The organism is Gillisia mitskevichiae (assembly GCF_003634585.1).
In the GTDB taxonomy this organism is placed as follows: Bacteria; Bacteroidota; Bacteroidia; order Flavobacteriales; family Flavobacteriaceae; genus Gillisia; species Gillisia mitskevichiae.
This window is the reverse complement of sequence record NZ_RBLG01000002.1, coordinates 691,809-807,151: the sequence shown is the minus strand read 5'-3', so window position 1 is coordinate 807,151 and position 115,343 is coordinate 691,809. Positions and strand designations below refer to the sequence as shown.

Below are 115,343 nucleotides of genomic sequence, written 5' to 3'. Positions count from 1 at the left end.
ATTCAATGATTTTAACAATTTTATCTGGGGAATTTTGATTGATATAATCAAAAAGGAAATTATCAAATAGTTCTGTTCGATTCTCCTTAATGTTATGAATAGATAATTCATACTCTAGTGTTTTAAAGGAATGTGATATTTTTATGTTATCAGCATTATTAGCAACAGAATTTAGATTTGCGATTCTAGTTACTTGAGTGCCATTTTGTATTTTATCATCTAATTCTGTAAGTACAGAATAATTTGTTTCTAATAATTTATTAAAACTATACTTTGAATTTTTAGAAGATGTATAACGGTCATCATCCGTAATTACTGTAATCGGTTTGTTTATCCTTTTATTTTCATCCCTATTGTTGAATAGATATAGGAAAGGATAAAAGGATGTTCCTCTAACGTTTACTATTTCCACTCTATAATCTTCGAGTTGATAATCATCTAATCTTGTAAATGAAGAAAGAAGGAGTTCTTCGGAGATTCCTTCCACGAACAAAACCGATTTGGCATAAAAAAGTTGAGATTTTGTTACATCAATATATCGCTCAAGTTTTTTTTGACTTAATTGAAAATCGATTTCTTTTAAAGTAGCGTTCTTAGTAGTATCTTGAATTATATTTTCAGGCATTCTATTTTGAAATTGATGTTCAAGTTTGTGAGCTTTTTTATTATCTAATAGGATTAGATTTTTCAAAGGCACTTTAGATGTTAGAGTAGGAGAGTGAGTAGTTATGAATAATTGACTATTATCTGAGGCATTAGCACTAGTCAGAAAGTTGTATAAACTTAATTGGAGCTGTGGATGTAAATGAGCTTCTGGTTCTTCAATTAGAAGTGCATAATGTGGAATTTCGTTATCTTCAATTTGTTGTTTCACGTCTCCCAATACAATTGCTATGTAAATGAGATTATTTAAACCTAAGCTATTTTGCCACAAATGAAATCCTTCCTCATTTAAACTTTCTCTGTTATGAGGTAAAAATGGTTTAATTGCGTTGACAATATATTCTGTTCTTGAATCTTCTATTCTAAGACCAATTTTATTATCCAGAAATTTTTTAAAAATACCCTCTAAATTTTGATTTACTCCATCCCTAGTGTTAAGGACTTCTTCTCTGCCAAGTAACTGAGAATTTGCGTCTTTCATTATCTGTTCAATTTCAGATTCTGTTTCATTTCTATTTACAAATCTTTTAATCACCCTTCCTAACACATTACTGCGAGTACTCAATAAATTACGAGTACTATCTCTTAATGCTCCTAGATAATAATGTTGAAATAACTCAAACGTTTTGTAGTCAGCTTTTTGACCGTCAATATCCCCTGTATTATATGAGAATTGAGGATATTTTCCATCTTTTTCTTCATAACTGATTGTTATTTTAGCATAATCTTCCTCCTTATCTATTGGGTTAATTACCATATATTCATAAAAAGCACCTTTTTGAGCTGTAGTAAGGCCTTTAAAAATATATGTAATTGTGATAAGTGTAGCTTTTTCGATATTAATTTTATCGGCAATTTCTACTCTTTTTTGGTGAAAATCATCGGATGAAACCGAAATTTCTCTTATTGGTTCGCCAACGTTATAAAGTAACCTAATAGCATCAATTATGGCAGATTTACAACTTCCATTTTCTCCAATGATTATATTGATATTAGAGTCAAATTCAGTTTCTATAGTTTCAATTCCTTTGTAATTTTCTACTTTAATATATGACAGGTACATTCTTTAGATTTTGGATTTGGTTTGGTATTACAGCTAACTAGTTATATCATCGCTTTAAAATGGGTTAACCCCAAATTAGGTCAGGATAAAAAATATTAATTACGTAAGTATTGAGTTGAATTCAAAAGGGTAGGGTGCCAAGAATTTTCTATCTCAAACTTAGCTTATTTCTTTAAAGAAATTGTGATATTTATTGTTATTATGTGGATAATTATCAACAATTGTCAATAAACAACTGATTTTAGTAAATAAGTATCAGAATCCAGTATATTTTTTTTGTTAAAAACTATAAACAAAGAAACCCACCATTTTGGTGGGTTTCAAGCTTCATATGATTCTTACATTAATCTTTAACTTCTTCAGTTTCTAAATTAATAGGAAGTGTTACTTCATTTCCTTGCTTATCCAACACTTTAACTTCATCAAATCCCATATCTCTAAACTGGTCCAACTGCGTTGCAGCATCACCTACAACCAGATATGCCATTTTAGACTCATCCAAATATTTTTGGGCTAGCTTCTTGTGTTGTTCAAGAGTCATGGCACCAATGATCTTCTCTTCTTTCTCGATATATTTAGGATCAAGATCGTAAGCACTCATTTCCTGAAGCATTCCAAGTAATGAGCCTTGAGTTTCAAAACGAAGCGCATTAGATTTAATTAATGCATTCTTTGTAAATTCCAGATCTTCAGGAGAAATTCCCTCTTTATATTTAGCTATTTCGTCCTTGAAAATTCCAACAGATTCTCCTGTGGTATTTGTACGAACACTAGAAGATGCTGTAAAGGTTCCTGGAATTTTAGATCCGCTAAAACCTGAACGTGCTCCATAAGTATATCCTTTTTCCTCTCGTAATATAAGATTCACATTTCCGGAGAAAGATCCTCCAAGTTTGTAATTCATTACATCAACAGGGAAAAAATCTTCACTGGTTCTTGGTAAAGCGATATATCCAATGTTAATCACAGATTGCTTGGCATTAGGCACATCTACAAAATATAAAGATGCCTTGTCGCGATTGTTACTCACACTAAATTCGGGAATTGTCACTTCTTTTGCCTCCCATTTTTCTGCTAAACCATTTGCAGCTTTTAATGCCTCTGCTTTAGAAACATCACCAACAATGTGCATACGGCTTACCGAAGGTGAAAAATAGTTGTTATAATAATCTTTTAGATCTTGGATTTTTATAGACTCTACAGATTCTACTGTTCCTGATGTTGGATATGCAAAAGGATGATCTTCACCATACAATACTTTGTTATAAACTTGATTTGCTATTACATTAGGATTCGCTTCATTTCTTTTAATTCCATTAATAGTACTTGTTTTTATGCGAGCAAATTCCTTTTCATCCCATCTTGGCTGAAGTAAAATTTCTTCCACTAAGGCCATAGTTTTATCGAAGTTACGTTTTAAGGTATTCCCACGAAGTACGATAGATTCGTTCCCGGTATACATATATATGTTAGCACCAAGCATGTCTATTTCTTCTTCCAGTTCTGCAGGAGTCTTATTGGCAGTACCTTCCATCAAGATATCTGACATTAAATTTGCAACTCCATTCTTACTTAGATCGTCTAATAAATGTCCTCCTTCTATTACAATACTGAAATTCACCAAAGGCAATTCTTTTTGTTCCAATCCGTAAACCTCTAGTTGGTTACCAAGTTTCTCTTTCCAAGAAGTAGGAATATTTAATTTAGGAGTATCACCCATTTTTGGCTGAACGGAACGATCGAATTTTGAAGCTGTTTTTTGTATTTCCTGAGTCGCTTCAGCAACTTCTGTTTTCACATTCTCTGTAATTTCCTCTTCTACCACTTCGGCTTTTTCAGAATTTTCAGCAATAAGATCTAGTTGTCCTTTAGGAACAAAACTTGTAAGAATGAATGGTTTATTCTTGATATAAGTATTGTAAACACGCATTACATCTTCTTTGGTCACTGCACGAATGTTTTGAATGTCCTTTTCTATATAACCAGGATTTCCAGTAAAAACATCGTATTGTGCTAATTGAAAAGATTTACCAAGAACACTGCTTATTCCATTATAGAAGTCGGTTTCTTGGCCTGCTTTAATTCTCTCAATATCTCTATCTGTTACGCCTTCTTTTTCGAATAAAGCGAAAGCTTCTTTTATTCCTGCTTCTACATTATCTAGATCTACATCTGCATTTGCGGTCACCGAGATCTGGAATTTTCCTGCAATTTGACTAGGATTGTTATAAGCTCTTGGTTGAGAGGCAAGCTCTTTTTGTTCAACTAGAACCTTATATAAAGGCGCTTTTTTTCCGTCGGATAATATTTCTCCAAGGAAATCCAGTGCATAGGCATCTTTGCTGTATTGCTCTGCTACCGGCCAAACCATGTTCAATTGTGGCGCTTTAGCAAAATTATCTTCATGGTAAAGTCGCTTGGTTTTAGAAAGGCTAACCGTTTGAATTTCTAAAGGCGCTACTTCTTGCCTTTTATTGATCTCTCCGAAATATTTTTCTACTAGTTTTTTAGCTTCCGATTTTTCAAAATCTCCAGCAATAACTAAAGTCGCATTATTAGGTCCGTAAAATTTATCGTAAAATTCTTTTACATCAGCAACCGTAGCATTCTGAAGATCTTCAAGTTCCCCAATTACTTGCCAGCTATAAGGATGCCCATCTGGATATAAATTTTTATCGATCACCCATCCAGTGTGTCCGTAAGGATTATTGTCTACCCGTTGGCGTTTTTCATTTTGCACAACTTCCTGTTGGTTTGCAAAAGCAGCTTCAGTAACTGTATTAATGAGGTAACCCATTCTATCGGATTCCAGCCACATTACCATTTCTAGTGCATTCTTTGGTACTACTTCATAATAAACAGTTCCGTCTTGCCAGGTTCCACCATTTAAAGTACCACCGGCATCCTGTATCTTTTTGAAAAATTGATCCTGCGCAACATTTTCAGATTCTTGGAAAAGCATATGCTCAAAAAGGTGTGCGAAACCCGTGCGTCCCTTCTTCTCACGGTTAGACCCAACACCATATTGTATAGCTACAGAAACGATGGGATCTGATTTGTCCTGATGCAGTACAATATTAAGACCATTATCTAGCTCATACTTCTCGTATTCTATAGATAGATCGGCACCTGAGTTGGCTTTCTGTTGTCCGAAAGCCTGGTCGCTGGAAACAAATGTAGCGACGCTAAAAGAAAGCATAAAAGCCATTAGCTTTAACTTTGAATTTGTCATATTGATATTTTTTTTGAATTTACGTAGCTAAATATAAAGAATTGATTTTTAGAAAATTGCATATAATCATCAGAAGATGAAAGGAAATTGATTTTATTACATTCCTATTCTTAGGAATATGCAATTTTACAAGTGTCTTTTTAAAGATAAGCTAGCGGCTTGGTCTGCCAAAAAAATATTTTTTTCAACCACTCTGAAGTTTAAACTTTTAATAAAATCAACGAAAAAAAGATTGTGAATATCTATTACTAAGATTATCGTCTAAGCTTATTTTAAAATTTATATTTGGCATCCAAAAAATAAAGATATGAGCGCAACTTGGTATGAGTGTAAAGTAAAATACAGAAAAACACATGATAGTGGAGAACAAAAATTAACTACAGAAACGTATTTATTAGATGCAATTTCGTTTACAGAAGCAGAAGCTAGAATAAACGAAGAGATGACTGCTTATACTAGTGAAGAGTTTCTAATTACAAACATCAAAGTAGCTAATTTATCTGAGGTTCATCCTTTTGAAAACTCCGATAGATGGTTTAAATCTAAAGTTTCTTTAATAGCCTTAGATGAAAATAGTGGGAAAGAGAAAAAAACCAATGTGTATATGTTGGTACAGGCGAACGATGTAAAAGAAGCTTTCGAGAATACTACTCAGGCTATGGATAATACCATGGGAGAATATTCTATTCCCGCAATTACAGAATCTCCAATTTTAGATGTTTTTCCATACTTCTCTGGAGAAGAAGAAAAGTTGGAAGAATTCAATAAAATAGCAACTTCTGAAAGTACTCAGGAAGAAGAAATAAAAGAAGAAACAGAGCTTGTGTAATCTTCTAAGATTTTAAAGCAAGTATGTTTTTTAATACCGCAAACCACTTAATAGTATGTGGTTTGCGGTATTTTTAATTTTTACCTATTCATAGAACTTCAAAAAAATAGTTCTAGGTATCTTTACCTGAATTTCGGCTGGATAGTTCGGGAAATAAAATTCTCTTGAATCAATTTTAATGAGCAAAGATCTATTTAGTAAAATCATTCTATTCTTCCCGAAATTATTTGATCTTTTGTAATGAAAGTTACCTAGTGCCTAAATTCCATAAACTATCTTTGTTATCTATTTTAAAACCCAAATTATGGATAATCTAGATGCAGCAAGATTACAAATGGCATTTACGCTCATTTTTCATATTGTTTTTGCATGTATTGGGATGGTAATGCCATTTTTTATGGTCGTAGCTCACAAAAAGTGGCTGAATACTAGAAATCCAATTTATTTAAAACTGACCAAATCCTGGCAAAAAGGCGTTGCTATTTTCTTTGTAACTGGCGCGGTTTCTGGAACTGCTTTATCCTTTGAATTGGGATTGTTATGGCCAGAATTCATGAAACATGCCGGCCCCATTATAGGAATGCCATTCTCACTGGAAGGTGTTGCTTTTTTTGTAGAAGCCATCGCCTTAGGTTTTTATCTATATGGTTGGGATAAGATCCCTGAAAAGTTTCATTGGATCACAGGGATAATTGTTGGAGTATCCGGAGTTGCCTCGGGTATTCTTGTAGTTTCAGCAAACGCATGGATGAATGCTCCTTCTGGGTTTGATTACATAAATGGTGAATTTTTAAATATAGATCCGGTTCAAGCTTTATTTAATCCTGCATGGTTCACTCAGGCCTTGCACATGACCTTAGCGGCTTTTACTGCCACAGGTTTTGCTGTAGCTGGAATTCATGCTTATCAAGTATATAAGAATAGACAAGTAGAGCTGCATAAAAAAGCATTTAAAATAGCCATAACTTTTGGTGCAATTGCTGCCATTTTACAGCCATTTAGTGGTGATCTTTCTGCTAAGGACATTGCACAAAGACAGCCAGCCAAACTAGCCGCAATGGAAGCTCATTACGAAACTCAAAAAGGTGCCCCTTTATATATTGGCGGAATTGTAGATGCCGAGAAAAAGGAAGTATCTTATAAGTTAGAGATCCCTAAAGCTTTATCTTTTTTGGCTTTTGGAGATTTTAATGCTGAAGTGAAAGGACTAAATGATTTTCCCCAAGATGAAATTCCGAAAGTGCCAATAGTGCATTATGCATTTCAAACGATGGTTGGAATTGGGACATTGCTTTTACTATGTGGAATACTCTTCTTTGTTAGTCTGAAAAAGAAAAAATGGTGGAATAATAAAAAGTATTGGCTTCTATTTACTGTACTTGCTCCACTAGGCTTTATCGCTCTTGAAGCTGGTTGGATAGTTACAGAAACGGGTAGACAACCATGGATTATCCATAACATTATGAAAACAGAGGATGCTGTTACGCCAATGCCTGGAATGATCTATAGTTTTTATATGTACATGGCTGTATATGCGCTGTTAACAATTGCAGTAACTTGGTTGATGTCTAGACAAATAAAGTCTTTAAATAACTCTAAATAAGTATAGGATGTTATATGTAGTTTTGTTTTTTCTGATGTTCTCTCTTCTGTTATATGTTATTTTAGCGGGAGCCGATTTTGGTGCAGGAATAGTAGAACTTTTTTCATCCCAAAAAAATAGGCATTTAACTAAAAAAACGGTCTACCGTGTAATGGGACCTGTTTGGGAAGCAAACCATATTTGGATCATTCTCATGATCGTAATTCTTTGGGTTGGTTTTCCTAACTTCTATAATGTACTGGTTGTTTACCTACATATTCCTCTCACCTTAATACTTTTGGGCATCACTCTAAGAGGCGTGGCATTTGTTTTTAGGCATTATGATGCCTACCAAGATCAATCTCAAATTTTATATGATTGGATGTTTAGAATTTCTAGTTTAATTACCCCAATATTTCTGGGAATGACATTCGGCGCAATGGTTTCTGGTCAAATTGTGATAACCGAAGATTATACAAATTTCACATTCTACAGTCTATTTATTCAACCCTGGTTAAATGGTTTTTCTGTTTTGGTGGGATTGTTTTTTGCTGCACTTTGTGCATTTCTAGCTACCATTTTATTAATAGGAGAAGTAGATGAGAATACTCCCAATATTTACCTTAAAAAGGCTAAAATAGCTACGCTGGTAGTTGTTATATCGGGCTTTTTAGTACTTAGTTTTGGATTTGTACAGGAGGTGTATTTTATTACTAATTTCATGCAAAATTCTTATTCACTGGGATTAGTAGCTCTCTCTGCGGTGCTAATATTTCCACTGTTGTATAGCATCAAAAAAGAATTTCAAATTGCTAGTAGAACCTTTGCGGGAATACAAGTCGTTTTGGTTCTTATTGCTGCAATAATTGCTCATTTTCCTAACTTAATAATCACGACAACTTCAGAAATAAGTCTTTTAGAAACTACAGCTACAGATGAGGTGATCTCTGTTTTAGGTATTTCTCTAATAATTGGTGGAGCTATTATTCTGCCAGGCCTTTTTCACCTTTTTAAATCCTTTAATATGATCAAGATCTTAGAGTAAGAGCTTTTCATTTTATTCTTGTTGCAATTTTTAGAATTTTCATTCCAATAGCTTTCCAAATTTAAGTCTTTCTAAAAAATTACTATTTCCTAGTTTATATAATTGCAAAACTGTCAATGTTTTAACGCAATGTGTTATTAAGCAATAAACTGTGGAATATGTTTTGCATTATTTACAACCTAATCATTTAACAAAGGAGGTATGTATGAATGTAGTAAGGTGATTGAAGTAAAAAATAATCTTATTAACTTTTAATCATTGAATTAGCCCAAAAAGCTGAATCCTAAAAGAGCTTTTATATTTGGATTAAATCCTATATTTAGGAAAAATTCCTATATGTTAGAAATTATGCTTACTTTTATAGCTTCAGAAGTCATGAAATGAAAGATAGATTATTTGCAGTTATAGATGTGGAAACCACTGGTGGTGGGATAAAAGGAAATAGGCTTACCGAAGTTTGCATTGTGCTACTTAAAAACGGAGAAATTCTAGATAAATATACTACACTTATTAATCCTGAAAAGTACATTCCGGCACAGATAACTGCACTTACGGGAATCGATAATGATATGGTGGAGAATGCTCCGAAGTTTCATGAAGTAGCTAAAGAGATCGACGATTTTATGCGTGATGCTATTTTTGTAGCTCATAATGTAAATTTCGATTATAATCTAGTCCGCAATGAATTCAAGGAACTTGGTTTCGAGTTTAACAGGAAGAAGTTGTGTACTGTGCGCCTCTCCAGAAAACTGATTCCGGGATTATTATCTTATAGCTTAGGAAGATTGTGCGATTCTATAAATATTCCACTAACAAATAGGCATAGGGCAGAAGGAGATACAGATGCTACGGTGATCTTATTTCAACGGCTATTAACTTTAGATCCTGAGGGACTGATTTTTAATTCTTTTTTACATGCACATTCTAAACAAGCCACCTTGCCACCGCATCTTTCTGCCGAAGAGATTCATGAGTTACCAGAGGAACCTGGCATCTATTTATTTAAGGATAAACAGCATAAGGTGATTTATGCCGGCAAAGCTATAAACATCAAGAAACGTGTGATATCTCATTTTTACGATAAGATGTCTAAAGAATATCAATTAGGGCAAGAAACTTATCATGTTACTCATGAGGCTACAGGGAATGAATTAATGGCTTTGCTGCTGGAAGCGGAGTATATTAGAAAACATTATCCAAAATTTAATAGTGCGCAGAAGCGACCGGGAATCACCTATCAAATTATTAGTTATATAAATCAACGAGGAATAATTCAACTTGGAATTGGCAAGACAAAAAGAATTCAGGATTCTGTTGGTACTTTTTATAATCGGGCTTTAGCTACAGAGAAGTTGGAGTTATTATGTGAAACTTTTAAGTTGTGCCCAAGATATTGCACCTTACAAAGTAGTACAGAAAAATGCTCACATTATAAGCTGAAGAACTGTGAAGGTGTGTGCGATGGCACTGAATTGGTTTCAGACTATAATTTAAAAGTGACAGAGGCTATTAACAGTTTAGGCGAAGAGAAGCCATCGTTTGTGATCAAGGAAAAAGGAAGGCATTTTGAAGAAGAGGCTTTTATTCTGATTAAAGAAGGGAGATATCAAGGCTATGGGTATTTAAATTCTGAAGATCAAATAACTTCAATCGAAGATTACGAACCTTTTCTAAAACTTCAGGAATCCACTTTTCATACCCATAAAATATTGAATAGCTATTTGCGGAAGCATGGAGAAAAGAATGTTATTTATTTTGAAAATGAAGTGTTTGCTTAGAAATCAGAATGATTTTCAATTCTAAAATTCTAAATAAGGCAATGGTTTGTTTATTTTATTTGTAATTCTTAAAATAAAACAACATAAAACTTATGAGTTTTGTCGTGCAGCAAAAATTTTAAGATGTAGGTGTGTGGCCATTTTTCGGGCATTGTGTTTTGCTCTTTCTGCTATTTCTCCTTCAAAATTTTCATTGATGGTTTGAAACCAAAGATTCAGCCAAACCCCGAAACTCTTCTCATCTATCTCATTATTATTTTCCTCATCCACTTTAATATGCGCTTTAGGAGGGTTGCCAGAATAGGTAGAAACAAAGAACAATCCACTTTCCCAGAAATTGGTGATCTTCTCTATATGAGAATCCCAGTCTTTAATGCTGTTATGAAAAAAGTGACCAATTTCTTTATCCTTTTTAACCTTCTCGTAAAAGAGAGATACCAATACAAAAACGTCGTCTTTATTTGTGATGTCTTTCTTCATTTATAGAATATTGATATGCATAAAAATAAGGCCATTAAAATAAACCTTAGCTTTCCTTAACTAGTTGTTAGACTTCCACCATTTGGAAGTTGGAATTGGTTTCCCAACAGTAACCGCCTCTCCAATTATTGGGGTAGCGATATTTACATTTTTCGAGGATGCTTCTGCAGTGATTCTCTCTATTGGATCTGTCCAACTATGCAAACCCAATTTAAAAGCACCCCAATGTATAGGCAATAGTATCTCAGCTTTTACATCTAGAGTAGCTTGTACAGTTTCCTCAGGCATCATATGGATTAGCGGCCATTGCGCATCGTATTGCCCACATTCCATGATCGCAAGATCAAAAGGGCCAAATTTATCTCCTATTTCCTTGAAATGAGATTCATAACCGGAATCTCCACTGAAATAGATATTATCTTTTTGTCCTTTAATCACCCAAGAACTCCATTGTGTGCTAAATCTATCGGTAATTCCACGCCCGGAAAAATGTCTCGAAGGGGTAGCGGTTAGTTGGATTCCGCTAAAGGAAATACTTTCCCACCAATCCATTTCAGTGATCTTATTTTCTTGAACTCCCCAGGAAATTAAGTGAGCGCCAACACCTAAAGGGACGTAGAAATGTGCAACCCGATCTTTCAATTTTTTAATAGACCCATAATCCAGATGGTCATAATGATCATGTGAAATAATTACAGCATCCAGATCCGGGATATTTTCTATGGCTAAAGGAAGCGTATCATTAAAACGTTTACTTCCTAATAGGGGATGAGGTGCAGGGACATTGCCAAGCATAGGGTCCAGAAAGATCTTCTTGCCATCCATTTCTAAAAGCAAAGCAGAATGTCCAAACCAAGTGATCTTTGTTGTAGAATCTGCAGTGTTTGCGATTGTTTCTGAAGAAATTTTATTTATCGGAATAGACCAGTCTGGTACTTTATCGCCTTTTGTGAAAAATTCGCTTAAGGTTTTAGTATAGTTTATATCTCCGGAAACATCGGTTGCAGTTAAATTCTGAAATTTGCCATCTCTGTAGTTCTCTGAAGCCTGAATTTTAGTCAATCTCTCACCATTACTTTTTGAACCAAATTCTGGAGAGGTTTTTATAAAAATGATCGCAATTAAAACGATCATCCCAATTATAGATACCAGGATGCCTATTATCATGTATATTAATTTAAAAAGTTTATTAATCATTTGTTATAATGCTACTGATAACTTTAGAATTGGTTGTTGTACTGATTTTTAAAATAAAAGCTAAAATCCCTGAAGCTATACAAACAAAGCTTAGATCTTGATCTCAAAGAAATCCGGTGGACTGGATTTTAAATTAAAGCCAGGTAACTTTCTCTTGAAGATCTCCAGGGATTCTTTCTGGTGATGGGAGATCATAATATCCTAGATAAAAGAATCCCAAGCATTTTTCGTCACTGTTTAATTCAAGAAATTCATGCATATGGCTAATTAAAGCAGGAGAACTCCAGTAGCCTCCAAGTCCTAAATTAGTTGCAGTGAGCCACATATTTTGAACTGCCATAGCTACGGCTGCGATCTCTTCCCATTCTGGAATTCGTTCCTTCGGGTCACGTTGCATGCAAATTGCAATAATAGCTCCTGCTTTCTTAGGGTTTTCCTGAAGTTTATTATACTTGAACTCAGAAAAGACCGTTGCGGTCTGCTTAAATTTTTCAGCTAAAAACATACCTAGATCTGCCTGAGATTGACCTTGTAGAACTTTAAATCTCCATGGCTCAGTTTTTTTATGAGTGGGAGCAAAGTTTGCCGCTTCTAAGAGCTGCATGATTGTTTCTTTTGAAACAGGATTCTGATTATATTGTACGGGCATTACAGAACGCCGGGAACTTATGATGTCCTTTAATTGCATAGGGTGTTTATTTAATTTGAAATTATTGCAAAATTAGAGTAAAAATTAGTGGAACTACTCTTAGTTGATATGGAATATGAATTTCTTGATGGTATTCTATTATCTTCAGCAAAAAAATAACAAATGAGAATTCTCGGAATTTTAATATGTCTTTTTATAACTTCTTGTGGGGTTAGAAAGACAGCAGATATCAATTACCTACCAAAAGATCTTATAAAATTAGAGAGCCAACCCAGCTTAAATGTCTTTAGTCCGAAGAAAGCTAAGTATCAAAACACGCCAGTTTTGCTATTCGTACATGGGGGAAATTGGAATAGTGGTAAAAAAGAATTATATAATTTTTATGGAAATAATTTCGCTAAAAAGGGCATAACTACTGTAGTGGTAGGATACACTTTAAGTCCTGCAGCCGATTATAAAATGATGACCACCGAAATTGCAGAAGCAATAAAATGGACCCAACAAAACATTTCAAAATACAAGGGAGATCCAAAACGATTATTTTTAACAGGGCATTCTGCCGGTGGACATCTTGTAGCTTTAGCAACTATGGATTCTCAATTTGGTATAGATCCGGATTCCATTTCAGGAATTATTTTAAATGATGCTGCCGGACTAGATATGCATCATTACTTACAGCAATATCCACCCACTAAAACAGATAACTATAATACTACTTGGACCAATGACGAGGAAACTTGGAAAATTGCTTCTCCTATTTTTTATGTTTCAGAATCTACTCCAAAGATTATGATGTATGTTGGAGAGAAAACCTATCCCTCGATTAGCATTGCAAATAAACGATTCTTGAAAGCTCTAAAACCATTTCAGCCAAATCTAGCTCCCATTTTTTTAAATAAGAAACATATTCCTATGATGACTCAGTTTATCTGGCCTTGGAACAATAGATATGATGAAATTATAGATTTCATAGAAAGCCAGTAAACAGTTAACAATGATCAATTACCAATAATTATTGATTTTGCTGCTCCTTTGCTTTATTCACGATAGCTTTTAAACGTTCTTTATGCGCCACTTTTTCTTTGCGAAGTTTGTTTTTCTTCCTATTTAAAAGCTTAGTGTGTTTTGCTTTATTTTGAGTATTCTTCTGAGCTCCTTTTTTGGCCATTTGAAATATAAATTGAAAAGGATAAAGATACCTATAACTTTTTTTGTTTTCTAAACCTGAAACCTGAAACCCGAAACCCGAAACCTGAAAATTTATCCAACAACTTCCAAACTACTATATCCTTGTCCGTTTCTGGTGAGTTTTATCTGAGTTCCTATTCGCTCTTTTAAAGAATCTACATGGCTTATTATACCTATGGTTTTAGAAGATTCTGCCTGTAATCTTTCCAAAGTATCTAAAGTCTGATCCAAAGTTTCCGGATCCAATGTTCCAAAACCTTCATCTATAAAAAGGCTGTTTATCTCCACATTTTTTGAAGCCAAATCACTCAGTGCTAATGCCAGAGATAGGCTTAAAATAAAAGTTTCCCCTCCAGACAGGGTTTTTACAGAGCGACGTTGCCCACCCATATGTTTATCTATAGCCACCAAACCATCATCCTCATCTGCGGCAGGCTTGTCTATAAGATATCTATCACTAAGATCTTTCAATCTAATGTTTGCTAAATGTAGCAACTGAGATAAAGTAAGGTCTTGGGCGAAATCATTGAACTTCTTACCGGTAGCATCACCTATTAATTCATTTAGCAAGGTCCATCGCTTGGTCTGTTTCTCTTTTTCGGCTATTTCAAGCTGAATAGCTTTCATTTTTGAAAGTGAATCTTCATGATTTTTTAAAATACGCTCCAATTCCTTACACTCATCTTGTAGTGTTTTAAGATGCTGCTGCTTGGCGCTAAGCTTTTCTTCCAGTTGTTCAGAATTCTCTTCTACGTCTTTAGATCGCAATATTTCTAATTGAGCAGCGATCACTTTTAAGGTGGTAGTCGCCGATGCTATTTCTGTGCGCAAAGAATCCCTTTCTAACCTTAGTTCGTTAAATAGGCTATCACTTAATAAAGCTGAAATTGCTTCAGGAATAGTAGTAAAACCTTTCCCTCTTAACTCCTTTAAAAGTCCAGGTTCTAAAGCTAAAACCTTATTTCTGAACTCATTTATTTTAGTTTCAGTTAGCTTGTAACTCTCATTTAGATGTTCCTTTTGTTGGTTTAGTAAGTTCCATTTATTCTCTAAATCTCTACAATCTGTATGAATATTTGTACCGGAATAAAGTTTACTTAACTCCTGTTTTAATTTACTGCCATCCTTCAAGATCTGTTGCATTTCCTTAAGGATTGGAATACCTCTCTCGATCGCTTGAAAATATAAGACTTGTTTTTCATAGGCTTCCAAATTGTTAAGTTGATCTTCCAAATTAAAGATCTTCTTATCCCAATCTACTTTCTCCTCAATCTCATAGTTTTCAAAAGTGGTGTTGAAAATCGATTTTTTCGACTTTATATTTTCTTCCAAGCCTTTAATTTCAACGTCTAAGTTGGTTAATCTAGTTGAAGAAAGCTTTAACTCGGAATTTAAAGAAGCTATCTCCTTTGTTAAAGCTGTTAAACTGATTTTCGTAGAATCAATTTGTTGCTGAAGTTGATCATCCTTCTTTGGTAGATGCTCTGCGTACGGATGATGTAATGATCCGCAAAGTGGACAAGGTTCCTGGTCAATCAGTTTATTCCTGAAATCTTCAAGTTTAGCGCGCATCAACAAATTCTCTTTTTGTAATTCTAAAATTTGAAGATTTTTAGACTCATCCAGAGATCGAGTATTTAAAATGGCAATTTTATTAGGTAATTCCTTTGTGACAGGAAGTAGTAGTGCCTTTTCTTTTAATTTTTCAGCATGAGAATTAAGGATTTGCTGTAGCTCTAGTTTGAAATTTTTAGCCTCACGGGTTTTTTCCAGATCCTTTCTAAGCAGATTTCTTTCCTTTGTTAGATCCAAAAGTTGAAAATCTTTCAGTTTAAATTTAAGATCGTCAATGTGCTGTGTAGAAATTTGTTTTAATCTCTCAAGTATTTCAAGATCATCATCAGGAGAATCGGTAATATTTAAATCCACATCTTTTAACTCAACGCGAAGAAGTTGTTGCAAATTTTTCCAAGCCACCCCTTTGTTATTCTTTTCCTCAAGGAGCGCACTTACTTGATTACTAAATTGTTCTAAACCCGTTGCAACTTCAATAGTTGTAAGTGGTTTTTTAGTGAATTTCTGTATGTTGCTTAGCTGAATTGAAAGATCCTCTGTGTTCTTTGTTTTCTTTTGCTGAAGCGATTTCCGTTCTTTATCTAAAGAAGTGATTTCAGTAGACCATGTTTTCCAATTTCTTAGCTCTTCTGAAACAGAAATTAGTTTTTCATGCTGAGATAGTTGGAGACCTTTACTAGTATCGAAAGATTTTAATTTTCCTGAAGCTTGATCTAGCTTAAGTTTGGTTTTCTCTACTTCTGAAACTTGTAAAAGAACCTCTTTTTTAAGTTTTAGTTGTTCTTCTTTAAGTTTAACTTCCTTGATCAAAGGTTCACAAGAACTGGTTTTCTCCTGAAATTTGTTTTTATAAGAAGCTTGAACTTCTGGACTTAATAATTCCTCTTCAATTCTTTTAATGTTGAAAAGATGTTCTTTTATGTCCGAATTACTGGCTTTAAATTTTTCGAAAGCTTTTACTCCTAGTTTTCTGTAGATCCCGGTTCCAGTTATTTTTTCTAATAATTCCCCGCGTTCATCTTTTTTGGCTCTAAGAAATTGTGCGAAATCTCCCTGAGCCAAAACTACAGATTTTATAAACTGATTGTAATTAAGCCCAATAAGTTCTTCATTTCTACCCGGAACATCAGATTTTTTAAGATCTAAAATAGCCCCATCTTCCACAGAAGAAATTTGCATTTCATATTCCCGTAATTTTTCATTTCTATTGGTAGAAATACTCCATTGAGAGCTGAAAATTCCATATTTACATTGATAGGTAACTCGCGCATATGCTTCTTTCTGATTACGAGTAAGAATTGCCCCTTTATTCAAGATCTCAGATCTTGAGATCTTTCCTAATCTTGGAACCTGATTGAAAAGCGCCAAAGAAATGACATCTAATAAAGTAGATTTCCCACTACCGGTAGGTCCTGTAATTGCAAAAAGCGAACTTTCTGTAAAAGGAGAATTGGTAAAATCTATTTGATGTTCCCCACGAAGTGAATTTATATTCTGAAATTCTATTTTTAAGATCTTCATGGCTTAGAGTTCGTTTGGAATTTCTTGTTGCTGTAATTCTTCCAACAATTCATCGAAAGCGCCTAAAATCTCTTGGCTTATATCTTTTTCATATTCATGATTCCCTAATAATTCTAAAAACACTTCTCTGGGTTTTAAGTCTTCTAATTGAGGTGCACCTGCATATAGTTCGCTGGCACCAGATAATTTGTTTTTAAAATTCACCCTGCTTTTTACAATTTCAAATCCGGGAGAATTAAAATTTTGGATCATTTTATCCAGCTCATATAATTTTGTTGCATCGTATTGCTCTTCTACCATTTCTAATTCTATCAAATTATTCAGGATAGAATTATTAATTAAATTAGAGAGTTTAGTTTGAAGTTCAGTGAGGTTTCCAGTTAACTTCAATAGTTTTCTAAAAATAGGAATGGGAAGACTTTCCGGGAGATAAGATTTTTCTGTATCTAAAATTAATACTCTTTTTTCATCTTTCCGTTCACTAAAAGAAAGTGGAATAGGGGAGCCGCTATAATAAGTTGGAACCAGTCCGTTAACTTTTTGAGGTTTATGAATATGCCCTAAGGCGATATAGTTAAAAAAATCTCCAAATTGGGAGGCTTGAAAAGCAGCTTGATTGCCTATCTGTATATCGCGCTCACTATCTGAGGTTTCTACTCCTGCTGCATATAAATGTCCCATGGCCAAAGCAGGAATGTTTGGAAATTGTGTTTTACAAACTTCTGCAGCGCTTAAAAATGTGTTTTGTATTCCCATTCTAATCGCTTCCAATCTGTCTTCATATGTATTGCCATCGGCAGCAGAGCGCAGGTCTGCATCCCGAAGATAGGGGAGTGCTGCAACTACGATCTCTATTTCTCCCGATTTTCCTTTAACCGGAATGATGCATTCTTCAATATTCTCCCTTAAACTACCAACTACATGCATTTCTAATTCCCTAAGAATCTCTCCCGGAGCATCTAGCATAGCAGGAGAGTCATGGTTTCCACCGGTTAAAATGATCTTACAATCTAGATTCCGCAGTTTTAATAAGGCTTTATAATATTGCTTTCTGGCTTCAGAAGAGGGATTGGCAAGATCAAAAACATCTCCCGATATCAGCAGTAATTCTATTCCATTTTCTTGAATGCAGGCACACAACCAATTTATAAATAGATCGAAGTCTGGGTATAGATCATGTTTATGCAGTTTTTTACCAATATGCCAGTCGGCAGTATGAAGTATTTTCATTCAGAAATATGTTTTATAATGCAGAATGTGCATCATTTTCGAATTTTGAAAATACAATATCTGCTAGAGTGGTACAACTCTAGATAAGAAACTTTTTTAAAAGAATTGAATCTTGATTTACTTTGGTTTTCATCGGATTACAATTCCCGATGTTTAATATGACGATTTTTAAGTATCCGCGATCTTGTAGAATAAACGTCCTGACTTTCAAACTTTAAATTTACTACCCGTTCCATAGATAACCTTGCCATAAGAAAACATATTGTAGATTCTGCACCCTGATTTAAATTCACATTTGTTTTTTCCAAACCATCATGACAACCTCCTGTTAATGGATTGTAAATTAATTGTTTTAAATGGTTGTTTCCCAAGAACCAACTAAAGGTTTGGTGCATTAATTTAAGATAACGAGGAGATCTAAAAGTGTAATAAAAATTTTCTAATGCTTCAATGGTGTAACCTACATCTATAGGCTGTTCTCCAAATATTTTGGTCGCTTCATTTTTATGGTACCATCCATTATTAGAAATTGGCCTAAATTGATTATTAATAAATAACTTGTTCAATAGAAAATTAAAAGAATCCAGAGCTATATTTTTGTAGATACTGTCTTCGGTCACTAAATAGGCATATAGCATGGCTTCTGGTAACACACTATTCGCGTAAGTCAAGTATTCCTCGAACCACTCCCAATCTTTTTCCTTATTAAGGTCGTATCTAGACACTAATTTCTTTGATAAATTGGTAATCAATGCTCTTCGAGTATAATCTGGAATAGGTCCTTTACACAGATACAGTCCTTTTATAATAAAGGCAATACTTCTAGGAGACAGGATGCCTGGAATCCAATGCATAGATTTTTCAAGAATTATACTGGCAGTTAAAAAGTTGTCTTCTGGTAGTATCTCCTTAAGTGATATCACAGTACCTAATGCCCAAACAGCTCTCGAATTGGAATCTTCCAGATTTACATAATCATTCTTAATATGAACGTTTTGGTTATGGTCTAAATAATTTATAAAAGTGCCATCATTAGTCTGACATTTTTCTATAAAATTTAAATAGCGATCTATGTATTTCAGATCTTCTTTGTAACCATATAATTGATAATGTTTACACATTACAATTAAAGCTCGTGCGTTATCATCTAATGTATAACCGGAATTAATATCTGGTTGGCTAATTTTTGAAAACTGTATAATTCCTGTTTCAGTAGTCATTCGCTTTAAATGGTCAAGATTTAACTTGGGCATATTATAGCTAAGGTTCTTTGCAGGCTGTATAAGTTCCCTATAAACTTCGGCTTGAGATATTGCAATATTCTCCCAATTGCTGGCACGGCTGGCTTTATAAGCATTAAGACTCATATTGAATTTCATCTGTGGATCGCCTAAGATTTCTAAAACAGCTTCTGATAACTTCGAAGAATTACCTATTTCTATAATTTTGCCAATATCGGATGTTAATACTTCTCTGGTATGAGGTATAGAAGTACCAATTATTGGGCAACCACAACCCATTGCATAAGAAAAGGTCCCACTTACTGCCTGATTAGGATCTTTAGACGTAAATAAATAAATATCTGTGCCTTGAAGTATTTCTAATAATTCTGGAAGTTCTATAAAGTGATCGAGGAAAAGTACATGGTCATTTATATTCAACTCATTTGTTAAGTCTTGTAGCAGAATCCTGTACTCATCTATTTCATTAATAATATTGTTTGGATGTGTTTTTCCAATAATTAGATACAAAGTATTTGGGTATGCTTCGATGACTTTTGGCAAAGCTTTTAGTGCAGTTTCTATATTTTTACCGGGTCCTAATAGACCAAATGTTGAAAGAATATTTCGATTTTCAAGGCCATACTTTTTCTTGATCTCTAAGTTTTCTATCCAATTAATAGAATGGGTTCCATGAGGAATAATTTGAATTTTTTTAGCGTCGATCTTGTAATCTTCAATTAAAATATTAGCAGATTTGTTTGTCATAACAGTTATGTATCTACATTTCGAAGCAAGTTTTAGAACTATGGTTTTTAGTTCTGGATTTGGATCTGGAAGTACGGTATGAAATGTAATTAATACAGGAGCTTTTATCTCTTCTAAAAAATAAATTAAATAGTTTCCATAGGTACCTCCAAAGAGTCCAAATTCATGTTGGATATGAATGAGTTGAATGTTTTTGTTTTCATTTATTAGGGATGCAGTAGCACTATAATTTTCTTTAATTTTGGGGTTTAAGCAATATTCTGTGAGATTTAATTTATCACATTGATTGGATAAATCACACTTTATAAAATTGAAAGTATTACTAAATTGGCAAGACGTGTAATATAAAAGGTCTGTTGAGAAAGTAGCGATACCGCATTCTGTAGGAGGAAAACTGGACATTAATAGAATTGCAGGCTTTTTTTTGAATCTTTTCATAATCCTGATAATTTTAATTCGGTTAAAAGGGTATTTATATTCATAGACGCAACCGCAATTCTAGAATCGGCAGCGCCATAATAAATGTATAATTCATCATCAAAAAGGGCTGATCCTGTTGGGAAAACAACATTATTTACCACGCCTTTCTTTTCCCATTCCTCAGTAGGGCATATAAGTGGTTTTTTTAGTTGCGCAATTACTTTTCTTGGGTCTTCTAGATCTAAAAGTGCTGCTGCTGCATTATAAATTCTTCCATTTGCAGTAATTTCCGCTGCATGATAAATCAATAACCATCCATCCTTAGTTTCTATTGGAGGGCAGCCAGCTCCTATATGGCTTCTTTCATGCTGGTAAGAAGCTCTTAATACAATATGATCGGAAAGATGAGTGATGTAATCTATCCAAAAATCCCGATTTAGATCTTGCTGTTTTTTAAAGAAAACGATTTGTATTGTTGGAAAAAGTCGATGTAAAAAAGCATATTTTCCGTTTATTTTTCTTGGAAAGAAAACAATATTCTTGTCCCATACAAAAACATCAGCTTTCATTACATTAGACAAATGATGACTTTCAAATAACTCATAGAACAATAAGTGTTTATCGGAGATCTTATTGATATTTTGCCGAATTAGTTTGGCATATTCGTCAAAATTGAATTTTGGGGTGATAATACCTTTGCGTTCAAATGTTATAAGGTCTTTTGAAATTGCATACGCTCCAAATACATTTATACCGTCATATATAGCATATGTTAAATAATAAGTATCATCGATTTTTGTGATTCTTGGATCTTCTAAACCTTGAAATTCCTGACTATTTTCTGGGGATAATATTGGTATGTCACTCCTTTCTACAACTTTTAAAGGGCCATCTAGTTTACAGTAGCCTATTGTGGAAAAATTCCCTGTGCGCACTGCCCGATAAAACAAATGAACATTATTTCCTTCCCTTATTGCTGCAGGGTTAAATACACCTTCGTTTTCAAAGCTATTATCTGTTTTTTCAAGGATAACACCATGTTTCTTTACAAAATCGTACATAGGAGTCTTATATAAATCAATATTCTATCGACAAATTAAGTAGTCAAAAAAAAATTAAAAATTCATATAGGGTGTATTGTACTATTATCCTGTTTTTGTAAGAAAAAATTTCTGTTATTAATGCTAATAACAAGTAGCAACAAAATAATCGGCAATAATAAAAATATCTTTCTAAGGTCTGTATTCCAATGATATATGTCAGTTTTTAAAAATTTTCGAATTGTTCTGATGTGGATATATCCAAATATGAAGTAGGATATTTAATAGGAGGGTTAACGGCAAATAAAGATCTTGTAAAATGCTATTAACCAGCTTATTGCAAATAAAGTGAGTTTGATTACTATAAGTGAGTGAATTGCATCATTTTATATAATTGAGGGGATTTAGGTAGTAATTTCAGGTATGTAAAATTTTATAAATCTATTTATTACAGGATTCGCGAACTGTATTAGAATTGAATAATGAGAAACATATTAATCCTTTAAATATTTATCACATGAAAACTCTAATCGTATTATTATTACTAGTTGGCTGGATAAGCACAAGCCAAGCTCAACAGATCACAGAACTTGAGGAAGCAAAAGTGAATTTTGCCCCTACAGCAGTTAAAATTTCATCTAATCTAGATAATTATACCTTCGTGGTAAAAGAAGATTTCGCTGGAGAATTCGTCAAAAATCCTATAGGGTTCATGAAAGAAAATTTTGATATCAACTCTTTTATTACTTCCATAGATAACGATAAATATGATGAATTTTTAGTAACTTTTAAAAGCAGTAAAGGTGTTCTAGAAGCAAGCTACGACAATGAAGGAAATATCCTAAAAACAAATCAACGTTTTAAAGATATTGTACTACCTCTTAAAGTAAGAAGAGCACTATATACTAGTCATACTGGATGGACGATGGTACAAAATAAATATATGGCTAGTGGAAATGGGGAAAGAATAGATAGAGAAGTTTATAAAATTAAGATTGCAAATGGAAACAAAAAACAGAATATAAAAATTGACCCTAGAACTATTGGAGCTTCTAAAGTTGCAAGCAATTAAGTTCATAAAAAAAAAAGAATGCCCTACTATTAGCCAGAAAACCGAGAAACAGCATCTTGCACGTTTTTCGGTTTTTTTATTGCCTTAATTATAATTAATATCAAATTCCATTTGTTTTCACCATCATCATCATCATCATCTTCATAATCATCTTCATCTTCTTCATCTTCTTCTTCTTCTTCTTCTTCTTCTTCTTCTTCTTCAAGGTGTTATTAGATATAGTTATACACTTTAATTATGATTAAGTTTCATAAATTATGCTTTAAACTTTTGTATTATTAAGTCCTAGATATAAGAATCGATAATTTTAAAATTTTATTAGTTGTAATATAAAATTCAGAAATATTTTAGGGCTATATCTTGGAAGGATATATTAATTACAGGTTTTAAGATTAAATGAAGAAGCCTATTTGTAAAGTAATAAAATCTAATTAGGAATAAAATGCAGAAGATAGAATCTGTATAAGAATTTATATACTATAAAAGATGCCTTTAAACTTTAATGGGTAATTCTATAAGAGTCTCTACACCTGAGCCATCTATTTTATTTCGCATAATAAAACTATGAGAATCTCCATATAAATTATAAAGTCGTTCTTTAAGATTAGATAAGCCAACCCCGCTATCTATCAATACGGTAGTATCTTGGGTAATAAGTTTCCCATTGTTTTCTACTTTCAGTAAAACATGTCCATTTTTCTTAACTATAGAGATCTTTATAGCAAGGTCTGTATGATCGTAAGAATAGCCATGTTTTATAGAATTTTCCACAATTGGTTGAATGATCATGGCGGGAATATTAATATTTAGCAAGTCTGGATCTATATCCTTCTCTATTGTTAAATGATCTGAAAACCGAACATTCACTATGTTTAAAAAATACTCGAGTACGGTAAGTTCTTTATATAACGGGATAAACTTTGCATCGCTATTATATAATATTTCTCTTAGAAAGTCACTTAAGTCTGCAATAGTGTCTTTTGCAAGTTTTGCATCTATTTCTACTAAACTGGAAATGCTATTTAAAGTATTGAAAAGGAAATGTGGCTGTAATTGTGAAGTAAGCATTTTCATTCTGGTATTTAATAATTGTGCTTCCAACAAACCTCTTTTTTCCTCTACCTCTCTAATCTGATCTATATAGTAATAAACATATATAATTAAGATCATTGCAAAATATATAAGAAAATTAAGGTCTACAACATGCATAAAACTAGTGAGATTATCTCTCCAATTTAGATCCCTTAAACGTAGTTCTCCCATTATAACACTATAAAAGATAACTACTAATCTTATTATAACGCCTATAAATATGGAAAGCAATAAATGCAGCAAAAAGATGTTTTTCCAAGGTACTTTTTTAACGATCAATCTTTTAGTGCTTATAGCAATTAAAGACATAAATGCAATTACTATTACCCAATCTACCAAGTAACCATGCACGATAATTTCCCACATACTATATTTAACCTCTTCATATACATATGCACGCATGTATAAGGTTTTGGAGATAAAAACAAGATAAAAAAGGGTGTAGAAGGCAGCTAGTAATAAAATTAATCTGCCATCTATATACTTTTTCTTAAGGTGAATTAAGTTCATGTTATATTCCTAATTGAAGTAAAAATTCCTTTTTATTAGACTTACTTACGCGTATTAATTTATTATCCTTCATTCTCACATCCATTTCAGAATAATCTGAATGAACTATTTCCTGGATATAATTGATATTTACGATAGCAGATCTATGTATTCTGAAAAATATTTTCTGATTTAGTAATTTGATCAATTTTTTTAAAGATTCTCTTAATACATATTTATTCTCTTCAGTATAGATCTCTGCATAATATCCTGAAGCACAGATGTATTTTATTTTTAAAGGATCTAATAAAATAGTGCGATGCCCTTGTTTTACAGGTAATCTGCTAGCTGCCTCTTTAGCCTCTTTTTTTTCTTCAGTCAATTTAAAAAACTCTTTCATCTTCTTTTCGAAACTGAGATCGATCTCTGGTTGAGTTAGATTAAGCAATTTATCTATAGTCTTATAAAATCGCTCATCACGATATGGTTTTAGCAGAAAATCAAAAGCTTCAAAATCGAATGCTTTTAATGCATAATGATCATATGCTGTTACGAAAACAACTATTGGTTTAGGGGTGATAGTTACCTTTTGTAAAACTTCAAAACCATTCATGTCTTTCATATTTATATCCAGAAAAACAAGATCTGGTTTAAGCTCATTGATCCTCTGTATCGCAGTTTTTCCATTAGAACACTCTTCTACAACTGTAATTTTATCTACAGTGGTAAGAAGGTTTAAAACTCGTTTTCTGGCTAATGTTTCATCATCTACTATAAGTGCTTTCATATTATTGCAGAATTAACATCCTTATGCAATTTAATCAATTATTAGATTTAATTAATAATCGCGATGTTGCTTCACATCAGCATTTAGGAGTTTCAATGCAGCAAGAAGATACTTAGAATATTTATATTGGGTGCTCACATATATTTAAGGATTGAGACTATTATACTTATTAGAAGCAACAATTCTAAAATTGATGTTTTCGAAAAAAATTTCAAAATAAATTCCCTGCATGATATTTAACGATCATGCAGGGAATTTTTGATTCAAGAATTAAAAGAGATTAATCTCTATCCCACCAAACTCCAACATTTATTGGTTTTAAAACTTTTCCAACTTCTTCTCCATTTCTGGTTTGTTCAGAAGATGGATATTGTGCTCTTCGTACCCATTCTCCATTAAGTACTTCATTATGGTTATAAGGCAACTCCAAACCAATGAAAACCTCCGGGCTAAAATCATATCTTCTTAGATCAACAAAAGATTCTGGATTAAGAAAAGTAGCAATATATTTTTCTCTCATTATTAAAGCTAGTGTAAGATTATCTGCTCCTACTGCTACAGAGGCATCTGCTAAATATGCAGCACTTTCTGTTCCTGAAACTCCAAGTTTATCCATATTAGCTTGTATTCCCTCCAAATATGCAGCGTAGGCTTCAGTAGAACTACCTACTGAAGTAGCAGTACCTCCATTTTGAAGAAATAAGGCCTCAGCTTCTATAAATTTTAATTCAGCATAGCTACCCATAATTATTGGAGCGATTTGAGAAGAATAAAAATTGTCTGCCCCAAAATCTGTAGTAGCACTAATATTATCATCCTCTTCTGTAGCTCCAAACTCATGAACACCTCCTGTGCCATTTAAAGCACCTCTATATTCAGTGTCATTCTCACCAATTGTAGTAATAATTGGCAATCTTGGGTCTCTGTCTATAGACGAGAAAGGAATGGCAGTACCGTCCATTAAACTCACCGTTTGATCTGAAAGTAGTACAGAAAAATTCCCAGTATTATTTGGTAAAACTACTCCTGCATACCAAGGGTTAAAATTCCTGGTATTATAAGTTAATTGAAAATCGTCTGCATTGCTCGTAAATGAATTTGCTGCATTAGCAAGGGCTTGACTAATTGCATTAGCTTGATCTACTTCTGTTAAGTGAATTGCATATCTGGCTTTTAAAAAATAGGCAGCCTTTTTCCATTTAGAAAGATCACCATTATAGATGAGGTCTTCTTCTCCTACAGAAGAAGCGCTTGCAGCATCAAAAATCGCGATCGATTCATCTAAAAGAGTATTTATTTGGTTGTAAACAGATTCCTGAGTATCAAAGGATGGAGTGAAATCTTCTTCGCCCATAGTTGCTTGAGATGCCGGGACATCTCCCCATTGATCTGTTGCAAGTCCAAGATTTGTAGCCTGTAAAACTTTTGCGATACCTACATAGGCACTATTAGAATCATTATTTGCCAAACTAATAATATCATTTAGGTCTGGTAAAGCTTGTAAATAAATTAAATTCCATGCCGCTGTTAACTGTGTTTCTTCTTGAGTGTCAGCACTTGGCTGAAAATAAGATGCAATTTGTTGTGAATATTGACTTATTCCTAAAGAAGTATTATAATATGCATTAGAAGTGTTTACAATAGAGGTTGCTAATAAATCTTTTGGTTCTAAATTTTCCAACAATTCTTTGTTGGGATCTAGATTATCCCCTAGATAATCGTCACAAGCATTTAAGGTGATACTAATAAATAGAAGGAATATGATATGTTTTATAGTTTTCATTTTCTAAAAATTTAAATTAATACCAAATAAATAATTGCGTGTGTTTGGAATATTTAACCCGGTGAATCCGTAGGCATTTGTGCCAGCACTAAATTGACTTCCCTCTGGATCATAGCCCCTAAATGGGGTATCTATCCATAAATTTGTTCCTGTAAAGCTAAGGGTGGCTCTGTTTATGAAACTGCGATCTAATATTTTTTTGGAGAGATCGTAAGACAAGGTCACATTTCTTAACCTCCACCAGGATGCATCCTGAACTAAAATTTCTGAAGCTCTATTGTAGATAGCAGAACTTCGGTAATAATCTTCTGTGATTACCACTGGAATATTATTTGGAGACCCATCTTCTAAAACTCCCTCTAAAATAACTTCTTGATCTCTAAATTCAGTGATCTTTAAATTTCCATTTCTTATACCATTACGTTGACCAGAATCATATAGATCTCCTCCTTCTTTTCTTTCTAATAAGAATGATAAGGCTAATCCTTTATATTTAATTGAGCTTCCAATGCTTCCAATCCAGTCTGGAAGTGCATTTCCCACTTTTACCCTATCTGAAGGACTATTAGCAAGGACGCGAGGAAAGCCATCTTCTTGAATTATCCGGTTTCCATTAGCATCTCGTTCCCATATATATCCAAAAAGGTCTCCTGGAGCGCCACCTACTTCTAGTCTAGACACTATCCCCGGAAAACCACTGTCAGCAAAAATTATTTCGTCTATACCTTCTGGTAACGAAAGAACTTCTGCATCTACTGTGGAAAAGTTCAAGGTGATGTCCCAATTAAAATTGTCTGTTTTTATAGGAACTATATTCACTAATGCTTCAAAACCCTTATTTTCTATTTCACCAGCATTTAGAACAAAGGTGTCAAATCCGGAACTCTGTGCAACCGGCACGGGTAATATTTGATCTTTACTTTTTTGAATATAGTAAGTAAGATCGAATCCTAATCTGCTTTCAAAAAACTTGAATTCAGCTCCAAACTCTAGGGCTGATGTTCTTTCGGGTTTTAATTTATTAGATGCTCCCTGACTATCTCGGGAAAATCCGTCTACGGTGCCAAATGGGAAATTAGTAGGATTATCGTAATAAATACCTACAAAAGCAGGTGCATCTTTTCCTACTTCAGCATAAGATGCTCTAAGCTTTGCATAGGTCATAAAATTTGGCAAGCTTTCCGCGTCTCTAAGAGTTTGTGATAGTACATAACTAAGATTAAATGAAGGATAGAAGAAACTTCGATTTTGCTTTGGTAGGGTAGAAGACCAATCATTTCTTCCTGTAATATTTAAATACAAGGTGTTTTTATAGTCTAATCTAAGATCTCCAAATAAACCAACTATCTTTCTTTCCGTTCCGCCTTCATCGATAAAAAAGTTTGTAGCTTGATCAAAAGAGCCTAAATTTTCTGGGCTTAAACCTTCTGCACGATTAGTAAGTCTTCGGGTTTCAATATCCGAAATTTGATTACCTACCAGTAAGCTTCCAGAAAAGTCCTCATTGAATTCATGAGAAAGCGTTACAAATAAATTGGAGGTCCATTCATTATAATTTAGGCCTTCTTTTACAATAAATCCTTGGGTTGCAGAACCCGGATCTATATCTGGCGGAACGAATCTACGTCTGCTATCATGGTAATTATCTATACCTATTTGGTACTGAACACTTGCCCAGTCTGTAAATTCATATTTAAATTGGGTATTTGCCAATATTCGGTTTACTTGGCTATCTAAATAACTTACTTCTGCAAAATATCTTGGATTATCTGCAACTCCGGCGGTGTAATTTTTTTCGTTCCCATTAGGCAGCAAATAATCATTCACATCAAAAGTAGGAGTCCAATAAGATAAGGAGCTCATAATAGATTTATCACCACCATTAGGTAATCTACCTTCAGATTTAATATAAGATATAGAAGGTTCTATCGTAAATTTATTGGTCACATTTATAGACCCTGAAAGTTTTAATGAAGTTCTATCAAAATCTGTATTAGGAACAATTCCTTTATCATCAAGTCTAGAGATAGATCCAAAATAGGTATAACTTTCGCCACCACCGCTTGCGCTAAAGGAATTATTAAAAGTAAGACCGGTTCTAAAAAAATCGCGGAAATTATCATAAATAGGTTCTCCTTCAGCATATTCAGGACCTAAAGTCCAAAATCCGAAAGTACGACCATCTTCATAATCATATCCATCTGGAGCATTGTCATTAGGTGTAGAAACGATCCCACCGCTTATTCCTTCTCTCCATTTCTTTTGTATTTCAGGAACTACACTTACTTCATTAAATCCAAGAGAAGTTTTAAAATTATATTTTGTTTCTCCACTTTTTCCTTTTTTAGTAGTTATAAGAACGACGCCATTGGCAGCTCTTAAACCATATAAAGCGGTCGCAGCAGGTCCCTTAAGAATAGAAACGCTCTCAATATCATTTGGATTTATATCTGCGCCCCTATTTGTAAAGGAAAACTGCTCTGAACTGGAAGGGGAATTGGAACCTGTGCTTGGCAAAAGACTACCCGTAGGAGCCTCATTACTAATAGGAATTCCATCTACAACAAATAGTGGCTGGTTATTGGCATTTGGATTAAGAGAGGTAATTCCTCTAATTACAATACTAGATCCCGCGCCAGCAGCACCACTACTGGCATTTATATTTACACCGGCTACTTTTCCTTGGAGTCCACCTAGAACATCTGTATTGTTATTTCTATTTAATTCTTCGTTGCCTATTTCTTGGACTGCATATCCAACAGAGCGCTTTTCTTTTTTAATACCAAATGCAGTTACCACCGCTTCATTTAATTGCTCAATATCATCTATTAATACAATATCCAAAGTGGCATCATTGGTAACGGTTACATTTTGAGTACGCATTCCAATAAACGTGAATTTTAGGGTATTACCCTCTTGTGCCGTAATAGAATACTCTCCATTAAAATTTGTAGTGGTACCCTTGTTTGTTTCAACAACTAGAATGGAAACTCCAGGAAGTAAAGTGCCATTAATATCGGTTACTTTTCCTGTTATGGTCTGACCAAACGAGAAGTAAGAACAAAATAAAATAATTAGTCTAGTAATAATCTTTCTCATAATCTGTAGATTTTTGGTTAATTATGAATAATAGGTAAAATTGAAAATGATAATATGTTTAGCTTACATAAAAGAGCTAGTCAAATTTCAATTTGATTATTTAGGGTAGTATTTTACTAAGAAAATTAGTTTACTAAAATTAAGAAGAATTTTTGACTTAAGGTTTTTGAAAGGATTCTATAATGGAAATTTAACTATCATTATTTCAAAAAAAATCTAAATCTTCGACTATAAAGACTTTTAAACTTATAAAGTGATTAGGAGTGCTGTTGCTAAAATCTAATTTTTATTCAACTTAAATATTAAATTCGGAAAGAAAATGCCCTTAATTTATTGGATTCATAAAGTCTCATCTCAAGAGATTTTTTAGGGATTTTACAACATACTTTTTATAGTTACATTCTATATTTTACCTTGAAAAACTGTAGTTTTATGCTGGCTAAAATAAATTTTAGAAATCGCGGTTTATGGAGAATAAAAGAAATTATGTAATAGATTTTGATAGTACGTTCACGCAAGTGGAGGCTTTGGATATTTTAGGGGAGATCTCTTTAAATGGAGATAAAAATAAATCAGAAAAGCTAGAAGAATTAAAATCACTTACAGATCGCGGCATGGAAGGAGGATTGTCTTTTAGAGAATCTTTGGTTCAGCGTTTAAAATTATTAAATGCTAAAAAAGAACATCTGCAGCCATTAATTGATACTTTAAAAACCAGAATTTCAACTTCTTTTGTAAGGAATGAAGCTTTTTTTATAGAAAATAAGGAAGATATTTATATTATTTCTAATGGTTTCAAAGAATTTATAATCCCCATAGTTCAGGAATTAGGGCTTAAAGCAGATCACGTTTTTGCAAACGATTTTGTTTTTGATGAAGCAGATAACATTATAAGTTTTAATAAGGATAATGTGCTTTCTTCTAATAATGGCAAGGTTGAGCAGCTAAAATCTATGGATCTTCAAGGAGATGTGTATGTAATTGGCGATGGCTATACAGATTATGAAATTAAAGCAGCAGGTCTAGCAAATAAATTCTATGCCTTTACAGAAAATGTAGAACGAGATAGCGTTTTACAAAAAGCAGATCATATTACACCTAGCTTGGATGAATTCTTATATATGCATAAAATGAATAAAGCAATTTCTTATCCGAAGAACAGAATTAAAGTGATGCTTTTAGAGAATATTCATCCAGATGCTCTCAAAATGCTAAAGAACGAAGGTTATAATGTTTCCATTTATACCGGCGCGATGGATGAAGAGGAATTATCTGAAAAGATAAAGGATGTTTCGGTTTTAGGAATTCGTTCTAAAACTCAGCTTACTAAGAAAGTGTTAGACAATGCGAATAGATTGATCGCAGTTGGAGCTTTTTGTATTGGAACCAATCAAATAGACCTTGAGGAATGTCTTAAAAAGGGCGTAGCCGTATTTAATGCACCTTATAGCAATACAAGATCTGTAGTAGAATTGGCAATAGGAGAAATTATTCTATTAATGCGAAATCTTCCAGACAAAATATCTAAAATGCATGATGGTAACTGGGATAAATCTGCAAGTAATAGTTTTGAAATTCGAGGAAAGAAACTTGGGATCGTGGGTTATGGAAATATTGGCTCTCAACTTTCTATTCTTGCTGAAGCAATTGGTTTTGATGTTTATTATTACGATCTGGTTGAAAAATTAGCTTTAGGAAATGCAACAAAATGTAATAGTTTAGAGGAATTGTTGAAGAATTCTGATATTGTAAGTCTACATGTAGATGGAAGAAAAGAGAATAAGGATCTAATTTCTGAAAAGCAATTTAAGCAGATGAAAAAGGGAGTGATCTTTCTTAATTTAAGTAGAGGTCATGTGGTAGAGATCGAAGCTCTTCAGCAAAATATAGAATCTGGAAAAGTAAGAGGTGCAGGAATAGATGTATTTCCAGAAGAGCCAAAAACTAATAATGACACTTTCCAGTCACCTTTAAGAAATTTACCGAATGTGATCTTAACTCCGCATATTGGAGGAAGTACAGAAGAAGCACAAGTGAATATCGGGAATTTCGTTCCAGGAAAAATAATAGACTATATAAATACAGGGGGAACTACAAACTCTGTAAACTTCCCAAATCTGCAATTACCTATTTTAGAGAATGCTCACAGATTAATCCATATTCATTTAAATAGACCAGGGATCATCGCCAAGATCAATAAGATACTTGCAGCTCATGATATTAATATTGTTGGACAATATCTTAAAACCAATGAGACCATTGGATATGTCATTACAGATATAGATAAGGCATATAATACCGAAGTGGTTAAAGAATTGAAGAAGATAGAACACACTATTAAATTTAGAGTGCTTTATTAATAATTCTAAAATTAATTCCAACATTTTCTGAATGAGGTTAGATAATGCTTTAAGGTTTTATAGTGAAAAATACCAGTTCCTCCATGTTCCAGGAATAGGGGATTCTGGAGAAAACCATTGGCATACTCACTGGGAAGAGCTGTTTCCTGAAATTAAAAGAGTTCTTCAGAAAGATTGGGAAGCTCCAGATAGAGATGCTTGGGTTAAAAATTTGGAATCTTATATAAAGAAATATAGCGAGAAACCTATTGTTTTAATTTCCCATAGTCTTGGTTGCGGTAGCATAATTCACGCAGATAATCTAAGTAAATTAAATGGAGTTAAAGCTGCTTTTATGGTAGCTCTTCCAGATATAGAACGTGAAGATTTCCCAAAAGAGTGTACAGGATTTGTTCCTATGCCAAAAATTAAATTATCCATTCCCGGTCTTATGGTGTCCAGTGAAAATGATGAATGGTGTGAGCTAAATGTGGCTGAAAAATGGGCAGATCAATTAGGGATTCCATTAATTAATATCGGGAAAAAGCAACATATTTGCCAAGCTGAAGAATTCGAAACATGGGAAGAAGGAAAAGAATTACTTGTGAATTTTTTAGATTCTTTAAACGATTGAATCAGTGAAAATTAATTCGATTTCATCCATATATTTTTAATTTAAAATAGCAGTTTAAAATGCTTTTTTGCTTTCTTAAACAGAAGCCTATTTTCTACCTTATTATTCAACTAAAAAGCCCTAATTTTGCAGCCTAATTAAAGATTAAAGTCGATATGGGCAATATAGTAGCCATTGTGGGAAGACCAAACGTAGGTAAATCCACTTTTTTTAACCGATTAATTCAACGCCGTGAGGCTATTGTAGATTCGGTAAGTGGGGTAACCCGAGACCGTCATTATGGAAAATCCGACTGGAATGGTCAAGTATTTTCACTTATTGATACCGGTGGATACGTTAAAGGTAGTGATGATGTTTTTGAATCTGAGATCGATAAGCAGGTAATACTTGCTATAGAAGAAGCAGATGCTATCATTTTTATGGTAGATGTAGAGTCTGGAATCACTGGGATGGATGAGGATGTTGCTAATTTGTTGAGAAGACAAGATAAGCCAGTTTTATTAGCTGTAAATAAAGTAGACAATTCTAAAAGGCTGGAAAATGCTGTTGAATTTTACAATTTAGGATTAGGAGAATTCTATCCAATAGCTAGTACAAGTGGAAGTGGTACAGGAGAATTATTAGATGCTTTAATCGAGGTATTGCCAGAAGTGGAAGCTGAGGAAGAATCTGAATTGCCACGTTTTGCTGTGGTTGGAAGACCAAATGCAGGTAAATCTTCTTTTATAAATGCATTGATCGGGGAGGAAAGATATATAGTTACAGATGTTGCTGGAACTACGAGAGATTCTATAGATACAAAATATAATAGATACGGCTTCGAATTTAATTTGGTAGATACTGCCGGAATTAGAAGAAAATCTAAAGTAAAAGAAGATCTAGAATTTTATTCTGTAATGAGATCTGTTAGAGCTATAGAGAACTGTGATGTGTGTCTTATTGTTTTAGATGCAACCAGAGGTTTTGATGGTCAAGTACAAAATATTTTTTGGCTTGCACAACGTAACAGAAAAGGGATTGTGATCTTGGTTAATAAATGGGATTTGGTTGAAGATAAAGAAACCAACACCATGAAGGATTACGAGCGCAAAATTAGAAGCGAAATGGAGCCTTTTACAGATGTGCCAATTGTTTTTATATCGGTTTTAACCAAGCAAAGGATCTTTAAAGCTATAGAAACTGCTGTTGAGGTATTTAAAAACAGAAGTAAGAAAATTAAAACTAGCGAGCTTAATGAGCGCATGTTGCCAATTATAGAAAGCTATCCTCCACCGGCATGGAAAGGAAAATATGTGAAGATCAAGTTCTGTATGCAATTACCAACTCCACAGCCTCAGTTTGCATTTTTCTGTAACCTGCCACAATATGTGAGAGAACCATACAAGCGTTATTTAGAAAATAAATTAAGAGAAGAGTACGACTTTAAAGGTGTACCAGTATCTGTATATTTTAGAAAGAAATAATTTTCTAAAACAATCATTAACAAAAAATCCCAAGAGAATTTATTCTTTTGGGATTTTTTGTATTTATAATTTTGTGATCTTTTCTTTATATTAGGATGGTTTTTATTTTTGCTAAATGCTAAATGCTAAATGCTAAATGCTAAATGCTAAATGCTAAATGCTAACTGCTAACTGCTAACTGTGATTACCAGCTTCCACCGGCACCACCACCACCAAAGCCGCCACCGCCGAAGCCTCCACCAAAGCCGCCTCCACCGCCAAAGCTTCCGCCACCAGAACTACCACCACCACCACCAAAACCACCTCTTCCAAGACTGCTTAAGATAATAGCATCTAATAAAGTGCTTCCCATTCCGCTTTTGCTTCCTGGTCCACCTTTATTATTTCTATTCTTTTTAGCTAAGGAAATAAGGAAAATAATGAAGAAGATCCCCATTATGATAAAATTGATCGGTATCCCCGTGGATTTATTAGTTCGTACTGGAGAACCTTCAAAACTACCATCTAAAACTTGAAATATAGCCGTAGTTCCTTGGTCTAATCCTCCATAAAAAGAACCATTTTTAAACTCAGGTAAAATGATATTTTCTATTATATCTTTTGTGGTGAAATCGGTTAAATATTCTTCCAAACCATAACCAGTGGTGATCCAGATTTTCCGATCTACTTTAGAGAGCAATATCAATAATCCATTATCCTCTTTTGCTTGTCCAATTCCCCATTCTTGTGCCCATTTTGGAGCATATAAGCCAATATATTCTCCATTTAAGGATTCTATAGTGGCAATAACAATTTGAGTTGAAGTGGTATCTGCATAACTAATTAGTTTCTGCTCCAACATTTGTTCTTCAGAAGGAGATAACATGTCTGCAGAGTCGTAAACACTGGTCTCTTTTTTAGGTTTTGGAGGAACATCCAATTGAGCGACAGCATCAACTGAAAATGACAGTAAAAATAAAAGAGTTATAAGAAATGAAAATTTAGAATTCAGCATTTATCCTTTAGATATTGTATTGGGAAGTTCATTAATATTATTCTCGCTCCAAGGAAAATGTGTTTGTAATTCTTTTCCGGCCTTTAAGATCCCGTCAATTAGTCCTTGTTTGAAATTACCAGATTTAAATTGAGCTACAATCGCGTCTTTAGTACTTTCCCAAAAATCTGTTGGAACAACTTTATTAATGCCGCTATCGCCATAGATCACGAAATCGCGATCTTCAACAGCTACATAAATAAGGACTCCATTCTCCTCTTTGGTATTATCCATTTTTAGAAGATGAAAAACTTCCATGGAGCGTTCAAATATATCTGCAGCTCCATGGGTTTTTTCTATATGTACACGGATCTCTCCGGAAGTAGCTTTTTCTGCCTTTCGTATCGCCTCTACAATTTCCTCTTCTTCTTGCTTGGTCAAAAATTCTTCTACTTTGCTCATCTTAAAATTCTATTTAAAGTCGAAATCTACATCTGGAGCATCTTCTGAACCTGCATCGGCTTCATATCTCACCATCTGGTCAAAACCAAACCAACCTGCAAAAACACTATTTGGGAATTGTCTAATATACTTATTGAATTCAGTAACAGAAGCGTTGTAGCGATCTCTGGCAACATTAATTCTATTCTCTGTTCCTTCCAATTGCGATTGTAACTGAAGGAAGTTCTGATTGGCTTTAAGCTCTGGGTAACGTTCTACTGTTACTAAAAGTCTTGATAAAGCTGAAGAAACTCCGCTTTGTGCTTGTTGGAATTGAGCCATTTGCTCTGGAGTGATGTTAGTTGGATCTATAGTTACTCCTGTAGCTTTGGATCTTGCCTCAATAACATCTGTAAGTGTTCCTCTTTCAAAATCTGCTGCGCCTTGTACGGTTTTAACTAAATTTCCAATAAGGTCATTTCTTCGTTGATACGAACTTTCTACATTGGACCAAGATTCTCTAGCATCTTCCTGCTTTACAATTGCTGTGTTGTTAAATCCTACAGTTGTACTGTAAATTATAATACCTAAGACAATAATTGCAATTGTCGGGATAAGCCATTTTTTCATGTTAAAGTTGGTTTTTGATTTTTGTTAATTCAGATTTTATGATCTGTAGTTTTCTTATAATTTCAAAGTTACTAAGAGTTTTCTTCTTTTCTTCCTTTAAATGGATTTTTGCTCCTTCTAATGTAAAACCACGTTCTTTTACAAGATGATAAATAAGTTCAAGATTTTTGATATCCTGCGGGGTGAATAATCTATTTCCCTTCGCATTTTTTTTTGGTTTTAGAGCATCGAACTCTTTTTCCCAAAATCTAATAAGCGAGGTATTAACTCCAAAAGCTTCAGCAACTTCGCCAATAGCATAATATCTTTTTTCCGGTAAGTCTATATGCATTAATCCAGAGATTGATTTTCTTGTTGCGCTTTAATAAGTACCTGATCGAATTCTTCAGGAGAAAGATTTCCGTAGTAAAAGTTAATAGGATTTATACGATCTTCATTCATAAAGATCTCATAGTGTAAATGTGGAGCTTCGGAACGTCCTGTGCTTCCTACAAATCCTATGACATCACCACGTTTCACCTTTTGACCCTGACGCACATTATATTTAAATAAATGTCCATAAAGACTAGTGTAGCCATATCCGTGATCTATTCTTATATGGTTTCCATAACCGGTAGATCTATTATCTGCTCGCTCTACTCGTCCATCTCCTGTTGCGTAAACAGGCGTGCCTCTTGGCGCGCTAAAGTCCATACCGTAATGAAATTTTTTCACCTTAGTAAAGGGATCACTTCTCCATCCATAACCAGAAGCAATTCGCTTTAGATTTTCATTTTTCACAGGTTGTATAGCTGGAATGGCAGCAAGTAATTTTTCTTTTTCCTCAGCAAGTACTGCAATTTCATCTAAAGATTTAGATTGTACCACAATTTGTTTGGAAAGAATATCCATTCTACGGTTGGTTTCTGTGATCAATTTAGAGTTTTCGTATCCTTCTAAATTTTTATAACGATTGATCCCTCCAAATCCAGCTTTGCGTTGTTCCTCTGGAATAGGATTAGATTCAAAATACAATCTATAAATATTATTATCCCTATCTTCAACATTGGCCAAGACATTTTCTATTTGATCCATCTTCTTGTTAACAATATTGTATTGTAATTGCATATTTTGCAACTCTCGTTTCAGAGCCATTTCCTTGGGAGTCTCAATTTGAGGAATGTTAATATAGATCACTAATAAAATAAAACCAGCAAGAAAAGCACCGGCAACGCCTATAAGGGCAATACCGAATTTCCTTCCACTTTTATGTTCTATTTTTTTATATGAAAGTGTGTCACTATCGTAATAATATTTAACCTTCGACATATATTAAAATTATGCTATTTTTGCGAATACATAATCATGCAAAAATCATGCAGTGGGTAATGAGTAACGAACAAATATAAAAATTGTTTGCTCACCCTCCAATTAATTAATTATTTGACTTTTTTCAGCATATGAAATCTCAAGAGATACGTTCTAAATACCTCGAATTTTTTCAATCTAAATCCCATGAAATTGTAGCTTCTGCTCCAATGGTCATTAAGGACGATCCAACCTTGATGTTTACCAACGCAGGAATGAACCAATTTAAGGAATATTTTCTAGGAAATACCGTGCCAAAATATAATAGAGTTACAGATACTCAAAAATGTCTTCGCGTTAGTGGGAAACATAATGATTTGGAAGAAGTTGGGATGGATACTTACCATCATACAATGTTCGAGATGTTAGGGAATTGGAGCTTTGGAGATTATTTTAAGACTGAAGCTATACATTGGGCTTGGGAGCTTTTAACAGAAGTTTTTAAAGTTAAAAAAGATCTATTGTATGTTTCGGTTTTTGAAGGATCTTCAGATAATGATAACCTGGGATTAGATCAAGAAGCTTATGATCTTTGGAAAGAGATTGTCCCTGAAGAGAGAATTATTTACGGAAATAAAAAAGATAATTTCTGGGAAATGGGAGATCAAGGCCCTTGCGGACCATGTTCTGAAATTCACGTTGATCTAAGAAGCGAAGAAGAGAAAGCAGCCGTTCCAGGAAGAGATCTTGTAAATGCAGATCACCCTCAGGTGGTGGAAATATGGAATCTTGTATTTATGGAATTTAACCGTAAAGCAGATGGATCTTTAGAGAAATTACCAGCACAACATGTAGATACAGGAATGGGTTTCGAACGTTTGTGTATGGTGCTTCAGGATAAAAAATCTAATTACGATACAGATGTTTTTACTCCTTTAATAGCAACTATAGAAAAAGTAACCGAATCTCATTATGGGAATTCAGAAAAAACTGATATTGCCATTAGAGTAATTGCAGATCATGTTCGCGCAGTTGCATTTTCTATTGCAGATGGACAATTGCCAAGTAATACCGGAGCTGGTTACGTAATAAGACGTATTTTAAGAAGAGCGATTAGATATGGATTTACTTTCTTAGATACTAAAGAGCCTTTTATCTATAAATTGGTAGCTACTTTAAGCGATCAAATGGGGGAATCATTTCCAGAGCTTAGATCTCAGAAATCTTTAATTGAAAATGTAATTAGAGAAGAGGAACAGTCTTTTTTGAGAACCTTGGACCAAGGTCTTGTTTTGCTTGAAAAGATTATCGATGAGACTGAAGGGAAAGTAGTTTCAGGAAAAAAAGCATTCGAACTTTTTGATACGTTTGGTTTTCCAATAGATCTTACTGCACTTATATTAAGAGAACGTGGATATGATCTAGATGAAAATGAATTTAATGCTGAATTAAAACAGCAAAAAGATAGATCTAGAGCTGCTTCTGTTGTTGTTGCTGGAGATTGGACAGTTCGCGGAAAGGAAGATGCTATTCCATTTGTAGGCTACGATGTGGTAGAATCATCTGTAGAGATCACTAGATTTAGAAAAGTTGATAGTAAGAAAGATGGCCAGTTATATCAAATAGTCTTAAATAAAACTCCGTTCTATCCGGAAGGAGGAGGGCAAGTAGGGGATAAAGGATTTCTTGTAAGTCAGGATAACGAACAGATCGAGGTTGTTGATACTAAAAAAGAGAATAACTTAATTATACATTTCACCAAAACCTTACCTAAAGATCTAGATGGTTCTTTAACCGCTAAGGTAGATGTTACTAAAAGAAGAAGAACTGAAGCTAATCATACTGCTACCCATTTACTTCATCAAGCTTTAAGACACGTGCTTGGTACTCATGTAGAGCAGAAAGGTTCTATGGTGAATGAGGGTCATTTAAGGTTTGATTTTTCTCATTTCAGCAAACTTTCATCAGACGAGTTAAGTAAGGTAGAGAACTTTGTGAATGCAAGAATTCATGAGCAAATTAAATTGAATGAGCAACGTGATCTAACTTATAATGAAGCTATAGATCAAGGAGCAATAGCCCTGTTTGGAGAAAAATATGGGGATTCTGTGAGAGCCATAAAATTTGGAAGTTCTATGGAACTTTGTGGTGGTACTCACGTTAATAATACTGCAGATATCTGGTATTTCAAGATCACTTCTGAAGGGGCTGTTGCAGCCGGGATTAGAAGAATTGAGGCGATTACCGGAGATGCTGTGAAATCATTTTTCGCAGAGCAAACTGCTATTTTAAATGATATAGCAGCGGAGCTTAAGAATACTAAAAATCCATTAAAAGCAATTCAGAATATTCAGGAAGAGAATGTGAATTTGAAGAAGCAATTGGATGCTTTATTAAGAGAAAAAGCAAAAGATCTTAAAGGGGAATTACAGAAAGAATTAACAGAAATAAATGGGATATCCTTTTTAGCTAAAAAAGTAGCTCTAGATGCTGGTGGAATAAAAGACCTTGCTTTCCAGCTAGGTGAAAATAATGATAACCTATTTTTATTATTGGCAGCAGAAAATGATGGTAAGGCTTTGCTGTCTTGCTATATCTCGAAGGAATTGGTAAAACAAAATGATTTAGACGCTGGAAAAGTAGTAAGAGAATTAGGGAAATATATCCAAGGTGGAGGTGGTGGCCAAGCCTTCTTTGCAACTGCAGGAGGAAAAAATCCACAAGGAATTGCTGAGGCTTTAAATAAAGCTAAGAGCTTTTTAGAATAATAAACAGCCTTTACTATATAGGAACAGAGATACAAGAAAAATGAAATTCAGGACGTCTGTACCCATAACACAACAAGAACCTAAAATAGATCATACTTCTAAGATCTTATTATTAGGTTCTTGTTTTGTAGAAAATATAGGGGAGAAGTTGGATTACTATCAATTTCAAAATCTTAGAAACCCACTTGGAATTTTTTATCACCCAGAAGCGATCGGTAATTTTATTAAAAAAGTAGCAGAGGCTTATGTTTATGAAGAAAAGGACATTTTTTTTCATAATGAGCAATGGCATTGTTTTGATGCGCATTCTTGTATGAATGCTTCAAACAAGGAGGAGTTATTATTCAACTTAAATGGAACCTTACAACATACTCGCGTATTTTTAGAAACTGCTACTCATATCGTATTTACTTTTGGAACTTCTTGGCATTATAAAGAACTAAAATCGGGTCATTCTGTAGCCAACTGTCACAAATTAAGTCAGAAAAACTTTAATAAAGAGATTCTAAATGTTAAAGAAATTAAGGATGTTATTAACAGTACTTTGCAATGTTTATTAACAATAAATCCTGACATACAAATAATCTTTACCGTCTCTCCTGTTCGACATCTTAAGGATGGATTCGTTGAGAATCAACAGAGCAAAGCTCATTTAATTACAAGTATTCATCAATTTTTAGCGGCTCAAAAACATAAGAATTCAAGTGGTTGTTTTTATTTTCCTGCATATGAAATCATGTTGGATGAATTAAGAGATTATAGATTTTATGCCGATGATATGCTACATCCTAGTTCTCTTGCTATTGACCATATATGGGCCCATTTTACTGAAGTTTGGATGGATAAAATGGCCTTGGAATTATTTAAATCTATTGAAATAATTCATAAAGGTTTGGCTCATAAAGCATTCAATAAAAATTCAGAAAAGCATCAATTATTTTTAGAAGATCTGGATAAAAAGATCCTCAGTCTTAAAAATAAAATCCCAACGTTTAGATTTTAAAATACTTCTTTATGATTTAATTCTTAGTTACTGAATTTTCGTTGGCTTATTTTTTTTTAATTCCATATCTAATTGTTAATAACTTGATGATAAGTTAAAACGTAAAACCTTGATTCATAAAATTTTAACAAGAAAATTTTATGTTAATTTATTAAAATATTAATTTTTTTGTGTACTTTTAATTAAGTTTTAAAACCAATATTAAACTTCACTTTGTGTCTTTTGATATGATTTTTAAACTAAGTTTCTAAAATTTGTTGGGGTAGATTTTAGAATTATCAGCTAATGGACGGGTGGGGCCGTCCATTAGTTTTTTTATGTCTTTTCGGCTCCTTTTATTTCAATTAGCATCTAAACATATTTGTATCTTGCGTCAAAGTTTTGGACATGAGAAAGGTTTTACTTTTAGTTGTTTTGGTTATCATTGGCTTTATTGCTTATCAATATTTCGACGATAAGCAGAAGGATAGAGACCAGCTAATTGAAAGTACAAGTTTAATTGAGAAACAGATCAAGAATGTTGGTAAATTGGTTGTTACGGAGGGGAATTTTGCTCAAGTATTTTCTTACAAAGATTCTAAAAAGTTTTATTTAGATGTTCTTTCTGCTAGAAAAAAGGCATTGATCATTGTAAATGCTGATGTGAGTGTTGCTTATGATCTAAGTAAGCTTAAAACTGAAATTGATCCTGATACCAAAACAGTGACCATCACTTTTATACCAGAGGAAGAGATCTCTATTAATCCCAATATTCAATATTACGATGTAACTCAGGATTATCTAAATCAGTTTGAAGCAGAGGATTATAACAATATTAAGAAGAGAATAGAGAAGTCTTTAAGGACGAAAATAGAAAAGTCTACTCTAAAGTCCAATGCTGAAAATAGATTGATAAGCGAGCTTCAAAAAATATATATACTTACCAATACAATGGGGTGGAAATTGGAATATAATGGAAACGAAATTGAAAGTTCCGATGCGATGGAATCTTTGAAACTATAAAAATCACTTAGAATCAATTAAAGTAGATTAAGGGATTTTTATAAGAATATTTTTAAGCTTGACCTAAGACTAAATTATTTTCGATTAAATCTAAGCCTCCATCTATTAGATGAGCCACATCTGGCCTGTCTATCTTTAAATGATCAAGATGTTTTTTGACCTCCTTAGCCAATCTCAAATCTTTATTAAATATCAATTCATAAATCTCGATTGATAGAAGCCAATCATTAGGATGGTGTTTTTGAACCAGATCAAAAGCCGCCTGAAGTGAATATTTAGTATCATTACCTTCTCTGCTATTTCTTACTGCTTCATACAGAGATTCCAGTTCTAATTTCTCTTGATTCTTTTTACTTTTAATTGTGGTGCTTGAAGGTTTGTGGGTTATTAAGTCAAAAGATAAAGGATCTGCGGGTCCTGCAAATGCCGAGATCACAGTTTTCCCTATAGCCATATCATAATGTCCCCATTCTGGCTTAAACAAGATTTCTTCAGCATGCGTCACGGTACAATCTTTAAGTCTAATAAGAATTATTTTCCCTTGTAGATTTCTGGTTCCAGTTACAATGGTTCCTCTTACATTAATATTTCCTTCAAATTCAAAAGAGATTTTCTTTTCTTCATAAATATCGTAGGCTTTCAGATCGCGAGGACTCATATCTTCTATCGCGAGATTTATTCCGGTTAGTTGCCCGATCGGGGATCCAAATCCTTCAGGATGATGAAGTACCCCGTGACCTACGAGTTCTTTCCCTCTATAAGATAATGCTGTTTTACCTGTTGTTTGAAAATATACAGGTTTATTGTCTGCTTCTATTACTTTAGTGAAATCTCCTGAAATTTGTAAACCAGTACTTAATTCTATAGTTCCTAAGATTTTAGAATTAATTAATTTGTTTATACCTTCTAAGCCTCCACGTCTTAATGCCATAGAATTTGCGAATTCTTCTAACACACTACTTAGGTGAGCAAAATCTGGTGTTACATATAATTGCGGCTGTGGTTTTGTAATATCAAACTCTTGTTTGGCAGCTTCAATAGAATATGGTTTTTTCTTAACTTTATCTGTCATGCACCAAGCGCTTTCACCTATAGAAGAGAGTAATCCTGCCCCGTAGATTTTAGGTTCCTCTACAGTACCTATAAGTCCGTATTCTACTGTCCACCAGTGAAGATTTCGAATTTGAGCCATTTCACTTGGCTCTCCCATATTATTCTGTAAATATTCTACTTTATCTTCTGCAGCTTTAATTTCATTTTCTGGAGTATCTTCCGCTTCTTTAATGATAGATAGATGTCTAATCGCTTCATACATCTCATAATCTTGGGCATTAGAGATCGCTTTACAACCTATCTCACCAAATCGGCGTAAATATTCTGCGTACTCTGGATTAGCTATAATTGGAGCGTGTCCTGCTCCTTCGTGTATAATATCTGGTGCGGGGGTATATTCTATATGATCTATTTGTCTAATATCACTAGCGATTACCAATACATTATAGGCTTGAAACTCCATAAATGCTGCTGGCGGGATAAATCCATCTACCGCAACTGCTGCCCAACCTATTTCTTGTAGAATCCTATTCATTCCGTACATGTTAGGAATATGATCTATGGAAATACCAGTTTGCTTTAAACCTTCTAAATATGATTTATGTGCTACCTTACTTAAATATTCTACATTCTTACGCATTACATATCTCCAAACCGCTTGATTTATAGCGCTATATTCGCTATAATCCTGTGGTTTAATAAATTGCTTTAGATGCGCAGGAAGCCTATCTAAAATCTCATTAGATTCAATTTTTTCTGACATAGTGGGTAACTCATTAAATGTGCTTATAAAGATACAAAATACGAAACCAAATATACAGAGTTTGCTTATTTCTCAATAATTGAAAGCAAAAAAAAGCCTCCAATTTGGAGGCTTTAGTTATTTTATTTTGTTTGACCTGGAGGATATTTTTCAAATATTTTCTCTACGATCTCACTAATACGTTCTTGTTTTTTATTTACTTCTTTAGCAAGTGCGGCGGTACCCATTCCTTGCCAAACTAATTCCTTACCATTAGAATCTATTAGATCTATATATAGTGTTCCTTCGCTGGTAGTGTTAACAGTATTTTGTCCTGCTCCCCAATACCAAGGGTTCCATCCCCAACCATAACCATATCCATATCTATTATTTTGATAGATATTGATATTCTCTTTAGTTTTAGTAAAAATACTAACCAATAGATCTGGTTCTTCAGATTTTGTAAAGCCCTTAGCTGTCATTTCTTCTTCTATTGCTCGTAAGATCCTTTTTTTATCTAAATCTGAGATATCAGCTTTGTCTATCCCGGGTTTAAAAAAAGCGAAACTTTTGTACTGGCTAAAATCTACTTTCTGATCGTAATCTGATGCTACTTTAACTGTGCTGCATGAAGTAATGCCAACAGCTAAAAATAATAGCACGGCTGTAATTTTAAATAATTTCATAAATCAAGTTTTAAATGGTTTGTGGTCTTTATTTTGAAAACAACGCGTCATCTACAAGGTTTGGGATGGTGATCTTAAGTTTAGGTTCTTGGACCATTGCACGTTTTATTGAGAAAATCGCCTCTTTATTTCGTGCCCAAGAACGTCTTGCTAACCCATTATTAACATCCCAAAAGAGCATAGATTTTAAGCGGTTTTCCGCTTTCTTAGTACCATCAAGAACCATACCGAATCCCCCATTGATAACTTCTCCCCAACCAACGCCACCACCATTATGAATACTTACCCAAGTAGCTCCTCTAAAGCTATCTCCTATTACATTTTGGATTGCCATATCTGCCGTGAATCTGGAGCCATCATAAATATTAGAGGTTTCTCTAAAAGGGGAGTCGGTTCCTGAAACATCGTGATGATCTCGTCCTAAAATTACAGTACCTATTTTATTTTCTGCAATAGCATTATTAAAGGCTTGCGCAATTTCTGTTCTTCCAATAGCATCGGCGTAAAGAATTCTGGCTTTAGAACCAACGACCAAATTATTAGATTTTGCATTCTTGATCCATTTTATATTATCAGATAATTGTGATTGGATCTCTTCTGGAGCTTCCTGTTTTAATTTTTCTAATACTCCTGTGGCAATTTCATCTGTTTTGTCTAGATCTTCCTGTAAGCCAGAGGCGCAAACCCATCTAAATGGTCCAAATCCATAATCAAAACACATTGGTCCCATAATGTCTTGCACATAAGAAGGATAGGCAAAAGCTGCACTTTCCAGATCTGAGGCTTTAAAAGCAGTAGAATCTACAAACGCTCCATCTTCATTCTTATAAATATTAGCACCTGCCCGGGATGCCTCTAATAGGAAGGCATTTCCATAATCAAAGAAATAAGTTCCTTTCTGGGTATGCTTATTTATTGCCGTGGTCTGTCGGCACAAACTTTCCTGAACTTTGATTTTAAATTTTTCAGGATCATTGGCCATCATATTATTTGATTCTTCCAGACTCATACCAACCGGATAATAACCTCCAGCCCAGGGATTATGTAATGAGGTTTGATCACTACCAAGATCTACAAACAAATTTTCTTTTTCAAAATGCTCCCACACATCTACGATGTTCCCTTGATAGGCGATGGAAACAACTTCTTTGTTTTTCTTGGCAAGACTTACTCTTTTGGTTAATTCGTTTAGGTCTGTACAAACTTCATCTACCCATCCTTGAGAATGACGAGTAGTTACCGCTTTCGGGTTTATTTCAGCACAAACAGTGATGCAGCCAGCGATATTTCCAGCTTTTGGCTGTGCGCCACTCATTCCTCCTAAGCCAGAAGTGATAAAAAGTTTACCTGCTAGATCTTCCTTGTTCTTTGCTATTTTCCTTCCTGCATTTAAAACGGTGATCGTAGTTCCATGAACAATGCCTTGAGGCCCAATATACATATAGCTTCCTGCGGTCATTTGGCCATATTGGGTTACTCCCAGTGCATTAAATTTCTCCCAGTGATCTGGTTGAGAGTAATTAGGGGTCATCATTCCATTAGTAACCACCACACGTGGAGCATTCTTGTTGGATGGGAATAGTCCCATAGGATGCCCGGAATAAATAACCAAAGTTTGATCATCCTCCATTTGCGCCAGGTATTTCATGACTAATAAATACTGCGCCCAGTTCTGGAATACGGCACCATTTCCGCCATAGGTTATCAACTCTTCAGGATGTTGAGCAACTTTTGGATCAAGATTATTTTGGATCATCAACATAATAGCTCTGGCTTGTAAACAAGGCCCTGGATATTCCTCTACCGGTCTTGCATAAATATCGTAAGTCGGTTTAAATCTATACATATAGATCCTACCGTATATTTCAAGTTCCTCTTTAAATTCTTTTATTAAGGTAGGATGATGTTTTGGTTCAAAATATCTTAAAGCATTTCTTAGCGCTAGGATTTTTTCCTCCGCATTTAAAATCTCTTTTCTTCTAGGTGCATGATTAACAGATGGATCATAATCTCTTTTAACTGGTAAATTTGAAGGGATTCCCTGAAGGATAAGATCTTTAAAATTCATGTATGCGATATTTTAGATTGATAGTTTATGATGACTTTAATTGATGAAAACACTTTGAAGTTATATAGAATTTGTCTTTTTGCTATAACCATACGGGCAATGCCTACAACCACTCTCACAGCAATATCCTCTTTTTAAATGGTATTGCTCTGTAAAACACCTGTAGCCTTCTGGTGTTATATAGAAATCACCTTCTTCTAAAGGGATCTTTTTTGAAAAATTATTCATTACACAAAAATACAAATTCTTAACTTTCGCCAATGATTGTTCTGGTAAACAAATTTCTTTTAGCTAAAGGTTTTAAAGGCATTAGCCTTTGGCCATTTGTTATTTTGAAAAATAAAAGTTTTAAAAATGATCCTGTTTTACTTAATCATGAAAAGGTCCATTTAAAACAGCAGGCAGAAATGCTTATCGTATTTTTCTATGTATGGTACATGGTAGAATTTGGCATCAGATTTTTTCAGTATAAAAATAAATTTTTAGCCTATCGAAATATATCTTTTGAAAGGGAGGCTTATACTAATGAATTCAACCTTAGTTATATAAAAGGCAGAAGTTTTTGGAGCTTCCTAAAATACTTATAGGCATTTTCAATTTTTTGTAATAATAGCTGTCTAGTCACCCCTGAATATATTTCAAGGTTTCAATCTATTGATTTGCTAGAAGTGTTATGAGATTCTGAAACAAGTTCAGAATGATCTCCTTTATCAAATAATTATACTTTAGGTACATTCAAAATATCTTTGATCTCTTCAAAAATTGAAGCTCATTTTTTATAATTTCTGAATGCATTTTTTGAATCTTTGCAATATGATGCAGGAAGCCGATTTTAATTTTACTTCTTCAACCAATCAGATGGTTGTTCATTTTAAGTCTTCCAATATTTCTTTACATATAAAAAGGGAAGATTTGATTGACCCTTTTGTCTCAGGAAATAAATTCAGAAAACTAAAATATAATATCTCTGAAGCGCTAAAAAGAAACTCAACAACACTTTTGACATTTGGCGGGGCTTACTCCAATCATATTGCTGCAACAGCCGCTGCAGGTGGGAAGTATGGTTTAAAAACTATTGGTGTTATAAGAGGCGAAGAGCTGGGGGAAGATTTAGAAAAAACTTATTCTACCAATAAAACTTTAAAATATGCAGCAGCTCATGGTATGCAGCTACATTTTATCTCCAGAGATCTTTATAAATTAAAAGAAGAGGCGGTTTTTTTAAAGAATTTGGATACTGAATTTGGAGCTTTTTATCTAATTCCTGAAGGAGGTACAAACCCATGGGCGATTAAAGGTTGTGAAGAAATTTTAAAAGAAGAGGATACCCAGTTCGATTATATCTGTTGTTCTGTTGGCACAGGTGGCACAATCTCGGGGATTATAAATGCTTCTAATGACAACCAACAAATATTAGGTTTTCCAGCACTTAAAGGAGATTGGCTCTCTTCTGAGATAAAAAAAAATACTTCTCGAAAAAATTGGAGTTTAATAACAGACTATCATTTTGGAGGTTATGCAAAAGTAAATCCTGAACTGGTTCATTTCATTAATCAGTTCAATCAAAAATACAAGATTGCACTTGATCCCGTTTATACAGGAAAGATGCTTTTTGGAATTATTGATATGATAGAAAATTCTAAATTCCCTCAAAATTCTCGTATTTTAGCCATTCATACTGGCGGTCTTCAAGGTATCGCAGGAATGAATGAATTATTGACTAAAAAAAATCTACCTCTCATAGATGTATAAAATAAAACTTCATAAACTCCTTTTAGGATTTTCTCTTTTACTTTTTTTAGCTTCTTGTGGAAGTAAGAAGAAAGTAGTATCTCAAAAAAATGAGGAGAAAAGGGAAATAACTTCAAAAAAAGTCGGTCAGAATTCTACCAGAGCAGTAAGTGCACCCAAAGGTTCTTATGCAAATGTGGTAGAAGAATATGTGGCTAATTTTCATGAAATAGCACAAGAGGAAATGAGACTTTATAAAATCCCTGCAAGTATAACGCTGGCACAAGGAATTTTAGAATCTGGAGCAGGAAGAGGAGAACTAACCAGAAAAGCTAATAACCATTTTGGTATAAAATGTCACGATTGGGAAGGGGATAAAGTGTATCATGATGACGACAGATCTCAGGAGTGTTTCAGGAAATATAACGATCCAAAATACTCATATCGGGATCATTCTTTATTTCTTAGCCAAAGAAGGCGATATGCAGATCTTTTCGATTTAGATATAGACGATTATGAATCTTGGGCAAAAGGTCTTCGGGCTGCGGGCTATGCTACAGATAGATTATACCCTAGAAAGCTTATCGATATTATAGAACGCTACGAGCTTGATAGATTCGATAGTGAAGTTTTAGGTAAAACATTTAGAAGGGAGAGAAGAGAAGTGGCAGTTAGATCTAATGGATCTAATAATTATATAGTGCAAAAAGGAGATACCTTATATTCTATTGCAAAACGAAATAATACTAGTGTAGAAACATTACAAAAGATTAATAACCTTCCTAATACAAATATTGCTATTGGGCAGGAACTTATTGTAGATTCTACAGCTAATTGATACTTAATTATGAATTATAAAAGAAGTAGTGCATTATTTGAAGCTGCACAAAAAGTAATACCTGGAGGAGTGAATTCTCCCGTAAGAGCCTTTAATGCAGTTGGAGGAACTCCTATTTTTATTGAAAAAGCAGAAGGTGCTTATTTATACGATGAAGATGGGAACAAGTATATAGATTATATTAATTCTTGGGGTCCAATGATCCTTGGACATGCTTTTAAACCTGTGGTAGATGCAGTTATTGAAAAAGCGAGAAAAGGAACATCTTTTGGAACTCCTACAGAAATTGAAACCAAGATTGCCGAATTAGCAGTAAAGATGGTTCCTAATATAGACAAGATTAGATTTGTAAATTCAGGGACTGAAGCTTGTATGAGTGCAGTGAGATTAGCCCGCGGATTTACAGGTAAGGAAAAAATAATAAAATTTGCTGGTTGTTATCATGGTCATAGCGATTCATTTTTAATTCAAGCGGGAAGTGGAGCGGTAACATTTGGCACTCCTAATAGTCCGGGAGTAACTGCTGGTACAGCAAAAGACACTTTGCTTGCAGCGTTTAATGATCTAGATGATGTTAGAAATCTTGTAGAATTGAATCCTGGTGAAATTGCTTGTATAATTTTAGAGCCTGTAGCCGGTAATATGGGTTGTATTCCTCCAAGAGATGGATTTTTAGAAGGATTACGTAGGCTGTGTGACGAGAATGATATCTTATTAGTTTTTGATGAGGTAATGACTGGGTTTAGATTGGCTCCAGGAGGAGTTCAAGAAAGACTGGATGTCCGCGCAGACATAGTGACCTTTGGTAAAGTTATTGGAGGTGGATTGCCAGTAGGAGCTTTTGCAGCTAGGGCAGAGATAATGGATCATTTAGCACCAATAGGACCGGTTTATCAAGCTGGGACATTAAGTGGGAATCCATTAGCTATGGCTGCTGGTCTAGCAATGTTGGAAGAACTTGATAGCAAGAGAGAGATCTTTAAAAGTATAGACGAGAAAACAGCTTATTTACATGAAGGGATAGATAGCGCATTAAAAGCAAACAACGTTCCTCATACAATAAATAGATTAGGATCGATGATCTCAATTCATTTTTCAGAAAATCCTGTAACAGATTTTTCCTCTGCAGCTAATGCGAACAATCATATTTTTAAAGAATTTTTCCACGGTTTGTTGGCTGAGGGGATCTATATTGCACCAAGTGCTTTTGAAACCTGGTTTATAACCGAAGCCTTGTCTTACGAAGATTTAGATAAAACTATTGCAGCAGTAAACAAAGTTGCTAAAACTTTATAATAATACTTATTATCACATTCCGATCCCGATAATTATAAGAATCTAGATTATTTAACTATAAAAAACCCGTACCATCTCTTCAGAGATCTTTACGGGTTTTTTGGTTTTATAATCCATCAAACACCAAGTAGACTTGGCTTTTACAAGTAGCTTTTTTGTTTTCTTGTTTACTATATTCACTAATCTTTGCGAGGTAACATGTGTATGTTCTCCTACAAAAGTTTGAATTAGAAGTTCTTCATCTAAGAAGGCTTGTTGTTTGTAATCTATCTCATGCCGAATAACAACCCAGAAACAGGTATTTAATGTTTCTTCGGAAGCACGTTTTTCCCAATGCTCTTTTGCAATGTCTTGAATCCATTGTACGTATTGCACATTATTCACATGCTTTAGTTCATCTAGATCTGAAGCTTTTACTTTAATAGTTTTTTCGAAGATTTCTGGAGTACCACTCATTTTTTAACTATTTCAACTTCAAATAATTTATTCCAGTTCTTCCCAGTCACATATAATTTCTTAGTATTAGGATTATATGCGATCCCATTTAGAACATCAAGTTGTGGATGTTGCTTAACTTTATCTCGCAAGCCTTTAAAATTAATAATTCCTTCTATAGCTCCATTCTTCGGATTGATAATAGCAACTCCATCTTTTTGATAGGTGTTCGCGTAAATTTTCCCTTCTACCCATTCCAATTCATTTAATTGAGTAGAGATAGATTTATTTGTGGTGGGTTGTATAAAGTTTTCTTCAGCTAAAGTTTCTGAATTCAAGATCCAGATTTTTTCGGTACCATCGCTCTTGTAGAATTTCTTTCCATCATTACACAAGCCCCAGCCTTCTTTACTATTATTAAAGTTAAATGATCCTGTCTTTTTAAGATCTTTAAGATTGTAAATAAAACCTTCCCCTTCTTTCCAGGTAAGTTGGTAAATATTTCCATTTAAAATTGATAGGCCTTCACCAAAATATTGATCGGACAATTCTATTTTCTTTAAAACTTCTCCAGTTTCAAAATTCGTTTTTCTTAATGAAGAAGTCCCATACTGTCCAGTGCTTTCATATAATGTGTCTTTAAAGAATTCTAAGCCTTGAGTATAAGCTTCGATATCGTGTGGATAGGTGTTTATAACATTATAAGTGTAAATTTCTGGTGCTTTATTATTAAATATCTTAATAGCTATTTGAAGACTATCAGCAGTACCTTCGGAAAAAACAATAGCATTGATCTTTTGATTTCCTAATTTTTCGAAATTTAAAGGAATTTCTAATTCAGGAGTAGAAGTAGCAGTACCCAGCAATTCGGTTTCAAAATAAAAGGAAGTAGAATCTATTTTCTTGTTTTTTGGATTCTGAACAACCACTTTTATGGTCTCACCTAATTGAAATTCGGCTTTAGAACTCACAAAACTGAGAGAAAATTCACTTTTATTTTTATCAGAATTACTTCCGCAGGAAATAAATAAAACATTTAAAATAAACAGTAACAGGAGCTTAGCTTTCTTCATGAAAAAAATGGTGTTTGCTTTGGGCTAAATTAATTAATTCAATTTAAAAAATCCTTGCAAAATGTAGTAAACATTGTATATTTGCAGCGGCAAGTCCCACACAACCAGCTCCTGCTGAATCCCCCAGGGCGGGAACGCAGCAAGGGTAAGTGGTCGTAGCGGTGTGATGTGGGTCGCTTGCCATTTTTTGTATCTGATATTTAAATTTTATCGCATCTTTGTGATCATGAAAACAGATACTTCCCCACACGTTGTTCTTATTACAGGAGGCTCTTCCGGAATTGGAAAATCCATAGGAGAATTCTTGATGTCCAAAAAATTTAAGGTCTACGGAACAAGTAGAAATCCAAATCCAAATAATTCATCCTCTTTTCCTCTTATAGCATTAGATGTTACTAAGAATGAAACGATCATTTCGGCAATTTCTCAATTGATCGCTAAAGAAGGAAAAATTGATGTTCTAATTAATAATGCAGGGATCGGGATCACTGGTCCTATTGAAGAAACTCCTCAAGAAGAGATCAAAAAGGCATTTGACACCAATTATTTTGGTCCGCTGAATGTTACTAAAGCCGTATTGCCACATATGCGAGGGCAGGGAGGAGGTCTTGTTATAAATATTACCTCTATTGCTGGGTATATGGGATTGCCTTATCGCGGAATTTATTCTGCTACTAAAGGAGCCTTAGAATTAACTACAGAAGCTTTTAGAATGGAGCTAAAGGGTTTTAATATTCAAATGACCAATGTGGCTCCCGGCGATTTTGCAACCAATATTGCTGCTGGTAGATATCATGCTCCAGTACTAGAAACTTCACCTTACAAAAAAGCCTATCAGAATACGCTTGATATAATGAATAAGCATGTAGATGAAGGTAAAGATCCACAGCTTATGGCTAAAATGATCTACAAAATTATTAATACACCTAAGCCTAGAGGGCATTATAAAGTTGGAGAACCATTACAAAAATTCTCCATTGCTTTAAAACGGATTCTTCCAGACAAATTATACGAGAAGATCTTGCTAAAGCATTATAAATTGTAATTTTGCATTGCTAAAAAACTAGAATTAAACTTATATAAACACAACACTATGAAATTTTTTATTGATACTGCAAACCTTGATCAAATAAGAGAAGCTCAAGATCTAGGGGTTTTAGATGGAGTAACTACAAATCCGTCTCTTATGGCTAAAGAAGGGATTACTGGGAAGGATAATATTTTTAAGCACTATAGAAAGATATGTGATATTGTAGATGGTGATGTAAGTGCAGAAGTTATTTCTACAGATTATGAAGGAATTATAAGAGAAGGTGAAGAGTTGGCAGAACTGCATGAGCAGATCATTGTTAAAGTTCCTATGATAAAAGATGGAATTAAAGCTATAAAATATTTTAGCGATAAAGGGATTAAAACAAATTGCACCTTGGTATTTTCTGCAGGGCAAGCTTTATTAGCTGCAAAGGCAGGAGCAACTTATGTATCTCCTTTTATTGGAAGATTAGATGATATTTCTACAGATGGTTTAAATCTTATTTCTGAAATAAGATTGATCTATGACAACTACGAATTTGAGACTCAAATTTTGGCAGCTTCTGTTAGACATACTATGCATGTTATTGATTGCGCCAAACTTGGTGCAGATGTTATGACGGGGCCATTGTCTTCTATTGAAGGGCTTTTAAAGCACCCACTTACAGATATTGGCTTAGCTAAATTCCTTGAAGATTATAATAAAGGAAATTAATTTTAAGCATATCATAATATTACAAAAGCCTGATCAAGTTAATGATCAGGCTTTTTTTTATTTCTTTTTTCTCAGAAAATTATTAACGTTGGCTAATAAATTCCAAGATCTTATTTTCTAGATCTGGAGTATTTATTTGAAGATCTCCTCTCATAATATTTCCCTTAGAATCCATAAAGATGAGTTTGTTCAAATAATTTTTAAGTAGATCTTCATCAACCCGAATTTTGGTAGCTTGAAACTGCAATTTAGGGTCTAAAGAATTGTTTTTAATAACTTCCAACCATTTATCTGAATCTCCCATATCCAGATTAAGCCCTATAAATGCTACTTCTGGATATTTAAATTGTAAATTTTTAATAATTTCTTGTTGCCACTTATAATGTGAAGGGGAAGAGCTCATCCATCTATAAGAGATCATTGGCTTGCTTGAGAAGTTTTTAAGCTTAACAGAATCTTTCTTTGTATTTATATAAATTCTTTCGCCAAGTGTGTGCCCGGGAAGGAAATCTGACTGGATCTTAGCCATTTGGGCTATTCCTTGCTGCATATTGCCAGAATAATTCATTTTTTTTAATAAATCCAAGATCTGATCTACATTTTCTTCTTTTTGAGAATAAATGATCCCTTGTGAGGCTAATCTGCCTAAAAATGTATTTTTTATATTCTTATTCTGAATTATGGAATCTAATAAGACTATACGAGCTCTTATATTTTCGAAACTATTTAAATTTGTACAATCCTTATTGCTGGTTTTGTTCTTAGCGCAATTTTCTAAAGATTTTGTTTTCAAAAAATCATCAATAAAATTTAAATACACATAAGAATCTTCAAGAATAGTATTATTAAAGGAAACATCTTTTCTATAGTCATGAAAATTGGAAGGGATCTTATTTACTAAACTTTGATTATACTTTCTTATTAAAAACGCGTAACGTTCTCTAAGATCATAATATTCATAGTTAATAATAGAGTTTGCGATTTTATAAAAATCTTGAGAAATTTCCTTTTTTTCTTCTAGAGCAATTAGTTTTTGTTTTCTATTGTCTCGAATAGAATCTGTTTTTTTAGCGAATTCAGATGGATCAGATTTGTAATAAGATAAAATAAGATCGTTGTCTTGCTGATTCAATAAATAAAGTTCTGTAAGGAAGTTGCTTTTTTCTGAACCTTTTCCGCTGAAGTTTAAAGACTCATCAAACTCAAGAGTGTTAAGCCAAACTAAAGTACTATCCCCAGGTTCCAAATAAATTATCTGATTTTCGGGAGGGTGTCTAAAAACATATAAGCCAGCTTCTATATTCTTAAGGGAACCTTCAAATCTATTATTACTATCCAAAAGTAAAGTATCAATATTTATACTATTCTTAGAAATAACAACATACTTACTGCTTGGATTTGCTATTTGTCCTTTAATAAAAACGTCGTTAGAGGTTTTATTTTCTTTGCCGCAAGAGATTAAAAATAGGGTAGCAATTAGTAATAAAGTTAATTTTAATTTCATTTGGGGTAATTCTTGCTTGTTCTAGTCATCTAAATAATGTACGTATTGCAACAAATATATATTTTGAAAAATCAGCTTCATGTTAAGCCCTCGTTAAAAGGATTAATTAAAACGTTAATGTTTTATCACGTGGACAATAATGGTTATTTTTGCAAAAATTTACAGGAAGAAAACACTAGATTATGCTATCAGTTTCTAATTTATCGGTTCAATTTGGTAAACGTATATTATTCGATGAAGTAAATACAGCCTTTACGCAAGGTAATATTTATGGGATCATTGGAGCCAATGGTGCCGGAAAATCTACTTTTTTAAATATCCTTTCAGGGAAAATGGACCCTACAAGCGGTCATGTTCATTTAGAGCCGGGAAAAAGGATGTCTGTTTTGGAACAGAATCACAACTTATATGATGAAACTCCTGTACTGGAAACAGTTATTATTGGAAATAAGCCTTTATATAAGATCAAGAATGAAATGGATGCGATCTACGCTAAAGAAGATTTCAATGATGCAGATGGCGAAAGAGTAGGAGTGTTACAGGTGGAATTTGAAGAGATGAATGGCTGGAATGCAGATAGTGATGCAGCTGCTTTACTTTCTAATTTAGGGATCAAAGCAAATCATCATTATACATTAATGAAGGATTTGGATGGAAAACAAAAAGTGAGAGTCTTATTAGCTCAAGCTTTATTTGGTAATCCAGATGTGCTTATTATGGATGAGCCTACTAACGACCTGGATTATGAAACTATTTTGTGGTTAGAGAATTTCTTAGCTAATTACGATAATACTGTAATTGTGGTTTCTCACGATAGACACTTCTTGGATGCCGTGTGTACTCATATTTCTGATATAGATTTTAGTAAAATAAACCACTTTAGTGGGAATTATACTTTTTGGTATGAATCTTCTCAATTAGCAGCGAGACAGCGTTCACAACAAAATAAGAAAGCCGAAGAAAAGAAAAAGGAATTAGAGGAATTTATTCGAAGATTTAGTGCAAACGTAGCAAAATCCAAGCAAGCTACTTCTCGAAAAAAGATGATCGACAAGCTTAATATTGAAGGGATTAAGCCTTCAAGTAGAAGATACCCTGCTATTATTTTTGAGAGAGAGCGTGAAGCGGGAGATCAAATCTTAAATATTGAAGGTTTAGAATCATCTATAGATGGGGAAGTGGTTTTTAAGAATGTAGATATCAACCTTAAAAAAGGAGATAAAATTGTAATTTATTCCAAAGATTCTAGAGCAACTACTGCATTTTATGAGATTCTAAATGGGAAACAAAAAGCAGATGCTGGAACTTATAATTGGGGAGTAACTACTTCGCAATCTTATTTACCTTTAGATAATGCAGAATTTTTTGATAATGATTATACCTTGGTAGATTGGTTACGACAATGGGCTAAGACCGAAGAGGAGCGAGAAGAGGTTTATATTAGAGGTTTCCTTGGTAAGATGATCTTTAGTGGGGAAGAAGCCTTAAAAACTTCAAGAGTGCTTTCTGGAGGAGAGAAGGTAAGATGTATGTTAAGTAGAATGATGATGATGCGTGCAAATGTTCTTATGCTTGATGAACCTACAAATCACCTAGATCTTGAATCTATTACTACTTTCAATAATTCTTTGAAAAACTTTAAAGGAACAGTGATGTTTACTACTCATGATCATGAGTTTGCTCAAACAGTTGCAAATAGAGTTATTGAATTAACTCCTACTGGAGTAATAGACAGATATATGACCTTCGATGAGTATATGGAAGATAAAAAGATCAAAGAGCAACGAGAAAAAATGTATGCTGTTAAAGCATAATTATAGATTATAAAATTATAAAAAAGCCCAAAAAACTTAGTTTTTTGGGCTTTTTTTATTTCATGCCTTTGTAATATTTATAGAGATCGTAAATCCCAAAAGCTATAAAGCCTATTGCTATCACATAACCAAAAGTGGTTTCATCTTCAGTAGTAGTGGTGTTTGAATATAATTTGTAACATCCATAAATAAAAAATAGAATTCCTAATACTAGGTGCCAGATATTTCTTTTTTGGGGGACACTATTCTCCATCTTTAAAATCTTTTGGGAATGTGGACTTCGCAATCTCTAGGGCTTCTTTTAAATGTGAACCGATCACAAATAATTGAACCTGACCCGGTAAACCTCCGCCGAATCCAGCTCTTAAGCCAGAGTCGAAATCATTTTTCACCATATTGGATAAACCTTTTTCATTAAAGATTTCCTGTAAATATTGGACGTTGGTTTCGGGTCCAGTATAAACATGTTCATAACCTTGATCTTCACTCATTGTTGTAATATTTAGAAAAACTAAGTTAGCTATAGAAATTTTAATAATTTCAAATTTGAACCTTTTTATGTATCAAGCATTATAAAATTTACTGCTCCAAATGGCCTCACTAAAATTCTTGCCTTTTTTAATACCATAGAATAAGGCCATTCCGGCAATCCATTTAAACATAAATATAAAGATCATCAAGAATTCCATAGTCGTATATTTCGGACTAAACATTCCTTGGGGTACAAGAGCGGTAAGAAATAGACTAACTACTAATAAAAGCAGTATAAAGTTTTCCAATTGCTTAAAAGGCCACATCATTATTTTTCTAAAAGGATGTAGATCTTTCCCCCAGGAATGGATTAAATAGTAATATTGATTTCCTATTGGAGCAAATAATAACGGATCGTCTGCATTCTCTAATTTAAAAAGCTTTGCTGGAGCCATGATCTTAAAACCCTCCAGCTTTGTATCATGTAATTTTTCTAAGTGTTTTATTTTAGAGATCGCTTCATAAGGAAGTTGCGCTTTATAGTACGTAGAACTTAAAAATCGCAGCCTGTAATCTATACAGGTCTTTTCAATATCTGAGAGATGATAAATTTTTGAAGTTTCTAGAAAATCGATTATTAATGAATTAGATTCAATATCGATTCCTTTCTTGATGTTTTTTAAAATTAGATCCTCTTTACGCTTTTCTTGCTCGAAGATCTCTTGTACTTCTTTCATTAAAACATCTTCAGATATTCTTTTATTTCTACTTTCAAGAATTTTATCTGGGATATGAGTGCCATGTAGTTCCATCTTCTTAATCATTAGCTGTATCTAATTTAACTATTTGATACTGAATTATCAACGCTTATTTAAATTTTAATATTTGTTGAATACTTCTAAGATCTGAATTTTTAACACATAAAAAAAGCGTCTTTTTCTATATTGAAAAAGACGCTTTTTAAAAAATAATGATTTTAGAATTTATCTTAACTCTGCCTGAAGTTCTTGCTCAAAGCGGTGCTGTAATTTATTCATGATCTTATCTACTTGTTTATCTGTAAGCGTATTGTTTTCGTCTTGAAACTTAAAGCTTACGGCATAACTTTTTTTACCTTCAGGTAATTTGTCTCCTTGATAAACATCAAACAAATTCACCGATTGTAACAGGCGTTTTTCTGTTTGCTTTGCTATATCTTCAATTTGTTTATAATTAACAGCATTATCTATTAGTAATGCGAAATCTCTACGAACCGCAGGAAATTTTGGTATAGCTGTAAATTTTGTTTTCTGATTTTTGGCGGTTTCTTGGACCAAGTCCCAGTTGAAATCTGCAAATAAAACCTCTTGCTGAATTCCAAAGTGTTTCAAGATAGATTTCTTGATCACCCCAAATTCTACCAATTTTGCTTTTCCAGAACTTATAGAGATCCCTTCAGAAAAAACATCAGATTTTACTTCTCCTGTTTTAATGGAATTTATACCTAATCTTTCCAATATACGTTCGATGCTTCCTTTAGTGTAAAAGAAATTCCCATTACTATTAGCAGTATTCCAGCTTTCAGAAAATTTATTACCAGTAACAAAAAGGCTAAGATGTTTATTTTCTATTCTTCCGCTTTCGTAATTATGGTAGGTTTTACCAAATTCAAATAATTTTAGATCTGCCTGCTTTCTATTAATGTTGTAACTAACAGCTTCTAAGCCAGAAAAAAGCAAAGATTGCCTCATTACAGAAAGATCCTGGCTTAAAGGATTCAGCATTACCACATTTTGTTCTTCATGTAGCTGTTCAGATAATTTAATATATGTTGGCGTAGTTAAAGAATTTGCCATTGTCTCAAAGAAACCTTGTCCTACCAACTGATTAGCAATAAGATTTTGAAGCTTATAATCTTCAAATTTTCCTGAATTTGCTATAGAGGCATTAAGCTTAGTTCCAGATTCGATATTATTGTATCCGTAAACTCTTAATATCTCCTCGATCACATCAGATTCTCTTTGAACATCTACTCTATAAGAAGGTATAGTAAGCCCCATTCCGGTTTCGGTAACATTATTCACCCGAATTTCCAATGAAGCTAAAATAGACTTGATAGTTTCTTCAGCTAAGTTTTGTCCTATTAGTTTATTGACTTTTTCGAAAGTTAAGAATACCTGAAAATCCTCTACCTTTTTAAAATAAAGATCATCTATATCGCTAGTGATCTCGCCTCCTGCGACCTCTTTTATTAAAATAGCAACTCTTTTAAGAGCGTATTCTGTGATGTTAGGATCTATACCACGTTCAAACCTAAAAGATGCATCGGTATTTAACCCGTGACGTTTTGCAGTTTTCCTAACGCTTACAGGATTAAAATAGGCACTTTCTATAAATAATTTGGTGGTGTTTTCTGAAACTCCGCTGCCAATTCCTCCAAAAACTCCGGCTATACATAAAGGTTTTTCTATATCACAGATCATTAGGTCTTCCGCATGAAGTTCTCTTTCTACTTCATCTAATGTGGTGAATTTTGTTCCAGCTTCTACAGTTTTTACATGAATCTCATTTCCAACGATCTTTTCAGCATCAAATGCATGTAAAGGTTGCCCTAATTCATGCATCACATAGTTGGTTGCATCTACTATATTATTCTTGGGATTAATCCCGATCGCTTTTAATCTATTTTGAAGCCATTGTGGAGAATCTGAAACCTTGATTCCAGAAATGGTAACACCACAATAGCGTGGTGCCAAATTAGAATTTTCTACATGAATGGGTATTCTTAAACTTCTACTGTCTACGTGAAAACCACTTACAGATGGTGTTATGAGTTCTAAACTTAGGTCTTGTTGTTGGTAACCGGCTTTTAAATCTCTGGCAACTCCCCAGTGACTCATTGCATCGGCACGATTTGGTGTTAATCCAATTTCAAATACTTGATCATTTTCAATTTCAAAGATCTCTGCTACTCGCATTCCGGGTTTAAGCTCTTCTTTTAGAACCATGATCCCATCATGGCTACTTCCTAGTCCCAATTCACTTTCTGAACAAACCATACCATGACTGGCTTCTCCTCTTATTTTCCCTTTCTTGATCTCCCAAGCCTCTCCTTTGTCGTCATAAAGTGTAGTGCCAACAGTAGCAACCGGCACATTTTGTCCTGCTGCAATATTAGGTGCACCACAAACTATTTGCAAAGCTTCTCCATTTCCAACATCTATCTTACAAAGTTGTAGTCTATCTGCATTTGGATGTGGAATACAACTTAAAACATGCCCAGTTACAATACCTTCCAAAGCCCCTTTAATACTTTGAAAATTATTGATGCCTTCAACCTCCAGACCTAGATCTGTTAATAAATAACCTGTTTCTTCAGGGTTTTTAGGGAGTTTGATAAATTGCTTAAGCCAGTTATATGAAATTTTCATCGAATAGGTTTTTCAGGCTGCAAAGATAGTATTACCAAAAGTATTGACATAATTACAAAATTGTTTTTTATCGGGTTTTATGGTAAAAAGAAAGGAGGCCCATGAGCCTCCTTTGCTATTACTTTATCGTTGAATTCAATTATTCAGATTTATTATAGTTTTGAACAGTTGCTTTTTCCCATTTATCAGATCCATCTTCTTGCTGATAAACCACCCATTCTATTGAGTTATTTGAATTTTTCATTACTTCATGACGAACACTATGAGATTTACCATTTCTGTCTACAAAGCTTTCCATAAGTTCTACCTTGTTATTTCCTAGATCTTTTACCTTCATGTGAGAAATGTTGATGCCAAAGGGATCTGTTGGATTAATAAAGGCCATATCGTAGGTGTCTTCTAATGCATCATAAACTACAATTCTCTTTCCAACAGGGCTATTTCCCAGGTTGTAGTAGTTAATAGTTAATATATTTCCGCTTTCATCATAGCTGGAAGAACTGCGAAAAGTATTTTCATTAATTACCTTATCATCATTATAGTTAGAAACAGCAACATTATAATCACCTTTCATAAATTCAAACTTTTTATGCTTGTTTTCTATTTTTGCAAGCTTCGTTTTAGAAGCTCGAAATATTTCTACATCAAGATCTTCTTTGCTGTTTTCAGTTAAAGCGATAGATTTCAGAAGATTTTTTTTAGCTTCTTCCTTATTTCCCATTTCCAATAACAGGTCTGCATAAGAATCGTAAGGATTAGCTTCATCACTATATTCCTTAATTTGAGCTTCGAACACTACTTTTGCTGCATCTAAGTCTTGGTCTTCGAGCATCAAAGTATATCCCAGAATATTCAAAGGTTCCTCAAAACCATTATAAGATTTATCTGTATTTAACTTTTCATAGGATTTAAGGCTTTGTTCAATTCCCTTGTCTTTGTATTCTTTATGAAGTTGGTCTGCTAAATTTGGTTTTACATTTTCTTGCCCTAGAACCATTGAACTTAGGCTAATAAGCATTATGCCCAAAAACCATTTAAGATTTAGATTTGTTCTCATAATTTTAATTTAATATTAGTACTAATTGATTAAAATATAGTTGGGAGGATAAATTGAAATCAGACGTTTAGATCGAGGATCTAATAAACTAGTGGAGTAGAATTTGCGAATGCTGGTTGGGCAAATCACAGGGACTTAAAGTTACAAAATAACTTTTAATATGCTAATAATCAGAATTTAAGTATTTTAAATCAATTTCGATTCAGTTTATCTAATTTCAGTAATTACCTTCTGAAGAGATATGTAACCTTTTTATCTTTTAAAATTCCGGATTAGGTTTCTTTTTTCTATTTTTAAAATATTGGTGTATTATGTTGTGAGTGATATTAAAAGATGATGCTGGGTATATTGGAAATAAACAAAGGAGATGAAAAATCATCTCCTTTAATTTAAAGTTAAAATAGGTTTTTTATAGTGAGCGGAATAGTTAAGTTCCAGCTACGTACCAACATGCTTCCATATGAATAATTAAGTAAAATCGTTGCCCTGTTAAAATTGTTGATTCTTTATATAATCCCGGAGCTTGCCTTTTTGAAGGGAGTGAAGTTGCTCTATAGACATGCGAAACTAGATTGGTATATCCGTCTAACATCGTAATCGAATATTGTCCAGTTTTAAATACTTCTACGTGTCCAACAAGTAATCCTTTGCTTGTAAGATTTTGTCCTGCAGCGGCCCAAATTTCATAGACTTCACTAGATTTATCAGCAGCTATATTATTAGAATCTAAATACCAACCCCAATTATTATTACTAGGCTTTTCATTATATTTTGAAATAAGAGTAGTGCCAGTTTTCATAAATGCTGTTTCACAAACTTGAACAGGTGGTGGATCTTCTTGACACAACTTTACACAATACTCAAAATTATACCAACTTGGTTGAGGTCCTGGTAAATTTCCTGCAAAATGTTCTGCCAAATTGCCGCCAGCTGTAAATATTGTCCAGGTTCTAATATAAAATGATCCACATTCAACAGGAAGGGTAGTTATAGGGAAAGTGTACGTATAAGTAGTTATTGAAGCACCTCCGGTAGGATGTACTACTTGATTAGGGATTTCCCCAACCATAGTAGCTGCTGGTAAATCAGCTTCAGAAGCGTAAAACCCAACTCTGGATTGAACAAGTTTTCTATCTGCACCATTTCCATCTCTTTCAGTAGCAATAATTTTTACAAATAAGTTGCTTCCGTCTTGAGATACTTCAACTATACCAACACTAGCATCCCCAAATGGCCAAGTGACCTTTTCTCCGCATGCCACATCTCCTAGGGAGCTAACTAAATCTAAAGTTTTAATTCCATCGAATCCATTGGCCTCAGGAACTGAGTTGTCTACAGAGCAGGAAGTTACACCCATGAGCAACAATCCCGCAAAAAATAATTTTTTCATCATGATTAATTAATTGATTAATAAGCATGAAATTAAACCTTAAATAAATGCGTAACTTATTGATTGTCAGTTAGTCGTCAAGCTTTTCTGTTTAATCGCTAAAGAGATGATTTTGGGAGGATTATCCCAATTCGAAGATGGAAATATTGTGAGAAAAAGAGATAATGGAGAAATTTAACAGGAATTTCATTAACTAAAAATAGGTTGATTCATTATTTCATAAATTTTATATGCAACAATACAGGATTTCCTCTATACCCTCTTTGTTATAAAATGAGTAAAACTGGAATTTAGAGCATAGTTTAACTAATGTAATTCCAGATATTCTTATGCTTAGCTACTTGCTGGTAGGTATATTTCACCATTTTATGTTCGGGTAGTTCTAGGTTTGGATCATCAGTTAGCAATCTTTTAGCATAATCTCTAGCAGATTTTAGGATCTGGTTGTCTTTTACAATATCTGCGATCTTTAAATTGAGAACACCACTTTGTTGTGTTCCCATAAGATCCCCGGGACCTCTTAATTTCAGGTCGACTTCAGCCAATTCAAAGCCGTCATTGGTACTCACCATGGTTTGTAAACGAGTTTTACTATCTTCAGATAATTTGTGTCCAGACATCAAGATGCAATAACTCTGCTCCGCACCACGACCCACGCGTCCACGAAGTTGGTGGAGTTGGGAAAGTCCAAAACGTTCTGAGCTTTCAATAATCATTACACTTGCATTTGGAACATTTACTCCAACTTCTATTACAGTGGTAGCCACCATAATTTGAGTATCTCCATTTATAAAACGATCCATTTCATAATTTTTATCTGCAGGTTTCATTTGCCCATGAACAATAGAGATTTGATATTTCGGCATTGGAAACTCCCTAGAGATACTTTCATAACCATCCATTAGATCTTTATAATCCATTTTTTCTGACTCCTGGATTAATGGATAAACGATATAAATTTGTCTGCCTTTTTCAATTTCATCTCTAATAAATCTAAAGACTTTTAGTCTATTACTATCGAATCTATGAACTGTTTTTATGGGTCTTCTTCCGGGTGGAAGTTCATCTATAACAGAGACGTCAAGATCGCCATACAAACTCATAGCTAGGGTTCTTGGAATTGGTGTTGCCGTCATCACTAAAATGTGAGATGGGAGATCATTTTTTTTCCATAATTTAGAACGTTGTTCTACTCCAAATCTATGTTGCTCATCTATAATTGCAAGGCCTAAATTTTTGAATTTTACCTTGTCTTCGAGTAGGGCATGAGTACCAATTAGGATGTCTAATTCCCCATTTTCTAGTTTTTCATGTATTTCTCTTCTCTTTGAAGCTTTAGTTGAGCCAGTTAGTAGTTCTATACTGGTATTCAGTTCTTTACATAATTCAACTAATCCCGTATAGTGCTGTACTGACAAAATTTCAGTAGGGGCCATTAAACAGGCTTGAAATCCGTTGTCAAGTGCTATTAACATTGACATTAAGGCTACAATAGTCTTCCCAGATCCTACATCTCCTTGTAAAAGTCTATTCATCTGTGCTCCACTACCAAGATCGCTCCTAATTTCTTTGATCACTTTCTTTTGTGCACCTGTTAATTGGAAGGGTAAATGTTCGCTATAAAAGGTTTCAAAATTTTCTCCGATCGTATCAAAAACATAGCCTTTAATACGTTTTTTATGAAGCATATTTTTCACCAAAAGCTGCAACTGAATGTAAAATAATTCTTCAAATTTAAGTCTAAATTGTGCCCTTGCTAACAGCTCCTGACTCTTCGGAAAATGAACATTAAAAAGTGCTTCAGCTCTAGAAATTAATTTGAGATCTTCATGAATATTTTGTGGTAATGTATCGTAGAATTTCCCTTTGGTTTCAATAAATAATTGCTGCATTAATTTATTGATCACTCTATTTGTAATTCCTTTATTGGTGAGTTTTTCTGAAGAAGGATATACAGGTTGCATTGCAGTTCGTAAACTTTTTTCATGCTCTTCCAATAATTCCATTTCAGGATGAGCCATACTAAATAACCCATTAAACCAATTGGTTTTTCCGAAGATCACATAAGGAGTATTGAGTTTTAAATTTTCCCTAATCCATTTTTGACCACGAAACCAAACTAACTCCATTTTCCCAGTTTCATCCACGAAATCCGCTACAAGACGTTTTCCCCTTTTTTGTTCTATGGTTCTAAAGGCTACTATTTTACCAAGTACTTGTACATCTGCCGAACTCTGTTGAAGTTGATTTATTTTATAATACTTGGTCTTATCTAGATATCTATTAGGAAAGAAGTTAATAAGATCTTGGTAGGTATGAATGCCTAATTCTTTTCTAAACAGCTCTGCCCGGCTGGGACCAACTCCTTTTAAATAATCTATGGGGGTTTGTAGTAAATTGGTATTCATGAAACGAAGATATTAAATTCCTCTTTTAAAGCCTCATGGGAGGTAGATTTACATGCGGGATTCCTTTGTTTAAATTAGGCATTTAACAATATTCATATTGAGTTTTTGTAATGGTCTTGATTTATATTACAATTTCTAGCTTCACAGGTATAAGTTTATAAGAATGAATCGGGGAGATTTAGAATTTAATAAAGGGATTTTGTATTTTGCTTTCCTGTTGAAGTCTCAATTCATGAAACAAATTCTCTTATTATTTGCTTTAATATTCCACTTTATGGGATATGCCCAATATGATAGTTCTTTAGATCAAACTAAAAAAGTTGATTTTTTACAGGCAGATGCTGAAATAAGTATTTTTCCGAAGGAGAGAAGGGTAGAAGGAGAAGTGAATTATAATTTTACTATTCTTATTCCACAAGATTCTATTTTTATTGATGCCAAAAACATGGAGTTCTCATCTGTTCTTCTGAATGGCAAAAAGGTTGCATACACAAATGATAGCTCAAGAATATGGATTAAAACCGCCTTTTTGCCAAAGCGAGAATATCATCTTAATTTAAAATATAGCGCCACACCAAAACGAGCAATGTATTTTATTAACTGGGATTCTCCCGAGGAAAATATAAGTAAACAAGTGTGGACTCAAGGCCAGGGAAGGGATAATTCCAATTGGATACCAAGTTTTGACGATATGACCGAAAAGTTGATCTTCAATTTAACTTTCAATTTTAATAAAGATTATCAAGTTATTTCAAATGGGGAATTAGCAAAAAAAAGTTCGCTTAATGATTCTATAACTCAATGGAGATTTAAAATGGATCATCCTATGAGTAGTTATTTAGTAGCATTTGCGGCAGGGAATTATTCTAAATTCACTCAGCAATCTAAAACTTCGGTTCCTATAGAGCTATATTTTGAACCAAAAGATTCGCTTATGGTAGAACCAACTTATAGATACACCAAAGAAACTTTCGATTTTTTTGAGGAAGAAATTGGTGTTAAATACCCTTGGAAAAACTATAAACAGGTTCCTGTTCAGGATTTTCTTTATTCAGGAATGGAAAATACAGGCTTTACAATTTTCTCCAATTATTTCGTAATAGATTCTACAGCTTACACAGATCAAAATTATGTTTTTGTAAATGCACATGAACTTGCCCATCAGTGGTTCGGGGATATGGTTACAGAAACGAATGGAAAACACCATTGGTTACACGAAAGTTTCGCTACTTATTATGCCTGGCTAGCAGAAAAAGAGGTATTTGGAGAAGACTATTTATACTGGAAATTATATGAATCTGCAGAACAATTAAAAGAACTTAGCGACTCTGGAAAAGGGGAGTCCTTACTTAGTTCTAATGCGAGTTCCCTTACATATTATCAGAAGGGGGCTTGGGCATTGCATATTCTAAAAGAATTAGTGGGAGAGGAAATTTTTAAAGAGGCTGTTAAAAACTATCTTTTGAATAATGCCTATTCTAATGTTACTACAGAAGATTTTATACAAGCGGTCGAGGAGGCTTCAAAAATGGATATTTCTACTTGGAAAGAGGATTGGTTAAATCAAGGTGCTTTTCAGGGAACTGAAGCTTTGGCTTCTTTAAAAAGATCTGAATTTATTACAAAGTATATGGAACTGGCTTCTTTAAGAGAAACTTCGATATCAATTAAAAAGGAATATTTAGAAAAAGCCTTAGATTTTCCTGTGAATGAATATATAGGGCAAGAAGTTGTCTTTCAATTATCTGGAGAGAATCTTCAGGAGACAATCCCTCTTTATAAAAAGGCTTTAGAGACTAATAATGTTATGCTAAGGCAGGCTGTAGCTGTGAGTATGGACTCAGTTCCTTCAGAATTAAAATCTGAATTTATTAAACTGCTAGAGGATGAATCTTATATTACTAATGAAAATGCTCTTTTAAAATTATGGCTTCAATTTCCAGCCGAAACAGAGAGTTTTTTAAGTAAAACAAAAGGTTTACAAGGTTTTCAAAATAAGAATGTGCGGCTTTTGTGGTTGGTTATAAACTTGGTCAGCCCACAAATAGATTCAGAAAATAAATCTGCACTATATAATGAGTTATCTGGATACACGAGAGATACTTTACCTTTTAATTTAAGACAAAATGCTTTTGGTTATTTGTATCAGATAAATTCTTTTTCTGAACAAAACTTATTGGACCTATTGGAAGGTGCACAGCACCATAATTTTAGGTTTAGGGATTATTGCAGAAGCTTATTGGATAAACTGCTTAAAAACGAAGAATACCGATCAGATTATGTAGCTTTAAGTACAAGTATGGGAACAAAGGATTTAGAATTTCTAACCAATAGATTAAAGAATTAATGCGAGCATTAGTGATTTCTGGTGGAGGTAGTAAAGGAGCTTTTGCAGGCGGTGTTGCACAATACTTAATAGAAGAGATGGGCAATGATTATGATCTCTTTTTGGGAACCTCTACGGGGAGTTTATTGATCTCTCATTTAGCTCTCAATAAAACAAAGAAGATCAAAGAGGTTTATACCTCAGTAAATCAAAATAGTATTTTTAGCAATAGGCCGTTTTTAATTAAACGTAAGCACGGGCACGAACAAATTTCTATAGATCATATAAATGTGCTTCGTAATTTTTTAAAAGGCAAGAAAACTTTTGGAGAAAGTGGTAACCTCAAAAAATTGATCCTAGATACTGTTTCTAGGGAAGATTTTAATGAACTGAAGGCTAGTGAAAAGGAGATTGTTGTAACAGTTTCGAACATATCCTTAAATGAAATAGAATATAAATCTATACATGATTATAGCTACGAGGATTTTTGTGAATGGATCTGGATCTCGTGTAATTATGTGCCTTTTATGAGCCTTGTGCAAAAGAATGGCTGCGAATATGCCGATGGGGGCTTTGGCTCTATGGTGCCTATAGAAGAAGCTATAAAGCGAGGTGCAACAGAGATTGATGCGATCATTCTGCAAACAGAAGTGACTTATTTTAATAGATTACCCTCTAAAAATGTGTTTTCGCTTATTACTAATTTATTCAGTTTTATGTTGGATAGAATAGAAAACCAGAATATAAGGATAGGGAAATTTGCTGCCGCTAATAAAGATGTAATAATAAATTTCTATTACACTCCTACGGTGTTAACAACTAATTCGCTTATTTTTGATAAGGTAAAGATGGAACGTTGGTGGGAGAGCGGTTTTAGTTTTGCCAAATATAAAAACGAAGAATTAAACCAAATTGAACCTTAATGCGAGCATTGGTAATTTCAGGAGGAGGAAGTAAAGGAGCTTTCGCCGGGGGAGTGGCCCAATATTTAATGGAAGAAGAAGGCAAGAAATATGACCTTTTTCTTGGGACTTCTACGGGAAGTCTATTGATCCCGCATTTGGCAGATGGCAACATTAAAAAAGTCTACGACATTTACACAAATGTCAATCAGCGTAAAATATTTAGTATTAACCCCTTTGTGGTGAAAAAGAAGGATGGGCGTGAATATGTGACCATCAATTATTTTAATATGTTCCTTCAGTTTGCTAAAAAGAAGCGCACGTTTGGAGAAAGCAAGAATTTACGAAAACACATTAAAAAGCATTTTTCTGAAGAAAATTTTAATTCAGTAAAAAATAAGGCAAAGGATGTAGTTGTTACGGTGTCTAATTTGTCTAAAAATAGAGTGGAGTATAAGTCTATACATGAATTTTCCTATGATGATTTTTGCGATTGGATCTGGATCTCCTGTAATTACATTCCATTTATGAGTCTCGCTACCAAAAATGGCTATGAGTATGCCGACGGGGGATTAGGTTGCGTAGTACCAATTCGGGAAGCAATTAAACGTGGGGCGACAGAAGTAGATGCAATTATTCTTGAAGCAGAGAATATGGAATACAATAAAGTGCTGGGAAAAAATCCATTTTCTCTAATGATCAATCTCTTCGGATTTTTGTTAGATCAGGTGGAGTATCACGATGTGGTAGAAGGCAAGCTGGCTGCTATGAACAAACAAGTAAAATTGAACACTTATTACACCCCTGTTCAATTAACCGAAAACTCTCTAGTTTTTAATAAAAAGGCTATGACCTCTTGGTGGCAACAAGGTTTTGATTATGCAATGGAGCGAGGTATCCAAAAGAAGAATGATCAAGCTATATCTTTCAAAAAGATCCTTTAAGCTTATTTTCATTTACCATCCAATCTATTAGAAAATTGTATTCTCTTCAAAAGATTAAATGGTGTTGCGTACTTCTTTTTTAATGTAATCTAAAGCTGCTTCGGTTGGTGGAGTTTGATCCATCAATGCGCTTAAAATATCTTGTCTTAATTCATCTGCATTAGATATCCCCTCTTTTTTGGCGGTTTTTCTAATAATACCAATTGTTGCATTTTTAGATGTTTTAATAACGTTCCAACACTCTGAAGTAAGATATATCTGCTGCGATAAGTTATGATCGAATTCTTGATCTATAGTTTGAACCAGCATATCTTCATACGCCTGTAAGTCATTAGATTTTGGTTTAATACGTAGCAGTAATTTTCCAATAGAAATTCTTTCCAAGAATAAAGCCATACGTTCAAAAGCCTGTAATTTAATAGGCAACGCAACTTTTTGATTTTCTAATCTTAGTAGATATAATCTTCTTTTTTCTTCATTTGAAATATGCATTTTGAAAAAATAAAAGGAGATCACACCAACAATTACAGCTGGTAATAGATAGAATAAAATTTGAATAAGGTTGTTATCGGTCATAGTTAATTGGTATCGTATACAGATGTTTCTTCGGTATCTGCTTCTTTAGTTTTTACTTCTTTTCCTTTAGAAAATGTTCCGCCCAAATGTGGACAATCCATATGTTCTTGAACCGAGCTAAATGGTACTGGAGTTTTATGATATGCAAACGTAGAAGCCAGTGTTTTTGTTATATTCTTATCACTTAAATTAATATCGACATCATCCATGGTAAATTGAGATGGATGTTCATACCCACAGGCGTGAGTGATCTCGAGCAGTTCTTTTTTGAATTTAGCGAAATAAAAATTCACTCTTTCAGCTTTATCTTTCACATTAATACCTGCCTGTAGCCATTTATTATGAGTGGTTATTCCAGTTGGGCAGGTGTTATTATGGCAAGATTGCGCTTGAATACAGCCAATGCTCATCATCGCCTCTCGAGCAACATTTATAGAGTCAGCTCCCATTGCGAAAGCCATAGCTGCTTTTGCTGGAAAACCAAGTTTTCCACTTGCTATAAATACAATTCTCTCTGTAATTCCTTCTTTCTGAAAAACGTTGTACAAATCTGTAAAGGCATTAATAAAGGGTAAGGAAACATGATCTGCAAAACTTGGAGGTGCAGCACCGGTACCACCTTCTCCGCCATCTACAGTGATAAAGTCTGGACCGCGATTTGTTTCCTTCATTATGCTGGCTAATTCCTCCCATTGTTTTAATTGACCAATAGCCGATTTAATTCCCACAGGCAAGCCAGTTGCCTCTGCAATTTTTTCAACAAAATCTACCATTTCTGGCACATTACTAAATGCTGAATGAGTTGGAGGTGATAAAACGTCTTTACCCAAAGGCACATGTCTTATTTCTGCAATTTCTTTAGTGATTTTGGAAGCTGGTAAAACTCCACCTTTTCCTGGCTTGGCACCCTGAGACAATTTTACTTCAATAGCTCTTATCTGTGGGTTATCCTGAACTAATTTCACCATTTTTTCCATAGAGAAATTCCCGTCATCTCCACGAACTCCAAAATATCCGGTTCCAAAATGAAAAACAACATCTGCTCCCATTTTATGATATGGGGAAAGTCCTCCCTCTCCCGTATTGTGATACGAATTAGCTATTAGACATCCTTTATTTAAAGACTCTACGGCCTTGGCAGAAAGAGAACCAAAACTCATAGCCGACACATTAATTATAGAAGCTGGTCTATATGGTCTTCTTCGTTTATTAAAGGATCCCATCACTTTTGCACAGGCAATAAAATATGGGTGTTCTGCATTTGGATGATTCCTTTCCAGCTTATAGGCAAGCATAGAATTATTTATAAAAATGTAATTAGTTCTATAAATATCCTCATCTGTACCAAAACCTTCATAATTATTCTCATTCTTAGCTGAAGCATAGATCCAGCCTCGTTCGTTTCTATTAAACGGAAGTTCTTCCCTGTCACTGGCAACAATATACTGCCTTAATTCTGGGCCTATGCTCTCTAGAAAGTATCGCAGATGGCCAACTATTGGGAAGTTGTGTTTTATAATATGTTCTTTGCTAAAGAAGATATCTTTAATTGCGACAATTACTAAGAAAATTATAATCCATCCCCACCAAGGAATACTTCCTATGAAATTTAATACATCGTTCATGCTAATTGTTTAAATAGTCTAAAGCTAATTGAGACATCACTTTTACACCTAGTAACATTCCGCTTTCATCAATAAAAAAGTCTGGAGTATGATGTGGAGCAGATAATGTCTCGCCAGGTGTTTGTCCTCCTAAAAAGAAATAAAATCCAGGTATTACCTCTTGAAAGAAAGAGAAATCTTCTCCTCCGGTTGTAGCTTTTACTAATTCTACCTTATCTTTTCCTGCAATATTTTGTAATGTTGGTAACATCTTATTTGTAAGATCCGGATCGTTGTAGGTTATTGCGGTATTATTCTGAAATTCTATAGTAGCATCCCCGCCGTAAGCCTTTGCAATTGCAGGTACCATTTCACTCATTCTTTTAAGGATCACGGCTTTCATATCGGCATCCAAGGTTCTAATGGTCCCTATTAACTCCGCAGATTCCGGAATAATATTAAAACGTACACCACTGGTTATTTTTCCAACGGAAATTACTGCAGCTCCATCTACCAGTTTGGAGTCACGGCTTATAATAGTTTGTAATCCATCAATGATCTTTGCTGAAATTAAAATAGGATCTGTACCGCTCCAAGGGGCAGAACCATGAGTTTGCTTTCCTTTTACATTGATTACAAATCGCTCTACTGCAGCCATTGTTCCTTCTGGTTTATAGCGAATTGTTCCCACTGGTGTTCCAGAATTTATATGCAACCCAAAAATAGCATCCACATCTGGGTTTTTAAGAACTCCTTCTGTGATCATTACCGAAGCTCCTCCTTTTTCTCCTGGGGGCGGACCTTCTTCTGCGGGTTGAAAAATGAATTTTACAGTGCCGTTTATTTTATCTTTATTCTTAGAAAGAATTTCTGCAACTCCCATAAGAATAGCCGTATGAGTATCATGACCACAAGCATGCATTACTCCTGTAGTTTTCCCTAAAAACTCTGTAGTAACCTTAGATTTAAATGGCAGTTCATTTCTTTCGGTTACTGGTAATGCATCTATATCTGCCCTTAAAGCAACTACTTTTCCTGGATTGTCTCCTTTTAAAATTCCAACAACACCTGTCTTAGCAACTCCTGTTTGCACTTCTAAACCTAAACTTTTAAGATGTTTTGCAATTTTTTCAGCAGTCTTGAATTCACGATTAGAAAGTTCAGGATGTTCATGAAAATCTCTACGCCATTCTATCACTTGAGATTCTATATCGTTGATCTGAGATTCTAGATCGGGTTGCATTTGAGCTTGAATTCCTAGTGTAAATAGTAAAGACAGGCATAAAAAGCTATATTTCATAATGTGTGTTTTAACTTAGAAACTTATAAGTTGGTATCCCTCATTTTGTAGTTGAACCAAGGCCGTCATTGCAGACAATGCTACTTTAATCTCGGGAAGTGCTTCAGCTTTGGTGATCTTTCTATGAGCTGCTGTCTGACCACAAAGTATTACCTGTACTCCATGATCTGATAATTGAGATATTAATTCGGCATTTGGATTTATATTTATTTCGGGAAATTTCTCCTGATAAAATTCATTTTTTAAAATATCACTAAAAGCGGATCCATGAATTACCAAGGCAACTTTTATTTTTTCTGAAGGAACTCTTGCTTCGCGGTGCATGTTAATATACCTGGCGACAGTTTCAATAAGGGCATTTGGCTTAGCCGGATCATCAAAATTTCTTGCTACATCAAATACTGCTTTGAATTGAGCAGTGGTATCCGTTTTAAAATCGGGATTGTTTACAGAATAGATTTTCCCATAATCTGGTATTACATCTCCTTTATGAGCTTCTTGAGCATAATTACTGAAGGTGATCATGAGGGCAATTAAACAAAAGTACTTTTTAAACATCTAAGCTTGGTTATTCTTATTATCGCGAATTTTTTCCAAAGTTAAATATATTTAAAATATAAGGTATGTCATAATTTGCAGACTCTTTGTTTAAAAGTAAGACCAAAAGGAGTTTTAAAGTACGGCTTAATTGGTTAAATTCACGGCTTAAAATAAAGGATAAATTTGGAATCTTATTTAGCAGAATTAAACGATGCCCAACGGGCCCCCGTTCTTCAAAAAGATGGGGCAATGATAGTGATAGCAGGAGCAGGGTCTGGAAAAACAAGGGTTCTTACCTACAGAATTGCTTATTTAATGAGTAAAGGGGTAGACCCTTTTAATATTCTTTCGCTAACTTTTACTAACAAGGCAGCGAGGGAAATGAAGAAAAGGATCTCCCAGATCGTTGGAAGTAGTGAAGCGAAGAATTTGTGGATGGGTACTTTTCACTCCATATTCGCTAAAATGTTGCGGGTGGAGGCAGATAAACTTGGATATCCCTCTAATTTTACGATTTACGATACTCAAGATTCGCAACGGCTTATTTCTGCGATCATTAAAGAAATGGGATTAGATAAAGACATCTATAAATATAAGCAGGTCTATTCTAGAATCTCCTCCTATAAAAATAGCTTGATCACTGTTAAGGCTTATTTTCAAAACCCTGAATTGAGGGAAGCCGATGCAATGGCTAAAAAGCCAAGGTTAGGAGATATCTACAAAAATTATGTAGAACGCTGTTTCAAAGCAGGGGCTATGGACTTTGATGATTTATTGCTGAAAACTAATGAGCTTTTAAACAGGTTTCCAGAAGTGCTTCAGAAATATCAGAATCGTTTTAGATATATTTTAGTAGATGAGTATCAAGATACAAATCACTCACAATATTTGATTGTAAAAGCACTTTCAGATAAATTTCAGAATATATGTGTAGTAGGGGATGATGCGCAGAGTATTTATGCTTTCCGTGGAGCGAATATCAACAATATTTTAAATTTTCAGAAAGATTACGATAATGTGCAGATGTATCGTTTGGAACAAAATTATCGTTCTACTAAAAATATTGTAAATGCGGCAAACTCTATTATAGAAAAGAATAAAACCAAACTAGATAAAGTAGTTTGGACTGCAAACGACGACGGACCAAAAATCGTTGTTAATAGATTGCTTACAGATGGAGATGAAGGAAGATATGTAGCCAGTTCTATTTTTGAGAATAAGATGCAAAAGCAAATGAACAATGGCGATTTTGCGATCTTGTATAGAACCAACGCCCAGAGTAGGGCAATGGAGGATGCCCTTAGAAAAAGAGAAATTCCTTATAGAATATATGGAGGTCTTTCCTTTTATCAGCGTAAGGAGATCAAGGATGTTTTGTCCTATTTAAGATTGCTGGTAAATCCTAATGACGAAGAAGCTTTAAAGAGAATCATTAATTTCCCGGCGAGAGGAATAGGATCTACTACTATAGATAAGTTAACCATTGCTGCAAATCTATACAGTAAATCAGTTTTCGAGATCATTGAAAATCTAGATCATTTAGATCTTAAAATAAATTCTGGAACCAGAAATAAGTTGACAAATTTTGTTAACATGATCAAGAGCTTCAAAATTCTTACTGAAAACGCTGATGCTTTTGTGGTGGCAGATACGGTTGCTAAGAAGACTGGACTCGTTCAAGAACTTAAAAAAGATGGCACTCCTGAAGGAATAGCGAAAATTGAAAATATTGAAGAGTTATTAAACGGGATTAAAGATTTTGTTGAAGGTCAGGAAGAATTGGCTGATGCATCGGGATCTTTAGCTGAATTTTTAGAAGATGTTGCTTTGGCAACAGATATGGACAAAGAGACAAATGAAGATCACGTTGCACTTATGACCATACATTTAGCAAAAGGTCTGGAATTTCCATATGTTTATATAGTTGGAATGGAGGAAGATCTTTTTCCATCTGGAATGAGTATGAGTACTCGCTCTGAACTAGAGGAAGAGCGAAGATTGTTTTATGTAGCACTTACTAGAGCAGAGAAACAAGCCTATTTAACTTACACGCAATCTCGTTATAGATGGGGAAAATTAGTAGATGCCGAACCTAGCAGGTTTATTGAGGAAATAGATGAAGTTTATATGAATTATATGATTCCTCAGGAGGATTATAAATATAAACCACTTATGGATCTCGATATATTTGGAGATGTAGATAAGAGTAAGTTCAGGCAATCCAAACCAAAATCTGGCACGCCTCCACCAGCACATAAACCTAATGAAGAACAACTAAGAAAGCTAAGAAAACTTAGGCCAACTACTACAGATTATCCAACAGCATCTATTAAGGATACTGTAAAACTGGAAGCAGGAAATGAGGTTGAACACATTCGGTTTGGAAAAGGTAAAGTATTGAATATAGATGGTGTTGGCCAAGATAAAAAAGCTGAAATAAATTTTGAAAATGGTGGGGTAAAAAAGCTATTATTAAGATTTGCAAAGTTGAAGTTGCTTTCTTGATTTTGAACTTTTAAATTACCATTATATTTTAATAATTTTATAAGAGATGATTCGAAAAGGAAGCAACGTAAAATGGAAATGGGGATCTGGTGAAGCTAAAGGGAAGGTAATTGAAACATTTTCAGAAAAGGTTACTCGAACTATCAAAGGAAGTGAAATAACCAGAAATGGGGAAGAAGGAGATAAGGCATTGTTGATAGAACAGGAAGATGGTGACGAGGTTTTAAAACTTGAAAGTGAAGTGACACATTTAGAATAGATTTTAAATATGGTATTTCAACTTAATTATAAAGGATTTACAATCATAAAATGTGATGGAGCTACAATTTATTGTAGCCATTTGATGTTTGTCTGAAACATCCGGTATCCTTTTAGTAATTTGTTATTTTTCAACTTAGAAAGAATAGAAGTATGGCTAGTTTAATTAGAATTTACGAGGAAAACCCGAATCCAAAAGATATCAAGAAAGTTGTTGATGTATTAAGAAAAGGAGGTTTGATTATTTATCCTACAGATACTGTATATGGTCTTGGTTGCGATATTACAAATACAAGTGCTTTAGAGCGAATAGCACAAATAAAACAAGTGAAGCTAGATAAAGCTAATTTCTCTTTTATTTGTGAAGACCTGAGTAATCTATCAGATTATGTAAAACAAATAAGTTCTCCGACTTTTAAACTCCTAAAAAGGAATTTGCCTGGTCCATTTACTTTTATCCTTCCAGGGAATAATAACCTTCCAAATGTATTTAAGAAAAAGAAAACTGTCGGGATTAGAGTGCCAGATAATAATATTTGTCGCGCTATAGTGAGAGAGTTGGGAAATCCTATAGTGTCTACATCCATTAAAGATGAAGATGAGGTAATTGAATACACCACAGATCCAGAGTTGATCCTAGAAAAATGGGATAAGCTTGTAGATCTTGTAATAGATGGGGGTTACGGAGACAATATAGCTTCCACTGTAGTAGATTTAACTGGTGATGAGCCAGAAATAATAAGAGAAGGAAAAGGAAGTATAGAGCTTATGTAAATATTTGGATAAATAGTTAATTGCTTATTAAACCTGTTCGATTATTTTTAAGATACCTTTTGAAAAATTAACTTTAGCTGTAAAGTTTAATAAATACAGAAAGGGATGAGTTATTTTAAGTCTAAAACAGCTACTGAAGAAGTAAATATATTTTATGAAGACTTTGGTACAGGACAGCCAGTAATCTTGATACACGGTTGGCCATTAAGTCATAGAATGTGGGAATACCAAATAGAAGAAATTGTAAATGCGGGGTTTAGGTGCATTACTTATGACAGAAGAGGTTTTGGAGAAAGTGATAAGCCTTGGGGTAATTATGATTATGAAACCTTAGCTTTGGATCTCAAAAATTTAATTGATCATTTAAGTCTTTCCGATTCAATTATAGTTGGATTTTCTATGGGTGGAGGAGAAGTAGCTAGATACATAGGAAACTACGGAACCAGCGAGATTGCAAAAGCTGCACTTATTTCGGCAGTTCCTCCATTTATGCTTAAAACAAGTGATAATCCAGAAGGATTAGACAAAGAGGTTTTTGAAGGATTCCAAAAAAATATTAGAGAAGATAGAGCGGGATTTTTAGTAGGTTTTGGAGACAAGTTTGTTAGTTATTCAGATAATAAAGAAAAAATAAGTAAAGAGCAGGTTCATTTAAATTGGAGTATTGCATGTAATGCTTCTCCAAAAGCTACTATAGATTGTGTAGATTCCTTTGGTCTTACAGATTTCAGAAAAGATTTAAAGAAATTTGATGTACCCACTCTTGTGGTTCATGGAGATGCAGATGAGATCGTTCCTATAGAAGTGTCTGCTAAGAAAAGTAAAGATTTAATTTCCAATGCAAAATATGAGGAAATTAAAGGTGCACCTCATGGTTTGATATTTACTCATAAAAAACAATTCAATAAGATTCTAATTAACTTTTTAAAGAGTTAATATTTAGCGATCAAGCATAAAAAAAAGCCTCGCAATTGCGAGGCTTTTTTAATTATAAAGTTTCAATATTATAAGATTGATGCAATGTTCGCTACAAAATATTCATGTGCTTCTTGTTGCGTTAAAATATGTCCTTGTTTTTGAGCTTGACTTGCAAGATTGAATCCTAAGTTTGCTGCAGCCATTCTTTGCAATGGAGTTCCATGGTGACCAGCGCTAGTAAATCCACAATCTCCAATTTGGAAGAAAAGGTTGAAAAACTCTTCAACACGTTTTTGATTGTAAGTAGCTCCTCGTTTGTGAGTCATGTAATATGCTGCCATAAAATCTGCTTCCAATTCGGTATATCTAGTAGCGGTAGCAGCATCTGGATCTGCACCTGCTGGATACCAGATAGGTCTTTTAATGAACTGAATTTGATGAGCCCATTCATGAGCCAAAATTCCAGACCATACAATCCCTTCGTCAATTCCAGCTTCAGCTAGCCACCTCACTAAACCATCACCAATTACAACTGTTCTGTTAGAAGAAGCAAATCCATCTGTTGCGAAATAAGGATTTTCAGGTAAATTTGTTGAAAGTTCATTTAAGCTCAAGTAATAATCAGCGATTTCCTTAGCTTCTTCAGCAGTTATATATACAAAAGATCCATCTTCTTGGGTGTAACCAAAAAACGTGGTTAAAGTTTCTTCCCAAACATCACTATCGTTAAGATTTGCTGTATGTTGTCCATTCACTTTAATTTCAACCGGCATATCCCAGAAAGATTTTAGCTCTCTTTGACGTTTTACCATTAAAGAAGTGTATTTACCATCCTCTCCAAAATATTGTGGAACATCATTTAAAAACCAAGAATAATACCTGTTTATTAAACTATAGAAACCGTCTTGTGCTTCAAACAAAGCAATTGGATCTGCAATAATTTGATTAATGTAAATTCTTTGTACTGCAGAAAACTGAGTTGGACCACATTCGCTAGGTGTAACCGCATTTCTCATGGGGTCTCCTATATTTTCACTTGTTTCAAGTGCACTACTTTTATTTGTATTGGGATTTAAAACTAATTCAGAAGCAAATTTAGCAGAGCTCGCATTTGCATCAGTAGATGGTTGATCTAAGTTTTCTTTTTCACAGGAAGTGATAGCAGCCCCAAGCGCTAAAAACATCAAAAGGTTTTTAATTTTTTTCATTTAATTTTATAATAAGTTAACAATGAGTTAATTTATTATAAATATATGAAGTTAAGGCTAATACAATTGTTAAATAATTATACAGCTTAAGATAATTACTATTTGGGTTAATTGATTTTTAGTAATAAGATTCATACGGATTGTCTACTCTTCTTAATCACGTAAATTCTTTAAATGAAAAAAGCCTCGCAATTGCGAGGCTTTTTTTTATTTAAAAATGAGTCAGCTTATTTAGCTTCTTTCATTCCTTGCTCAATAAGATTGTAAAATTGATCTAATTTAGGTAAGATTACAATTCTTGTACGTCTGTTTTTAGAACGTCCTTCAGCTGAAGCGTTAGATGCTACAGGAATGTAGTAACTTCTACCTGCTGCAGTCATTCTTTCTGGAGGAACACCAAATTCATTTTGAAGAATTCTTACAACAGAAGTAGCGCGCTTAACACTTAAATCCCAGTTGTCTTCAATTACTCCACCTTTCATTGCTTGATCATCTGTGTGACCTTCAACCATAAATTCAATTTCTGGTTTGTTTTTCACTACAGTTGCAACTTTTCCTAATACTTCTTTAGCACGAGAAGTTACATTGTATTTACCGCTTTCAAATAATAATTTATCTGAAATAGATACGTAAACAACACCTTTTTCAACATTAATACTAATGTCTTCATCATTCATATTTCCAAGAACTCCTTTAAGACTAGTAACTAAAGCTAAAGTCACAGAATCTTTCTTAGTAATAGCATCTTGCATACGTTGGATCTTCATGTCTTTTTCCTTGATGCTCTCTAAAGATTTTTCAAGGTTAGATGCTTCTTTCGTAGAAAGAGTTGCCAAGTTTCCAACATTGTTTAATAATGCAGAATTCTGATTATTAAGGGTTTTAATTTGTTCTCCTAGTCTATCTTTTTCATCTAAACAAGAATTCAGTTTTACGGTCGCAGTGTTTAACTGATCACTTGTTTCTTTTTGTAGGGTTTCTAGTTCAGCGTATTTCTTCTGTGACACACAAGAAGAAAGTAATAAAGCGGCTGTAGCCGTAAGTAACATGATTTTCTTCATAATTTGTTGTAAAATTTAATTGTTAGATTTGTTCAAAGCTATCAAAATTAGTGCCCATATACTAGTTTTTGCCTTGAAACATTAAAAATCGGAATATTTTTTTTGTCCCAATCCATAATTTCGGCAAACAACGGAAATTTTTGAATAATAATTATCTTTCTTGGGAAGTTTTTTTCGCTTTTTTATGAATTTATTTGATTGCTTATAAAAACTCATATGTGCTTGAAAAACAGCAGTGAAGTGGTTGAATTTTAATTCGAATAAAAATTTTATTGCTGCTATTCCATCTAAAATCATTCGTATAAGAAGTACCAATATTATTTTATTGGAAGGCACGTTTTTTATTAGATTAAATAAGCTATTTCTAAAATTATAATATGTCTTCTTTGGGTTCATACTGTCTAAAGTTGCTCCTCCAACATGGTACACCACAGATTTTGGTGTGTAAAACACCTTATATCCGTAATTATGTAGCCTCCAGCAAATGTCAATTTCCTCTTGATGCGAGAAATAATCCTCGTCCAATTTGCCAACCTCATTATATTGTTCTCGCTTTATAGCTAAGCATGCACCACTTGCCCAGAAGATCTCTATTTCGTCATTATATTGCCCATTGTCTTCTTCCAGATTATCGAAAATTCTTCCCCTACAAAAGGGATAACCAAATTTATCTATAAAGCCACCAGCGGCTCCTGCATATTCAAAATGAGTTGGTTTTTTATAGTCTAAGATCTTTGGTTGTACCGCAGCAACTTGTTTATTATTTTCAAAAATATTCTTAATAGGAAGGAGCCAATTGGGAGTTACCTTTACATCGCTATTTAATAAAATAAAAATATCTTCAGATAATCCAGCTAAAGCATCATTATAACCTTTTGCATAGCCACCATTTATTTTATTCTGAATGATTTTTACCTCTGGAAAATTAGCTTCAATAAAAGAAACGGATGTATCTGTAGAAGCATTATCTGCAACATAAACCGTGGCTTCTTTGGAATATTTAACAACTTCTGGAAGAAACTCTTTTAAAAGGTTCAGCCCATTCCAATTTAATATTACTACTGCAACCGACTGCTTCATTCTAAATCCTGATTTTTATTATCTGGCTTCAAAAGTAAACAGAATAATATTCAGGTTAAAGCCCGGGCGCTATAATTGATATTCAGGAAGGCTTTGTAGAAAATGATATTTCTCCAAATCATAATCTAATTGGCAAAAATGATGATCTATACCATTTGTAACCATTAGAAAAGAGGCGTCTAAACTCATGTTGTATCTCGCAATTTGATCAAAAGTATCTTGGGTGATCTTAATGGAAGGAGCTTTGCATTCTACAATTATATGAATGCCTCCTTCAGAATTATAAACCACCACATCGTATCTTTTTATTCGCTTTCCTATTTTTAGTTGTTTTTCAACATTAATAAGGCTTTTTGGATATTTTTTTTCTGAAATAAGATATTGTACGGTATGTAATCTCACCCATTCTTCTGGTGTAAGGATTACAAACTTTTTCCTGATCTCATCGAAAGCAGCTATTTTATTTTCGCTATTTTTGAAGCGAAATGTATATTGCGGAAAATTCAATTTTTGCATCAGTTCAAATAAACAAAATTATAAAGTTATAGCTCAGCAATTTTTAGATTTAATCCTGAGGTATATTAAGAGAAACCTTTTAGTATTATTTCCTTTTGAGGCGAAAAAGCTTCAAATTAAGTTCGCCTAACTGCCTTACACCCTTATGGAAGACGCAATTCAAATAGTTACTTCAATTAAAAACGGACAGGTAAAACCTATTTATTTTTTAATGGGAGAAGAGCCTTACTATATAGATAAGATTGCAAATTATATAGAAGATCAACTTTTGCCCGAGGAAGAAAAGGGCTTCAATCAAATGGTGATGTATGGTAGGGATACTTCTGTAGATGAAATAATAAGTAATTCCAAGCGCTATCCTATGATGGCCGAGAGGCAATTGATCATTGTAAAGGAAGCTCAAGATCTTTCAAGAACTATTGAAAAGTTAGAAGCATATTCAGACAACCCTCAGCCCACCACTACTTTAGTAGTTTGCTACAAGTATAAAAAAATTGATAAACGTAAAAAGCTATATAAATCTGTTGCAAAAACTGGGGTGATCTTCGAAAGTAAACGACTTTATGAAAATCAGGTGGCAGATTGGATCCAAAAAACTCTAAAATCTAGTGGATATGCTATTTCTCCAAAAGCATCGCAAATGCTAGTGGAATTTTTAGGGACAGATCTTAGTAAGATCGATAATGAATTACAGAAACTCCAATTAATAGCTCCTAAAGGAACTAATATATCTCCAGAATTAATTGAAGAGAATATAGGGATAAGTAAAGATTTTAACAACTTTGAACTTAGAAAAGCTATTGGAATGCGCGATACGGTTAAAGCGCATAGAATTATTAATTACTTTGCACAAAACACCAAAGACAACCCTATGGTCGTAACAGTTTCTTTATTATTTGGTTATTTCTCTCAAATTTTACAATATCATGGGATAGCAGATAAATCTAAAGCTAACGTTGCTAAGGTTTTAAAAGTGAATCCTTATTTTGTGGGAGATTATGTTTTGGCTGCTAAAAATTATCCAATGAAAAAGGTAAGCCAAATAATCACTTATTTGAGAGAAACAGATGTGAAAAGTAAAGGGGTGGGGGCTACAAATATCCCAGCTGGCGATTTGCTGAAAGAATTAGTTGTAAAAATAATGAATTAAATGAATGGATTAAAAACATGGGTTCATGCTGCCAGGCTAAGAACCTTACCCTTATCTATTAGTGGGATTATTGTGGGAACTACGATCGCAGTTCACGAAGGATATTTTAGTGTCGTAATTTTTAGCCTTGCTTTAGGAACTACATTAGGATTGCAGATATTGTCCAATTTTGCAAATGATTATGGAGATGGTATTAAAGGAACCGATAATGAAGATAGAGTTGGGCCGCCCAGAGCATTGCAAAGCGGAATGATCTCAGAAAAAGAAATGAAACAAGGTATTGTGCTAACGGCAATTTTAACCTTGCTTATGGCATCACTTTTAATTTATTCAGCTTTTGGACAGGAAGATTTTTGGTATGCAATCATCTTTTTTCTCTTAGGGGTAAGTGCAGTAGTAGCAGCAATAAAATATACAATAGGCACCAATGCCTATGGCTATAGAGGTTTGGGAGATGTGTTTGTATTTATCTTTTTTGGACTAGTAGCTGTATTAGGAACCTATTTTCTTTATGCCAGAGAAATGTATTGGATAGCGCTTCTTCCGGCGGCAGCTATAGGAATGTTAAGCGCAGGAGTATTAAATCTTAATAATATGAGAGATCGGATCTCTGATGAGAAATCTGGTAAAATTACACTGGTAGTTAAGATGGGGGAGAAAAGAGCTAAAAATTATCATTATAGCTTAATTCTAGGTGCTATTTTATTTCTAATCATTTTCAGTATACTTATGTCTAGTGAGCTAAATAATTTTATTTATGTACTAGCTTTTATCCCTTTATTGCTACATTTAAAGAGAGTGGTACTAAATAAGGATCCTCGAAAATTAGATCCAGAACTTAAAATTTTGGCTTTATCTACCTTTGCAATAGCAACTTTATTTGGAATAGGTTTAATTATTTAAACCAGAACTAAATTTTAACATTGGCTTGATGTTTAATCTTGTTTCAATGTCTATTTTTATTAAAATTCAATGCGTTTCCCATGATTATAACTTTTTACGGACAAAATTCCTTCGGAATAGAAATTGGTGACCTAAGCGTTTTAGTAGATCCATTTATTACCGGTAATAAACTCTCTAAAGACATAATAAATATTCTTGATTTAAAAGCAGATTATATCTTGCTTACTCATGCACATCAGGATCATATTTTAGATGCGGAAGCTATTGCAAAGAATACAGGAGCTATAATTGTTAGCAACTTTGAAATTGCAACTCATTATGAAAATAAGGGATTTGAAGTGCATCCAATGAACCATGGCGGTTCTTGGGATTTTGAGTTTGGGAGGTTGAAATATGTAAATGCAATTCATTCTAGTTCTTTTCCAGACGGTTCTTATGGTGGCCAACCCGGCGGATTTGTGATAGAAGGAGAGCATAAAAATATTTATATAGCTGGAGATACCGCCTTAACCATGGATATGAAGCTTATCCCTCTAAGTACTAAGCTAGATCTGGCAATTTTGCCTATTGGTGATAATTTTACAATGGGGGTAGAAGATGCTATAATAGCCAGTGATTTTGTAGAATGTGATAAAATAATTGGATGCCATTACGATACTTTTGGATATATAGAAATAGACCATGAGGAGGCAAAACGTAAATTTTACGAAAAAGGGAAAGATCTTATGCTATTAGAAATAGGGCAAAGTATCGAATTATAATTTTATTTTATTAGTTCCCAATGCAGGCAACTTACCGCAGACATCTATTAGAATTTAAACGCCCTAGCGGAACTTCGCGTGGAGTACTTACTACTAAAGAAACTTGGTTCATTATAATAACTGCTAATGGAAAAGCTGGCATAGGAGAATGTGGACTGTTGCGATCTCTAAGCGTAGACGATAGACCAGATTACGAAGAGAAACTTGCTTGGGTTTGCGATAACATCTCTCTAGGTGTGGATGTTCTTTGGGAGCAATTAATGGATTTTCCTTCGCTACAATTTGGTGTAGAAATGGCCTTTAGATCGTTAGAAGCTTCAACTCCTTTTGTGTTACACCCTTCTAAATTTACTAGTGGAAATGCTTCTATCCCTATAAATGGTTTAGTATGGATGGGAGAAAAAGCCTTTATGAAGGAGCAGATCCTAGAAAAGATCAAAAATGGTTTCGGATGTATAAAGTTGAAAATTGGTGCGATAGATTTTAATGCTGAATTAGATCTTCTGAAGTTTATAAGATCAGAGTTTTCTTCTGAAGAAATAGAATTAAGAGTAGATGCAAATGGAGCATTTTCTCCATCTGAAGCTTTGGAAAAGTTGAAACAACTTAGTCAATTCAAAATTCATAGCATAGAGCAGCCCATTAAACAAAGACAGTTTAGTGATATGGCGAAACTATGCGAGACCACACCTATTCCTATTGCATTAGATGAAGAGCTAATAGGAGTTACGGGTGTAACAAACAAGAAGAATTTACTACAAACAATCAAGCCTCAATATATTATTTTTAAGCCAAGTTTAATTGGCGGGTATAGAGGTACAGAGGAATGGCTACAATTGGCTGAAGAAATGAAAATTGGTTGGTGGGTAACTAGTGCTTTAGAAAGCAATGTGGGTTTAAATGCTATAAGCCAATGGACTTATACAAAAAAATCTCTATTGCCTCAAGGTCTTGGAACCGGTGGCCTTTATACAAATAATTTTGAGTCTCCGTTAAAAGTAAAAAACGGAACTATTATGTACGATCCTGAAATGTCTTGGGATTTTAATCTATAATTTATACATGTTCATTAAACAAGCATTTAATTACCAACATAGTTTCTGGAGATACTTACTTGGTGTTTCTATAATAATTTTCGCAGTAATACTTGGACAGATTCCCTTAGCTATAGCTATGTTTATGGAAGGCGGTATGGATATAGTGGGAATGGAAGAGACGGAAATGTTAAAGGTTCTTGACTCTAATTTAAATCTTTTTTTATTGCTTTTAACCTTTGCTGTGGGGCTTTTCGCTCTATTTTTTGTGGTTAAATACATCCATTATCAACCTATTAGAACAGTAACTACTTCTCGCAAAAAAATAGATTGGGGTAGATTTTTCTTTGGCTTTGGCTTGGTGGCAATTTTTTCCATCTCAGTTACAGCATTCGATTATTTTTCCAACCCACAGGATTACTTAGTTAACTTTCAGCCAGAGCCCTTCTTTATTATGCTAGTTATAGCTGTAATAATGATTCCATTACAAACCAGTTTTGAAGAATATCTCTTTCGTGGTTATTTAATGCAAGGAATAGGGGTTTTGGTTAAGAATAAATGGTTCCCTTTAATATTAACATCTGTTGTATTTGGAGGCTTGCATTTCTTTAATCCCGAAGTCACTAAAATGGGAAATATCATAATGATCTATTATATAGGAACAGGTTTTCTATTAGGTATCATGACGCTTATGGATGAAGGATTGGAATTAGCTTTAGGTTTTCATGCCGGTAATAATTTACTCACCGCTGTGCTAGTTACTGCAGATTGGACCGCTTTCCAAACAAACTCATTATTGATAGATATCTCAGACCCAACGGCAGGAGTAGATATATTGATCCCGATTTTTGTGGTTTACCCATTGTTTTTATTCATAATGGCTAAGAAATATGGATGGAAGGATTGGAAAGAAAAACTAACAGGGAAGGTGGAAGATCCCATTGTTGATAATTATATTCAGAATACAGATAATTCATAAATATTTTTGTTAATTTTAAAGAGAAATATCAACTATTTTGTTAAAAACTAAATTGATGATCGATAAATTTTGTATTCCGGATACTCACATTGGTTTCAAAATCAATAAGTTACATTTCTCAAATGAAGATTTAGCAAAAGTTGCTTACAACTTAATAAAAGAAGGGGAACCTCACGAAGGAGAGGTTGGTGATTTTCTATTAGACTGGCTTAGACCTTCAGAATTTATCGAAGTGAATACCTCTGGCTCTACTGGGAAATCAAAGAAAATTAAGGTTAGAAAAGAACATATGATCAATTCTGCCTTAGCTACCGGCAAATTTTTTGATCTTCCAGCAGGTTGTACAGCATTAATGTGTTTACCGGCAAAATATATCGCAGGTAAAATGATGTTAGTTCGAGCAATGGTTTTAGGATGGGAACTAGATCTGGTACCGCCTTCTTCAAATCCGCTGGATAATTTGTATAAAACATACGATTTTTGTGCAATGACACCTTTTCAATTAGATAATTCTATTAGCAGATTACATCTAATAAAGAAATTAATTGTTGGGGGCGGGGCGGTTTCTCCTAATTTACAAGCATTAGTTCAGGGTTTAAACACTAAAGTTTATGAAACCTTTGGGATGACAGAGACTGTTTCTCACATTGCTGCTAAAAAGCTAAACACCAAAAAGAATAAGAAAAAGCCAGCTCCATTTAAGTTAATGCCTAATGTGCATATTTCTAAAGATAACAGGGACTGCCTAGTTATAAATGCACCTAGCATTTCCGACGATATATTAGTGACTAATGATGTAGTAGAAATTCTTACCTATAAAAAATTTCTTTGGAAAGGTAGATATGATAATGTGGTAAACTCTGGAGGTATAAAATTGTATCCAGAAGATATTGAAAGAAAGTTGAGTGATGTTATTGATGGTCGTTTTTTCCTTATTGGAATGCCAGATGATGCATTAGGAGAAAAATTGGTCTTGTTTATTGAGGCAGATTTTTCTGAGGAATTATTGGCGGAACTACAATTAAAAGTAAGATCAGTAAAGAAGCTGCATAAGTATGAGATTCCGAAGAAAATCTATTTAATTCAGAAATTTGAGGAAACTCCTAATGGGAAGATCCATAGAATAAATACCCTTAGAAGCAAAATTAAGTAACACCTCTTATTAATCTGCAACAATAAACTGTTTAAATGTCTAAGTTTTTCTTCCTTTTTCTATGCTGTAGTTTATCTCTTAATGCACAAATTCTTTCAGAAAAAAATAGAGCAGAAGTTATAGATAATATCCTTCAAGATAAATTCGAAAATTTACTGCCAAACTTGATGGATAGAACGGGAATAGATATGTGGATTTTAATTTCTAGAGAGTATAACGAAGATCCTGTTTTAAAAACGATGTTACCGGCAACTTGGTTGAATGCAAGAAGGCGTACTATTTTAGTTTTTTATAAGCCAAAAGATTCAAATCTGGTTGAGCGAATGGCAGTAGCAAGATATAATATTGGAGATAATATTAAATCTGTTTGGGATAAAGAAAAGGAACCTGATCAATGGAAAGCGCTTATAGATCTTATTGCTAAAAAAAATCCTTCGAAGATAGGTTTGAATTATTCTAAAAACTTTGCAATTGCAGATGGTTTGGTAAAAACAGATCATGTAGAATTTCTTGAAAACTTACCAAGTGTGATGAAACAGAAAATAGTTTCTGCTGAAGATCTTGCCGTGGGTTGGATAGAAACTAGAACTCCTATGGAAATGGAGTTATATGAAGAATTGGTAGCAACAACGCATAAAATTATTGCTGAAGCTTTTAGTAATAAAGTAATAACTCCGGGAAAAACCACTTCTGAAGAAGTAGTTTGGTGGATGCGCCAGAAAGTTACAGATTTGGGATTGGAAACTTGGTTCCATCCAACAGTAGATATTCAGCGGAAAGATGAAAAATTGAAAGATCATATAGATGCTTTTTCCAATGGATATGGAGAAAGTATTATTCAACCAGGTGATTTATTGCATTGCGATTTTGGCGTAACATATTTAAGATTGAATACAGATTGCCAACAACATGCTTATGTTTTGAAGGATGAAGAGAATGAAGCTCCTAAGTATTTAATTGAAGCTTTAAGTAAGGGGAATAAGCTACAAGATATTTTAACGTCCAATTTTAAAACCGGTGACGCGGGAAATGAAATTTTAAAGAGATCTTTATCTCAAGCTATAGAATCTGGACTTAAACCTTCTATATATACACATCCTTTGGGCCTTTATGGACATTCAGCCGGACCAACTATTGGAATGTGGGATTCTCAAGGCGGTGTTCCCGGAACTGGTGATTATGTTTTAAATCCAAATACTGTATATGCTATAGAGCTTAATAATACTGTTTTCCTACCAGAATGGAATAAGGAAATTCGCATTATGCTCGAGGAAGCTGGGTTTTGGGGAGAAGATGGTTTTAAATATGTTAATGATCGCCAAACAGAATTGATATTAATACCTTCCAATTAATATCCTATTTTCAAATGATAATTTATAGAATGCTTTCTGTAATCTTAGATTATAAAAAAAAAGCCTCCAAGTTTACCCAAACTTGGAGGCTTTTTAAAAACATAAAGTCAGTATATTTTACTAGAATTATTTAACTAATTCAGTTTCTATATAAAATTCTTTTTCAATGATTTTTATATCATTAAGATCTTTAACTCCTTTCGAAAATTCTGTCCATGTATTTGATGGAGTAAGTCGGATTTCTTTATTGTTGATGATCACATCCACGGGCATTTTAAAGTTAGTTATATCTGTTTTCCATCTATAACTAATTCTTTCTCCTGTTTCTTTTAATTCTAAGACTGGAATAGCTGAATATCTAAGGTATTGATCGAATATTGGTTGAAGATCTGTTGCTGTTGCGGCATTGAAGAAATCTTCAACTGTTTTGGTGTCAATTGTTTGATGCTTAAAAGTAAGTGTATAATCTTTTAAGGTTTTCCACCAAAGTTCATCGTTATCATAAATACTTCTAATGGTATTTAGTAGATTAGCTCCCTTAGGGTACATATCTCCTGAACCTTCACTATTCACACCATAATCTCCAATTATTGGGGCCTGATTACTAATATTCTTCCTAAGCCCTTCTAGATACTTTAAAGCATCTTCTTTTCCCCATCTACATTCAATATAAACAGCTTCAGAGTAGGTTGTAAAACCTTCATGTATCCACATATCGGCAATATCATTAGCTGTGATGCTATTACCAAACCACTCGTGTCCAGATTCATGGATTATAATAAAATCCCATCTTAGTCCAATTCCAGTTCCAGAGAGATCACGGCCTAAATAACCCATTTTGTAGTAGTTGCCATAAGCTACAGCACTTTGATGCTCCATACCTAAATAAGGAGTTTCTACAAGTTTATAACCATCCTCTTTAAAAGGGTATTCCCCGAATTTTTCATAGAAGCATTCCATCATTGGTTTAACTTCTGCAAATTGTTTTTTAGCCTTTTCAAGATTATAAGGCAATACAAAGAAATCTAGATCCAAATCTTTATAGGAATCTTGGAAATGAACATAATTCGCAATGTTAAAAACGATATCGTAATTATTAATTGGATTATTTACTTTATAGCTCCATCTGGTGTAGCCGTTTTGTAGCTCTGTTTTACCTATAAGTCTACCATTAGAAACATTGGTAAGCCCACTTGGAACTGCAATTTCTATAAGTGCTTCTTCAGGCTCGTCGCTTTGATGATCTTTATTTGGATACCAAAGACTGGCGCCAGTTCCTTGAACAGCAACTGCGATCCATGGGTTTCCTTCTTCATCTTTTTTGAAAACAAATCCTCCATCCCAAGGGGCATTTTTTGCCACGATAGGATTTCCTGAATAAAATACTTGTATAGAGTCTGTAGTTTCAGGCTTTAGTGATTCTTTTAATTCAACAAAAACAGCATTGAATTTTCTATTGTATCCCAGTTTATCATTTCCATGCATGATTGAGTCTATCCGCATATTTTCGAATAGATCGATCTGCATAATAGGCAATACTGCTTCAGCCTTAAAAGTGATAGTATTAAAGCCAGAGATAAAACGTTCTTCTGGATCTATCTGTACTTGCAAATGATATTTCAACACATCGTAAGCACGTTCTGCACTTAAAGTTCCTCTTAGGGAATCTGCTTCAGTATATTGGTTTTGCTTGTTACTTAAAACTTGAGAGAAGCTTGAGTTTACTCCAATAAAGGCAATTAGTGTTAGGAGGAATATTTTTTTCATATCTAATTTTATGGGGTATGAACTATAAACAACTCTGCGGTAGGGTCATTTTCTAAGGTGCTTTTCATTTTTCTATGTAGCTCTTCAAAATCCTCCCTGTTTGTACCTTTACAAATCCCATACGAATAGTGATATTTTAATAATTCCATATCATCTTTTGTCAAACTTCTTATTACTGGACATTTAGATAAATATGCTCTACATTCAAGAGTCTCGGCATCCTTAAAATATCCTAGAGTTTTAAAAAAGTTATATTTCAAACTTGCGATTTGATAATTTTGGGCTTTAATATTAATAGTATTTACCTTAACCACAGCCTTGGTTAATTGTTGTTTACCATTCCAGTTCAAATAATATCCTGATGTCTTATTGGTTATTCTAGGTTCAAAATCCTCGTCATTCTCTTTATTTATATAATAAACTAGATAATTTGAATCTTCTTTAACATCTACCATCTTAATATTCAAAGAATCCACTGCTGCAGAAAGTCCTTCGGCAAAATTCATTAAAGCATCACGATGTAATTTTGGGACAGTGGTATCAAAATAGATTTTTATATCATCTTTCCATACTTTCAGGGTCGCTTTCGAGTTTTCCTTTTTACCAAAAACGATGCTCTTATATGTTTCTAGAAATACTGAATCTTTAGGCTCATATTTAACCCTTACCTCGGTTCCATCTCCATCTCGAAGTTTTTGAATGAATTCCCTAGGGACAAGTACTAAAGTGTCCTTTCCTCTTATCATAAAATCTAAGCTGTCTTGCTTAGTTAGAGGTTCTCCCTTTTCCTTATAGGTTTTAAGATCTACGTAAGTTGCAACCACTTTTCTAACTGTAGAAGTGTCTTGTGAAAATCCTTTAAAAGAGAAAAGAATAAGAAGAACATATAAAATGTATCGCATAAATTAAGTTTGAATAACTCCTAAATTAAAATCTTTGGTAATAGGTGAGTGGTTGGCAGCTTCAATTCCTGTAGAGATCCATTTTCTGGTATCTAGCGGATTAATTATTGCATCTGTCCATAATCTAGCAGCGGCATAATATGGTGAAGTTTGTTTATCGTAACGCGCTTTTATCTTATCGAAAACTTCTTTTTCTTTTTGCTCATCTACTTTCTCTCCCTTTTTAGCCATAGAGGCAGTTTCTATTTGAGCCAATACTTTTGCAGCTTGAGTTCCACCCATCACCGCAAGTTCTGCACTTGGCCAGGCTACAATAAATCTAGGATCGTATGCTTTCCCACACATCGCGTAATTTCCTGCGCCATAAGAGTTTCCAATTACTATAGTGAATTTTGGAACTACAGAGTTACTTACTGCACTTACCATTTTTGCTCCGTCTTTAATGATTCCGCCATGTTCACTTTTACTACCTACCATAAATCCGGTAACATCTTGCAGAAATACTAAAGGAATTTTCTTCTGATTACAGTTTGCAATAAAACGAGTTGCTTTATCGGCAGAATCTGAATAGATCACCCCACCAAATTGCATTTCTCCGGTCTTCGTTTTTACAATCTTACGCTGATTGGCAACTATACCAACAGCCCAGCCATCTATTCTTGCATATCCTGTGATAATTGTTTGCCCGTATTCTTTTTTATATTCTTCAAATTCAGAATCATCTACCAATCTAGAGATAATCTCGCGCATGTCGTATTGATCGTTACGCTTTCTTGGCAGGATCCCAAAAATTTCATTTGGATCTAATTTAGGTTTAATAGGATCTTTTCTATTGAAACCAGCCTTATCGTAATCCCCGATCTTATCCATAATAGACTTGATCTTATTTAAGGCGTCTTTATCGTCTTTGGCTTTATAATCTGTAACCCCGCTAATTTCAGAATGCGTAGTAGCACCACCTAAAGTTTCATTATCTATAGATTCCCCAATAGCAGCTTTCACTAAATAGCTTCCGGCCAAGAAGATACTTCCTGTTTTCTCCACGATAATAGCTTCGTCACTCATAATTGGTAAATAAGCTCCACCCGCAACACAACTTCCCATTACTGCCGAGATCTGTGTAATTCCCATGCTACTCATTACCGCATTATTTCTAAAGATCCTTCCAAAGTGTTCTTTATCTGGAAAAATTTCGTCTTGCATTGGTAAATATACTCCTGCGCTGTCTACCAAATAAATAATTGGCAGTCTGTTTTCTATAGCTATTTCCTGAGCTCTAAGATTCTTTTTCGCGGTAATAGGAAACCAAGCACCCGCTTTCACAGTAGCATCATTTGCTACTACAATACACTGCTTTCCGGAAACATGTCCTATTTTAATAACTACTCCGCCGCTAGGGCATCCACCATGTTCTTCATACATTTCATCTCCTACAAAAGCACCAAGTTCAATAGCAGCATCTACATCATCTAAAAGATAATTTATGCGCTCTCGGGCCGTCATTTTGCCTTTAGAATGATGTTTTTCAATTCGTTTTTCTCCACCTCCAAGTTTTACTTGAGCGAGCTTCTGTCTTAATGTTGAAAGTAATAATTTGTTATGATCTTCATTTTTATTGAAGTTAAGATCCATAGGAATAGTAGTATTATGTTGCCCGATTATTAATGCTTAAATAGAAACCGATGAGATTAGAATAATTTCGGGATTTTATTCCAACATCAGTATCTTGGCTAAAATACAAAATCGATGTAATTTTTAAGGTTGAAAATGTTTTAAAATATCTTATTAAAGTGCCAACTCTTCAACGATATCTATATTTTTAAATGACTAAATCTAAAACATAGCAGATGCAAGAAATTAAAAATCAGTTAATTGAACATATAAAGGGAGGCGCTGCGTTTATGCCTGTCCAAGATTTGTTAAAATTTATTTCTTCAGAAGAAATATGCAAGAGACCTAAGGATTTACCGTATTCTTTTTATGAGATCTTCTATCATATGCGCTTTGCGCAAAAGGACATCTTAGATTATGTAAAAAATGAAGATTATATAGCTCATCAATGGCCGCAAGATTATTGGCCTAAAAGTAACTCTCTAAACTCTTCTGAAGATTGGGAATTATTGAAGACTAACTATTTTCAAGAACAACAAGAATTTATAAATTATATAAAGCATACAAATAATGACCTATCAAGACCTGTAAATTCAGAAACTAAAAATAGCTTGATCAGGGAGATTCTGTTGGTAATAGAGCACAATGCATATCATACAGGTCAATTAATGATCGTTTTAAGAAGTTTAGGTTTGTATCCCGCATAATTTAGGTTTGCATTGCCGGGAAGAGATTAAAATTTAGGATATTTGTACTTTCAAATTTCTAAAATTTTATAGCTTCCTTCTCTATGTAGTAAATAGATTGGTTTAACTATAAGATTTTAAAAAAGTATAATTAAATAAACATATAAAATGGCAGATGATAATAAGGTGATTTTCTCCATGTCTGGGTTAACTAAAACCTTTCCAGGAGCGAACACACCAGTACTTAAAAATATTTACTTAAGCTTTTTTTACGGAGCAAAGATTGGGATCTTAGGACTAAATGGTTCTGGTAAATCTACATTACTGAAGATCATTGCAGGAATGGAGAAGAATTATCAAGGAGATGTAGTTTTCTCACCGGGATATACCGTTGGTATGCTGGAGCAGGAGCCACAATTAGATGATGAAAAAACTGTTTTAGAAGTTGTTAAAGAAGGAGTTGCTGAGACTGTAGCAATTTTAGATGAATACAATAAGATAAACGATATGTTTGGACTTCCTGAGGTTTATGAGGATGCAGATAAAATGCAAAAACTCATGGATAAACAGGCAGCTTTACAAGATGAGATCGATGCTTCTAATGCTTGGGAATTAGATACAAAGTTAGAAATTGCAATGGATGCGCTTCGTACTCCGGATTCCGATAAGAAAATTGGAGTATTATCTGGAGGGGAAAGAAGGAGAGTTGCATTATGTAGATTATTATTACAAGAACCAGACGTATTATTACTGGATGAGCCAACTAACCACTTGGATGCAGAATCTGTGCATTGGTTAGAACATCATTTATCTCAGTATAAAGGAACGGTGATCGCCGTAACTCACGATAGATATTTCCTTGACAATGTTGCAGGATGGATTTTAGAATTAGATAGAGGAGAGGGGATTCCTTGGAAAGGAAACTATTCTTCTTGGTTAGATCAAAAATCTAAACGTTTAGCACAAGAGCAAAAAACTGCCAGCAAACGTCAAAAAACTTTAGAACGAGAATTAGAATGGTCTCGTATGTCTCCAAAAGGTAGACAAACTAAGCAAAAGGCTAGATTGAATAATTACGATAAATTATTGAGTCAGGATCAAAAGAAGATGGACGAACAATTGGAGATCTATATTCCTAATGGACCTCGTTTGGGAACAAACGTTATTGAAGCTAAAGGAGTAAGTAAAGCTTTTGATGATAAATTGCTTTATGAAGATCTTAATTTCACTTTGCCGCAAGCGGGAATTGTTGGAGTTATTGGACCTAACGGTGCCGGTAAAACCACGATATTTAAAATGATCATGGGAGAAATTACTCCAGATCAAGGAAGTTTTGAAGTTGGAGATACGGCAAAGATCGCGTATGTAGATCAGAGTCATTCTAATATGGATCCTGAGAAAACGATCTGGCAGAACTTTAGTGATGGGCAAGAGCTTATTAATATGGGAGGAAAACAAGTAAATTCCAGAGCATATTTAAGTAGATTCAATTTTGGTGGTGGAGAACAGAATAAGAAAGTAAGTATGCTTTCTGGGGGAGAACGTAACCGTTTGCACCTTGCAATGACACTAAAGGAGGAAGGAAACGTATTGCTATTAGATGAGCCAACGAATGACTTGGATGTGAATACCCTGCGTGCGCTGGAAGAAGGTTTAGATAACTTTGCAGGCTGTGCGGTGGTGATTTCTCACGATAGATGGTTCTTAGATAGAATTTGTACACATATTCTTGCTTTTGAAGGAGATTCTCAAGTATATTTCTTTGAGGGTGGTTTCTCCGATTATGAAGAGAACAAAAAGAAACGTTTGGGTGGAGATTTGATGCCGAAGCGTATTAAATATAAAAAGTTGACTCGCTAGTCTCCGATAATGTAAGTAATAAAAAAACTCCGAAGAGAATTCTTCGGAGTTTTTTTTGCTACATTTCAGTTTGCTGAAGCCTCTTATAAACTAGCTCCAATTCGTCATCTGCAATTTGAGGGTCGTCTATTCTGGTTAGCGTGAGAACAGCTCCATCTATCTTATATATAAAGTCATCTGACCCATTTATTTTTAATATACCATCATCAGTGAGCGTATAATTAAAGGTTCCTGAGTTGGCTATATAGAAATAATCTTCTCTTGGATTTTGTACTATAACAGTATTTTCTGAATTATTAAAATTGAGGCTGAAATCATTGATATTGGTTTCCGGATCGAATCCACAGAAGCAATTCATGTCCGTGAGTACCCAGATTCCATTTAATTCAGGATCCATTTTTAAATTATCATCATCATTTGAACATGCAAATAAAGAAGTAACAATAATTAATAGTGTCAGGATTCTTTTCATAGCCAAGATTTTCGAATAATTAAAGTACTGCTTAAATAGAAATTTGCCAAATTGTTCTAGATGTCAGTCTGTCCCGATAGCTATCGGGATTGTCGAAGACTCTCATTACTAAAAACGCCAAACTTCGACAGGCTCAATAATAATATCAGGAAAAAATCTATTTATACCACCTTTTTTTGTTCGCCTTAGATCCACTTCCCTTGCGTCCCTTTTTATGTTTACTGCCTTTCTTTTTATGAACTACAGGTTCTGCATCTTTTTCTAGAGGATAAGGATGTTCTGTCTCTACAGGGATTTTATTCCCGATCAAGGTTTCAATAAATTTTATATATTTTTTCTCATCTGCACTACAAAATGAAATTGAAGTTCCAACACTTCCAGCACGTCCTGTTCGCCCAATTCTATGCACATATACTTCAGACATACTTGGGATGTCAAAATTGATCACAAAATCTAGAGAATCTATGTCTAATCCACGAGCTGCTAGATCTGTAGCGACCAGAATATTCACTTCTTTATTTTTAAATCTTTCTAAAGCAGATGTTCTATCAGACTGACTTTTATCTCCGTGAAGTTCATCGGCTTTAAATCCATTTTTAACAAGAGACTGTAAAGCTTTTTCAACTCCAAACTTCGTTCTTCTAAAGATTAGGACAGATTTATTTTTAACCACATTTCGCATTACGTATAGTAGCAATTCTACTTTGTCCTGCTTAGGTACTAAATAAAGTTTTTGGGCGATTGTTGGCGCTGCAGAAGAATTAGTGGTCAATTCAATTTTCTCTGGATTCTGAAGTAAAGATTTTGCCAGATCCTGAACTTTTGGTGGAATAGTTGCAGAAAACATTAACCGTTGTACCAAATTTGGGGCAAGCCTAATTATCTTTTGTACTTCATCTATAAAACCCATATCCAGCATAAGATCGGCTTCATCTAAAACCAAAATTTCCACTTCGTCAAGATTTATATAGCCTTGTTTTCGAAGATCTAAAAGTCTTCCTGGTGTAGCAACTAAAATATGTAAACCATCCTTTAATAAATTGATCTGTGGTTGCATCGATGCACCACCAAATACAACTCCAGATTTTATATTAGTAAACTTTGAATATTCCTTGATGTTCTCGGCGATTTGAACTGCTAATTCTCGGGTAGGACTTACAATTAAAACAGATAGGCTAGCTTTTATTTTAGGATCTTCTACTCGCTTATTTAAGAGCTGTAAAAGCGGAATGGCAAAAGCACCTGTTTTTCCTGTTCCAGTCTGGGCACAAGCAATCACATCGTTCCTTCTTAATATTTCTGGAATAACCTTTTCCTGAATAGGAGTAGGAGCGGTGTGTCCAAGTTCAGATATTCCCTGCTGAATAGTTTGGGATAAGGGTAAGTCTTCAAAAAGCATAAATTCTATTTAGGCTACAAAGATACTATAAATGTATGATGGCTGTAGAATTGAGTTTGCTTTAATGCCTTAGGGAATGTTCAGATTTTTCTTGATTGTATAATTTGCCTAATTAATATGAAGCACTTGTGAACTCACCGAATTATCTGCGTTAAGAGTCACAATAAATAAATATCCGTTATCATTATCTGGGATATCTGTATATTTCTTTTCCTTTAGAATAGCATTTACAAAAGCAGGAGTAGTATTACTATGACCTACGACTAAAACGGTTTTACCTTTGGTTTCTTTCTGAAACTTTTCATCATACATTTTATTTGGATCGTAGATGTTAAGTTCTAATTCTTTTGAAGTGGCAGTGGGTTGCGCTGTGGCTTTAGTTCTATTGTAATTGGTGCTGTAAACCATTTGAAAAGGAACATCTTTAAAGACCTTAGCCCAATTTTTTGCTCTTGCAGTCCCTTGATTAGTCAATAAAGGGTCTTTTTCTGTGGCATCACTTCTGTCTTTTTCTGCATGCCGAATTAAGTAATAAGTAGTGATCTCATTATTACTTTCAACAGATTTTTGTTTTTCAGTTTCAAGATTATTGGGCTGACTAATATTGAAAATTGAAAGAACGATAGTAAGTATAAGAGCTAAACTTTTCATATTTTTTATTATTTAATGATGACTTCCATCAGAATTACTTGATTCAATTGTTTTCCTAAAGTATTAAAATTATTGTCTGAAACAAGAATTAAGGTTTTATTTCCATTTGGTAGATCTGGTCCAAAGGTCATTCCTTCAACATTATCTATAATCCCATCTGTCAATCTCTTTTTCACCGATTTAAAATCGAAAACTAACTCCTTGTTGGCTTTGTTATACCTCTCCTTTCTTAGGTTTTGAAAATCTAAAGTATTGGTAGCATTTTCTGAATTTACATTGAATATCCGAACGGTATTTCCATAACTGCCATGACCTGCAGAATAAGCTCTTTCCAAGACAAGGAATTTTTTCGGTGCATATTGTATTAGTTCAGTAAGACCATTAACCGCAAAATATTTCCAAGGGATCTTTGAGATATTCTCCAGTGAAATAACAAATTGTTCATCGGCTTTTCCAGATTCTTTATTGTAATGTGTAATTCTTATTGGAGATTTGGTAGGATACAATTTGGGTTTAGAACCATCTTTAGTCAGCGGAAGTTCCATACCTACCCAAAAGCCTTCATTTTTGAAATCTGTTGTTAAACCTTCAAAAACGCCATTATTTCTTGGTTTCTGAACTCCAGTTGTAGCAAAGTAATCTGGTAGCTCGAAGTTTTTAATATACTTCCCTTCAGCATTCACATAAAATATTGAAGGTTTTTGATTCTTCGAAATAGAACCTTCGCTAGTTAAAATAATTTGGTTAGGATCGCTATCAATTCTAACAGACTCAAGATCTAAAGTATTTGCTTTTAAAAAGCCAGAAGATCTATTCAGCTTTATTACTTCAGAAATAATAACGGTGTCAATTAGATTTTGCTTCAGTATAATTTCCGACTTATAGATTCTTGGATTCCCGGGATGATCGCAAACTAGATAGTAGGTATCATTATAATAATCTATACCCGAAAGGCCCCCAACTTTAGTTCCGTCAACCATAAGGTCACTAGGCAAAATATAATCATCTAAATAATGAAGTTCAATATTTGTAGATGTCAATCTTTTAGGAGTACCACATGAAGTAAGTGAGGCAACTGCAATGACTAATAATAATATTCTTTTCATGAAATGGGTTAAACGGTAAAAATAACAAATCCTTAAGATTATTATAGGAGTTTGTTGACACATTTGGGAAGTAGTAAATCTTAGATTTGAGTATTAATAACTAAAAACCATAATTATGAATAATGATCAGATTGAAGGAAAATGGAAACAAGTTAAAGGTGAATTCAAACAAAAATACGGTAAGCTTACCGATGATGATGTAACTTACAGTGAAGGTAAGTTTGACGAGATGATGGGACGTTTACAAGAAAAAACAGGTAAAACCAAAGAGGAATTACGTGATGAAATAGATAAGTGGTAGATTATAGATCTTCACTTATTAGAAAAGGCTGCTTATTTTATTAAGCAGCCTTTTTTTTGTGAATATTCTCAAGCTGAATTTGTTCCAGCTTCCAACAATACTGTAGTTATCTAGTTTAGCTTCTCGATTAATCCCGATGGCTATTAGAACTAGGATGAGGTGTTTTAACTTAGAATGTTTTTATTCCTCTTTTCCTGCAAGTTCTTCTTGATTTCTAAATACTAACGTGTCATTAAACTCATCTAACAAAATAATACTATCTGTTTTTACTTTACCAGATAAGATCTCTTTAGATAATTTGTTTAATACTTCACGTTGCAGAACTCGTTTCACTGGTCTTGCTCCATACTGAGGATCGAAACCTTGTTTAGATAGGAATTCCAGTGCTTCTTTAGTGGCATCGAGAACAATATTTTGCTTTAAAAGCATTTTTTTGAGTCCATTTAACTGAAGGCCTACTATTTTAAGAATATCCTTTTTGTTTAGCGGAGTGAACAGAATAATATCATCTATTCTATTAATAAATTCTGGGCGAACTGTTTGCTTTAGTAATCCAAGAACTTCCACTTTTGCACTTTCCATTGCAGTATCCAGATCTTTCACAGTTTCAAATTTCTCCTGAATAATACTAGAACCCATGTTAGAGGTCATAATGATAATGGTATTCTTAAAATCGGCTAAACGCCCTTTATTATCTGTAAGTCTACCTTCATCTAAAACCTGAAGCAAAATATTAAAAGTATCTGGATGCGCCTTTTCAATTTCATCTAATAGAATCACAGAATAAGGTTTTCTTCTTACAGCTTCAGTAAGTTGGCCGCCTTCTTCATAACCAATGTATCCTGGAGGAGCTCCTACTAATCTACTTACAGCATGACGTTCTTGATATTCACTCATATCGATCCTCGTCATTGCAGATTCATCATCAAATAGATATTCAGCAAGCGCTTTCGCTAATTCTGTTTTACCAACTCCAGTAGTACCAAGAAATAAGAATGTTCCAATGGGCTTCTTTTGATCTTGTAAACCGGCTCTGCTTCTTCTTACAGCATCACTTACGGCTTGAATAGCTTCCTCTTGTCCCACAACTCTCTTGTGCAACTCATCTTCTAGTTTCAGCAATTTCTCACGATCACTTTGTAGCATTTTGGTAACTGGAACTCCAGTCCATTTTGCAACCACTTCTGCAATATCCTCGTAAGTAACTTCTTCTTTTATAAGCGTTTTGCTATCCTGATTGTCTTCAACTTGCTGCTGCAGTTTTTCTAATCGCTCTTGTGCTTCTTTTATTTTACCATATCTAATTTCTGCAACCTTTCCATAATCACCATCGCGTTCAGCTCTTTCAGCTTCCAGTTTAAATTGCTCGATATCAGATTTAGCCGATTGAATATTATCTACAACCTCTTTTTCGTTTTTCCAACGTGCATTAAGTTCATTGCGTTCTTCCTTAAGATTCGCAAGATCTGCAGTAAGCATCTTTAATTTAGATTCGTCATTTTCACGTTTTATAGCTTCAATTTCAATTTCCAATTGAGTTACTTTTCTATCCAGCACATCCAATTCTTCTGGTTTAGAATTTATCTCCATTCTAATTTTTGATGCAGCTTCATCCATAAGATCTATAGCCTTATCTGGAAGAAAACGATTGGTAATGTAGCGCTGAGAAAGTTCTACCGCAGCAATAATTGCTTCATCTTTGATGCGTACTTTATGGTGAGTTTCATATTTTTCCTTGATCCCACGAAGAATAGAAATAGCACTTTCTGTATCTGGCTCATCTACTATTACTTTTTGAAAGCGTCTTTCCAGAGCTTTATCCTTTTCAAAATATTTTTGATATTCGTCTAGGGTAGTGGCACCGATAGCTCTTAATTCTCCTCGAGCTAATGCTGGTTTTAAAATATTTGCGGCATCCATAGCTCCCTGTCCGCCACCGGCACCAACAAGAGTGTGGATCTCATCTATAAATAGTACAATATCTCCTTCGCTTTCGGTAACTTCTTTAATTACCGCCTTTAAACGTTCCTCGAACTCTCCTTTATACTTAGCTCCTGCAATTAAAGCTCCCATATCTAGAGAGAAGATTTGTTTGTTCTTTAAATTTTCAGGAATATCTCCATCTATGATCCTATGCGCTAAACCTTCAGCAATTGCGGTTTTTCCAACTCCTGGTTCTCCAACTAGCATCGGATTATTTTTTGTTCTTCTAGATAGAATCTGTAGTACTCTTCTAATTTCTTCATCACGACCAATAACCGGGTCTAGTTTACCTTCTTCAGCTAATTTATTTAGATTTTTAGCGTATTTATTAAGAGAATTGTATGTCTCTTCCGCACTTTGGGAGGTTACTCGATCTCCTTTACGCAATTCCTCTATAGCGGCTCTAAGATTTTTTTCTGAAGCACCTTGATCCTTCAAGATCTGGCCTACTTTACTGGAAGATTTAAATATTGCCAAAATAAGATGTTCAATAGAAACATATTCATCTTTCATTTTATTGGCAATACTACTAGCTTCATTTAAAGTAGCAGATGCGGTTCTAGACAGCATTATCTCTCCCCCAGTAACTTTTGGGAAATTCTCTAAAGTTTTATCTAAAATTTGGGTAAAAAGCCCAACGTTAATATTAAGTTTTTTAAGAAGGAAGGGAGTTACATTTTCATCGACCAAGGTAATGGCTTTGAAGATATGTTCGTTTTCTATTTGTTGATGACCTAATTCCTGGGCAAGTTGTTGAGCTTGCTGAATTGCCTCTTGTGATTTTATAGTAAAGTTGTTTAAATTCATGTGATTAGATTTAAATACAAAACGTAAATATCAAAGCATATACCAACAGAACAGCACTGTCAAAATGACCGCTATCACTGGGTTTGTGCAGACATTTTGTCTGTCTAATTATACATTAAGTTACGCATTTAGAATTTTGTAATTAGAGTTCTTTAATTAAACTTTTATATTTGGATGGATGGTTTTATTACTTGAAATCCTATTTTTGCAATCTAAAATAAAAATGAATATGGGATTTTTTGATAAAATGTTCAAGTCTGATTCTAACGAAAATAAACCAGAAAAAATAAGTGTTCCTTGGATTCAGCTGACTCAAATTGAAACATTGGAAGAAATAGCTGATGATTCTTCTAATCAACCAATAGCAATCTTAAAACATTCTACTTCCTGTGGAATTAGTAGAATGGTATTAAGACAATTCGAGCAAAATTATAATCTGGAACCAGATTCCATTAAATTATATTTTCTAGATCTATTAAGCTATCGAGACATTTCTAATAAGATTGCCACTAGATTTAATGTTCCTCATGAAAGCCCGCAATTAATTGTTATCAAGGATGGAAAAGCTATTTATAATGCTTCACATAGTGAGATAGATGTGGAGAAATTAAAGACAGTATAATTAACACGTATTTCTTACAATTTTCTTTTTGTAAGCTTTTAGTAGGGTTGGTTAAAATTGTTATAAAGATCTATTAAGTAAGAAATTACACACGTATCTTCATACTATTATTTATTAACCATTTTAATATAGTATCATGGAAAATCAAAAAGATCAGCAAAAGAAAGATCAAAAATCAACTCAGAAACCTGGAACAAAGAGTAATCCTCAAACAGGTGGACAAAAGAAAGATTCTCAAAGTACTAAAAAGTAATTCGGAGAATTGATCTGAAAGAAAAATGGCTATCTAATTAGTATTAGATAGCCATTTTTTTATAATTGAAAGAATTTATTTCTTCTTCGTTTTCGTTTGTGGTTCATAAACTGGTAAAAGTTTAGTGCTAACCTCCCCAAAACCAATTCTTCTATCTTTTCCTTCACAATAACCGCGCATGATAACTGTGTCGTTATCTTGGATGAATTTACGTTCGCTACCATCATTTAGTTTTACAGGTTTTTCACCTCTCCATGATAGTTCCAACATAGATCCATAAGAATCTGGAGTTGGTCCAGAAATAGTTCCAGAACCCATCATGTCTCCAGAATTAATTGGGCATCCGTTCACAGTATGATGAGCCAACTGCTGACTCATGTTCCAATACATATATTTAAAATTGGATCTAGAGATCGTTGTTTCTTCTTTATTTTCTGGTTGGATAGCAACCTCTAAATTAATATTGAAACTCTTCTTTCCTTTAAATTTAAGATAAGGAAGTAATTCCTTTTCCGGTTCCGGACTCGTCGTTCTAAAGGGCTCTAAAGCATCTAATGTAACTATCCATGGAGAGATGGAAGAGGCGAAATTCTTAGCTAAAAAGGGGCCTAATGGCACATACTCCCATTTCTGAATATCTCTTGCGCTCCAGTCATTAAATAAAACCATCCCGAAAATGTAATCCTCAGCCTCATCTATAGGAATAGGCTCTCCAATAGGATTTCCATCTGTAGTTATAAAAGCCATTTCCAATTCAAAATCCACCAATTTAGAAGGTCCAAAAACCGGTTCTGTAGCTCCAGCAGGTAAAGTCTGACCTTGTGGTCGATGTACTGGGATTCCACTAGGGATTATAGAAGAACTTCTTCCATGGTATCCAACAGGAATATGCAACCAGTTTGGTAAAAGGGCATTATCTGGATCACGAAACATAGTTCCTACATTCGTAGCATGTTCTTTACTAGAATAGAAATCGGTATAATCTCCCACCTGCACAGGTAGTTGCATCTCAATTTCATCTAGTGTAAAAAGAACCGTATTTCGGTGATCTTGATTATCCTTTAATTGTGGATTTTTGGCGTCAAAAATATCAGCGATTCGGTTTCTCACCAAACGCCATGTTTTTTTACCATCCGATATGAAATCGTTTAAAGTATCTTGAAGAAAAATATCATCTGTAAGTGGAATCTCGTCAAAATATCCTAATTGATGTAGGGCGCCTAGATCAATGGCGTAATCACCGATTCTGGTCCCAATAGTAATAATATCATCTCTAGTTAAAAATACACCAAAAGGAATATTTTGAATTGGAAAATCAGTATCATTTGGAATGTCCAGCCAGGTTTTTCTTTTAGGATCATTTGCTGTAATAGGCATATATTATTTTGTTTTATTCTTAAATGTATTGATTTCAAAGTTATTATTTTCCAGCAATTAACCGATTGGAATTGTTACTTTTGAGGAATATTTAACGTAAAAATGTAACATGCAACAAGATACACAAATTTTTGATCTGATAGAAGCTGAAAGAAACCGTCAACTGAATGGTTTAGAACTAATTGCTAGTGAGAATTTTGTGAGTGATCAGGTGCTTCAGGCGGCCGGATCTGTACTAACAAATAAATACGCTGAAGGATATCCGGGAAAAAGATATTATGGAGGTTGTGAGATCGTAGATGAGGTAGAAACTTTGGCTATAGATCGCCTGAAAGAACTTTTTAATGCGGAATATGCTAATGTGCAACCACATTCTGGTTCTCAGGCTAATACAGCAGTTTTTCATGCCTGTATGCAACCAGGAGATAAATTTCTTGGTTTCGATCTTTCTCATGGAGGTCATTTAACTCATGGTTCTCCAGTAAATTTTTCTGGAAGATTATACACACCTGTGTTTTACGGGGTAGTTAAAGAAACAGGATTAATAGATTATGATGCCGTGGCGGAGATTGCTGAAAGGGAAAAACCTAAAATGATCATTGCAGGAGCTTCAGCATATTCAAGAGAAATAGATTATAAAAGGTTTAGAGAAATAGCCGATAGTGTTGGGGCTATTTTATTTGCAGATATCGCACACCCTGCAGGACTTATTGCTAAAGGTCTTTTAGGGGATCCTTTACCTCATTGTCATGTAGTAACTTCTACAACCCATAAAACTTTACGTGGACCTCGTGGTGGAATTATCATGATGGGGAAAGATTTTGATAATCCTTTTGGTTTAAAATTGAAGAATGGTAATCTTAAAAAAATGTCCGCTTTACTAGATAGTGGAGTATTTCCTGGAAACCAAGGTGGACCTTTAGAGCATATTATCGCAGCGAAGGCTGTAGCATTTGGTGAGGCTCTTACAGATGATTTTCTTCATTATATGGTTCAGGTTAAGAAAAACGCAAAAGCTTTGGCAGCTGCGTTCGTGGCTAAAGATTACGATGTGATCTCTGGCGGAACAGATAACCATATGATGCTAATAGATCTTAGAAATAAGAATATAACTGGAAAACAAGCAGAAGAAGCTTTGGGGATGGCAGAGATCACTGTGAATAAAAATATGGTTCCTTTTGATGATAAGTCTCCTTTTGTTACATCTGGGATTAGAATTGGAACTGCAGCTGTAACCACGCGTGGACTTAAAGAAGATGATATGACGAAGATCGTAGATCTTATAGATCGTGTGATCACCAATTTTGAAGATGACACGGAGTTGATAAAAGTTGAAGCAGAAGTTCTGGATATGATGCAAGATCTTCCACTTTTTAATGGCTAGTTAATATTAAGGGGTTCTATAAAAGTTGACTAAACCGTCAAGCTGAACTTGTTTCAGCATCTAATATGAGTGAAAGGTTTTTGGATTCTGAAATAAATTCAGGTAGACAATGGTTTTTCAGTTTTTATAGAACTCTTTGTTATTATACAATCCTAAATTAATTGAACTTGAACTTTCTGAATAAACTTAAATCTAAGGTTAAGAAACTTAAGAAAGAAATTCAGGTTTTATCTATAGCCTATACCGATCCTCGAACTCCGTTGATGGCAAAAATACTCATTGGCTTAACAGTCGGGTATCTACTTAGTCCTATAGATCTTATCCCGGATTTTATTCCAATTCTTGGAATTTTAGATGATTTAATATTAGTTCCACTTTTAATTGCTGCGTCAATAAAATTAATTCCAGAGATAGTAGTTCTGGAGGCTAGGGCAGAGGCCATTAAAAACCCAAAAAGGATGAAAAAGAACAACTGGCTGGTTGCTTTTTTCATCCTTTTTATATGGTTAATTGTGATCTATAAACTGTTTACCTATTTCCAAGGAAAGACCAGCTATTTTTAGTTTCAATCTTACTTCATTTCCGGATACCAGTTCAATTGAACTACTTTAATCTCTTTGTTTCCTTTGTTCACCAATTCCTTGAATTTAGAAACGTCAGACAATCCATCTTTTCCTCTATAATGATATGGATATACTTGTTTAGGAGCAAAGGCTAAAACGCCATCTGCGGCATCCTCCACAGTCATGGTGTATGGTAAATTCATACAAACTAAAGCTACGTCTATATTTTTTAATTCTCTCATTTCTGGGATATCTTCAGTATCTCCAGAGATATATAAACGTTGTCCATCTTTTTCAATTACATACCCATTACCTCTTCCTTTTGTATGCATTGCATCTTTAGCTTCAGGTAAATTATACATAGGAACAGCTTTAATTGAAAATCCCATCATTTCCTTAGTATCGCCATTATTCATCACTAATAAATTAGATGCCATTTCTTTAGGTAATTGATCTTTAACCGCTTGTGGGACAATGATTTTTGTGTCTCCTAATTCAAGTGCTTCCAATGTTTTAGCATCCATATGATCTCCATGAATATCTGTGATCAAGATAAAATTAGGAGCATCTTTTCCTTCAAACACTTCTGCGCCACCTACAGGATCTGTATACATCACTGCATCTCCCCACTTAATAACAGCAGTTGCATGGGATATAGGCTCAATGTTCAAATCTGAAGTTGTTTCCATTTCCTGATCTACTTCAGCAGTAAGCTCAGTTTCATTTGCAGATAAGGCTTCTTTTTTTTCTTCGTTTTTACAGGAGGTAAATAAAAATCCCATACAGATTATGGCAAATATTGATCTTTTCATTTTTTAATGTTTTAGTTGTTTATATTGAATTTCGCGAACCAAAAAAACCCCGTAAGGGGCTTTAAATGTATTAATTATATAAAGTTAAGAAAGCTGTGAGGGATTCTCTTGCAATTAATAAATATTTATGAAAGGTTCAACTCCATCTTAATATCTCCTCTGGAATATGGATTGTTTTCTTCAATTGGAATTTCAATAAAACCATATTTTTTATAAATGTAGATAGCGTTTTCAAGTTTCCTATTGGAATAGATTATAAGTTTTTCCCACTTTTTCTGCTTGGCAAAATTTATAGTGTGTTCCATTAGTTGTTGTCCGATCTTTTTTCCTTGAGCTGCTGGAGTAATAGCCATTTTTGTAAGTTCAAAAATATCATCTTCCATTTTCATTAAGGCGACCGTACCAATAATATCTTCATTTTCCTTTACAAAGAAAATAATACCTCCGGGTGCAATTATATATTTCTCAGGGTTTCCCAAAACATCTTCATCATGCGGTTCTACCCAAAAGTATTTTTCTAGCCATGCAATATTAAGATTTTTAAAATCTTTTGCATATTCTGGAGTATAGGATAGTATTTCCATTATCTAATAAAATCTGTTATAAAGTAACTTAAAGCCTTTCCTACTTTATTCTCTGTTTCTAATGTAGGTGCAGCTTCACAAATGTGTAAATATTTAACGTGTTCCTCTTCTGAAGCTATTCTAATGAAATTCCTAATCATATTTATAGCAAAGCCGCTTGGAGTTTGAGCACTACTTGGAAAGCCCTTTATTGCATCGCAATCCAATTCTAATCCAAAATTATCGTGAGATACAAATTCCATTTCTTCTCTAAACGACTGAACGATCTTTTCTGAAGGCATTAATATTAAATGTTCGAAAAGGCGATACCCATCGTTTGCAGACTGATTCATTTCATTGAAAATATATTCCGGAGTATAATTTTGGTGAAGCCCGAAAATTCTATATTTTCCTAGGTATTTTTCTTTTCTTGCATAGCTAAAGCCATTTCCACTATGCCTAAAATTGGTTTTTCTAAGATCGGTATGAGCATCTATATTTAAAATGTTCAGAGGTCTTTTTAAAGCTTCAGAAGCTCCTTTAATATTTCCGAAAGCATTATTATGCCCGCCGCCTATAATTATTGGTGTTTTTCCTGCGGAAACTATCTTAGCGACAATTAGAGATACGACATCATCTATTTTACTAATAAGATCTCCCAGTTTTAAATAATAATTAGGATCTGCAGGGTCTATATTTGAAGCCTTATTCATAGCCTCACCACATTCCACCTCCCCTAATAAGATCAATTTTTCTGGTTTGGTATATTGATTTGCCTGAATATTCAAGAGTGAATTTAAACAGCATTTCCATGCAGCAGCAGCTCCAGCTTTACCTGAATTTCCACGAATTCCTATATCTTCCGGAATCCCGAAAAGCACGTATTTGGCATCAATACTTGCTAGATCATCGAGATCTTCTATAAAATGCACCCGTTCCCCAAACTTGGTTTCTCCCTCCCGGGTTTTTATAATCTTTTCGACGTCTTTTAGACTATATGTTTTAAATCCTTCCATTACTCGATCAATTTTCCATTAATATAAACAGCCTCAATAGGGTTACTCCCAAAGGCATAAGGTATATATGTGTAAGAAGGGATGGATTTTGTGATTATTAGATTGGCAAGCTTACCTTTGGTAATACTTCCTACTTTTTCACTCAAATCCATAGCATAAGCCCCGTTAATAGTTGCTGCATTAATTGCTTCTTCCGGAGTCATTTTCATTTTAATGCATGCCAGTGAAACTACTAGATTCATATTTCCACTGGGAGCGCTTCCGGGGTTGAAATCTGTAGCCAAAGCTAAAGGAAGATCTGCATCTATGATCATTCTGGCCGGGGTATATGGAATGCTTAAAAAGAGGGAACATCCCGGTAATGCTACCGGCATAGTTTCAGAATCTTTCAATGCAAGTATATCTTCCTGTCTCATCTCTTCTAAATGATCCACACTTAAAGCTTTGTTTTCAACTCCCGCCTGTACACCACCAATCGCATTGAACTGATTTACATGAATTTTCGGGCGTAAATTATATTTGGCAGCAGCTTGTAATAATTTATTTGTGTCTTCTACAGTAAAATACCCTTGTTCACAAAAAATATCAATATAATCGGCAAGATTTTCCTTTGCAACTGCAGGAAGTATTTCTTGGATCACATGATCTATATATTCACTTTTCTTATCCTTATATTCTAGGGGTAGGGCATGAGCTCCTAAAAAAGTAGCTTTTATAGGGAGATTATAATTCTGCTGTAATTTTTTGATCACCCGAAGCATTTTAAGCTCCGCCTCTTTTGTTAATCCGTATCCAGATTTTATCTCTACTGCACCAGTACCTAGTTTAATCACTTCTTCCAATCTTTTTGCAGATTGATTATAAAGATCCTCTTCAGAAGTGTTTTGTAAAGTTTTTGCAGAATTTAAAATCCCGCCACCATTATTGGCGATCTCTTCATAGGATAGACCACTAATTCGTTGTCCGAATTCTTGTTCTCTGTTCCCTGCATATACAATATGAGTATGGGAATCACACCATGAGGGAAGAACCATTTTCCCGGTGAGATCTATAGTTTTATCTGCTGAAATGTTAGCAAGATCATCCATTTTACCATAATCAGAGATCTTATCATCTTCCACTAATAACCAAGCATTCTTGATCGTTGGGAGCGTATTCATCTCTTTTCCGGAAAGCTTTAAAACAGAAGCTTCTCTAACTTGAAGCAGTTCTTTAATATTTGTAAAAAGTAATTTCATAGCGTAAAGATAAAAAAGCCTTTAAGTTTTTCACGCTATTCATATAAATTGAAGATGGAATTTATAAGATATGTGCTGCTAATATTTTCTGAACTTCATAAATATCCACACTCTTATTGAATCTTTTTGAAATAGACGGGTTTTGTTCTCCAGAGATCCAGATCTTTAATTCGGCATCTAGATCGAAACTACCTGCAGTTTCCACACTAAACCTGGAAATGCTTCGGTAGCTTACAGAGAAATACTCCATTTTTCTACCAGTTAAACCTTGGACATCTACTAGGATCAATCTTTTGTTGGTGAAGATAAAAGTGTCCCGTAACAATTTAAAACCCGCTTCAATAGTTTCAGAAGGAATTAATAATTTTCCATAATCCTTTTCCAAAACACTTGTTTCAATGCTTCCTGCATTTCCTAATAAAGACGAAAATATTCCCATGATTTAAGTTTATGTATAAAATAAGGCTGCCAAAAAAAATAAGACAGCCTTGTTTATTTATTATATTTTGAATTTCTAACTGTTCTTTAGTGACTTCATATCGATCACAAATCGATATTTTACATCAGATTTCTGAACTCTTTCATAAGCTTCGTTAATGTTCTGAATGTCGATCATCTCTACATCTGAAACTATATTATGTTTCCCACAGAAGTCCAGCATTTCCTGAGTTTCTTTAATACCTCCAATTAGCGAACCTGCAATACTTTTTCTACTGCCAATTAATCCAGCTCCATGAATTGGATCTAAAGGTTCTATAGCTCCAACTAAAACCATAGTTGCATCTCGTTTTAATAACCCAATATATGGATTAACATCATGTCCTACAGGAACGGTATTCAGTAAGAAATCGAAAGAATTTGCATGTTCTTTCATTTGTTCTTCGTCTTTAGAGATCAAAACTTCATCTGCTCCCAATTTTTTCGCATCCCCGCTTTTTTCTGGAGAAGTAGTGATCATTACCACATGAGCACCCATTGCATGAGCAAATTTAATACCCATATGTCCTAATCCGCCAAGACCAATTACACCAACTTTATCTCCTTTTTTTACATTCCAGTGGTTAAGTGGAGAAAAGGTGGTGATACCTGCACAAAGTAATGGTGCCACAGCTTCGATATCTAAATTTTCAGGAACATTAAGCACGAATTTTTTATCCACAACCACTTTTTCAGAATATCCTCCAAAAGTGTGTCCTCCTAAATGTTTGTCTTTACTATTGTAAGTAAAGGTTGCCCCATTTTCACAATACTGTTCCAGATCTTCCTTACAAGAATCGCATGTTTGGCAAGAATCTACCATACAACCAACTCCAACCAGGTCTCCTTCTTTAAAATTCTTAACATTATCTCCAACTTCAGTAACACGACCAACAATCTCATGTCCAGGAACTACAGGGTACTGTGCATTTTTCCAATCGTTTTTTACCGTATGAATATCACTATGGCAAACTCCACAATATAAAATATCAATTTCTACATCTTCTTTTGTGATATCTCTTCTTTCTAATTTAAATGGTTCTAATTCTGCGGTTTTAGACGATGCCGCATATGCTTTAACTTCGCTCATAATTTTCTTTTTCATTTTAATTTATCGAGACTAAGGTACATATTATGGAATGTGGAGATATGTTTTATTGGGACTTTAAACTATGTTTAACGCAAAATATTAACATAGGTTATTATTTCAGAATAATTGATTTAGAACTTTTGAAATTAGTATTTGTTGAAAAGAGTTTAGATAAATTCTTTTTACATTAGAGCAAAAATTTAGCTTACCTAAAACTAAAGTACTTATGAAGAATAAACTTGGAATTAATACTCGTTGTGCTCATGCGGGAGAATTAAAGGACACTCAGTTTAAAGGAGCGATTTCTCCTTTATATATGTCTACTTCTTATGCATTTGAAGATGTGGAGGTAAAGCGCTATCCAAGATATTTTAATACCCCCAATCAGGTTGCTTTGGCTAAGAAAATGGCTGCCTTAGAAAATGGGGAAGCTGCTTTGATCTTTGGAAGTGGAATGGCTGCAGTAAGCACAGCGATGCTGGCATTTTTACACAGTGGAGACCATGTAGTGTTGCAAAACACCCTGTATGGTGGTACTAGAAATCTAATTGTTGAGGAGTTCAAAAAGTATGGAATTTCCTACTCCTTCACTAAAGATCTGAAGCCCGAAAGTTTTGAAGCGGAGATCAAAGAGAACACAAAGGTTATTTATATAGAGACACCTTCAAATCCATTACTTACTATTACAGATCTTAATGCGGTATCTAAAATAGCCAAGAAACACGGTCTTGTGAGTATGATAGATAATACCTTCGCTTCACCCGTAAACCAGAACCCTATCGATTTTGGAATTGATGTGGTGATCCATTCGGCTACAAAATATATGGGCGGACATAGTGATATTTTGGCAGGAACAGTGATCTCTTCGGAAGAACATATAGATACCATTTTTCAGCTTGCTAAGAATTTTGGAGGCAGTTTAAGTGATTACACAGTATGGCTTTTGGAACGCAGTATTAAAACGATGGGAATACGAGTGAAAGCTCAGAATAAGAATGCGAAAAAGCTGGCTAAGTATCTTGAAAAGCATGAAGATGTGGAAAGAGTATACTATCCAGGATTAAAATCGCATCCAGACCATGAATTGGCTAAGTCTCAAATGAGAGGTTTTGGAGGTATGCTTTCTTTTGAACTAAAGGAAGGAATAAATGCTTCTTTATTTCAGAAGAAATTAAAGCTAATAAAGCCTTCTATGAGTCTTGCAGGAGTAGAGTCTACAATTCTTTCTCCAACTTTGACATCTCACGCACTCTTAAGCGACGAAGAGAGAGCAAGCCAAGGAATTAAAGATGGGCTTATGCGATTTTCAGTTGGGATCGAAGAAAAAGAAGATCTTATTGCAGATTTAGAGCAGGCTTTGGAGGCCGTAAAAGAATTGAAGGTTTAAAAATAATACAGAGAATATTACAAATATGAAATTAGATATTTTAGCCATTGGTGCACATCCCGATGATATTGAGTTGAGTTGTGCAGGTACAATTGCTAAGGAAGTAGATAAAGGTAAAAAAGTTGGAGTGCTAGATCTTACTCGTGGAGAACTTGGAACTCGTGGTACAGCTGAAACTAGGGACCAGGAAGCTGCGGAAGCTGCGAAAATACTCGGCTTGACAATTAGAGAAAATTTAAGGTTTAAAGATGGTTTTTTTATTAATAATGAAGAGCATCAATTAGAGATCATTAAGATCATTAGAAAGTATAAGCCCGAAATTGTGCTGTGCAATGCGATAGACGATAGGCATATAGATCATGGGAAAGGTTCTAAATTAGTGAGCGATGCATGTTTTTTAAGTGGACTACTAAAAATTGAAACTAAAGATGATGGAGTAGTGCAGGAGCCATGGAGGCCAAAGCATGTATATCATTATATTCAATGGAAAAACATTACTCCGGATATTGCAGTAGATATTACTGGATATATGGATGTGAAGTTAAATTCTGTAAAAGCTTATAAAACTCAATTTTTTGATAAAGACAGCAGCGAACCTTCCACGCCTATCTCTAGTGATAACTTTTTTGATAGTATTACGTACCGTGCAAGAGATTTGGGGCGCCTAATTGGAACAGAACATGCAGAAGGTTTTACCGTAGAACGTTATCCTGCAGTAGATTCCATTTTTGACCTAATTTAATTTCATTTTTTTCTTGGCAGAATTATATAAAAAATATACATTTGCATCCGCGAATAAATGGTGGTTGTAGCTCAGCTGGTTAGAGCATCGGTTTGTGGTACCGAGGGTCGCCGGTTCGAACCCGGTCTTCCACCCTTTTTTAAACTCCTTAGGAAACTAAGGAGTTTTTTTTGTTTGAATTTTTCACCTTTCCCTTCAGCAAATGGAAAGATTGTTATTTATTTGCTATTAAATTTCGAGGATTATCTTGTCAATAATTTTCTTGATAACAAATATTATACAGCCTTTTTAAGGCACCAAAAAGGTCTGTTTCCAATTCCCCTCATCTAGCCTAAATCTCGCACGAAGATGATTAGAGTCTTCCT

At 34.1% G+C, this 115,343-nt stretch carries 98 protein-coding genes, 1 tRNA gene and 1 other RNA gene (2 of these 100 cut by a window edge); 43 read left to right on the top strand and 57 right to left on the bottom strand.

The window, feature by feature from the left end:
• Both BC962_RS09405 and BC962_RS09400 read right to left on the bottom strand, forming a co-directional pair.
• Positions 1-1,726: the 5' portion of an ATP-dependent nuclease gene (locus BC962_RS09405; RefSeq protein ID WP_121345746.1), read on the bottom strand. It extends 206 nt beyond the left edge of the window; 1,726 of the gene's 1,932 nt are visible here — the first part of the coding sequence; its start codon is at positions 1,724-1,726; its stop codon lies off the left edge, out of view.
• A 343-nt stretch (positions 1,727-2,069) separates the two neighbouring features.
• Entirely contained in the window at positions 2,070-4,958 is a 2,889-nt protein-coding gene (locus BC962_RS09400) for a M16 family metallopeptidase (RefSeq protein ID WP_121345745.1), read from the bottom strand.
• Between the two features lie 307 nt (positions 4,959-5,265).
• Here BC962_RS09400 and BC962_RS09395 point away from each other — a divergent pair, with 307 nt between their 5' ends.
• The 4 genes from BC962_RS09395 (at position 5,266) to BC962_RS09380 (ending at position 10,192) form a co-directional block, all read left to right on the top strand.
• Positions 5,266-5,787, top strand: a complete 522-nt coding sequence (locus BC962_RS09395; protein ID WP_121345744.1) for a DUF4494 domain-containing protein — start codon at positions 5,266-5,268, stop codon at positions 5,785-5,787.
• 304 nt (positions 5,788-6,091) lie between these two features.
• Positions 6,092-7,390 (top strand): cytochrome ubiquinol oxidase subunit I, encoded by a 1,299-nt coding sequence (locus tag BC962_RS09390; RefSeq protein ID WP_121345743.1) that lies wholly within the window; start codon positions 6,092-6,094, stop codon positions 7,388-7,390.
• Between the two features lie 7 nt (positions 7,391-7,397).
• Positions 7,398-8,414, top strand: a complete 1,017-nt coding sequence (locus tag BC962_RS09385; protein WP_121345742.1) for a cytochrome d ubiquinol oxidase subunit II — start codon at positions 7,398-7,400, stop codon at positions 8,412-8,414.
• Between the two features lie 380 nt (positions 8,415-8,794).
• Positions 8,795-10,192 carry an exonuclease domain-containing protein gene (locus BC962_RS09380; RefSeq protein WP_121345741.1) on the top strand — a complete coding sequence of 466 codons (1,398 nt, stop codon included), beginning with the start codon at positions 8,795-8,797 and terminating at the stop codon, positions 10,190-10,192.
• 90 nt (positions 10,193-10,282) lie between these two features.
• Here the strand turns inward: BC962_RS09380 and BC962_RS09375 are convergent, their stop codons facing one another.
• The 3 genes from BC962_RS09375 to BC962_RS09365 all read right to left on the bottom strand — a co-directional run bounded on the left by BC962_RS09375 (position 10,283) and on the right by BC962_RS09365 (position 12,557).
• Positions 10,283-10,672 carry a group III truncated hemoglobin gene (locus tag BC962_RS09375; protein WP_121345740.1) on the bottom strand — a complete coding sequence of 130 codons (390 nt, stop codon included), beginning with the start codon at positions 10,670-10,672 and terminating at the stop codon, positions 10,283-10,285.
• A gap of 60 nt (positions 10,673-10,732) precedes the next feature.
• Positions 10,733-11,839: an MBL fold metallo-hydrolase gene (locus BC962_RS09370; protein ID WP_121345739.1), complete on the bottom strand. Its 1,107-nt coding sequence runs from the start codon at positions 11,837-11,839 to the stop codon at positions 10,733-10,735.
• 163 nt (positions 11,840-12,002) lie between these two features.
• Positions 12,003-12,557, bottom strand: coding sequence for a nitroreductase family protein (locus tag BC962_RS09365; protein WP_121345737.1), 555 nt, complete (start codon positions 12,555-12,557; stop codon positions 12,003-12,005).
• Positions 12,558-12,680: 123 nt separating this feature from the next.
• Here BC962_RS09365 and BC962_RS09360 point away from each other — a divergent pair, with 123 nt between their 5' ends.
• Positions 12,681-13,502, top strand: coding sequence for an alpha/beta hydrolase (locus BC962_RS09360; protein WP_121345736.1), 822 nt, complete (start codon positions 12,681-12,683; stop codon positions 13,500-13,502).
• 28 nt (positions 13,503-13,530) lie between these two features.
• Here BC962_RS09360 and BC962_RS16360 read toward each other — a convergent pair whose 3' ends face one another.
• The 5 genes from BC962_RS16360 to BC962_RS09340 form a co-directional block, all read right to left on the bottom strand.
• On the bottom strand, positions 13,531-13,686 hold the full coding sequence (locus BC962_RS16360) for a hypothetical protein (protein ID WP_183075481.1): 156 nt from the start codon (positions 13,684-13,686) through the stop codon (positions 13,531-13,533).
• 92 nt (positions 13,687-13,778) lie between these two features.
• Positions 13,779-16,802: an AAA family ATPase gene (locus BC962_RS09355; RefSeq protein ID WP_121345735.1), complete on the bottom strand. Its 3,024-nt coding sequence runs from the start codon at positions 16,800-16,802 to the stop codon at positions 13,779-13,781.
• 3 nt (positions 16,803-16,805) lie between these two features.
• Positions 16,806-18,032, bottom strand: coding sequence for an exonuclease subunit SbcD (sbcD, locus tag BC962_RS09350; protein ID WP_121345733.1), 1,227 nt, complete (start codon positions 18,030-18,032; stop codon positions 16,806-16,808).
• Positions 18,033-18,169: 137 nt separating this feature from the next.
• The gene (locus BC962_RS09345; protein ID WP_121345732.1) at positions 18,170-20,458 is read right to left on the bottom strand and encodes a glycosyltransferase; all 2,289 of its coding nucleotides are present in this window, start codon (positions 20,456-20,458) and stop codon (positions 18,170-18,172) included.
• Entirely contained in the window at positions 20,455-21,501 is a 1,047-nt protein-coding gene (locus tag BC962_RS09340; protein WP_121345730.1) for a glycoside hydrolase family 130 protein, read from the bottom strand. The genes BC962_RS09345 and BC962_RS09340 overlap by 4 nt, the downstream gene beginning before the upstream one ends.
• Before the next feature lie 496 nt (positions 21,502-21,997).
• On the opposite strand from BC962_RS09340, the gene BC962_RS09335 reads away from it, so the two are divergent.
• Entirely contained in the window at positions 21,998-22,552 is a 555-nt protein-coding gene (locus tag BC962_RS09335; protein ID WP_121345729.1) for a hypothetical protein, read from the top strand.
• Positions 22,553-23,044: 492 nt separating this feature from the next.
• On the opposite strand, the gene BC962_RS09330 is transcribed toward BC962_RS09335, so the two are convergent.
• The 4 genes from BC962_RS09330 to BC962_RS09315 form a co-directional block, all read right to left on the bottom strand.
• Positions 23,045-24,154 carry a sensor histidine kinase gene (locus BC962_RS09330; protein WP_121345728.1) on the bottom strand — a complete coding sequence of 370 codons (1,110 nt, stop codon included), beginning with the start codon at positions 24,152-24,154 and terminating at the stop codon, positions 23,045-23,047.
• Position 24,155: 1 nt separating this feature from the next.
• On the bottom strand, positions 24,156-24,920 hold the full coding sequence (locus BC962_RS09325; RefSeq protein WP_121345727.1) for a LytR/AlgR family response regulator transcription factor: 765 nt from the start codon (positions 24,918-24,920) through the stop codon (positions 24,156-24,158).
• Between the two features lie 280 nt (positions 24,921-25,200).
• On the bottom strand, positions 25,201-26,703 hold the full coding sequence (locus tag BC962_RS09320; RefSeq protein ID WP_121345725.1) for a SusD/RagB family nutrient-binding outer membrane lipoprotein: 1,503 nt from the start codon (positions 26,701-26,703) through the stop codon (positions 25,201-25,203).
• 3 nt (positions 26,704-26,706) lie between these two features.
• Complete coding sequence (locus BC962_RS09315) at positions 26,707-29,802, bottom strand: SusC/RagA family TonB-linked outer membrane protein (RefSeq protein ID WP_121345723.1); 3,096 nt, start codon at positions 29,800-29,802, stop codon at positions 26,707-26,709.
• Positions 29,803-30,269: 467 nt separating this feature from the next.
• Here BC962_RS09315 and serA point away from each other — a divergent pair, with 467 nt between their 5' ends.
• From serA to der, 3 genes are all read left to right on the top strand, one after another.
• Entirely contained in the window at positions 30,270-32,162 is a 1,893-nt protein-coding gene (gene serA, locus BC962_RS09310; protein ID WP_121345722.1) for a phosphoglycerate dehydrogenase, read from the top strand.
• A gap of 31 nt (positions 32,163-32,193) precedes the next feature.
• Positions 32,194-32,775 carry an RBBP9/YdeN family alpha/beta hydrolase gene (locus tag BC962_RS09305; protein WP_121345721.1) on the top strand — a complete coding sequence of 194 codons (582 nt, stop codon included), beginning with the start codon at positions 32,194-32,196 and terminating at the stop codon, positions 32,773-32,775.
• Between the two features lie 155 nt (positions 32,776-32,930).
• A complete protein-coding gene (gene der, locus BC962_RS09300; RefSeq protein ID WP_121345719.1) occupies positions 32,931-34,238 on the top strand; it encodes a ribosome biogenesis GTPase Der in 1,308 nt (435 codons plus the stop codon).
• A 184-nt stretch (positions 34,239-34,422) separates the two neighbouring features.
• Here der and BC962_RS09295 read toward each other — a convergent pair whose 3' ends face one another.
• The 5 genes from BC962_RS09295 to BC962_RS09275 are packed head-to-tail and all read right to left on the bottom strand — an operon-like array spanning position 34,423 to position 37,590.
• Complete coding sequence (locus BC962_RS09295) at positions 34,423-35,232, bottom strand: TPM domain-containing protein (RefSeq protein WP_121345718.1); 810 nt, start codon at positions 35,230-35,232, stop codon at positions 34,423-34,425.
• On the bottom strand, positions 35,233-35,673 hold the full coding sequence (locus BC962_RS09290) for a TPM domain-containing protein (protein WP_121345717.1): 441 nt from the start codon (positions 35,671-35,673) through the stop codon (positions 35,233-35,235).
• Positions 35,674-35,682: 9 nt separating this feature from the next.
• The gene (locus BC962_RS09285) at positions 35,683-36,282 is read right to left on the bottom strand and encodes a LemA family protein (protein ID WP_121345716.1); all 600 of its coding nucleotides are present in this window, start codon (positions 36,280-36,282) and stop codon (positions 35,683-35,685) included.
• 1 nt (position 36,283) lies between these two features.
• The gene (locus tag BC962_RS09280) at positions 36,284-36,613 is read right to left on the bottom strand and encodes a MerR family transcriptional regulator (protein ID WP_121345715.1); all 330 of its coding nucleotides are present in this window, start codon (positions 36,611-36,613) and stop codon (positions 36,284-36,286) included.
• The gene (locus BC962_RS09275; RefSeq protein WP_121345713.1) at positions 36,613-37,590 is read right to left on the bottom strand and encodes a M23 family metallopeptidase; all 978 of its coding nucleotides are present in this window, start codon (positions 37,588-37,590) and stop codon (positions 36,613-36,615) included. The genes BC962_RS09280 and BC962_RS09275 overlap by 1 nt, the downstream gene beginning before the upstream one ends.
• Before the next feature lie 131 nt (positions 37,591-37,721).
• On the opposite strand from BC962_RS09275, the gene alaS reads away from it, so the two are divergent.
• The 3 genes from alaS to BC962_RS09260 all read left to right on the top strand — a co-directional run bounded on the left by alaS (position 37,722) and on the right by BC962_RS09260 (position 42,342).
• Positions 37,722-40,337, top strand: a complete 2,616-nt coding sequence (gene alaS, locus BC962_RS09270) for an alanine--tRNA ligase (RefSeq protein ID WP_121345712.1) — start codon at positions 37,722-37,724, stop codon at positions 40,335-40,337.
• A gap of 40 nt (positions 40,338-40,377) precedes the next feature.
• On the top strand, positions 40,378-41,340 hold the full coding sequence (locus tag BC962_RS09265; RefSeq protein ID WP_121345711.1) for a GSCFA domain-containing protein: 963 nt from the start codon (positions 40,378-40,380) through the stop codon (positions 41,338-41,340).
• Positions 41,341-41,727: 387 nt separating this feature from the next.
• A complete protein-coding gene (locus BC962_RS09260) occupies positions 41,728-42,342 on the top strand; it encodes a DUF4230 domain-containing protein (RefSeq protein ID WP_121345710.1) in 615 nt (204 codons plus the stop codon).
• A 52-nt stretch (positions 42,343-42,394) separates the two neighbouring features.
• Here BC962_RS09260 and BC962_RS09255 read toward each other — a convergent pair whose 3' ends face one another.
• The 4 genes from BC962_RS09255 to BC962_RS16355 all read right to left on the bottom strand — a co-directional run bounded on the left by BC962_RS09255 (position 42,395) and on the right by BC962_RS16355 (position 47,119).
• On the bottom strand, positions 42,395-44,158 hold the full coding sequence (locus BC962_RS09255) for an aromatic amino acid hydroxylase (RefSeq protein ID WP_121345709.1): 1,764 nt from the start codon (positions 44,156-44,158) through the stop codon (positions 42,395-42,397).
• A 122-nt stretch (positions 44,159-44,280) separates the two neighbouring features.
• On the bottom strand, positions 44,281-44,823 hold the full coding sequence (locus tag BC962_RS09250) for a DUF4136 domain-containing protein (RefSeq protein ID WP_121345707.1): 543 nt from the start codon (positions 44,821-44,823) through the stop codon (positions 44,281-44,283).
• A 28-nt stretch (positions 44,824-44,851) separates the two neighbouring features.
• Positions 44,852-46,891 carry a urocanate hydratase gene (locus tag BC962_RS09245; protein ID WP_121345706.1) on the bottom strand — a complete coding sequence of 680 codons (2,040 nt, stop codon included), beginning with the start codon at positions 46,889-46,891 and terminating at the stop codon, positions 44,852-44,854.
• A gap of 60 nt (positions 46,892-46,951) precedes the next feature.
• Positions 46,952-47,119: a DUF5522 domain-containing protein gene (locus tag BC962_RS16355; protein ID WP_183075480.1), complete on the bottom strand. Its 168-nt coding sequence runs from the start codon at positions 47,117-47,119 to the stop codon at positions 46,952-46,954.
• Between the two features lie 32 nt (positions 47,120-47,151).
• Here BC962_RS16355 and BC962_RS09240 point away from each other — a divergent pair, with 32 nt between their 5' ends.
• The 4 genes from BC962_RS09240 (at position 47,152) to hemL (ending at position 50,756) form a co-directional block, all read left to right on the top strand.
• Entirely contained in the window at positions 47,152-47,478 is a 327-nt protein-coding gene (locus tag BC962_RS09240) for a hypothetical protein (RefSeq protein WP_121345705.1), read from the top strand.
• A gap of 229 nt (positions 47,479-47,707) precedes the next feature.
• Positions 47,708-48,643: a 1-aminocyclopropane-1-carboxylate deaminase/D-cysteine desulfhydrase gene (locus tag BC962_RS09235; protein ID WP_121346054.1), complete on the top strand. Its 936-nt coding sequence runs from the start codon at positions 47,708-47,710 to the stop codon at positions 48,641-48,643.
• Positions 48,636-49,460, top strand: a complete 825-nt coding sequence (locus BC962_RS09230; RefSeq protein WP_121345704.1) for a glucosaminidase domain-containing protein — start codon at positions 48,636-48,638, stop codon at positions 49,458-49,460. Before BC962_RS09235 ends, BC962_RS09230 begins: the two co-directional genes overlap by 8 nt.
• 9 nt (positions 49,461-49,469) lie before the next feature.
• Entirely contained in the window at positions 49,470-50,756 is a 1,287-nt protein-coding gene (hemL, locus tag BC962_RS09225) for a glutamate-1-semialdehyde 2,1-aminomutase (protein ID WP_121345703.1), read from the top strand.
• Between the two features lie 51 nt (positions 50,757-50,807).
• Here hemL and BC962_RS09220 read toward each other — a convergent pair whose 3' ends face one another.
• Both BC962_RS09220 and BC962_RS09215 read right to left on the bottom strand, forming a co-directional pair.
• The gene (locus tag BC962_RS09220) at positions 50,808-51,212 is read right to left on the bottom strand and encodes an acyl-CoA thioesterase (RefSeq protein ID WP_121345702.1); all 405 of its coding nucleotides are present in this window, start codon (positions 51,210-51,212) and stop codon (positions 50,808-50,810) included.
• Positions 51,209-52,264 (bottom strand): glutaminyl-peptide cyclotransferase, encoded by a 1,056-nt coding sequence (locus tag BC962_RS09215; RefSeq protein ID WP_121345701.1) that lies wholly within the window; start codon positions 52,262-52,264, stop codon positions 51,209-51,211. The genes BC962_RS09220 and BC962_RS09215 overlap by 4 nt, the downstream gene beginning before the upstream one ends.
• Before the next feature lie 87 nt (positions 52,265-52,351).
• On the opposite strand from BC962_RS09215, the gene ffs reads away from it, so the two are divergent.
• The 3 genes from ffs to fsa all read left to right on the top strand — a co-directional run bounded on the left by ffs (position 52,352) and on the right by fsa (position 54,011).
• Positions 52,352-52,450: signal recognition particle sRNA small type (gene ffs, locus BC962_RS09210), an RNA gene on the top strand.
• 40 nt (positions 52,451-52,490) lie between these two features.
• Complete coding sequence (locus BC962_RS09205; protein WP_121345700.1) at positions 52,491-53,309, top strand: SDR family oxidoreductase; 819 nt, start codon at positions 52,491-52,493, stop codon at positions 53,307-53,309.
• Between the two features lie 48 nt (positions 53,310-53,357).
• Positions 53,358-54,011 carry a fructose-6-phosphate aldolase gene (gene fsa / locus BC962_RS09200; RefSeq protein ID WP_121345698.1) on the top strand — a complete coding sequence of 218 codons (654 nt, stop codon included), beginning with the start codon at positions 53,358-53,360 and terminating at the stop codon, positions 54,009-54,011.
• A gap of 82 nt (positions 54,012-54,093) precedes the next feature.
• On the opposite strand, the gene BC962_RS09195 is transcribed toward fsa, so the two are convergent.
• Positions 54,094-55,515, bottom strand: a complete 1,422-nt coding sequence (locus tag BC962_RS09195) for a hypothetical protein (protein WP_121345697.1) — start codon at positions 55,513-55,515, stop codon at positions 54,094-54,096.
• Between the two features lie 182 nt (positions 55,516-55,697).
• Here BC962_RS09195 and BC962_RS09190 point away from each other — a divergent pair, with 182 nt between their 5' ends.
• A complete protein-coding gene (locus BC962_RS09190) occupies positions 55,698-57,329 on the top strand; it encodes an ABC-F family ATP-binding cassette domain-containing protein (RefSeq protein ID WP_121345696.1) in 1,632 nt (543 codons plus the stop codon).
• A 55-nt stretch (positions 57,330-57,384) separates the two neighbouring features.
• Here the strand turns inward: BC962_RS09190 and BC962_RS09185 are convergent, their stop codons facing one another.
• The 7 genes from BC962_RS09185 to recG form a co-directional block, all read right to left on the bottom strand.
• Complete coding sequence (locus BC962_RS09185) at positions 57,385-57,582, bottom strand: hypothetical protein (protein WP_121345694.1); 198 nt, start codon at positions 57,580-57,582, stop codon at positions 57,385-57,387.
• A complete protein-coding gene (locus BC962_RS09180) occupies positions 57,572-57,820 on the bottom strand; it encodes a DUF2007 domain-containing protein (RefSeq protein ID WP_121345692.1) in 249 nt (82 codons plus the stop codon). The genes BC962_RS09185 and BC962_RS09180 overlap by 11 nt, the downstream gene beginning before the upstream one ends.
• Positions 57,821-57,892: 72 nt before the next feature.
• Positions 57,893-58,624, bottom strand: a complete 732-nt coding sequence (locus BC962_RS09175) for a hypothetical protein (protein WP_121345691.1) — start codon at positions 58,622-58,624, stop codon at positions 57,893-57,895.
• Between the two features lie 159 nt (positions 58,625-58,783).
• Complete coding sequence (gene pheT, locus BC962_RS09170) at positions 58,784-61,210, bottom strand: phenylalanine--tRNA ligase subunit beta (protein ID WP_121345690.1); 2,427 nt, start codon at positions 61,208-61,210, stop codon at positions 58,784-58,786.
• 139 nt (positions 61,211-61,349) lie between these two features.
• Complete coding sequence (locus BC962_RS09165; RefSeq protein WP_147405642.1) at positions 61,350-62,267, bottom strand: tetratricopeptide repeat protein; 918 nt, start codon at positions 62,265-62,267, stop codon at positions 61,350-61,352.
• Between the two features lie 427 nt (positions 62,268-62,694).
• Positions 62,695-63,657 (bottom strand): hypothetical protein, encoded by a 963-nt coding sequence (locus BC962_RS09160; protein WP_220660182.1) that lies wholly within the window; start codon positions 63,655-63,657, stop codon positions 62,695-62,697.
• A 302-nt stretch (positions 63,658-63,959) separates the two neighbouring features.
• Entirely contained in the window at positions 63,960-66,065 is a 2,106-nt protein-coding gene (gene recG, locus BC962_RS09155; protein ID WP_121345686.1) for an ATP-dependent DNA helicase RecG, read from the bottom strand.
• A gap of 232 nt (positions 66,066-66,297) precedes the next feature.
• On the opposite strand from recG, the gene BC962_RS09150 reads away from it, so the two are divergent.
• The 3 genes from BC962_RS09150 to BC962_RS09140 are packed head-to-tail and all read left to right on the top strand — an operon-like array spanning position 66,298 to position 70,237.
• Positions 66,298-68,412, top strand: coding sequence for a M1 family metallopeptidase (locus BC962_RS09150; RefSeq protein ID WP_245984131.1), 2,115 nt, complete (start codon positions 66,298-66,300; stop codon positions 68,410-68,412).
• On the top strand, positions 68,412-69,314 hold the full coding sequence (locus tag BC962_RS09145) for a patatin-like phospholipase family protein (RefSeq protein WP_121345685.1): 903 nt from the start codon (positions 68,412-68,414) through the stop codon (positions 69,312-69,314). The genes BC962_RS09150 and BC962_RS09145 overlap by 1 nt, the downstream gene beginning before the upstream one ends.
• A complete protein-coding gene (locus BC962_RS09140; protein WP_121345684.1) occupies positions 69,314-70,237 on the top strand; it encodes a patatin-like phospholipase family protein in 924 nt (307 codons plus the stop codon). The genes BC962_RS09145 and BC962_RS09140 overlap by 1 nt, the downstream gene beginning before the upstream one ends.
• Before the next feature lie 54 nt (positions 70,238-70,291).
• Here BC962_RS09140 and BC962_RS09135 read toward each other — a convergent pair whose 3' ends face one another.
• From BC962_RS09135 to BC962_RS09120, 4 genes are read right to left on the bottom strand one after another with little or no spacing between them, the layout of a single operon-like run.
• Positions 70,292-70,813, bottom strand: coding sequence for a DUF7935 family protein (locus tag BC962_RS09135; protein WP_121345683.1), 522 nt, complete (start codon positions 70,811-70,813; stop codon positions 70,292-70,294).
• Between the two features lie 2 nt (positions 70,814-70,815).
• Positions 70,816-72,438, bottom strand: coding sequence for an FMN-binding glutamate synthase family protein (locus BC962_RS09130; RefSeq protein WP_121345682.1), 1,623 nt, complete (start codon positions 72,436-72,438; stop codon positions 70,816-70,818).
• Between the two features lies 1 nt (position 72,439).
• Entirely contained in the window at positions 72,440-73,717 is a 1,278-nt protein-coding gene (locus BC962_RS09125; protein ID WP_121345681.1) for an amidohydrolase, read from the bottom strand.
• A 15-nt stretch (positions 73,718-73,732) separates the two neighbouring features.
• Positions 73,733-74,242: a DsrE family protein gene (locus BC962_RS09120; RefSeq protein ID WP_183075479.1), complete on the bottom strand. Its 510-nt coding sequence runs from the start codon at positions 74,240-74,242 to the stop codon at positions 73,733-73,735.
• A 198-nt stretch (positions 74,243-74,440) separates the two neighbouring features.
• On the opposite strand from BC962_RS09120, the gene BC962_RS09115 reads away from it, so the two are divergent.
• From BC962_RS09115 to BC962_RS09100, 4 genes are all read left to right on the top strand, one after another.
• Positions 74,441-76,762 (top strand): ATP-dependent helicase, encoded by a 2,322-nt coding sequence (locus BC962_RS09115; RefSeq protein WP_121345679.1) that lies wholly within the window; start codon positions 74,441-74,443, stop codon positions 76,760-76,762.
• Between the two features lie 46 nt (positions 76,763-76,808).
• Entirely contained in the window at positions 76,809-77,021 is a 213-nt protein-coding gene (locus BC962_RS09110; RefSeq protein ID WP_121345678.1) for a hypervirulence associated TUDOR domain-containing protein, read from the top strand.
• Positions 77,022-77,173: 152 nt separating this feature from the next.
• Positions 77,174-77,794 carry an L-threonylcarbamoyladenylate synthase gene (locus BC962_RS09105; RefSeq protein ID WP_121345677.1) on the top strand — a complete coding sequence of 207 codons (621 nt, stop codon included), beginning with the start codon at positions 77,174-77,176 and terminating at the stop codon, positions 77,792-77,794.
• 105 nt (positions 77,795-77,899) lie between these two features.
• A complete protein-coding gene (locus tag BC962_RS09100; RefSeq protein ID WP_121345676.1) occupies positions 77,900-78,730 on the top strand; it encodes an alpha/beta fold hydrolase in 831 nt (276 codons plus the stop codon).
• Between the two features lie 68 nt (positions 78,731-78,798).
• Here BC962_RS09100 and BC962_RS09095 read toward each other — a convergent pair whose 3' ends face one another.
• The 4 genes from BC962_RS09095 to BC962_RS09080 form a co-directional block, all read right to left on the bottom strand.
• The gene (locus BC962_RS09095) at positions 78,799-79,920 is read right to left on the bottom strand and encodes a hypothetical protein (RefSeq protein ID WP_121345675.1); all 1,122 of its coding nucleotides are present in this window, start codon (positions 79,918-79,920) and stop codon (positions 78,799-78,801) included.
• Positions 79,921-80,147: 227 nt separating this feature from the next.
• A complete protein-coding gene (locus tag BC962_RS09090) occupies positions 80,148-80,981 on the bottom strand; it encodes an OmpA/MotB family protein (RefSeq protein WP_121345674.1) in 834 nt (277 codons plus the stop codon).
• Between the two features lie 81 nt (positions 80,982-81,062).
• Positions 81,063-82,061: a glycosyltransferase family 2 protein gene (locus tag BC962_RS09085; protein WP_121345673.1), complete on the bottom strand. Its 999-nt coding sequence runs from the start codon at positions 82,059-82,061 to the stop codon at positions 81,063-81,065.
• Between the two features lie 69 nt (positions 82,062-82,130).
• The gene (locus BC962_RS09080; protein WP_121345672.1) at positions 82,131-82,577 is read right to left on the bottom strand and encodes a type I restriction enzyme HsdR N-terminal domain-containing protein; all 447 of its coding nucleotides are present in this window, start codon (positions 82,575-82,577) and stop codon (positions 82,131-82,133) included.
• A 145-nt stretch (positions 82,578-82,722) separates the two neighbouring features.
• Here BC962_RS09080 and holA point away from each other — a divergent pair, with 145 nt between their 5' ends.
• The 7 genes from holA (at position 82,723) to BC962_RS09045 (ending at position 89,909) form a co-directional block, all read left to right on the top strand.
• Positions 82,723-83,727: a DNA polymerase III subunit delta gene (gene holA, locus BC962_RS09075; RefSeq protein WP_121345671.1), complete on the top strand. Its 1,005-nt coding sequence runs from the start codon at positions 82,723-82,725 to the stop codon at positions 83,725-83,727.
• Entirely contained in the window at positions 83,728-84,630 is a 903-nt protein-coding gene (menA, locus tag BC962_RS09070; RefSeq protein ID WP_121345670.1) for a 1,4-dihydroxy-2-naphthoate octaprenyltransferase, read from the top strand.
• Between the two features lie 80 nt (positions 84,631-84,710).
• Complete coding sequence (locus BC962_RS09065) at positions 84,711-85,391, top strand: metal-dependent hydrolase (RefSeq protein ID WP_121345669.1); 681 nt, start codon at positions 84,711-84,713, stop codon at positions 85,389-85,391.
• 20 nt (positions 85,392-85,411) lie between these two features.
• Positions 85,412-86,446, top strand: coding sequence for an o-succinylbenzoate synthase (locus BC962_RS09060; RefSeq protein ID WP_121345668.1), 1,035 nt, complete (start codon positions 85,412-85,414; stop codon positions 86,444-86,446).
• Positions 86,447-86,453: 7 nt separating this feature from the next.
• A complete protein-coding gene (locus BC962_RS09055; protein WP_121345667.1) occupies positions 86,454-87,404 on the top strand; it encodes a CPBP family intramembrane glutamic endopeptidase in 951 nt (316 codons plus the stop codon).
• Positions 87,405-87,459: 55 nt separating this feature from the next.
• Positions 87,460-88,557 (top strand): AMP-binding protein, encoded by a 1,098-nt coding sequence (locus BC962_RS09050; protein WP_121345666.1) that lies wholly within the window; start codon positions 87,460-87,462, stop codon positions 88,555-88,557.
• A 35-nt stretch (positions 88,558-88,592) separates the two neighbouring features.
• On the top strand, positions 88,593-89,909 hold the full coding sequence (locus BC962_RS09045; protein ID WP_121345665.1) for a M24 family metallopeptidase: 1,317 nt from the start codon (positions 88,593-88,595) through the stop codon (positions 89,907-89,909).
• A 126-nt stretch (positions 89,910-90,035) separates the two neighbouring features.
• Here the strand turns inward: BC962_RS09045 and BC962_RS09040 are convergent, their stop codons facing one another.
• Genes BC962_RS09040 through BC962_RS09030 form a run of 3 tightly spaced genes read right to left on the bottom strand, consistent with a single transcriptional unit; the run spans position 90,036 to position 94,210 of the window.
• Positions 90,036-91,676 (bottom strand): M1 family metallopeptidase, encoded by a 1,641-nt coding sequence (locus BC962_RS09040; RefSeq protein WP_121345664.1) that lies wholly within the window; start codon positions 91,674-91,676, stop codon positions 90,036-90,038.
• Between the two features lie 8 nt (positions 91,677-91,684).
• Complete coding sequence (locus tag BC962_RS09035; RefSeq protein ID WP_121345663.1) at positions 91,685-92,578, bottom strand: hypothetical protein; 894 nt, start codon at positions 92,576-92,578, stop codon at positions 91,685-91,687.
• A gap of 3 nt (positions 92,579-92,581) precedes the next feature.
• Entirely contained in the window at positions 92,582-94,210 is a 1,629-nt protein-coding gene (locus BC962_RS09030; RefSeq protein ID WP_121345662.1) for an acyl-CoA carboxylase subunit beta, read from the bottom strand.
• Positions 94,211-94,425: 215 nt separating this feature from the next.
• Here BC962_RS09030 and BC962_RS09025 point away from each other — a divergent pair, with 215 nt between their 5' ends.
• Both BC962_RS09025 and ettA read left to right on the top strand, forming a co-directional pair.
• The gene (locus tag BC962_RS09025; protein ID WP_121345661.1) at positions 94,426-94,896 is read left to right on the top strand and encodes a DinB family protein; all 471 of its coding nucleotides are present in this window, start codon (positions 94,426-94,428) and stop codon (positions 94,894-94,896) included.
• Between the two features lie 147 nt (positions 94,897-95,043).
• Complete coding sequence (gene ettA / locus BC962_RS09020) at positions 95,044-96,735, top strand: energy-dependent translational throttle protein EttA (RefSeq protein WP_121345660.1); 1,692 nt, start codon at positions 95,044-95,046, stop codon at positions 96,733-96,735.
• 58 nt (positions 96,736-96,793) lie between these two features.
• On the opposite strand, the gene BC962_RS09015 is transcribed toward ettA, so the two are convergent.
• From BC962_RS09015 to BC962_RS09000, 4 genes are all read right to left on the bottom strand, one after another.
• Positions 96,794-97,207, bottom strand: a complete 414-nt coding sequence (locus BC962_RS09015; protein WP_121345659.1) for a lipocalin family protein — start codon at positions 97,205-97,207, stop codon at positions 96,794-96,796.
• A 157-nt stretch (positions 97,208-97,364) separates the two neighbouring features.
• The gene (locus BC962_RS09010; RefSeq protein WP_121345658.1) at positions 97,365-98,606 is read right to left on the bottom strand and encodes a DEAD/DEAH box helicase; all 1,242 of its coding nucleotides are present in this window, start codon (positions 98,604-98,606) and stop codon (positions 97,365-97,367) included.
• Between the two features lie 108 nt (positions 98,607-98,714).
• Positions 98,715-99,257 (bottom strand): SixA phosphatase family protein, encoded by a 543-nt coding sequence (locus BC962_RS09005; RefSeq protein WP_121345657.1) that lies wholly within the window; start codon positions 99,255-99,257, stop codon positions 98,715-98,717.
• A gap of 8 nt (positions 99,258-99,265) precedes the next feature.
• Positions 99,266-100,363, bottom strand: coding sequence for an esterase-like activity of phytase family protein (locus BC962_RS09000; protein ID WP_121345656.1), 1,098 nt, complete (start codon positions 100,361-100,363; stop codon positions 99,266-99,268).
• Positions 100,364-100,478: 115 nt separating this feature from the next.
• Here BC962_RS09000 and BC962_RS08995 point away from each other — a divergent pair, with 115 nt between their 5' ends.
• Positions 100,479-100,664: a CsbD family protein gene (locus BC962_RS08995; protein ID WP_026839124.1), complete on the top strand. Its 186-nt coding sequence runs from the start codon at positions 100,479-100,481 to the stop codon at positions 100,662-100,664.
• A gap of 180 nt (positions 100,665-100,844) precedes the next feature.
• On the opposite strand, the gene clpB is transcribed toward BC962_RS08995, so the two are convergent.
• Positions 100,845-103,454, bottom strand: a complete 2,610-nt coding sequence (clpB, locus tag BC962_RS08990) for an ATP-dependent chaperone ClpB (RefSeq protein WP_121345655.1) — start codon at positions 103,452-103,454, stop codon at positions 100,845-100,847.
• A 229-nt stretch (positions 103,455-103,683) separates the two neighbouring features.
• On the opposite strand from clpB, the gene ytxJ reads away from it, so the two are divergent.
• Positions 103,684-104,076: a bacillithiol system redox-active protein YtxJ gene (gene ytxJ, locus BC962_RS08985; protein WP_121346052.1), complete on the top strand. Its 393-nt coding sequence runs from the start codon at positions 103,684-103,686 to the stop codon at positions 104,074-104,076.
• Between the two features lie 328 nt (positions 104,077-104,404).
• On the opposite strand, the gene fahA is transcribed toward ytxJ, so the two are convergent.
• Entirely contained in the window at positions 104,405-105,706 is a 1,302-nt protein-coding gene (gene fahA, locus BC962_RS08980) for a fumarylacetoacetase (RefSeq protein ID WP_121345654.1), read from the bottom strand.
• A 109-nt stretch (positions 105,707-105,815) separates the two neighbouring features.
• On the opposite strand from fahA, the gene glyA reads away from it, so the two are divergent.
• Positions 105,816-107,090: a serine hydroxymethyltransferase gene (gene glyA / locus BC962_RS08975; protein ID WP_121345653.1), complete on the top strand. Its 1,275-nt coding sequence runs from the start codon at positions 105,816-105,818 to the stop codon at positions 107,088-107,090.
• Positions 107,091-107,257: 167 nt separating this feature from the next.
• A complete protein-coding gene (locus BC962_RS08970) occupies positions 107,258-107,653 on the top strand; it encodes a YkvA family protein (RefSeq protein WP_121345652.1) in 396 nt (131 codons plus the stop codon).
• 8 nt (positions 107,654-107,661) lie between these two features.
• On the opposite strand, the gene BC962_RS08965 is transcribed toward BC962_RS08970, so the two are convergent.
• The 6 genes from BC962_RS08965 to BC962_RS08940 all read right to left on the bottom strand — a co-directional run bounded on the left by BC962_RS08965 (position 107,662) and on the right by BC962_RS08940 (position 112,849).
• Complete coding sequence (locus BC962_RS08965) at positions 107,662-108,465, bottom strand: MBL fold metallo-hydrolase (protein ID WP_183075478.1); 804 nt, start codon at positions 108,463-108,465, stop codon at positions 107,662-107,664.
• Between the two features lie 125 nt (positions 108,466-108,590).
• On the bottom strand, positions 108,591-109,049 hold the full coding sequence (locus BC962_RS08960) for a GNAT family N-acetyltransferase (protein ID WP_121345650.1): 459 nt from the start codon (positions 109,047-109,049) through the stop codon (positions 108,591-108,593).
• Positions 109,049-110,044, bottom strand: coding sequence for a formimidoylglutamase (locus tag BC962_RS08955; RefSeq protein ID WP_121345649.1), 996 nt, complete (start codon positions 110,042-110,044; stop codon positions 109,049-109,051). Before BC962_RS08955 ends, BC962_RS08960 begins: the two co-directional genes overlap by 1 nt.
• A complete protein-coding gene (gene hutI / locus BC962_RS08950) occupies positions 110,044-111,282 on the bottom strand; it encodes an imidazolonepropionase (RefSeq protein ID WP_121345648.1) in 1,239 nt (412 codons plus the stop codon). Before hutI ends, BC962_RS08955 begins: the two co-directional genes overlap by 1 nt.
• A 61-nt stretch (positions 111,283-111,343) precedes the next feature.
• Positions 111,344-111,721: a PH domain-containing protein gene (locus BC962_RS08945; protein WP_121345647.1), complete on the bottom strand. Its 378-nt coding sequence runs from the start codon at positions 111,719-111,721 to the stop codon at positions 111,344-111,346.
• A gap of 75 nt (positions 111,722-111,796) precedes the next feature.
• Positions 111,797-112,849, bottom strand: coding sequence for an NAD(P)-dependent alcohol dehydrogenase (locus tag BC962_RS08940; protein WP_121346051.1), 1,053 nt, complete (start codon positions 112,847-112,849; stop codon positions 111,797-111,799).
• Between the two features lie 226 nt (positions 112,850-113,075).
• Here BC962_RS08940 and BC962_RS08935 point away from each other — a divergent pair, with 226 nt between their 5' ends.
• From BC962_RS08935 to BC962_RS08925, 3 genes are all read left to right on the top strand, one after another.
• Positions 113,076-114,236 (top strand): trans-sulfuration enzyme family protein, encoded by a 1,161-nt coding sequence (locus BC962_RS08935; RefSeq protein ID WP_121345646.1) that lies wholly within the window; start codon positions 113,076-113,078, stop codon positions 114,234-114,236.
• Between the two features lie 25 nt (positions 114,237-114,261).
• Positions 114,262-114,978 (top strand): bacillithiol biosynthesis deacetylase BshB1, encoded by a 717-nt coding sequence (gene bshB1 / locus BC962_RS08930; RefSeq protein WP_121345645.1) that lies wholly within the window; start codon positions 114,262-114,264, stop codon positions 114,976-114,978.
• A 59-nt stretch (positions 114,979-115,037) separates the two neighbouring features.
• Positions 115,038-115,113 (top strand) — tRNA-His (locus tag BC962_RS08925).
• 153 nt (positions 115,114-115,266) lie between these two features.
• Here BC962_RS08925 and BC962_RS08920 read toward each other — a convergent pair.
• Positions 115,267-115,343 carry the final stretch of a pyridoxamine 5'-phosphate oxidase family protein gene (locus BC962_RS08920; RefSeq protein ID WP_121345644.1) on the bottom strand. 469 nt of this gene lie beyond the right edge of the window, so the window shows 77 of its 546 coding nt (coding positions 470-546); its start codon lies beyond the right edge, outside the window; the stop codon is at positions 115,267-115,269.

Coding starts and splice junctions, on each gene's coding strand:
- BC962_RS09385 (WP_121345742.1), top strand. CDS start 7,398: ATGTTATATGTAGTTTTGTTTTTTCTGATGTTCTCTCTTCTGTTATAT.
- BC962_RS09000 (WP_121345656.1), bottom strand. CDS start 100,363: ATGAAAAGAATATTATTATTAGTCATTGCAGTTGCCTCACTTACTTCA.
- BC962_RS09110 (WP_121345678.1), top strand. CDS start 76,809: ATGATTCGAAAAGGAAGCAACGTAAAATGGAAATGGGGATCTGGTGAA.
- BC962_RS09365 (WP_121345737.1), bottom strand. CDS start 12,557: ATGCAATTAAAGGACATCATAAGTTCCCGGCGTTCTGTAATGCCCGTA.
- BC962_RS09280 (WP_121345715.1), bottom strand. CDS start 36,613: ATGCATATAGACTTACCGGAAAAAAGATATTATGCTATTGGCGAAGTT.
- BC962_RS09105 (WP_121345677.1), top strand. CDS start 77,174: ATGGCTAGTTTAATTAGAATTTACGAGGAAAACCCGAATCCAAAAGAT.
- serA (WP_121345722.1), top strand. CDS start 30,270: ATGGAGAATAAAAGAAATTATGTAATAGATTTTGATAGTACGTTCACG.
- BC962_RS09205 (WP_121345700.1), top strand. CDS start 52,491: ATGAAAACAGATACTTCCCCACACGTTGTTCTTATTACAGGAGGCTCT.
- BC962_RS09135 (WP_121345683.1), bottom strand. CDS start 70,813: ATGACCGATAACAACCTTATTCAAATTTTATTCTATCTATTACCAGCT.
- der (WP_121345719.1), top strand. CDS start 32,931: ATGGGCAATATAGTAGCCATTGTGGGAAGACCAAACGTAGGTAAATCC.
- BC962_RS08940 (WP_121346051.1), bottom strand. CDS start 112,849: ATGAGCGAAGTTAAAGCATATGCGGCATCGTCTAAAACCGCAGAATTA.
- BC962_RS09315 (WP_121345723.1), bottom strand. CDS start 29,802: ATGAGAAAGATTATTACTAGACTAATTATTTTATTTTGTTCTTACTTC.
- BC962_RS09255 (WP_121345709.1), bottom strand. CDS start 44,158: ATGTCAGAAAAAATTGAATCTAATGAGATTTTAGATAGGCTTCCTGCG.
- ytxJ (WP_121346052.1), top strand. CDS start 103,684: ATGGGATTTTTTGATAAAATGTTCAAGTCTGATTCTAACGAAAATAAA.
- sbcD (WP_121345733.1), bottom strand. CDS start 18,032: ATGAAAATACTTCATACTGCCGACTGGCATATTGGTAAAAAACTGCAT.
- BC962_RS09065 (WP_121345669.1), top strand. CDS start 84,711: ATGATTATAACTTTTTACGGACAAAATTCCTTCGGAATAGAAATTGGT.
- pheT (WP_121345690.1), bottom strand. CDS start 61,210: ATGAAAATTTCATATAACTGGCTTAAGCAATTTATCAAACTCCCTAAA.
- clpB (WP_121345655.1), bottom strand. CDS start 103,454: ATGAATTTAAACAACTTTACTATAAAATCACAAGAGGCAATTCAGCAA.
- BC962_RS09165 (WP_147405642.1), bottom strand. CDS start 62,267: ATGAGAACAAATCTAAATCTTAAATGGTTTTTGGGCATAATGCTTATT.
- BC962_RS09400 (WP_121345745.1), bottom strand. CDS start 4,958: ATGACAAATTCAAAGTTAAAGCTAATGGCTTTTATGCTTTCTTTTAGC.
- BC962_RS08945 (WP_121345647.1), bottom strand. CDS start 111,721: ATGGGAATATTTTCGTCTTTATTAGGAAATGCAGGAAGCATTGAAACA.
- bshB1 (WP_121345645.1), top strand. CDS start 114,262: ATGAAATTAGATATTTTAGCCATTGGTGCACATCCCGATGATATTGAG.
- BC962_RS09180 (WP_121345692.1), bottom strand. CDS start 57,820: ATGAGTGAAGATCAAGGTTATGAACATGTTTATACTGGACCCGAAACC.
- BC962_RS09045 (WP_121345665.1), top strand. CDS start 88,593: ATGTCTAAGTTTTTCTTCCTTTTTCTATGCTGTAGTTTATCTCTTAAT.
- BC962_RS09360 (WP_121345736.1), top strand. CDS start 12,681: ATGAGAATTCTCGGAATTTTAATATGTCTTTTTATAACTTCTTGTGGG.
- BC962_RS09195 (WP_121345697.1), bottom strand. CDS start 55,515: ATGAAATTAAAATTAACTTTATTACTAATTGCTACCCTATTTTTAATC.
- fahA (WP_121345654.1), bottom strand. CDS start 105,706: ATGCCTATTACAGCAAATGATCCTAAAAGAAAAACCTGGCTGGACATT.
- menA (WP_121345670.1), top strand. CDS start 83,728: ATGAATGGATTAAAAACATGGGTTCATGCTGCCAGGCTAAGAACCTTA.
- BC962_RS09330 (WP_121345728.1), bottom strand. CDS start 24,154: ATGAACTTAATTCACCTTAAGAAAAAGTATATAGATGGCAGATTAATT.
- BC962_RS09305 (WP_121345721.1), top strand. CDS start 32,194: ATGAGGTTAGATAATGCTTTAAGGTTTTATAGTGAAAAATACCAGTTC.
- BC962_RS09230 (WP_121345704.1), top strand. CDS start 48,636: ATGTATAAAATAAAACTTCATAAACTCCTTTTAGGATTTTCTCTTTTA.
- BC962_RS09335 (WP_121345729.1), top strand. CDS start 21,998: ATGAAAACTCTAATCGTATTATTATTACTAGTTGGCTGGATAAGCACA.
- BC962_RS09120 (WP_183075479.1), bottom strand. CDS start 74,242: ATGATCACCTTCAGTAATTATGCTCAAGAAGCTCATAAAGGAGATGTA.
- BC962_RS09060 (WP_121345668.1), top strand. CDS start 85,412: ATGCAGGCAACTTACCGCAGACATCTATTAGAATTTAAACGCCCTAGC.
- BC962_RS09290 (WP_121345717.1), bottom strand. CDS start 35,673: ATGAGCAAAGTAGAAGAATTTTTGACCAAGCAAGAAGAAGAGGAAATT.
- BC962_RS08955 (WP_121345649.1), bottom strand. CDS start 110,044: ATGGAAGGATTTAAAACATATAGTCTAAAAGACGTCGAAAAGATTATA.
- BC962_RS09185 (WP_121345694.1), bottom strand. CDS start 57,582: ATGGAGAATAGTGTCCCCCAAAAAAGAAATATCTGGCACCTAGTATTA.
- BC962_RS09295 (WP_121345718.1), bottom strand. CDS start 35,232: ATGCTGAATTCTAAATTTTCATTTCTTATAACTCTTTTATTTTTACTG.
- ettA (WP_121345660.1), top strand. CDS start 95,044: ATGGCAGATGATAATAAGGTGATTTTCTCCATGTCTGGGTTAACTAAA.
- BC962_RS09005 (WP_121345657.1), bottom strand. CDS start 99,257: ATGAAAAGTTTAGCTCTTATACTTACTATCGTTCTTTCAATTTTCAAT.
- BC962_RS08935 (WP_121345646.1), top strand. CDS start 113,076: ATGAAGAATAAACTTGGAATTAATACTCGTTGTGCTCATGCGGGAGAA.
- BC962_RS09395 (WP_121345744.1), top strand. CDS start 5,266: ATGAGCGCAACTTGGTATGAGTGTAAAGTAAAATACAGAAAAACACAT.
- BC962_RS09150 (WP_245984131.1), top strand. CDS start 66,298: ATGAAACAAATTCTCTTATTATTTGCTTTAATATTCCACTTTATGGGA.
- BC962_RS09220 (WP_121345702.1), bottom strand. CDS start 51,212: ATGAGTGGTACTCCAGAAATCTTCGAAAAAACTATTAAAGTAAAAGCT.
- BC962_RS09325 (WP_121345727.1), bottom strand. CDS start 24,920: ATGAAAGCACTTATAGTAGATGATGAAACATTAGCCAGAAAACGAGTT.
- holA (WP_121345671.1), top strand. CDS start 82,723: ATGGAAGACGCAATTCAAATAGTTACTTCAATTAAAAACGGACAGGTA.
- BC962_RS09215 (WP_121345701.1), bottom strand. CDS start 52,264: ATGAAGAAAGCTAAGCTCCTGTTACTGTTTATTTTAAATGTTTTATTT.
- BC962_RS09050 (WP_121345666.1), top strand. CDS start 87,460: ATGATCGATAAATTTTGTATTCCGGATACTCACATTGGTTTCAAAATC.
- BC962_RS09375 (WP_121345740.1), bottom strand. CDS start 10,672: ATGAAGAAAGACATCACAAATAAAGACGACGTTTTTGTATTGGTATCT.
- BC962_RS09250 (WP_121345707.1), bottom strand. CDS start 44,823: ATGAAATTATTTAAAATTACAGCCGTGCTATTATTTTTAGCTGTTGGC.
- BC962_RS09080 (WP_121345672.1), bottom strand. CDS start 82,577: ATGCAAAAATTGAATTTTCCGCAATATACATTTCGCTTCAAAAATAGC.
- BC962_RS09055 (WP_121345667.1), top strand. CDS start 86,454: ATGTTCATTAAACAAGCATTTAATTACCAACATAGTTTCTGGAGATAC.
- BC962_RS09085 (WP_121345673.1), bottom strand. CDS start 82,061: ATGAAGCAGTCGGTTGCAGTAGTAATATTAAATTGGAATGGGCTGAAC.
- BC962_RS09125 (WP_121345681.1), bottom strand. CDS start 73,717: ATGAAATATAGCTTTTTATGCCTGTCTTTACTATTTACACTAGGAATT.
- BC962_RS09130 (WP_121345682.1), bottom strand. CDS start 72,438: ATGAACGATGTATTAAATTTCATAGGAAGTATTCCTTGGTGGGGATGG.
- BC962_RS16360 (WP_183075481.1), bottom strand. CDS start 13,686: ATGGCCAAAAAAGGAGCTCAGAAGAATACTCAAAATAAAGCAAAACAC.
- BC962_RS09380 (WP_121345741.1), top strand. CDS start 8,795: ATGAAAGATAGATTATTTGCAGTTATAGATGTGGAAACCACTGGTGGT.
- BC962_RS09390 (WP_121345743.1), top strand. CDS start 6,092: ATGGATAATCTAGATGCAGCAAGATTACAAATGGCATTTACGCTCATT.
- BC962_RS09140 (WP_121345684.1), top strand. CDS start 69,314: ATGCGAGCATTGGTAATTTCAGGAGGAGGAAGTAAAGGAGCTTTCGCC.
- BC962_RS09275 (WP_121345713.1), bottom strand. CDS start 37,590: ATGTCGAAGGTTAAATATTATTACGATAGTGACACACTTTCATATAAA.
- hutI (WP_121345648.1), bottom strand. CDS start 111,282: ATGAAATTACTTTTTACAAATATTAAAGAACTGCTTCAAGTTAGAGAA.
- BC962_RS09035 (WP_121345663.1), bottom strand. CDS start 92,578: ATGCGATACATTTTATATGTTCTTCTTATTCTTTTCTCTTTTAAAGGA.
- BC962_RS09030 (WP_121345662.1), bottom strand. CDS start 94,210: ATGGATCTTAACTTCAATAAAAATGAAGATCATAACAAATTATTACTT.
- BC962_RS09345 (WP_121345732.1), bottom strand. CDS start 20,458: ATGAAAAGATTCAAAAAAAAGCCTGCAATTCTATTAATGTCCAGTTTT.
- BC962_RS09100 (WP_121345676.1), top strand. CDS start 77,900: ATGAGTTATTTTAAGTCTAAAACAGCTACTGAAGAAGTAAATATATTT.
- BC962_RS09235 (WP_121346054.1), top strand. CDS start 47,708: ATGCAGGAAGCCGATTTTAATTTTACTTCTTCAACCAATCAGATGGTT.
- hemL (WP_121345703.1), top strand. CDS start 49,470: ATGAATTATAAAAGAAGTAGTGCATTATTTGAAGCTGCACAAAAAGTA.
- BC962_RS09320 (WP_121345725.1), bottom strand. CDS start 26,703: ATGAAAACTATAAAACATATCATATTCCTTCTATTTATTAGTATCACC.
- BC962_RS09355 (WP_121345735.1), bottom strand. CDS start 16,802: ATGAAGATCTTAAAAATAGAATTTCAGAATATAAATTCACTTCGTGGG.
- alaS (WP_121345712.1), top strand. CDS start 37,722: ATGAAATCTCAAGAGATACGTTCTAAATACCTCGAATTTTTTCAATCT.
- BC962_RS08960 (WP_121345650.1), bottom strand. CDS start 109,049: ATGGAAATACTATCCTATACTCCAGAATATGCAAAAGATTTTAAAAAT.
- BC962_RS09265 (WP_121345711.1), top strand. CDS start 40,378: ATGAAATTCAGGACGTCTGTACCCATAACACAACAAGAACCTAAAATA.
- BC962_RS08995 (WP_026839124.1), top strand. CDS start 100,479: ATGAATAATGATCAGATTGAAGGAAAATGGAAACAAGTTAAAGGTGAA.
- BC962_RS16355 (WP_183075480.1), bottom strand. CDS start 47,119: ATGAATAATTTTTCAAAAAAGATCCCTTTAGAAGAAGGTGATTTCTAT.
- BC962_RS09260 (WP_121345710.1), top strand. CDS start 41,728: ATGAGAAAGGTTTTACTTTTAGTTGTTTTGGTTATCATTGGCTTTATT.
- BC962_RS09145 (WP_121345685.1), top strand. CDS start 68,412: ATGCGAGCATTAGTGATTTCTGGTGGAGGTAGTAAAGGAGCTTTTGCA.
- BC962_RS09015 (WP_121345659.1), bottom strand. CDS start 97,207: ATGAAAAGAATCCTGACACTATTAATTATTGTTACTTCTTTATTTGCA.
- BC962_RS09090 (WP_121345674.1), bottom strand. CDS start 80,981: ATGAAGAAAATCATGTTACTTACGGCTACAGCCGCTTTATTACTTTCT.
- BC962_RS09285 (WP_121345716.1), bottom strand. CDS start 36,282: ATGAAAAAATGGCTTATCCCGACAATTGCAATTATTGTCTTAGGTATT.
- BC962_RS09095 (WP_121345675.1), bottom strand. CDS start 79,920: ATGAAAAAAATTAAAAACCTTTTGATGTTTTTAGCGCTTGGGGCTGCT.
- BC962_RS09040 (WP_121345664.1), bottom strand. CDS start 91,676: ATGAAAAAAATATTCCTCCTAACACTAATTGCCTTTATTGGAGTAAAC.
- BC962_RS09190 (WP_121345696.1), top strand. CDS start 55,698: ATGCTATCAGTTTCTAATTTATCGGTTCAATTTGGTAAACGTATATTA.
- recG (WP_121345686.1), bottom strand. CDS start 66,065: ATGAATACCAATTTACTACAAACCCCCATAGATTATTTAAAAGGAGTT.
- BC962_RS08965 (WP_183075478.1), bottom strand. CDS start 108,465: ATGAAAAGATCAATATTTGCCATAATCTGTATGGGATTTTTATTTACC.
- BC962_RS09025 (WP_121345661.1), top strand. CDS start 94,426: ATGCAAGAAATTAAAAATCAGTTAATTGAACATATAAAGGGAGGCGCT.
- BC962_RS09010 (WP_121345658.1), bottom strand. CDS start 98,606: ATGCTTTTTGAAGACTTACCCTTATCCCAAACTATTCAGCAGGGAATA.
- BC962_RS09245 (WP_121345706.1), bottom strand. CDS start 46,891: ATGAATTTTAAAGATCTTATCCTTCAGGGAATCCCTTCAAATTTACCA.
- fsa (WP_121345698.1), top strand. CDS start 53,358: ATGAAATTTTTTATTGATACTGCAAACCTTGATCAAATAAGAGAAGCT.
- BC962_RS09240 (WP_121345705.1), top strand. CDS start 47,152: ATGATTGTTCTGGTAAACAAATTTCTTTTAGCTAAAGGTTTTAAAGGC.
- BC962_RS09175 (WP_121345691.1), bottom strand. CDS start 58,624: ATGATTAAGAAGATGGAACTACATGGCACTCATATCCCAGATAAAATT.
- glyA (WP_121345653.1), top strand. CDS start 105,816: ATGCAACAAGATACACAAATTTTTGATCTGATAGAAGCTGAAAGAAAC.
- BC962_RS09340 (WP_121345730.1), bottom strand. CDS start 21,501: ATGTACGATTTTGTAAAGAAACATGGTGTTATCCTTGAAAAAACAGAT.
- BC962_RS09160 (WP_220660182.1), bottom strand. CDS start 63,657: ATGAAAAAATTATTTTTTGCGGGATTGTTGCTCATGGGTGTAACTTCC.
- BC962_RS09370 (WP_121345739.1), bottom strand. CDS start 11,839: ATGATAATAGGCATCCTGGTATCTATAATTGGGATGATCGTTTTAATT.